The sequence below is a fragment of the Hydrogenophaga intermedia genome (genome assembly GCF_000723405.1).
Lineage (GTDB): Bacteria > Pseudomonadota > Gammaproteobacteria > Burkholderiales > Burkholderiaceae_C > Hydrogenophaga > Hydrogenophaga intermedia.
The window spans coordinates 1-107,183 of record NZ_CCAE010000003.1; the positions used below are offsets into that span (position 1 = coordinate 1).

Annotated in this window: 116 protein-coding genes and 1 riboswitch (1 of these 117 running past the window's edge); of the genes, 48 read left to right on the forward strand and 68 right to left on the reverse strand. The window is 69.8% G+C overall.

Annotated elements, in window-relative coordinates; genetic code table 11:
* The first annotated feature begins 162 nt into the window (after positions 1-162).
* Positions 163-254, forward strand: a riboswitch (S-adenosyl-L-homocysteine riboswitch).
* Between the two features lie 65 nt (positions 255-319).
* The 4 genes from ahcY to BN948_RS02860 are packed head-to-tail and all read left to right on the forward strand — an operon-like array spanning position 320 to position 3,770.
* A complete protein-coding gene (gene ahcY, locus BN948_RS02845; RefSeq protein WP_009516669.1) occupies positions 320-1,750 on the forward strand; it encodes an adenosylhomocysteinase in 1,431 nt (476 codons plus the stop codon).
* An 8-nt stretch (positions 1,751-1,758) separates the two neighbouring features.
* Positions 1,759-2,514 carry a TlyA family RNA methyltransferase gene (locus BN948_RS02850; protein ID WP_009516670.1) on the forward strand — a complete coding sequence of 252 codons (756 nt, stop codon included), beginning with the start codon at positions 1,759-1,761 and terminating at the stop codon, positions 2,512-2,514.
* Positions 2,511-3,341 carry a methylenetetrahydrofolate reductase [NAD(P)H] gene (metF, locus tag BN948_RS02855; RefSeq protein ID WP_009516671.1) on the forward strand — a complete coding sequence of 277 codons (831 nt, stop codon included), beginning with the start codon at positions 2,511-2,513 and terminating at the stop codon, positions 3,339-3,341. Before BN948_RS02850 ends, metF begins: the two co-directional genes overlap by 4 nt.
* A gap of 3 nt (positions 3,342-3,344) precedes the next feature.
* Positions 3,345-3,770 carry a septal ring lytic transglycosylase RlpA family protein gene (locus BN948_RS02860; protein ID WP_009516672.1) on the forward strand — a complete coding sequence of 142 codons (426 nt, stop codon included), beginning with the start codon at positions 3,345-3,347 and terminating at the stop codon, positions 3,768-3,770.
* 11 nt (positions 3,771-3,781) lie between these two features.
* Here the strand turns inward: BN948_RS02860 and BN948_RS02865 are convergent, their stop codons facing one another.
* Genes BN948_RS02865 through paaA form a run of 5 tightly spaced genes read right to left on the reverse strand, consistent with a single transcriptional unit; the run spans position 3,782 to position 7,613 of the window.
* Entirely contained in the window at positions 3,782-4,888 is a 1,107-nt protein-coding gene (locus BN948_RS02865) for a 2Fe-2S iron-sulfur cluster-binding protein (protein ID WP_009516673.1), read from the reverse strand.
* Between the two features lie 2 nt (positions 4,889-4,890).
* Positions 4,891-5,493: a 1,2-phenylacetyl-CoA epoxidase subunit PaaD gene (paaD, locus tag BN948_RS02870; RefSeq protein WP_420319430.1), complete on the reverse strand. Its 603-nt coding sequence runs from the start codon at positions 5,491-5,493 to the stop codon at positions 4,891-4,893.
* Positions 5,409-6,248 carry a 1,2-phenylacetyl-CoA epoxidase subunit PaaC gene (gene paaC, locus BN948_RS02875; RefSeq protein ID WP_009516675.1) on the reverse strand — a complete coding sequence of 280 codons (840 nt, stop codon included), beginning with the start codon at positions 6,246-6,248 and terminating at the stop codon, positions 5,409-5,411. The genes paaD and paaC overlap by 85 nt, the downstream gene beginning before the upstream one ends.
* Positions 6,248-6,544: a 1,2-phenylacetyl-CoA epoxidase subunit PaaB gene (gene paaB / locus BN948_RS02880; protein WP_009516676.1), complete on the reverse strand. Its 297-nt coding sequence runs from the start codon at positions 6,542-6,544 to the stop codon at positions 6,248-6,250. Before paaB ends, paaC begins: the two co-directional genes overlap by 1 nt.
* A gap of 58 nt (positions 6,545-6,602) precedes the next feature.
* Positions 6,603-7,613 carry a 1,2-phenylacetyl-CoA epoxidase subunit PaaA gene (gene paaA / locus BN948_RS02885; protein ID WP_009516677.1) on the reverse strand — a complete coding sequence of 337 codons (1,011 nt, stop codon included), beginning with the start codon at positions 7,611-7,613 and terminating at the stop codon, positions 6,603-6,605.
* 294 nt (positions 7,614-7,907) lie between these two features.
* Here paaA and BN948_RS02890 point away from each other — a divergent pair, with 294 nt between their 5' ends.
* Positions 7,908-8,318 carry a CAP domain-containing protein gene (locus tag BN948_RS02890; protein WP_035620459.1) on the forward strand — a complete coding sequence of 137 codons (411 nt, stop codon included), beginning with the start codon at positions 7,908-7,910 and terminating at the stop codon, positions 8,316-8,318.
* A gap of 12 nt (positions 8,319-8,330) precedes the next feature.
* Here BN948_RS02890 and BN948_RS02895 read toward each other — a convergent pair whose 3' ends face one another.
* Entirely contained in the window at positions 8,331-9,248 is a 918-nt protein-coding gene (locus BN948_RS02895) for a 23S rRNA (adenine(2030)-N(6))-methyltransferase RlmJ (protein WP_009516679.1), read from the reverse strand.
* A 176-nt stretch (positions 9,249-9,424) separates the two neighbouring features.
* On the opposite strand from BN948_RS02895, the gene rplM reads away from it, so the two are divergent.
* The 5 genes from rplM (at position 9,425) to erpA (ending at position 11,935) form a co-directional block, all read left to right on the forward strand.
* Entirely contained in the window at positions 9,425-9,856 is a 432-nt protein-coding gene (gene rplM, locus BN948_RS02900) for a 50S ribosomal protein L13 (protein WP_009516680.1), read from the forward strand.
* A gap of 10 nt (positions 9,857-9,866) precedes the next feature.
* On the forward strand, positions 9,867-10,259 hold the full coding sequence (gene rpsI / locus BN948_RS02905) for a 30S ribosomal protein S9 (protein WP_009516681.1): 393 nt from the start codon (positions 9,867-9,869) through the stop codon (positions 10,257-10,259).
* 101 nt (positions 10,260-10,360) lie between these two features.
* The gene (locus BN948_RS02910; protein ID WP_009516682.1) at positions 10,361-11,065 is read left to right on the forward strand and encodes a DUF6776 family protein; all 705 of its coding nucleotides are present in this window, start codon (positions 10,361-10,363) and stop codon (positions 11,063-11,065) included.
* 26 nt (positions 11,066-11,091) lie between these two features.
* Positions 11,092-11,493, forward strand: coding sequence for a bactofilin family protein (locus BN948_RS02915; RefSeq protein WP_009516683.1), 402 nt, complete (start codon positions 11,092-11,094; stop codon positions 11,491-11,493).
* 76 nt (positions 11,494-11,569) lie between these two features.
* Positions 11,570-11,935, forward strand: coding sequence for an iron-sulfur cluster insertion protein ErpA (gene erpA / locus BN948_RS02920; protein ID WP_009516684.1), 366 nt, complete (start codon positions 11,570-11,572; stop codon positions 11,933-11,935).
* 75 nt (positions 11,936-12,010) lie between these two features.
* Here the strand turns inward: erpA and BN948_RS02925 are convergent, their stop codons facing one another.
* On the reverse strand, positions 12,011-13,414 hold the full coding sequence (locus BN948_RS02925) for a M23 family metallopeptidase (RefSeq protein ID WP_009516685.1): 1,404 nt from the start codon (positions 13,412-13,414) through the stop codon (positions 12,011-12,013).
* Between the two features lie 206 nt (positions 13,415-13,620).
* Here BN948_RS02925 and tyrS point away from each other — a divergent pair, with 206 nt between their 5' ends.
* On the forward strand, positions 13,621-14,883 hold the full coding sequence (gene tyrS, locus BN948_RS02930; protein ID WP_009516686.1) for a tyrosine--tRNA ligase: 1,263 nt from the start codon (positions 13,621-13,623) through the stop codon (positions 14,881-14,883).
* Between the two features lie 15 nt (positions 14,884-14,898).
* Here tyrS and BN948_RS02935 read toward each other — a convergent pair whose 3' ends face one another.
* From BN948_RS02935 to BN948_RS02950, 4 genes are all read right to left on the reverse strand, one after another.
* Positions 14,899-15,585 carry an ankyrin repeat domain-containing protein gene (locus BN948_RS02935; RefSeq protein ID WP_009516687.1) on the reverse strand — a complete coding sequence of 229 codons (687 nt, stop codon included), beginning with the start codon at positions 15,583-15,585 and terminating at the stop codon, positions 14,899-14,901.
* The gene (locus BN948_RS02940) at positions 15,582-16,091 is read right to left on the reverse strand and encodes a GlcG/HbpS family heme-binding protein (RefSeq protein ID WP_009516688.1); all 510 of its coding nucleotides are present in this window, start codon (positions 16,089-16,091) and stop codon (positions 15,582-15,584) included. The genes BN948_RS02935 and BN948_RS02940 overlap by 4 nt, the downstream gene beginning before the upstream one ends.
* Positions 16,092-16,198: 107 nt before the next feature.
* The gene (locus BN948_RS02945; RefSeq protein WP_009516689.1) at positions 16,199-16,837 is read right to left on the reverse strand and encodes a response regulator transcription factor; all 639 of its coding nucleotides are present in this window, start codon (positions 16,835-16,837) and stop codon (positions 16,199-16,201) included.
* Positions 16,834-18,294 (reverse strand): sensor histidine kinase, encoded by a 1,461-nt coding sequence (locus tag BN948_RS02950; protein WP_009516690.1) that lies wholly within the window; start codon positions 18,292-18,294, stop codon positions 16,834-16,836. Before BN948_RS02950 ends, BN948_RS02945 begins: the two co-directional genes overlap by 4 nt.
* Before the next feature lie 29 nt (positions 18,295-18,323).
* On the opposite strand from BN948_RS02950, the gene BN948_RS02955 reads away from it, so the two are divergent.
* The 3 genes from BN948_RS02955 to BN948_RS02965 are packed head-to-tail and all read left to right on the forward strand — an operon-like array spanning position 18,324 to position 21,542.
* Complete coding sequence (locus BN948_RS02955; protein ID WP_009516691.1) at positions 18,324-19,271, forward strand: cation diffusion facilitator family transporter; 948 nt, start codon at positions 18,324-18,326, stop codon at positions 19,269-19,271.
* Positions 19,268-19,711 (forward strand): D-aminoacyl-tRNA deacylase, encoded by a 444-nt coding sequence (gene dtd / locus BN948_RS02960; RefSeq protein WP_009516692.1) that lies wholly within the window; start codon positions 19,268-19,270, stop codon positions 19,709-19,711. Before BN948_RS02955 ends, dtd begins: the two co-directional genes overlap by 4 nt.
* Before the next feature lie 28 nt (positions 19,712-19,739).
* Positions 19,740-21,542 carry a DUF4153 domain-containing protein gene (locus BN948_RS02965; protein ID WP_009516693.1) on the forward strand — a complete coding sequence of 601 codons (1,803 nt, stop codon included), beginning with the start codon at positions 19,740-19,742 and terminating at the stop codon, positions 21,540-21,542.
* A 7-nt stretch (positions 21,543-21,549) separates the two neighbouring features.
* Here BN948_RS02965 and ybeY read toward each other — a convergent pair whose 3' ends face one another.
* From ybeY to BN948_RS02980, 3 genes are read right to left on the reverse strand one after another with little or no spacing between them, the layout of a single operon-like run.
* Positions 21,550-22,029 (reverse strand): rRNA maturation RNase YbeY, encoded by a 480-nt coding sequence (ybeY, locus tag BN948_RS02970; RefSeq protein ID WP_009516694.1) that lies wholly within the window; start codon positions 22,027-22,029, stop codon positions 21,550-21,552.
* The gene (locus BN948_RS02975) at positions 22,029-22,454 is read right to left on the reverse strand and encodes an MliC family protein (protein WP_009516695.1); all 426 of its coding nucleotides are present in this window, start codon (positions 22,452-22,454) and stop codon (positions 22,029-22,031) included. The genes ybeY and BN948_RS02975 overlap by 1 nt, the downstream gene beginning before the upstream one ends.
* Before the next feature lie 13 nt (positions 22,455-22,467).
* Positions 22,468-23,442, reverse strand: a complete 975-nt coding sequence (locus BN948_RS02980; RefSeq protein WP_035620397.1) for a PhoH family protein — start codon at positions 23,440-23,442, stop codon at positions 22,468-22,470.
* A 35-nt stretch (positions 23,443-23,477) separates the two neighbouring features.
* Between BN948_RS02980 and ruvA the strand changes: the two genes are divergently transcribed.
* The 3 genes from ruvA to BN948_RS02995 are packed head-to-tail and all read left to right on the forward strand — an operon-like array spanning position 23,478 to position 26,247.
* A complete protein-coding gene (gene ruvA / locus BN948_RS02985) occupies positions 23,478-24,053 on the forward strand; it encodes a Holliday junction branch migration protein RuvA (RefSeq protein WP_009516697.1) in 576 nt (191 codons plus the stop codon).
* Entirely contained in the window at positions 24,054-25,112 is a 1,059-nt protein-coding gene (gene ruvB / locus BN948_RS02990; RefSeq protein ID WP_009516698.1) for a Holliday junction branch migration DNA helicase RuvB, read from the forward strand. It begins immediately after the preceding gene.
* Between the two features lie 16 nt (positions 25,113-25,128).
* Positions 25,129-26,247 carry an SPOR domain-containing protein gene (locus BN948_RS02995; protein ID WP_009516699.1) on the forward strand — a complete coding sequence of 373 codons (1,119 nt, stop codon included), beginning with the start codon at positions 25,129-25,131 and terminating at the stop codon, positions 26,245-26,247.
* 73 nt (positions 26,248-26,320) lie between these two features.
* On the opposite strand, the gene BN948_RS03000 is transcribed toward BN948_RS02995, so the two are convergent.
* Together BN948_RS03000 and BN948_RS03005 are read right to left on the reverse strand one after the other, a co-directional pair.
* Positions 26,321-27,466, reverse strand: a complete 1,146-nt coding sequence (locus tag BN948_RS03000; protein WP_009516700.1) for a DSD1 family PLP-dependent enzyme — start codon at positions 27,464-27,466, stop codon at positions 26,321-26,323.
* Positions 27,450-28,100, reverse strand: a complete 651-nt coding sequence (locus BN948_RS03005) for a histidine phosphatase family protein (protein ID WP_009516701.1) — start codon at positions 28,098-28,100, stop codon at positions 27,450-27,452. Before BN948_RS03005 ends, BN948_RS03000 begins: the two co-directional genes overlap by 17 nt.
* A 65-nt stretch (positions 28,101-28,165) precedes the next feature.
* On the opposite strand from BN948_RS03005, the gene BN948_RS25455 reads away from it, so the two are divergent.
* On the forward strand, positions 28,166-30,532 hold the full coding sequence (locus BN948_RS25455; RefSeq protein ID WP_158515822.1) for a hybrid sensor histidine kinase/response regulator: 2,367 nt from the start codon (positions 28,166-28,168) through the stop codon (positions 30,530-30,532).
* A 24-nt stretch (positions 30,533-30,556) separates the two neighbouring features.
* Here BN948_RS25455 and BN948_RS03015 read toward each other — a convergent pair whose 3' ends face one another.
* The 4 genes from BN948_RS03015 to BN948_RS03030 all read right to left on the reverse strand — a co-directional run bounded on the left by BN948_RS03015 (position 30,557) and on the right by BN948_RS03030 (position 33,453).
* Entirely contained in the window at positions 30,557-31,222 is a 666-nt protein-coding gene (locus BN948_RS03015; protein ID WP_009516703.1) for a DUF4136 domain-containing protein, read from the reverse strand.
* Positions 31,223-31,259: 37 nt separating this feature from the next.
* The gene (gene ttcA / locus BN948_RS03020) at positions 31,260-32,174 is read right to left on the reverse strand and encodes a tRNA 2-thiocytidine(32) synthetase TtcA (protein ID WP_009516704.1); all 915 of its coding nucleotides are present in this window, start codon (positions 32,172-32,174) and stop codon (positions 31,260-31,262) included.
* Between the two features lie 120 nt (positions 32,175-32,294).
* Entirely contained in the window at positions 32,295-32,669 is a 375-nt protein-coding gene (locus tag BN948_RS03025) for a dihydroneopterin aldolase (RefSeq protein WP_009516705.1), read from the reverse strand.
* 7 nt (positions 32,670-32,676) lie between these two features.
* Positions 32,677-33,453 carry an SDR family oxidoreductase gene (locus BN948_RS03030; protein ID WP_009516706.1) on the reverse strand — a complete coding sequence of 259 codons (777 nt, stop codon included), beginning with the start codon at positions 33,451-33,453 and terminating at the stop codon, positions 32,677-32,679.
* Here BN948_RS03030 and BN948_RS03035 point away from each other — a divergent pair.
* The 5 genes from BN948_RS03035 (at position 33,452) to BN948_RS03055 (ending at position 36,654) form a co-directional block, all read left to right on the forward strand.
* The gene (locus tag BN948_RS03035; protein WP_050980600.1) at positions 33,452-34,594 is read left to right on the forward strand and encodes a class I SAM-dependent methyltransferase; all 1,143 of its coding nucleotides are present in this window, start codon (positions 33,452-33,454) and stop codon (positions 34,592-34,594) included. The genes BN948_RS03030 and BN948_RS03035 overlap by 2 nt on opposite strands.
* A 12-nt stretch (positions 34,595-34,606) precedes the next feature.
* On the forward strand, positions 34,607-34,801 hold the full coding sequence (locus BN948_RS03040; protein WP_009516708.1) for a DUF2905 family protein: 195 nt from the start codon (positions 34,607-34,609) through the stop codon (positions 34,799-34,801).
* A 78-nt stretch (positions 34,802-34,879) separates the two neighbouring features.
* Positions 34,880-35,326 (forward strand): thioredoxin TrxC, encoded by a 447-nt coding sequence (trxC, locus tag BN948_RS03045; protein ID WP_009516709.1) that lies wholly within the window; start codon positions 34,880-34,882, stop codon positions 35,324-35,326.
* 36 nt (positions 35,327-35,362) lie between these two features.
* Entirely contained in the window at positions 35,363-36,346 is a 984-nt protein-coding gene (locus BN948_RS03050) for a glucokinase (RefSeq protein WP_009516710.1), read from the forward strand.
* Positions 36,347-36,399: 53 nt separating this feature from the next.
* The gene (locus BN948_RS03055) at positions 36,400-36,654 is read left to right on the forward strand and encodes a hypothetical protein (RefSeq protein WP_009516711.1); all 255 of its coding nucleotides are present in this window, start codon (positions 36,400-36,402) and stop codon (positions 36,652-36,654) included.
* Positions 36,655-36,660: 6 nt separating this feature from the next.
* On the opposite strand, the gene BN948_RS03060 is transcribed toward BN948_RS03055, so the two are convergent.
* From BN948_RS03060 to BN948_RS03125, 14 genes are all read right to left on the reverse strand, one after another.
* Complete coding sequence (locus tag BN948_RS03060; RefSeq protein ID WP_035620407.1) at positions 36,661-38,283, reverse strand: sodium:solute symporter family transporter; 1,623 nt, start codon at positions 38,281-38,283, stop codon at positions 36,661-36,663.
* The gene (gene ggpS, locus BN948_RS03065; protein WP_009516713.1) at positions 38,280-39,899 is read right to left on the reverse strand and encodes a glucosylglycerol-phosphate synthase; all 1,620 of its coding nucleotides are present in this window, start codon (positions 39,897-39,899) and stop codon (positions 38,280-38,282) included. Before ggpS ends, BN948_RS03060 begins: the two co-directional genes overlap by 4 nt.
* Before the next feature lie 20 nt (positions 39,900-39,919).
* A complete protein-coding gene (locus BN948_RS03070) occupies positions 39,920-40,816 on the reverse strand; it encodes an HAD family hydrolase (RefSeq protein ID WP_009516714.1) in 897 nt (298 codons plus the stop codon).
* Between the two features lie 115 nt (positions 40,817-40,931).
* Positions 40,932-41,072 carry a hypothetical protein gene (locus tag BN948_RS03075; RefSeq protein ID WP_156037823.1) on the reverse strand — a complete coding sequence of 47 codons (141 nt, stop codon included), beginning with the start codon at positions 41,070-41,072 and terminating at the stop codon, positions 40,932-40,934.
* 195 nt (positions 41,073-41,267) lie between these two features.
* Entirely contained in the window at positions 41,268-41,711 is a 444-nt protein-coding gene (locus tag BN948_RS03080) for a hypothetical protein (protein ID WP_009516716.1), read from the reverse strand.
* A gap of 131 nt (positions 41,712-41,842) precedes the next feature.
* Positions 41,843-42,754 (reverse strand): mechanosensitive ion channel family protein, encoded by a 912-nt coding sequence (locus BN948_RS03085; RefSeq protein WP_009516717.1) that lies wholly within the window; start codon positions 42,752-42,754, stop codon positions 41,843-41,845.
* Complete coding sequence (otsA, locus tag BN948_RS03090; protein WP_009516718.1) at positions 42,751-44,145, reverse strand: alpha,alpha-trehalose-phosphate synthase (UDP-forming); 1,395 nt, start codon at positions 44,143-44,145, stop codon at positions 42,751-42,753. Before otsA ends, BN948_RS03085 begins: the two co-directional genes overlap by 4 nt.
* Positions 44,142-45,965, reverse strand: coding sequence for a glycoside hydrolase family 15 protein (locus BN948_RS03095; protein ID WP_009516719.1), 1,824 nt, complete (start codon positions 45,963-45,965; stop codon positions 44,142-44,144). The genes otsA and BN948_RS03095 overlap by 4 nt, the downstream gene beginning before the upstream one ends.
* The gene (gene otsB, locus BN948_RS03100; protein WP_009516720.1) at positions 45,962-46,696 is read right to left on the reverse strand and encodes a trehalose-phosphatase; all 735 of its coding nucleotides are present in this window, start codon (positions 46,694-46,696) and stop codon (positions 45,962-45,964) included. Before otsB ends, BN948_RS03095 begins: the two co-directional genes overlap by 4 nt.
* Positions 46,697-46,798: 102 nt before the next feature.
* Positions 46,799-47,989: a tRNA nucleotidyltransferase/poly(A) polymerase-related protein gene (locus BN948_RS03105; protein ID WP_009516721.1), complete on the reverse strand. Its 1,191-nt coding sequence runs from the start codon at positions 47,987-47,989 to the stop codon at positions 46,799-46,801.
* Between the two features lie 58 nt (positions 47,990-48,047).
* On the reverse strand, positions 48,048-48,746 hold the full coding sequence (locus tag BN948_RS03110) for a glutathione S-transferase family protein (protein ID WP_009516723.1): 699 nt from the start codon (positions 48,744-48,746) through the stop codon (positions 48,048-48,050).
* Between the two features lie 112 nt (positions 48,747-48,858).
* Positions 48,859-49,170: a metal-sensitive transcriptional regulator gene (locus BN948_RS03115; protein ID WP_009516724.1), complete on the reverse strand. Its 312-nt coding sequence runs from the start codon at positions 49,168-49,170 to the stop codon at positions 48,859-48,861.
* A 101-nt stretch (positions 49,171-49,271) separates the two neighbouring features.
* On the reverse strand, positions 49,272-50,225 hold the full coding sequence (locus BN948_RS03120) for a complex I NDUFA9 subunit family protein (RefSeq protein ID WP_009516726.1): 954 nt from the start codon (positions 50,223-50,225) through the stop codon (positions 49,272-49,274).
* A gap of 22 nt (positions 50,226-50,247) precedes the next feature.
* Positions 50,248-52,248: a lytic transglycosylase domain-containing protein gene (locus BN948_RS03125; protein ID WP_035620409.1), complete on the reverse strand. Its 2,001-nt coding sequence runs from the start codon at positions 52,246-52,248 to the stop codon at positions 50,248-50,250.
* Between the two features lie 51 nt (positions 52,249-52,299).
* Between BN948_RS03125 and BN948_RS03130 the strand changes: the two genes are divergently transcribed.
* Entirely contained in the window at positions 52,300-52,950 is a 651-nt protein-coding gene (locus BN948_RS03130) for a 5-formyltetrahydrofolate cyclo-ligase (RefSeq protein WP_009516728.1), read from the forward strand.
* Positions 52,951-52,956: 6 nt separating this feature from the next.
* Here the strand turns inward: BN948_RS03130 and BN948_RS03135 are convergent, their stop codons facing one another.
* Both BN948_RS03135 and BN948_RS03140 read right to left on the reverse strand, forming a co-directional pair.
* Positions 52,957-53,865 carry a DMT family transporter gene (locus tag BN948_RS03135; protein ID WP_009516729.1) on the reverse strand — a complete coding sequence of 303 codons (909 nt, stop codon included), beginning with the start codon at positions 53,863-53,865 and terminating at the stop codon, positions 52,957-52,959.
* 7 nt (positions 53,866-53,872) lie between these two features.
* On the reverse strand, positions 53,873-54,898 hold the full coding sequence (locus BN948_RS03140; protein ID WP_009516731.1) for a LysR substrate-binding domain-containing protein: 1,026 nt from the start codon (positions 54,896-54,898) through the stop codon (positions 53,873-53,875).
* A gap of 114 nt (positions 54,899-55,012) precedes the next feature.
* On the opposite strand from BN948_RS03140, the gene BN948_RS03145 reads away from it, so the two are divergent.
* The gene (locus tag BN948_RS03145; RefSeq protein ID WP_009516732.1) at positions 55,013-55,474 is read left to right on the forward strand and encodes a DUF2917 domain-containing protein; all 462 of its coding nucleotides are present in this window, start codon (positions 55,013-55,015) and stop codon (positions 55,472-55,474) included.
* On the opposite strand, the gene BN948_RS03150 is transcribed toward BN948_RS03145, so the two are convergent.
* On the reverse strand, positions 55,460-55,834 hold the full coding sequence (locus BN948_RS03150; protein ID WP_009516733.1) for a TfoX/Sxy family protein: 375 nt from the start codon (positions 55,832-55,834) through the stop codon (positions 55,460-55,462). The two genes, BN948_RS03145 and BN948_RS03150, sit on opposite strands and share 15 nt — an antisense overlap.
* 34 nt (positions 55,835-55,868) lie before the next feature.
* Here BN948_RS03150 and BN948_RS03155 point away from each other — a divergent pair, with 34 nt between their 5' ends.
* The 3 genes from BN948_RS03155 to BN948_RS03165 all read left to right on the forward strand — a co-directional run bounded on the left by BN948_RS03155 (position 55,869) and on the right by BN948_RS03165 (position 58,927).
* Positions 55,869-56,480, forward strand: coding sequence for a TetR/AcrR family transcriptional regulator (locus BN948_RS03155; RefSeq protein WP_009516734.1), 612 nt, complete (start codon positions 55,869-55,871; stop codon positions 56,478-56,480).
* Between the two features lie 84 nt (positions 56,481-56,564).
* A complete protein-coding gene (locus BN948_RS03160) occupies positions 56,565-57,545 on the forward strand; it encodes an MBL fold metallo-hydrolase (RefSeq protein ID WP_009516735.1) in 981 nt (326 codons plus the stop codon).
* Between the two features lie 131 nt (positions 57,546-57,676).
* Positions 57,677-58,927, forward strand: a complete 1,251-nt coding sequence (locus tag BN948_RS03165) for an anion transporter (protein ID WP_009516737.1) — start codon at positions 57,677-57,679, stop codon at positions 58,925-58,927.
* Between the two features lie 4 nt (positions 58,928-58,931).
* Here the strand turns inward: BN948_RS03165 and BN948_RS03170 are convergent, their stop codons facing one another.
* The 6 genes from BN948_RS03170 to BN948_RS03195 all read right to left on the reverse strand — a co-directional run bounded on the left by BN948_RS03170 (position 58,932) and on the right by BN948_RS03195 (position 63,588).
* A complete protein-coding gene (locus tag BN948_RS03170; protein ID WP_009516739.1) occupies positions 58,932-59,681 on the reverse strand; it encodes an amino acid ABC transporter ATP-binding protein in 750 nt (249 codons plus the stop codon).
* The gene (locus BN948_RS03175; protein WP_009516741.1) at positions 59,668-60,318 is read right to left on the reverse strand and encodes an amino acid ABC transporter permease; all 651 of its coding nucleotides are present in this window, start codon (positions 60,316-60,318) and stop codon (positions 59,668-59,670) included. The genes BN948_RS03170 and BN948_RS03175 overlap by 14 nt, the downstream gene beginning before the upstream one ends.
* On the reverse strand, positions 60,311-60,985 hold the full coding sequence (locus tag BN948_RS03180; protein ID WP_009516742.1) for an amino acid ABC transporter permease: 675 nt from the start codon (positions 60,983-60,985) through the stop codon (positions 60,311-60,313). The genes BN948_RS03175 and BN948_RS03180 overlap by 8 nt, the downstream gene beginning before the upstream one ends.
* Before the next feature lie 32 nt (positions 60,986-61,017).
* On the reverse strand, positions 61,018-61,824 hold the full coding sequence (locus BN948_RS03185; RefSeq protein ID WP_009516743.1) for a transporter substrate-binding domain-containing protein: 807 nt from the start codon (positions 61,822-61,824) through the stop codon (positions 61,018-61,020).
* Positions 61,821-62,552 (reverse strand): GntR family transcriptional regulator, encoded by a 732-nt coding sequence (locus tag BN948_RS03190; RefSeq protein WP_009516745.1) that lies wholly within the window; start codon positions 62,550-62,552, stop codon positions 61,821-61,823. Before BN948_RS03190 ends, BN948_RS03185 begins: the two co-directional genes overlap by 4 nt.
* A gap of 127 nt (positions 62,553-62,679) precedes the next feature.
* Positions 62,680-63,588, reverse strand: a complete 909-nt coding sequence (locus BN948_RS03195; protein WP_009516746.1) for a DUF6279 family lipoprotein — start codon at positions 63,586-63,588, stop codon at positions 62,680-62,682.
* On the opposite strand from BN948_RS03195, the gene glmU reads away from it, so the two are divergent.
* Positions 63,587-64,987: a bifunctional UDP-N-acetylglucosamine diphosphorylase/glucosamine-1-phosphate N-acetyltransferase GlmU gene (gene glmU / locus BN948_RS03200; protein ID WP_035620411.1), complete on the forward strand. Its 1,401-nt coding sequence runs from the start codon at positions 63,587-63,589 to the stop codon at positions 64,985-64,987. The genes BN948_RS03195 and glmU overlap by 2 nt on opposite strands.
* Positions 64,988-65,019: 32 nt before the next feature.
* Here the strand turns inward: glmU and BN948_RS03205 are convergent, their stop codons facing one another.
* Positions 65,020-65,763, reverse strand: coding sequence for a DUF2726 domain-containing protein (locus tag BN948_RS03205; protein WP_035620413.1), 744 nt, complete (start codon positions 65,761-65,763; stop codon positions 65,020-65,022).
* A gap of 151 nt (positions 65,764-65,914) precedes the next feature.
* Positions 65,915-66,406 (reverse strand): Lrp/AsnC family transcriptional regulator, encoded by a 492-nt coding sequence (locus BN948_RS03210; protein WP_009516749.1) that lies wholly within the window; start codon positions 66,404-66,406, stop codon positions 65,915-65,917.
* Between the two features lie 136 nt (positions 66,407-66,542).
* On the opposite strand from BN948_RS03210, the gene glmS reads away from it, so the two are divergent.
* The 4 genes from glmS to BN948_RS03230 all read left to right on the forward strand — a co-directional run bounded on the left by glmS (position 66,543) and on the right by BN948_RS03230 (position 71,356).
* Entirely contained in the window at positions 66,543-68,399 is a 1,857-nt protein-coding gene (glmS, locus tag BN948_RS03215) for a glutamine--fructose-6-phosphate transaminase (isomerizing) (protein WP_009516750.1), read from the forward strand.
* Positions 68,400-68,415: 16 nt separating this feature from the next.
* Positions 68,416-69,306, forward strand: coding sequence for a LysR family transcriptional regulator (locus BN948_RS03220; RefSeq protein WP_009516751.1), 891 nt, complete (start codon positions 68,416-68,418; stop codon positions 69,304-69,306).
* Between the two features lie 95 nt (positions 69,307-69,401).
* The gene (locus BN948_RS03225; protein WP_009516752.1) at positions 69,402-70,388 is read left to right on the forward strand and encodes a Bug family tripartite tricarboxylate transporter substrate binding protein; all 987 of its coding nucleotides are present in this window, start codon (positions 69,402-69,404) and stop codon (positions 70,386-70,388) included.
* Positions 70,385-71,356, forward strand: coding sequence for a M14 family metallopeptidase (locus BN948_RS03230; RefSeq protein ID WP_009516753.1), 972 nt, complete (start codon positions 70,385-70,387; stop codon positions 71,354-71,356). The genes BN948_RS03225 and BN948_RS03230 overlap by 4 nt, the downstream gene beginning before the upstream one ends.
* Before the next feature lie 24 nt (positions 71,357-71,380).
* On the opposite strand, the gene BN948_RS03235 is transcribed toward BN948_RS03230, so the two are convergent.
* Positions 71,381-72,271: a LysR family transcriptional regulator gene (locus BN948_RS03235; RefSeq protein ID WP_009516754.1), complete on the reverse strand. Its 891-nt coding sequence runs from the start codon at positions 72,269-72,271 to the stop codon at positions 71,381-71,383.
* 117 nt (positions 72,272-72,388) lie between these two features.
* Between BN948_RS03235 and BN948_RS03240 the strand changes: the two genes are divergently transcribed.
* Positions 72,389-73,366: a Bug family tripartite tricarboxylate transporter substrate binding protein gene (locus tag BN948_RS03240; RefSeq protein ID WP_009516755.1), complete on the forward strand. Its 978-nt coding sequence runs from the start codon at positions 72,389-72,391 to the stop codon at positions 73,364-73,366.
* Positions 73,367-73,390: 24 nt separating this feature from the next.
* Positions 73,391-74,794 carry an FAD-dependent oxidoreductase gene (locus BN948_RS03245; RefSeq protein ID WP_009516756.1) on the forward strand — a complete coding sequence of 468 codons (1,404 nt, stop codon included), beginning with the start codon at positions 73,391-73,393 and terminating at the stop codon, positions 74,792-74,794.
* 44 nt (positions 74,795-74,838) lie between these two features.
* Here the strand turns inward: BN948_RS03245 and BN948_RS03250 are convergent, their stop codons facing one another.
* The gene (locus tag BN948_RS03250; protein ID WP_009516757.1) at positions 74,839-75,690 is read right to left on the reverse strand and encodes a LysR family transcriptional regulator; all 852 of its coding nucleotides are present in this window, start codon (positions 75,688-75,690) and stop codon (positions 74,839-74,841) included.
* Positions 75,691-75,796: 106 nt separating this feature from the next.
* Between BN948_RS03250 and BN948_RS03255 the strand changes: the two genes are divergently transcribed.
* Entirely contained in the window at positions 75,797-76,822 is a 1,026-nt protein-coding gene (locus BN948_RS03255) for a zinc-dependent alcohol dehydrogenase family protein (RefSeq protein ID WP_009516758.1), read from the forward strand.
* On the opposite strand, the gene BN948_RS03260 is transcribed toward BN948_RS03255, so the two are convergent.
* Positions 76,797-78,701 (reverse strand): FAD-binding monooxygenase, encoded by a 1,905-nt coding sequence (locus BN948_RS03260; protein WP_009516759.1) that lies wholly within the window; start codon positions 78,699-78,701, stop codon positions 76,797-76,799. The genes BN948_RS03255 and BN948_RS03260 overlap by 26 nt on opposite strands.
* Before the next feature lie 98 nt (positions 78,702-78,799).
* Here BN948_RS03260 and BN948_RS03265 point away from each other — a divergent pair, with 98 nt between their 5' ends.
* Complete coding sequence (locus BN948_RS03265; RefSeq protein WP_009516760.1) at positions 78,800-79,696, forward strand: LysR family transcriptional regulator; 897 nt, start codon at positions 78,800-78,802, stop codon at positions 79,694-79,696.
* Between the two features lie 10 nt (positions 79,697-79,706).
* Here BN948_RS03265 and BN948_RS03270 read toward each other — a convergent pair whose 3' ends face one another.
* Positions 79,707-81,077, reverse strand: a complete 1,371-nt coding sequence (locus BN948_RS03270; protein WP_009516761.1) for a type II toxin-antitoxin system HipA family toxin — start codon at positions 81,075-81,077, stop codon at positions 79,707-79,709.
* Complete coding sequence (locus BN948_RS03275; RefSeq protein WP_009516762.1) at positions 81,074-81,352, reverse strand: helix-turn-helix domain-containing protein; 279 nt, start codon at positions 81,350-81,352, stop codon at positions 81,074-81,076. The genes BN948_RS03270 and BN948_RS03275 overlap by 4 nt, the downstream gene beginning before the upstream one ends.
* Before the next feature lie 180 nt (positions 81,353-81,532).
* Here BN948_RS03275 and BN948_RS03280 point away from each other — a divergent pair, with 180 nt between their 5' ends.
* Positions 81,533-81,979: a DUF4148 domain-containing protein gene (locus BN948_RS03280; protein ID WP_236953902.1), complete on the forward strand. Its 447-nt coding sequence runs from the start codon at positions 81,533-81,535 to the stop codon at positions 81,977-81,979.
* A 93-nt stretch (positions 81,980-82,072) separates the two neighbouring features.
* Here the strand turns inward: BN948_RS03280 and BN948_RS03285 are convergent, their stop codons facing one another.
* From BN948_RS03285 to BN948_RS03300, 4 genes are read right to left on the reverse strand one after another with little or no spacing between them, the layout of a single operon-like run.
* Entirely contained in the window at positions 82,073-82,738 is a 666-nt protein-coding gene (locus BN948_RS03285) for a PqiC family protein (RefSeq protein ID WP_009516764.1), read from the reverse strand.
* The gene (locus BN948_RS03290) at positions 82,735-83,703 is read right to left on the reverse strand and encodes an MlaD family protein (RefSeq protein WP_009516765.1); all 969 of its coding nucleotides are present in this window, start codon (positions 83,701-83,703) and stop codon (positions 82,735-82,737) included. Before BN948_RS03290 ends, BN948_RS03285 begins: the two co-directional genes overlap by 4 nt.
* Complete coding sequence (locus BN948_RS03295) at positions 83,700-84,482, reverse strand: ABC transporter ATP-binding protein (protein ID WP_009516766.1); 783 nt, start codon at positions 84,480-84,482, stop codon at positions 83,700-83,702. The genes BN948_RS03290 and BN948_RS03295 overlap by 4 nt, the downstream gene beginning before the upstream one ends.
* A complete protein-coding gene (locus BN948_RS03300) occupies positions 84,483-85,250 on the reverse strand; it encodes an MlaE family ABC transporter permease (RefSeq protein WP_009516767.1) in 768 nt (255 codons plus the stop codon).
* 82 nt (positions 85,251-85,332) lie between these two features.
* On the opposite strand from BN948_RS03300, the gene BN948_RS03305 reads away from it, so the two are divergent.
* The 4 genes from BN948_RS03305 (at position 85,333) to BN948_RS03320 (ending at position 89,548) form a co-directional block, all read left to right on the forward strand.
* Complete coding sequence (locus BN948_RS03305) at positions 85,333-86,256, forward strand: LysR family transcriptional regulator (RefSeq protein WP_009516768.1); 924 nt, start codon at positions 85,333-85,335, stop codon at positions 86,254-86,256.
* A gap of 139 nt (positions 86,257-86,395) precedes the next feature.
* Positions 86,396-87,388 carry a Bug family tripartite tricarboxylate transporter substrate binding protein gene (locus BN948_RS03310; RefSeq protein WP_009516769.1) on the forward strand — a complete coding sequence of 331 codons (993 nt, stop codon included), beginning with the start codon at positions 86,396-86,398 and terminating at the stop codon, positions 87,386-87,388.
* 13 nt (positions 87,389-87,401) lie between these two features.
* The gene (locus BN948_RS03315) at positions 87,402-88,592 is read left to right on the forward strand and encodes an aromatic ring-hydroxylating dioxygenase subunit alpha (protein ID WP_009516770.1); all 1,191 of its coding nucleotides are present in this window, start codon (positions 87,402-87,404) and stop codon (positions 88,590-88,592) included.
* Entirely contained in the window at positions 88,589-89,548 is a 960-nt protein-coding gene (locus BN948_RS03320; protein ID WP_009516771.1) for a PDR/VanB family oxidoreductase, read from the forward strand. Before BN948_RS03315 ends, BN948_RS03320 begins: the two co-directional genes overlap by 4 nt.
* 13 nt (positions 89,549-89,561) lie before the next feature.
* Here the strand turns inward: BN948_RS03320 and BN948_RS03325 are convergent, their stop codons facing one another.
* The 10 genes from BN948_RS03325 to BN948_RS03370 form a co-directional block, all read right to left on the reverse strand.
* Positions 89,562-89,990, reverse strand: coding sequence for a VOC family protein (locus BN948_RS03325; RefSeq protein ID WP_009516772.1), 429 nt, complete (start codon positions 89,988-89,990; stop codon positions 89,562-89,564).
* A 70-nt stretch (positions 89,991-90,060) separates the two neighbouring features.
* The gene (locus tag BN948_RS03330; protein WP_009516773.1) at positions 90,061-90,606 is read right to left on the reverse strand and encodes a Rossmann-fold NAD(P)-binding domain-containing protein; all 546 of its coding nucleotides are present in this window, start codon (positions 90,604-90,606) and stop codon (positions 90,061-90,063) included.
* Between the two features lie 13 nt (positions 90,607-90,619).
* Positions 90,620-90,862 carry a F0F1 ATP synthase subunit C gene (gene atpE / locus BN948_RS03335; protein ID WP_035620420.1) on the reverse strand — a complete coding sequence of 81 codons (243 nt, stop codon included), beginning with the start codon at positions 90,860-90,862 and terminating at the stop codon, positions 90,620-90,622.
* An 83-nt stretch (positions 90,863-90,945) separates the two neighbouring features.
* Positions 90,946-91,128 (reverse strand): hypothetical protein, encoded by a 183-nt coding sequence (locus tag BN948_RS03340; RefSeq protein ID WP_009516775.1) that lies wholly within the window; start codon positions 91,126-91,128, stop codon positions 90,946-90,948.
* A complete protein-coding gene (locus BN948_RS03345; RefSeq protein ID WP_009516776.1) occupies positions 91,125-92,306 on the reverse strand; it encodes a PepSY-associated TM helix domain-containing protein in 1,182 nt (393 codons plus the stop codon). Before BN948_RS03345 ends, BN948_RS03340 begins: the two co-directional genes overlap by 4 nt.
* Positions 92,306-94,519, reverse strand: a complete 2,214-nt coding sequence (locus tag BN948_RS03350; protein WP_009516777.1) for a TonB-dependent receptor — start codon at positions 94,517-94,519, stop codon at positions 92,306-92,308. Before BN948_RS03350 ends, BN948_RS03345 begins: the two co-directional genes overlap by 1 nt.
* A 70-nt stretch (positions 94,520-94,589) precedes the next feature.
* On the reverse strand, positions 94,590-94,877 hold the full coding sequence (locus tag BN948_RS03355) for a DUF3325 family protein (protein ID WP_009516778.1): 288 nt from the start codon (positions 94,875-94,877) through the stop codon (positions 94,590-94,592).
* Positions 94,870-96,573: a PepSY-associated TM helix domain-containing protein gene (locus BN948_RS03360; protein ID WP_009516779.1), complete on the reverse strand. Its 1,704-nt coding sequence runs from the start codon at positions 96,571-96,573 to the stop codon at positions 94,870-94,872. The genes BN948_RS03355 and BN948_RS03360 overlap by 8 nt, the downstream gene beginning before the upstream one ends.
* Before the next feature lie 10 nt (positions 96,574-96,583).
* On the reverse strand, positions 96,584-96,883 hold the full coding sequence (locus BN948_RS03365; protein WP_009516780.1) for a hypothetical protein: 300 nt from the start codon (positions 96,881-96,883) through the stop codon (positions 96,584-96,586).
* A 33-nt stretch (positions 96,884-96,916) separates the two neighbouring features.
* Positions 96,917-99,118, reverse strand: coding sequence for a TonB-dependent siderophore receptor (locus BN948_RS03370; RefSeq protein ID WP_009516781.1), 2,202 nt, complete (start codon positions 99,116-99,118; stop codon positions 96,917-96,919).
* 284 nt (positions 99,119-99,402) lie between these two features.
* Here BN948_RS03370 and BN948_RS03375 point away from each other — a divergent pair, with 284 nt between their 5' ends.
* Complete coding sequence (locus tag BN948_RS03375) at positions 99,403-99,729, forward strand: hypothetical protein (RefSeq protein ID WP_009516782.1); 327 nt, start codon at positions 99,403-99,405, stop codon at positions 99,727-99,729.
* A 16-nt stretch (positions 99,730-99,745) separates the two neighbouring features.
* On the opposite strand, the gene BN948_RS03380 is transcribed toward BN948_RS03375, so the two are convergent.
* Positions 99,746-100,186 carry a PACE efflux transporter gene (locus BN948_RS03380; RefSeq protein ID WP_009516783.1) on the reverse strand — a complete coding sequence of 147 codons (441 nt, stop codon included), beginning with the start codon at positions 100,184-100,186 and terminating at the stop codon, positions 99,746-99,748.
* A 121-nt stretch (positions 100,187-100,307) separates the two neighbouring features.
* Between BN948_RS03380 and BN948_RS03385 the strand changes: the two genes are divergently transcribed.
* Together BN948_RS03385 and BN948_RS03390 are read left to right on the forward strand one after the other, a co-directional pair.
* Positions 100,308-101,222 (forward strand): LysR family transcriptional regulator, encoded by a 915-nt coding sequence (locus tag BN948_RS03385; RefSeq protein WP_009516784.1) that lies wholly within the window; start codon positions 100,308-100,310, stop codon positions 101,220-101,222.
* A gap of 66 nt (positions 101,223-101,288) precedes the next feature.
* Positions 101,289-101,492 carry a putative motility protein gene (locus BN948_RS03390; RefSeq protein ID WP_009516785.1) on the forward strand — a complete coding sequence of 68 codons (204 nt, stop codon included), beginning with the start codon at positions 101,289-101,291 and terminating at the stop codon, positions 101,490-101,492.
* Between the two features lie 44 nt (positions 101,493-101,536).
* Here BN948_RS03390 and BN948_RS03395 read toward each other — a convergent pair whose 3' ends face one another.
* The 3 genes from BN948_RS03395 to BN948_RS03405 are packed head-to-tail and all read right to left on the reverse strand — an operon-like array spanning position 101,537 to position 104,384.
* Positions 101,537-102,793 carry an NAD(P)/FAD-dependent oxidoreductase gene (locus BN948_RS03395; protein WP_009516786.1) on the reverse strand — a complete coding sequence of 419 codons (1,257 nt, stop codon included), beginning with the start codon at positions 102,791-102,793 and terminating at the stop codon, positions 101,537-101,539.
* The gene (locus tag BN948_RS03400; protein ID WP_236953903.1) at positions 102,790-103,152 is read right to left on the reverse strand and encodes a non-heme iron oxygenase ferredoxin subunit; all 363 of its coding nucleotides are present in this window, start codon (positions 103,150-103,152) and stop codon (positions 102,790-102,792) included. Before BN948_RS03400 ends, BN948_RS03395 begins: the two co-directional genes overlap by 4 nt.
* 8 nt (positions 103,153-103,160) lie before the next feature.
* A complete protein-coding gene (locus tag BN948_RS03405; RefSeq protein WP_009516788.1) occupies positions 103,161-104,384 on the reverse strand; it encodes a Rieske 2Fe-2S domain-containing protein in 1,224 nt (407 codons plus the stop codon).
* Positions 104,385-104,573: 189 nt separating this feature from the next.
* Here BN948_RS03405 and BN948_RS25460 point away from each other — a divergent pair, with 189 nt between their 5' ends.
* The 3 genes in view from BN948_RS25460 to BN948_RS03420 are tightly spaced (at most 37 nt apart) and all read left to right on the forward strand, a layout consistent with a single transcriptional unit that may run on beyond the window.
* Positions 104,574-106,247 carry a pyridoxamine 5'-phosphate oxidase family protein gene (locus BN948_RS25460; RefSeq protein ID WP_051755923.1) on the forward strand — a complete coding sequence of 558 codons (1,674 nt, stop codon included), beginning with the start codon at positions 104,574-104,576 and terminating at the stop codon, positions 106,245-106,247.
* Between the two features lie 13 nt (positions 106,248-106,260).
* Positions 106,261-106,929 carry an FMN-dependent NADH-azoreductase gene (locus BN948_RS03415; protein ID WP_009516791.1) on the forward strand — a complete coding sequence of 223 codons (669 nt, stop codon included), beginning with the start codon at positions 106,261-106,263 and terminating at the stop codon, positions 106,927-106,929.
* Between the two features lie 37 nt (positions 106,930-106,966).
* Positions 106,967-107,183: the 5' end (the start) of a MarR family winged helix-turn-helix transcriptional regulator gene (locus BN948_RS03420; RefSeq protein ID WP_009516792.1), read on the forward strand. It continues 641 nt past the right edge of the window; the window shows 217 of its 858 coding nt (coding positions 1-217); the start codon lies at positions 106,967-106,969; its stop codon lies off the right edge, out of view.

Consider the following 107,183-nt stretch of genomic DNA (forward strand, 5'->3'; position numbering starts at 1 on the left):
AACCCTTTTCTTGTATAACCAATACCGCGACCACCGAGACCTCCACAGAGTAGATCGTCGGCAGCGTCAGATGTGTATAAGAGACAGCAGGGGGGGTGCCGGGGTGGTGCCATTGGTAGGGGAGATCCCCACGCCAGAAAAGAGGCCGGGTAGAATCGCCGCCCATCCGAGGAGCGTTGCAGCGCCCCACCCGCACACTGCGGGCCGCGGGCGTGAGGCTCGGACCCTTCAACCGGCAACGACGCTCATCCACTGCACGTGCGATGGGTTCCTTCATCTCCCTTCCCGTGCGGTGGCTTTCAACGTTTTGGAGCGCCACATGAATGCACGAATCAACCCTACCGCCGACTGCGTGATCGCCGACATCGGCCTGGCCGACTGGGGCCGCAAGGAAATCCGCATCGCCGAGACCGAGATGCCCGGCCTGATGGCCATCCGCGAGGAGTACGCGGCCAAGCAACCGCTCAAGGGCGCGCGCATCACCGGCTCGCTGCACATGACCATCCAGACCGCGGTGCTCATCGAGACGCTGCAGGCGCTGGGCGCGCAGGTGCGCTGGGCCTCGTGCAACATCTTCTCCACGCAGGACCACGCGGCCGCCGCCATCGCCGCCGCCGGCACGCCGGTGTTCGCCGTCAAGGGCGAAACGCTGGTCGACTACTGGGACTACACGCACCGCATCTTTGATTTCGGTGCCAAGGGTACCGAGGGCGAAGGCCCCAACATGATCCTGGACGACGGCGGTGATGCCACGCTGCTGATGCACCTGGGCAAGCAGGCCGAGAAGGACCCGTCGGTGCTGGCCAAGCCGGGCAGCGAGGAAGAGCGCATCCTGTTCGCGGCCATCAAGGCCAAGCTGGCTGAAGACAGCACCTGGTACAGCCGCAAGAGCGCGCAGATCATGGGCGTGACCGAAGAGACCACCACGGGCGTGCACCGCCTGAAGGAAATGTCGCTCAAGGGCACGCTGATGTTCCGCGCCATCAACGTGAACGACTCGGTCACCAAGAGCAAGTTCGACAACCTCTACGGCTGCCGCGAATCGCTGGTGGATGGCATCAAACGCGCCACGGACGTGATGATCGCCGGCAAGGTGGCCGTGGTCGCCGGCTACGGCGACGTGGGCAAGGGCTCGGCGCAGGCGCTGCGCGCGCTGTCGGCCCAGGTGTGGGTGACCGAGATCGACCCCATCAACGCCCTGCAGGCCGCGATGGAAGGCTATCGCGTGGTGACGATGGAATACGCCGCCGACAAGGCCGACATCTTCGTGACGACCACCGGCAACCGCGACGTCATCACCTACGAGCACATGGCCGCCATGAAGGACCAGGCCATCGTCTGCAACATCGGCCACTTCGACAACGAGATTCAGGTCGCCAAGCTCGAAGAGAAGTGCCAGTGGGAAGAGATCAAGCCCCAGGTGGATCACGTGATCTTCCCGGACGGCAAGAAGATCATCCTGCTCGCCAAGGGCCGGCTGGTGAACCTGGGCTGCGGCACGGGCCACCCGAGCTTCGTCATGTCCTCCAGCTTCGCGAACCAGACGATCGCGCAGATCGAACTCTTCACGCACCCCGAAGGCTACGACGTGGGCAAGGTCTACGTGCTGCCCAAGCACCTGGACGAGAAGGTGGCGCGCCTGCACCTGAAGAAGGTCGGCGCCCAACTCACCGAGCTGTCGGACGAGCAGGCCGCGTACATCGGCGTGCCGAAGCAGGGCCCGTACAAGCCCGACACCTACCGGTACTGATCGGCACCGTGCGCGCCGACCAGTTGCTCGTCGAGCGCGGGCTGGCGGCGTCGCGCTCGCAGGCCCAGCGGCTGATCGCCGCGGGCGTGCGCTGGCGCGCCGCTGGGCACTGGAAGCCCGTGGCCAAGAATGGCGACGAGTTGCCCGCCAGCGCCGAGCTCGAACTGCTGGACACGGCCGAAGCCCGATTCGTCTCGCGCGGCGGGCTCAAGCTGGAGGGCGCGCTGGTGCACACCGGGCTCGACGTGCGTGGTGTGCGCGCGCTTGATGTGGGTCAGAGCACCGGCGGCTTCACCGACTGCCTGTTGCAGCGTGGCGCCGCGCAGGTGGTGGGTGTGGATGTGGGCAGCGGCCAACTGAACCCGCGCTTGCGTGGCGACCCGCGTGTCATCGCCATCGAGCACTGCAACGCGCGGGAGCTGACGGCGCCGCGCCTGCGAGAAGCCGGAGCCGAGTCGCCGTTCGAGCTGATCGTCGGCGACCTGTCCTTCATCTCGCAGACCCTGGTGTGGCCCGCGCTGGTGCCGCTGCTCAAGCCGGGCGGCCACGGTCTGATGCTCGTGAAGCCGCAGTTCGAGCTGCAGCCCGAGCACATCGGCAAGGGCGGCCTGGTGAAGGACGCTGCGTCCTACGCGCTGGTGCGCGAGCGCATCACCGGCGCGCTGCAAGGCCTGGACCTTGAGGTGCGCGACTATTTCGACAGCCCCATCGCCGGTGGCGATGGCAACCGCGAATTCTTCGTCTTCATTCGGAAACCGGCATGAACCTGCCCATCAGCTTCGAATTCTTTCCGCCCAAGACGCCCGAAGGCGCCGAGAAGCTGCGCGCCGTGCGCCAGCAGCTTTACGCGCGCCAGCCGCTGTTCTGCTCCGTGACCTACGGCGCCGGTGGCTCCACACAGGAGGGCACCTTCGGCGCCGTGCGCGAGATCCTCGCCGAGGGCGTGGACGCGGCCTCGCACTTCTCGTGCATCGGCGCCACACGCGCCAGCGTGCGCGAGCAGCTCGCGCAGCTCAAGGGCATGGGCGTCAAGCGGCTGGTGGCCTTGCGCGGCGACCTGCCCAGCGGCTACGGCCTGGGCGGCGAGTTCCATTACGCGAGCGACCTCGTGGCCTTCATCCGCGCCGAGACCGGCGAGGACTTCCACCTGGAGGTGGCGGCCTACCCCGAGGTGCACCCGCAGGCCAAGTCTCCCGAGGCCGATCTCAAGGCCTACGCGACCAAGGTGAAAGCAGGCGCGCATTCGGCGATCACCCAGTACTTCTACAGCGCCGACGCCTATTTCCGCTTCGTGGACGACGCGAGGCGGCTCGGTGCCGACATCCCCGTGGTGCCGGGCATCATGCCCATCATCAGCTCCACGCAGCTCATGCGCTTCTCCGACGCCTGCGGCGCGGAGATCCCGCGTTGGATCCGCCTGCGCCTGCAGGCCTACGGCGACGACACCGCCTCGATCAAGTCGTTCGGGCTCGACGTGGTCACCTCTTTGTGTGAGCAATTGCTTCGGGGCGGCGCGCCGGGTCTGCACTTCTATACGATGAACCAGAGCGCGGCGACGCTGGAGATCCTGCGCCGCCTGGACACCGACTGACGCATGAACCTCGCCCGCGCCTTGATCCTTGCCGCGTTTGCCGCCGCCCTCGCGGGCTGCGCAAGCCGCGGAGCGCCGCCGGGCGAAGGCTGGGGCACCGACGCGCCTGCCGACAGTGGGCCGGCCGCGCACGAAGCGCGCGAGATCGGGCGCGGCCTGGCGTCCTGGTACGGCGAGCCGCACCACGGTCGGCGCACCGCGAATGGCGAGGTCTTCGACATGAACCAACTCACCGCCGCACACAAGACCCTGCCCTTCGGCACGCGCGTGCGCGTGGAGAACCCGGCCACGGGCCAGGCGGTGGTGGTGCGCATCAACGACCGCGGGCCGTTCAAGCCGGGGCGGGTCATCGACCTCAGCCGCGAGGCGGCCGAACGCATCGGCCTCATCCAGGCGGGCGTGGCGCCAGTGGTGCTCTACGCCGACTGAGTCGGGATCGCTCAGCGCTCGTCGTAGCTCACCACCACGCGGTCCGTGGTGGGCCGAGCCTGGCAGCTCAGCACGAAGCCTTGCTCCATCTCCCAGGGCTCAAGCGTGAAGTTGCGCTCCATCTCCACGCGCCCTTCCATCACTTTGGCGCGGCAAGTGCAGCACACGCCGCCGCGACACGACCAGGGCAGGTCCAGCCCCGCCTCCAGTGCGACGTCGAGCACGCGGTCGTCGCGGCCCATGCGCAGCTCGTGCGGCTTGCCATCGAGCACCACGGTGAGGGCGACTTCGCCCTCGCTGCGTTCGACGTGGCTGAGTTGCACGCCGTCGCGCTGCGCGCGCGGCATCGCTTCCAGCGTGGGCGAGGTGAAGCGCTCGGTGTGGATGCGCTCGGGCTTCACGCCAGCGCCCAGCAAGGCCTGCTCGGTGGCCTCGATCATGGCCTCCGGGCCGCAGATGAAGACCTCGTCCAGGCTGGGCACGGGCAGCAGCGCGTCGATGAGGGCGCGCACCTTGTCGCCGTCGATGCGGCCTTCGAGCAGCGGCACCTCCTGTGCCTGGCGCGAGAGGACGTGGATCAGCGTGAGGCGGTCGCGGTAGCGGTCCTTCAGGTCCTGCAGGGCCTCGTTGAACATCACGCTGGCCATGCGGCGGTTGCCGTAGACCAGCGTGAACTTGGCCGTGGACGACTCCTCCAGCGTGCTGGTCATGATGGACAGGATGGGCGTGATGCCCGAACCCGCCGCGAAGCCCACGCGGTGGATGGCGCGTGGGCGGTGCACCGTGAAGCGGCCGTCGGGCGGCATGGCCTGCAGCGTGTCGCCGGCCTTGAGTTGCGTTGCGGCCCAGTTGCTGAACACGCCACCGTCCACCGGGCGGATGCCCAGCGTGAGCTCGCCCTTGCTGGTGTAAATGCTGCGCGGGCTGCTGATGGAGTAGCTGCGGCGCACCTCCTGGCCGTCGATGCGCGCGCGCACGGTGAGGAACTGGCCGGGCTCGAAGGCGAAGGCGCCGCGTTGGTCGGCGGGCACGGCCAGGGTGACGGCCACCGAGCCCGCGGCCTCGGGGCTCACGCGCGCGATGGGCAGCTCGACGAATCCGCGGGGGCTGGTGCTCATGGTCAGTAGGGTTTGAAAAGGTCGAAGGGTTCGAGGCAGTCGAGGCAGCGGTACAAGGCCTTGCACGCGGCCGAGCCGAAGGGCGATGTTTCGGTGGTGTGCGTGGAGCCGCAGCGTGGGCAGGGCACGGGCTGGGTGGCGGCGCGGCGCGCGAAGCTGACCACCTTGTCGCTGGCATGTGCCGCGCGGCCGTTGGGCGGCGCAATGCCGTACGCATGCAGCTTCTCGCGCGCTTCGGCGGTCATCCAGTCGGTGGTCCAGGCGGGTGAGAGCTGCGTCCTCACGCGTGCAGCCAGGCCAGCGCCGTCCAGCGCGGCGCGGATGTCGTCCTCGATCTGGCCCATGGCAGGGCAGCCGCTGTAGGTGGGCGTGATGACGACCTCGGCCACGCCGTCTTCGCCCATCCGCACGTCGCGCAGGATGCCCAGCTCCGCCAGGCTCACCACCGGAATCTCGGGATCGCTCAGGTGGGCGAGCGCCGCGCGCACGGCGTCCAGCGAAGGGCTGCGCACCGCGTCCATCACCACACCGCTTGCGGATGCTCGCGCGCCAGGCTCTGCATCTCCGCGAGCAGGAAGCCCATGTGCTCGGAGTGCACGCCGCATCGACCCTGCGTCACGTAGCCGCTCTCGTTGGGGCGCTTGAGTGTGGCCTCGGCGAGCACCTCGTCCAGCAGCGCGTCCCACGCGGGCTTGAGTTCGGCCAGGACCACGCCGGTGCCGTTGGCCACCGCTGCGGACTCGGCCTCGTCGCCGATCCAGAACTCCTGTGTGTGCGGCATCAGGTGGTTCAGCGCGGCCTGCGCACGCGCGTGGCTGTCGTCGGTGCCATCGCCCAGGCGAATCAGCCAGTCGCCCGCATGGCGCAGGTGGTAGCGCACTTCCTTCAGCGACTTGGCCGCGATGCCCGCGAGCTGCGCATCGGCGCTGGTCTGCAGGCGCTCCCACCACAGGTTCATCAGCGCGGCGTACAGCACGTTGCGCACGGTGGTGGTGGCGAAGTCGCGGTCGGCGCGCGCCGGGCCGGCGAGCGGGCCGTGGTGCGGCAGCTCCAGCAGCGTGAAGTTGCGGAACTCGTGTGTGGTGCGGAAGTAGGCCAGCGCGTCCTCGGTCACGGCACCGTCGGCGCGTGCGCCCTGCAGGTGCGCGAAGCGCTTGGCCATCGCGGCGTCGGCGTTGATCAGCGTGGCCGCGTGCTGGTAGAGCAAGCGCGCCTGCCCCAGGTGGTCGAGTGCGTGGTTGGCCAAGGCCAGGTCTTCTTCGAGGATGGGCCCGTGGCCGCACCACTCGGCGTTGCGCTGGCCGAGCACGAGGGCGTTGTCGGCCAGGTGAAGCAGGTAATCGACCGGCGCGTGGCTCATCACATGTGCCCCACTTTGTCGGGGATCTCGTAGAAGGTTGGGTGACGATAGACCTTGTCGGCGGCGGGATCAAAGAAGGCGTCTTTCGAATCCGGCTCGCTCGCGGTGATGCTCGCCGAGGGCACGACCCAGATGCTCACGCCTTCCTGGCGGCGCGTGTACACGTCGCGCGCCATCTGCAGTGCGTGTCGCGCGTCGCTGGCGTGCAGGCTGCCGCAGTGCTTGTGCTCCAGGCCCTGCTTGCTGCGGACGAAGACCTCCCACAGGGGCCATTCCTTCAATGCCGGCGCGTTCATTGGAAAACCTCCGCGCAGCGCGCTGCGGTGCGAGCCCCTTCGGGCGGTCGTGCGTGGCTCATGCGGCCTCCTTCATCGTGCGTTGCTCTTGCTTGCGCGCGTGGGCCAGCGCAGCCTCGCGCACCCAGGCGCCGTCGTCCCAGGCCTTCACGCGGGTGGCCAGGCGCTCCTTGTTGCAGGGGCCGTTGCCGTTGACGACCTGCCAGAACTCGTCCCAGTCGATGGCGCCGAAATCGTGCTGGCCCTTGGCCTCGTTCCACTTGAGTTCGGGGTCGGGCAGCGTCACGCCCAGCACTTCGGCCTGCGGCACGGTGGCGTCGACGAACTTCTGGCGCAATGCGTCGTTGCTGATGCGCTTGATGCCCCAGCGCATGCCCTGCACGCTGTTGGGGCTGTTGTCGTCGGGCGGGCCGAACATGGCCAGGCACTTCCACCACCAGCGGTTCACGGCGTCCTGCACCATGGCCTTCTGTTCGGCCGTGCCCTGCATCATGGTCAGCAGTGATTCGTAGCCTTGGCGCTGGTGAAAGCTCTCTTCCTTGCAGACGCGGATCATGGCGCGGGCATAGGGCCCGTAGCTGCAGCGGCACAGGGGGATCTGGTTCATGATCGCCGCGCCGTCCACCAGCCAGCCGATCACGCCCACGTCGGCCCAAGTAAGGGTGGGGTAGTTGAAGATGGAGCTGTACTTGGCCTTGCCGCTGTGCAGCGCGTCGAACATCTGGTCGCGGCTGGTGCCCAGCGTTTCTGCCGCGCTGTAGAGGTACAGGCCATGGCCTCCTTCATCCTGCACCTTGGCCAGCAGGATGGCCTTGCGCTTGAGGCTGGGCGCGCGGCTGATCCAGTTGCCTTCGGGCAGCATGCCCACGATCTCGCTGTGCGCGTGCTGGCTGATCTGGCGCACCAGCGTCTTGCGGTAGGCCTCGGGCATCCAGTCGCGCGGCTCGATCTTGCCGTCGGCGTCGATGACGGTGTCGAAGTGTGTCTGCAGGGCAGGGTCGGCCGCCGTCGGCACGGCCTGCGGGCCAGGGGCGGTGCCATCGGGCACGTTGAATGATTGGGTGTACACGCGGGTCTCCTCGTCGGGCGGGGCTGTCGTTGGTCGCAGTTTATCAAGTTAGCCGACCGGTCGGTCGGTTAATTTTGGTCACCAATTGCAGAGCCGCTGAGCGGCCTTGTTTTGTAGTATTAAAGATCTAATATTTATGAGGTTGCCATGCTCAAAACCCGCTTCGCCGTCCTGTCCCTGCCCTTGCTACTTGCCGCCTGTGGGGGAGGAGGAGGGGGTGGCGGTGGTGACGATGGGGCCGCACCGCCGCCGTCCCAGACGTCTGTGCCGGTGGAGCCTTGCCCGGTTGGCGACTTGACCACTACCGCCGCGCCGGCCATCAATGCCTTGCGATCCGTGGCGCAAGTCTGTGGCGCCGCCAATTTTTCCGCCGTTGGGGTTTTGAGCTGGGACGCGCGTCTGGCCGAGGCAGCGCGCGCGCACTCGACCGACATGGCGGTGAACAACTTCTTCTCGCACACCGGCAGCAACGGGGCGACCCTGGGTGGTCGGGTGACGGCCGCTGGCTACGCTTGGACCGTTGTGGCCGAAAACCTCACGGCCGGTCCTGGGGACTTGTCCGCCGCGCTCAATGGCTGGATGAACAGCCCCGGCCACTGCCAGAACCTCATGCTGGCCACGGTCACGCAGGTGGGGTTGGCGTGTGTTCGTCGCCAGGGCAGCGACCAGACGCCCTACTGGACGATGGTGCTGGCTCGGCCCTGAGACGGGCCAGCCTCAGCTCGCCGAGGCCTCGACGGCTTGGCCCTGCCCGCGGCCACGGCCCAGCACGTCCACGAGCACCGGCAGGGCGGCCTTCAGTCCGGCCGCCAGCGTGTGCGGCGGATTGATCACGAACACGCCGCTCGCCGTGAGGCCGGGGCGCTCGTCCAACTCCAGCGGTGGATGACCGATCGCCAAGGTGGCGTGAAGCCAGGAGCGCCCCGCGCGCTGGGCGTGGCCGCGCAGCTTGCGCGGCAAGTCGTGCGCTTCGGTGCGCGGAATCACCGGGTACCAAACGACATAGGTGCCGGTGGCGAATCGTTGGAGAGCGTCTTGTATGCAGGCACTTACTCTGCCGTAATCGCTCTTGATCTCATAGCTTGGGTCGACCAGCACCAGGGCGCGGCGTGAGCCTTGGGCGTCTGCGGGCGGGGGTAGCAGGGGTTTGAGCCCTTCGAAGCCGTCTTCGCGCTTGACCACCACCGTTCGGCCTGCGTCGAGTTGGCCGATGTTCGCCGAGAGGGTCTTGCCGTCGGTGGGGTGCAGCTCGAACAGCTTGAGCCGGTCGCGCGACTCGGCGCGCATGAGGCGCTGCACCACAAATGGCGAACCCGGGTAGACACGCAGCGCGCCAGAGGGGTTGAAGCCCGCCACCATGTCCAGGTAGTCGTCGATCAGTGGCGTCGTCTCCACGGCGGGCGCGCCCGACGCAGGCCGGCAGGCGGCAAACAGCTTCATCACGCCGTCCACGGCTTCGCCGCCCTTGTCGGCGAATTCGCCGTCCAGCCGGTACAGGCCCGCCCCCGCGTGCGTGTCGATCAGCGTGATCGACGGCTCCTTGAGCTGCAGGTGGCGCAGGGTGGCGATCAGCACGAGGTGCTTGAGCACGTCCGCGTGGTTGCCGGCGTGGAAAGCGTGGCGGTAGGAGAACATGGGCCGGCGATGGTAGCGCCGGATTTGCCCGCCCGGCGCCGATTTCGTACAATCGCGGGCTTCGCAGCGTTTTCTGCTGGCCCCGCGGCGAAGTTCAAACCACCACCTAAGAGGGTTCCACCAGAGAACCACCGACCGTGGAAAAGGGCCGCCAAACCCTCGCTATCAGGTTCAACATGACCAAAACGTTCAGCGCCAAACCCGCTGACGTGAAGCACGAGTGGTTTGTGATTGACGCGACCGACAAGGTCCTCGGACGAGTTGCCAGTGAAGTGGCTCTCCGACTGCGCGGCAAGCACAAGGCCATCTACACGCCTCACGTCGACACGGGTGACTACATCGTCATCATCAACGCAGCCAAGCTGCGCGTGACCGGCACCAAGTCCACCGACAAGATGTACTACCGCCACTCGGGCTTCCCGGGCGGTATCTACTCGACCAACTTCCGCGACATGCAGGCCAAGCACCCCGGCCGCGCGCTCGAGAAGGCCGTCAAGGGCATGCTGCCCAAGGGTCCTCTGGGCTACGCCATGATCAAGAAGCTCAAGGTCTACGGCGGCGCGGAGCACCCGCACACCGCCCAACAGCCGCAAACGCTGGACATCTAAGGAGCCCTGAATGATTGGTGAATGGAACAACGGCACCGGCCGTCGCAAATCCAGCGTCGCCCGCGTGTTCCTCAAGAAGGGCAGCGGCAAGATCACGGTGAACGGCAAGGACATCGCCGCCTACTTTGGCCGCGAGACCTCGATCATGATCGCCAAGCAGCCCCTGCTGCTGACCGACAACGCCGAGACCTTCGACGTTCAGGTCAACGTGCACGGTGGCGGCGAGTCGGGCCAGGCCGGCGCAGTGCGCCACGGCATCACCCGCGCGCTGATCGACTACGACGCGAGCCTCAAGCCCCAGCTGTCGCAAGCCGGCTTCGTCACGCGCGACGCCCGCGAAGTCGAACGCAAGAAGGTCGGTCTGCGCTCTGCGCGGCGCCGCAAGCAGTTCAGCAAGCGCTGATCGCCTCGCGAACGACCCCCAGAAACCGCCTTCAAGTCCGCTTGGGGCGGTTTCTGCTTTCTGGGCCTCGTTTTCTTTTGCTTGCAGTTTGAAAGGTTTGCATGCGATTGCGCTTCGGACGTCGACGCTGGAAGGCTGGGGCCCCGCGTATGTCGGTGCGCAGCGCGCTGCCCTGGCCGCTGCGCTGGCTCGGGGCAGCGGTCATGCTGGGTCTGTGTGGCGCGCTGGCGCTGTGGGCCTTCGAGTTCGGCAAGGACATCGCGGGCCTGGACCGCAATGCGCGCGAGGAACTCGAGCGTTTGCGCGCCGAGGTGGTCACCTTGCGTGCCGATCTCGCAGCCCTCAGTTCGGAGGACCACACCGCCCAAAGCCGGCTCACGACCGAGCGCTCGTTGCAGGAGCAACTGCGCATGCAGATCCGCCAGTTGGAGGCGGACAATCAGGCGCTGCGCAATGACCTCGGCTTCTTCGAGCGGCTCATTCCCGCGGGCGGCGATGCACTCGCCATTCGCGGGCTGCAAGCGGAACGCCTGTCGGCCACACAGTGGCGTTGGCAGGTTCTGATGATCCAGGCGGCGCGCAACGCGCCAGACTTCAAGGGTGCGCTGGAGATCAGTTTCACCGGCACGCTGGCCGGCAAACCCTGGTCGGCGAAGCACGCGCCGGCACCCCAGCCGGTGCTCGTCAAAGGCTATCTTCGGCAGGAAGGCGTGGTTGATCTGCCTGCCCAGGCCGTTGTAAAAACCGTCACCGCCAAGCTGCTCCAGGGCAGTGCGGTGCGGTCCGTTCAGACCTTCGATCCCTGATCGAGGGTCGTCGACAGGAGATTCGCATGTTCGCCAGCAAGGCCAAGCAGCCCCCGATCAAGAGCCTGATCGCCCAAGGCACCCGAATCCAGGGGGACCTGCTGTTCGCCGAAGGGCTTCGCATCGACGGCGAGGTCGTGGGCAACGTGCGGGCGGTGGACGGGGCCAGCCTGCTCATCGTGAGCGAGGTGGCGTCGGTCCAGGGTTCCATCGAGGCGGACCACGTGATCATCAACGGCCGCGTCAAGGGCCCGGTGATGGCCCGCAAGCTGCTGGAGCTGCAGCCCAAGGCGGACATCAAGGGCGACGTGTCCTACTGCGCGATCGAGATGCATCAGGGCGCTACCGTCGAGGGGCAGTTGCGCCCCATGGCGAGTGACGGCGCTGAGGAAAAGCCCACACTGAAACTGGCGGCAAACGACCGCTGAACGGCATACCCGAGCGCTGTACCGTACCATTCGTGGTATTGCGGGCTTGCCGCCCGTCCCTACGAGAGGAATCCCCATGAGTGCCGTGGCCGAAAACATCCAGACCGACATGCCCGCGCCGCTGGTCTTCACCGACAGCGCCGCCGCCAAGGTGGCCGAACTGGTGGCTGAAGAGGGCAACCCCGATCTGAAGCTGCGCGTCTTCGTTCAAGGCGGTGGCTGCTCGGGCTTCCAGTACGGCTTTACCTTCGACGAGGTCGTCAATGAGGACGACACGGCAATGAGCAAGAACGGGGTCACCCTGCTGATCGACGCCATGAGCTACCAATACCTGGTGGGCGCCGAGATCGACTACAAGGAAGACCTGCAGGGCGCCCAGTTCGTGATCAAGAACCCCAACGCCACCACCACCTGCGGTTGCGGGTCGAGCTTCAGTACCTGAGGCCAGATCGCCGGACAAGACAAAGGGAGCCATCGGCTCCCTTTTCTATTTGCGGCGGGTGCGATGCCCGCCGGCTCAGTCGGCGCTGGCCAGCGCCTGCTGCAGGCGTCCGGCGGCGGCGAGTTCCTGCCGCTGAATCTGCGCAACCTGATTGAACGCGCCGCGCAGATTCTCGGGCAGCTTGATGGCCTCGCTCTGGCGGGCGATCACCAGCGGGTCGCGGTGCACGCCGTTGTCGCGGAGTTCGAAATGCAGGTGCGGGCCGGTGGACATGCCGGTGGACCCGACGTTGCCGATGAACTCGCCCTGGTTCACGCGCTGGCCGGTGCGCACGCCGATACGGCTGAGGTGCGCGAAGACCGTCGTCTGGTTGTTGCGGTGGCGCACATAGATGACGTTGCCGTAGCCGCGCTGCACGCCGGCGAATTCGATCACGCCGTCGGCCACGGTGCGCACCGGCGTGCCGGTGGGGGCGGCATAGTCCACGCCCAGGTGCGCGCGCTGGCGGCCCAGCACTGGATGGAAGCGCATGCCGTAGCCGCTGCTGACGCGCGAGAACTCCAGCGGCGAGGACAGGAAGTAGCGGCGCTTGCTGTCCCCGTTGAAGGCGTAGTAGCCGCCCTTGACGCCGGGCGCCTCGAACCACACCGCTTCGTGCGGGCGGCCGTTGTTGACGAACTGGGCCGACAGGATGCGGCCGGTCTTCATCGGCTCACCCTCGGCGCTGAGGATCTCGTAGACGACCTGGAAGCGGTCGCCCTTGCGCAGGTCACGGCGGAAGTCGATGTCGCTCGCGAACATTTCAGCGAGCTGCACCGCCACGGCGTCGGGGATGCCGGCCGCGTCGGTGGAGGCGAACAGGGAGCTCTGGATGTCGCCGCTGGCCAGGCGCGAACTGGACTGCAGGGCGCCGGGCTCAAGCCGGGCGTTCAGGCCATTGGCGTCGCGTTCCACCACCAGGCGCAGGAAACCGCGCTCGCTCTTTGGGTCCGGCCACCGGGCGGTCAGACGCTGCAGCGTCTGTTGCGGGGTGGATTCGGCGTGCACCAGGCGGCTCTGGCGCGAGGCGAGCAGTTGGCGCGCCACGGGGTTGCGGGCCAGAAAGGCCTGGGCTTCGCTGTCGTTCACGCCCAGGCGCTGCAGCAACGACTGGGGGGTGTCGTCGGCGCGCGTGGTGTCGCTGCGGTAGAGCGTCCAGGGCTGGGCGCTGGCAAGCACAGGACGGGCTTCGGGCGGCAGGTCGGCGCTGGCGGGAATGGCGGCGTACAGGGGGGTGGCGAGCACCGGGAGGGCTTCGACCACCTCACGCACCGGCAGGTCGGCGGCGTCGGGCGCCAGGGGGGCGATGCCGAATGCGGTAACGCCGGTACCCAGGAGGAGGACGCCGATACCACCCATGATGCGGCGCGGGTGGCGGGAAAGGGATTCAGCGGTCTGTTGGCCCAGTTGGGCCACGGCGTGCAGGGTCTGGCGTATCAAGATCGGTCATCCATGAAAGGGCCGGTGAGGGCAGCGGAGCCACACACCGGCATCCAGGGAGTGAGCGGGCAGCGACGCGAGAGTTCACGCCACGGGCCGGCTTTACGTTGGTCCGAACGCTTGTGCAAAAAGCACGCCAACTAAAATCCGGCGACAACCGGCAAGTGTAGCGAGCTGGCGACGCGCTCCCATCGGAACAAACACGTATGAATAACGGCTTATCTATTTCAACCTTGTCGGAAAGTCAGGTCAGCGGCGCTGAGGCCCTGACAGACGGCGTGCGCCACGCCTTGGCGGTCACCCGGCGAGGCTGCGAAGAATTGATCCCCGAGGCGGACTGGGCGCAAAAATTGTCACGCTCGGAGCGCACGGGAACACCGCTGCGCATCAAGCTGGGGCTGGACCCGACGGCGCCGGACATCCACATCGGCCACACCGTGGTGCTGAACAAGATGCGCCAGCTCCAGGACCTGGGGCATACAGTCATTTTTCTTATCGGCGACTTCACCAGCCTGATCGGTGACCCCTCGGGCCGCAACAGCACACGCCCCCCGCTCACGCCTGAGCAGATCAAGGCCAACGCCGAGACCTACTACAAGCAGGCCAGCCTCGTGCTCGATCCGTTGAAGACCGAGATTCGCTACAACAGCGAATGGAGCCTGCCGCTGGGGTCGATGGGCATGATCCAGCTCGCGGCCAAGTACACGGTGGCGCGCATGATGGAGCGCAACGACTTCCACCAGCGCTTCACGGCCGGCACGCCGATCAGCGTGCACGAGTTCCTGTACCCGCTGATGCAGGGCTACGACTCGGTGGCGCTCAAGAGCGACCTGGAGCTCGGCGGCACCGACCAGAAGTTCAACCTGCTGATGGGCCGCCACCTGCAGGCCGAGTACGGACAGGAGCCACAGTGCATCCTGACCATGCCGCTGCTGGAAGGCCTGGACGGCGTGGACAAGATGTCCAAGTCGAAGAACAACTACATCGGCATCACCGAGGACGCCAACAGCATGTTCGCCAAGGTGCTGAGCATCTCCGACACGCTGATGTGGCGCTGGTACACGCTGCTGTCTTTCCAGTCGATGGAGGCCATCGAGGCGCTGAAGCGCGAAGTGGCCGCCGGGCGCAACCCGAAGGACGCGAAGGTGATGCTGGCCAAGGAGATCACCACGCGCTTCCACAGCGCGGCGGCGGCCGACGCCGCCGAGCAGGACTTCATCAACCGCTCCAAGGGCGGCGTGCCGGACGAGATCCCCAAGGTGGCGCTGTCGGGCGCGCCGCTGGGCATCGCCGCGCTCCTCAAATCGGCGGGCCTGGCGCCGTCGAGCAGCGAGGCCAACCGCCTCATCGACGGCGGCGGGGTGCGCGTGGATGGCGCGGTGGTGAGCGACAAGGGCCTGAAGCTGGCCGCCGGCACCTACGTGGTGCAGGTCGGCAAGCGCAAGTTCGCGCGCGTGGCGTTGGGCTGAAACCGAAACGCCGGCTCAGCGGGCCCCAGCTTGCTCCAGCATGGCGACCATGGCGGCGTAGCCGCGCGAGCGGGCCAGCGCCAGGGGCGTGCGACCACTGCGGTCGGCCAACTGCAGGTTGGCGCCGGCCTCGATCAGGGCCTTGAGCGTGGCCTGGTGCCTCGGCCCGCCGTCGCCGAGCACGATGGACTCGATGACGGCTGTCCAGTGCAGGTTGTTGACGTGATCCAGCGGTGCGCCGGCCGCGATGAGCTGCTTCACCACGCCCTCATGCCCCAGATGCGCCGCCGCGATCAGCGCGGTGCCGTCGTAGCGGCTGGTCACCAGCTTCGCGCTCGCGCCGTTGGCGAGCAGGATCCGCAGCGTGGCCTCGTCGTCGGCCACCGAGGCGATGGTGACGGCGTCGTAGCGGCCATGCTCCAGCGTGGCGTGGTTCGCACCGGCCTTCAACAGGGCCTGTACTGCCTCGCGCTGGCGCGCGAAGGTGGCCACGTGCAGCGGCGTGCGGCCGGCGCCGTCGGTGGCGTCGATGGCCGCGCCCGATTGCAGCAAGCGGGCGATGGTGGCCACATCGCCGCGCTGCGCCGCGGCGTGCAGGCCCTGGTAGGCCGCGACCTCGCCGGGCGAAGGCGGCACCTGGGCCCGCGCGGCACCGGCGAACGCGGTGGCCAGCGCCAGCAAGAGCAGCGCGCGGCGTTTCATTGCAAGGCCGCCTTCACCTGTTCCAGCGCGGCCATGGCGCACTGCTCGTCAAGGTGGCCGCCGGGCGCGCCGCCCACGCCCACCGCGCCGATCACCTCGTTGCCCGCGCGCACCGGCACGCCGCCGCCGAGCAGCAGGTAGCCGGGGATGTCCTTCAGGTTGGCGGCGGCGGGGTTCTTCTGCGAGGCCTCCATCATGGCCAGGGTGGTGTTGCGAGCCGAGGCCGAGGTGTAGGCTTTGAGGCGGCTGGCCTCCAGGGTGTGCGGGCCGGCATTGTCGGCGCGCTGCATGGCGCGCACGTGGCCGGCGCGGTCCACCACGGTGGCGGTCACGTTGTAGCCACCGGCGCTGCAGGCGGCCACGGTGGCGGCGGCGATCTGGTTGGCCAGCGCCAGCGAAACGTTGCGTTCGCTGAGGACAGCGCCGCTGCCCGGAGTCTGTGCCTGGGCGAGGGCGCCGGCGCCGATGAGTGCGAGGGCCAGGGTGGCGCGGATGGGGGTGTTCATGAAGCGGGTCTCCGTGGGGGCGTTGCGGTTCGATCAACCGTGTCCGCACTGTAGGAATCGCGCCCAGCACGCGCCATTCGCGCGGCTACGCGCGGGACTCCGTAGAACTACGCGGTGCCCGGTTCGTTCACCAGCGCGGCGTAGCCGCGCACGAGCTGGGCGAGCGAGTCCGCCCCCAGCTTCTCGAACACGTGGGCGCGGTGCGTTTCCACGGTTCGCGGCGACAGGTCGAGCGCGCGCGCGATGGCCTTGTTGCTCAGGCCCTCGATGATCCGCGCCAGCACCTCGCGCTCGCGCGGCGAGAGCTGCTGCAGCCGCTCGCGCGCGGCGCGGTCGGTCTGCGTACGCTGGCGCAGGTGCACGTGCTGGCGCACGGCCTGCTGCAAGGCCTCGATCAGGGCCTCGTCGTCCACCGGCTTTTCCAGGAACTCGGCCGCCCCGGCCTTGAAGGCGCGGCGGCACATGTCCACCGTGCCGTGGCCGGTGAGCATGATCACCGGCTGGTCCACGCTCTCGGCCACCAGGGTGTCGAGCACGCTCAGGCCGCTGATGCCGGGCATGCGCACGTCAAGGACGATGGCGCCGATGCCCTCGCGCTCGAAGCCCGCGAGGAAGGCGCGCGGGTCGGCCCAGGTCACCACGCGCAGGCCCACGGTGCCGATCAGCAGGGCCAGGCTCTCGCGCACGGCCTCGTCGTCGTCGATAAGGTGCACGGTGGGGGAGAGGGCGTCGCTGGTGGTGCTCATGTGTCGCTGTCACGCGGCAGGTTCAGCGAGAACAGTGCGCCACCGCCGGGCGCGGCACCCGCGCCGAGCCGCCCGCCCTGCGCCTGCGCGAGCGATTCGCTCAGCGTAAGACCCAGGCCGAGGCCGCCCTCGCGCGTGCTGAAAAAAGGTTCGAACAGGCGCGGCAGTACTTCGGGTGGCAGGCCCGGGCCGGTGTCGGCCACGTCGAGCACGGCGCGTTCGCCCTCGCGGCGCACGGACAGGCGCAGTTCACGCGGACCATTGGCCTGGCGGTCCATGGCCTGCAGCGCGTTGGCGATCAGGTTGTGAACGATCTGATCGATCGCGACCGGATCGGCGCGCACCACCACCGGATCGCTCGAGAGCCAGCGCACGGCCACGCCGCGCCGGTCGATTTCGGGCTGCAGCAGGTGCAGGGCCTCGCGCACGCAGGCGCCGAGGTCGAGCGCCTGGCTCGCCGCCGCGCCGGCTGGAGGTTCGAGGCCGCGCCGCAGACGCGCCAGCACCTCGGCCGCGCGGCGCGCCTGCGCGCTGGCGCGGCCCATGGCCTCGCGCGCGGTGTCCAGCGCGGGTGGCTCATCGGCCAGCAGGCGCTGCGCGGCCTGTGTGCTGGCCAGCACGGCGGTCAGTGGCTGGTTCAGCTCGTGTGCCAGGCCAGCCGCGAACTCGCCCATGGCGTTGAGCCGGCCGAGCTGGCCAAGGCGCAGCAGGGCCTCGGCGCGCTGGCGTGCCTCGCGCAGGCGCAGCGCGTGCGCCAGCAAGGCCAGGCCGGCCAGCACGGCCAGCACCCACGTGGCCATGCCCAGCCAGGGCAGTTCGCCCCAGCCGACCCAGCGCGTGGCCACCACGTGAAAGGGCTGGCTTTCGGCGGCCACCACCTTGTCGAAGTCGAAGCGCCAGCCGCGATCGAGCGGGCGGCCCGCCTGTAGTGGGAGCGACTGCCCGTTCCACTGCAAGGCCACGCGCACCGGGCTGCTCGCGCGGTCCATGGGCCAGTCGGCTTCAGGCACGAGACCATCGAGCGCGATCACCAGCGCGTAGGCACCGTCGCCCGCGCCCAGCACCAGTGTGTAGCGGCCGCTGGCCAGATCCCCTTCGGCCATGGCCGCGCGGCCACTGGCGCCACTGGCTCGTGAGGCCGCCTCGGCGCGCGACAGCGCGGCATCGGCCCAGGCGCCACCCGGGGCGCGCGCCAGCACGCTCAACAGGCGCGGGTGGATGGCGCTCAAACGCGGCAGCGCCTCGCTGCGTTCGGGCTCAAGCAGGGCCAGGGTCGAGAGCACCGCGTCGTGCTGCACCACCTGCTGGCTCAGCAGCCGGTGCACGATGCGCGCGTCGGTCTCGAAGGCGGCACGCTGCGCTTCCAGGCCGCGCTGCGCGATGAGCCACGCCCCCAGCAGCGACAGGACCAGGCCTGCCGCGATCCAGCCCAAGCGGGACGTCCACGCGGATTGCATGGCGGCGATTCTGCAACGTCTGATGAACCATGGTTCAGCGGCCCTGCGCCACAATCCCGCGCGTGACCACCCCGCTGCTCGACCGACTCACGCCGCGCCGCCTGCTTCAGGCCTCGATCGCGGTGGCCTTGCTCACCATCGGCCTGAAGACCGCGGCCTGGTGGCTCACCGGCTCGGTCGGCTTGCTGTCCGACGCGCTGGAGGCGCTGGTCAACCTCGCGGGCGCCAGCTTCGGCCTGCTCATGGTCACCATCGCCGCGCGCCCGGCCGACCACGACCACCCCTACGGTCACCACAAGGCCGAGTACTTCTCCTCGGGTTTCGAGGGCGTGCTCATCGTGGTGGCGGCCGTGGCCATCATCTGGGCCGCCGTCGCCCGGCTACTGGAGCCCCAGCCGCTGCAGCAACTCGACCTGGGCCTGCTGCTCACCCTGCTGAGCACCGCGCTCAACGCGGCCCTGGCCACGGTGATGCTGCGCGCCTCGCGCCGGCACCGGTCGGTCGCGCTGGAAGGCGACGCGCGCCACCTCTTCACCGACGTCTGGACTTCGGTCGGTGTGGTCGTGGGCATTGCGATCGTGGGGTTCACGGGATGGCTGTGGCTCGATCCGGTGGTCGCCATCCTGGTGGCATTGAACATCCTGCGTGAGGGTGTTCGCCTGGTCTGGCGTGCCTCTCAGGGTCTCATGGACGAGGCGCTCGACCCCGATCTGCAGGCCACCATCGAACGCACGCTGGCGGGCTTCGCCTCCGCCCGGTTCGACCACATCAGCACGCGCAAGGCCGGCCAACGCCGCTTCGTGGACCTGCACATGCACCTGCCCGCCACTTGGCCGCTGGGCCGCGCCGCCGCGCTGCGCGCCGAGGTGGAGCAGGCGTTGATGCAGGCTGTGCCTGGTCTGCGCGCCAGCATCCAGCTGCTGCCGACCAATGTGGAGGCGCTGGCTGTCGAACAAGATGAAAAGGACCCGATGTGATTGCCCTGCTGCAACGCGTGAGTGAGGCCCGTGTCAATATCGAGGGACAGACCGTCGGCGCCATCGGCCCCGGCCTGCTGGTGCTGGTGTGCGCCGAGCCCGCCGACACCGAGGCCCTGGGCCTGAAGCTGCTCAACAAGGTCTTGAAGCTGCGCATCTTTGCCGACGACGCGGGCAAGATGAACCGCAGCGTGCAGGACGTGGGTGGCGGCCTGCTCATCGTCAGCCAGTTCACCCTGGCGGCCGACACCACGGGCGGCAACCGCCCAGGTTTCACCAACGCCGCACCGCCCACGCTCGGTGAATCGCTCTACGATGCCTTCGTGGCCGCCGCGCGCGCCGCGCACCCCCAGGTGGCCACCGGCCGCTTCGGCGCCGACATGCAGGTGCACCTGGTGAACGACGGGCCGGTGACGATTCCGATGCGCTTGACGGCCTGACGCGCCGGCGCGACATCAGCAGGAACGCATGACGACCCCACCGACGACCCCGACTCCCGAGCCCGAAGCCCGCGCCCACCTCGTCACGGGTGCCTTGCAGGCCGCGCTGGCCTACACCCTGTACGTGACCTCCCGCCAAGGTGCCTGGCCCGCCACCGAGGCCGCGGTCTTCGTGCCGCTGTTCCTTCTCATGGCGCTTGCGCCGCTGGGCTTTTACCTCGCCAGCGCGGCTCCGCTGCGCCGCCGCGTGGCCATTGCATTGGGCGTGAGCGCCGTTGCCCTGGCCATTGGCGCGTACCACGGGCTCACCGTGAGCGGGCTGGCGGCCAGCGGGCCCACGCCCGGGCCCTTCCGCGAGGACGACTACCTCATGCCCACCTTCGTGCTGGGCCTGGCGCTGATGATTGCCGTGCCCGCCGCCGCCGTGGCGCGCGAGGGACGTGTGCGCTACGAGGCCTGGTTCGACGCGCTGCTGCACAACACCCTGCTGCTCGCGCAGGGCGCGCTCCTCACCGGGCTGTTCTGGCTGGTGATGTTCAGCGCAGCGGCGCTGTTCAAGCTCGTGCGCCTGCCCTTTCTGGGCGAACTCATCGAGCGCGGCGAGTTCTGGATTCCCGCCACCGCGCTGGTGTTCTCCTACGGCGTGTCGCTCGCGGTCACGCAGCGAGCGTTGGCGCGCTTCCTGTTCGACCGGCTCACTCAGCTCTGCGGCTGGATCTACCCGCTGGCGGGCGCGCTGGGCGTGGCCTTCGTGGCGAGCTGGCTGTTCCAGGGCATCGAGCCCCTGTTGCAGACGCGGCGCGCGGCCTTCCTGCTGCTGTGGTTCGCGGTGCTCAGCGTGTTGCTGGTCAACGCCAGCTCGCGCGGCGGGCTCGATGAACCACGCTACCCGCGCTGGCTGCGCCGCGCCCTGTCCACAGGCCTGCTGGTGCTGCTGCCCATGGTGGCGGTGGCGCTCTACGCGCTGGGTCTGCGCATCAACCAGTACGGCTGGACGGTCGATCGCCTCTGGGGCCTGTTCGTGGCGATCGTGATCGCCGTGTTTGCGCTGGGCTACGCGCTCAACGCGCTGGCCGAATGGGCCGGCCGTGCCGAGCGCTGTCTGGTGCCTGTCACCAACGCGGTGGCGGCCGGTGTGGCCGTGGTGGGCATTCTGTCGTTGCTGAGCGGCGCGATCGACCCGCGCCGCGTGAGCGTGAACGACCAGGTGCGGCGGCTGATGAGCGACAGTGGCGATGAGCAGGACCTCATCCGCTACCTCGCACGCGAAGGCGGCGTGTTCGGCCGTCGCGCGCTGCAGGCCCTGGCGTCCGACGACCCCGTGTTCGGCGGCGTGCCCGCCGCGCGCCAGGCGCTGGCGCGTGACGCGCTGAGCGACGCCGACACGCGCCGCGAGCGCCAGTCGGCCATGCTTCGCGGGCTGCCCGTGTTCCCGGCGGGCGCCGTGGCGCCGCCCGCCCTGCTGGAGGCCCTCGCGCGCGAGGGCGGTGTGGGCTCCTGCGAGTCCAGCACCTGCCTCATCTGGCGCCTGCCGCCCGAGGTGCTGGGTGCCGATGCCTACGCGGTGTTGTCGCGCCAGGAGAAGGGTGCCCGTGGGAATGGCGGCTCGCGCATCTGGCGCGCCGACGAACGCGGCGAATGGGCGGTGCGGGGCACCCTGCCCGGCCAGGGGCTGGACGCGCGCTGCCAATCTCAACCGGGCGCCGCCGCCCTGTTCGACGCCGTGCGCGAGGGCCGCGTCGACGCGGTGCCGCCGCCGCAGCGCGACCTGTCCGCCGGCGGCCTGCGTTTCCCGGTTCAGCGCTGGGGCCGCGCCGACGGCTGCGACTGAGCGCCGCTCAGACCTTGCGCGCGTGGCGCGATCGGGCGTACGGATCGGGCTCGCCCAGCGCAGCCAGGATCTGGCGCTCGCGCGCTTCCATGGCCTCGGCGTCGGCTTCGCTGGTCTCGTGGTCCCAGCCCTGGGCGTGCAGGGCGCCGTGCACCAGCAGGTGCGCGTAGTGCGCGGCCAGGGGCTTCTTCATCTTCTTCGCCTCGGCCGCCACCACGGGCGCGCACAACACCAGGTCGGCCATCACCAGGGGCTCGGTGGCGTAGTCGAAGGTGAGCACGTTGGTGGCGTAGTCGCGGGCCCGGTAGTCGCGGTTGAGGGCCTGGCCTTCTTCCGCATCGACGATGCGCACCGTGAGTTCGGCCTCGCGGTCGAGCGCGTGGCGCAGGCAGCGCGCCACGAAGGACCGCGGCAGCGCGGCGCGATGCTCGGCCACGCCGTCGAAGCGCGCGAACTGCAGCGAGAGCGTGAGCGCGGGCAGGGCCATCAGTTCGCCGCCTTGCCGGCGCTGAGGGACTGCAGCGACTTGCAACTGGCCAGCAGCACCCGCTCCTGCGCCGTGTGGTCGGCCGCCATGAAACTCAGGAAACCTTCGTCGCCCTTGGTGTTCCAGCGCAGGCTGTGCTGCTCGTCCAGCGCGACGTAGCGCACGCCCGAGGCACTGGGCCGGCTCTTGAGCAGCGCGGTGCGTCCCTGGTGGTGCAGGGCGGCGAAGCTGTCGCCGTGGCCGAACTCGAGGTAGGCCACCTCGATTTCGGCGCCGCCCTCGCAGCGGTAGCGCACCGTTTCGCTGCTGTAGCCAGGGCCCTGGATGGCGCCCTGGGTGCCGCGCGCCGCCGGTGGCTGGTGCAGCGCGCAGCCGGCCGCCAGCAGGGCGGCGGCGAGCGGGGTGGCGATGGCGATCGAACGCATGGCGGGTCCTCCCTCAGGTGTTGCGGCGGCGGCGGGCCGGTTCGGCTTCTTCTGCCGACGGGCTGCGCGCCTCGTAGGCATCGACGATGCGCGCCACCAGCGGGTGGCGCACCACGTCGGCGCTGGTCAGGCGCGTGAAACCGATGCCATCGACGCGCTTCAACACGCGCTCGGCGTCGATCAGGCCGCTGAGCTGCGTGCGCGGCAGGTCGATCTGGCTCACGTCGCCCGTGACCACGGCCTTGCTGCCGAAGCCGATGCGCGTGAGGAACATCTTCATCTGCTCGGGCGTGGTGTTCTGCGCTTCGTCCAGGATGACGAAGGCGTGGTTGAGCGTGCGCCCGCGCATGAAGGCCAGCGGCGCGATCTCGATCTGCTGGCGTTCGAAGGCCTTCTGCACCTTGTCGAAGCCCATCAGGTCGTACAGCGCGTCGTACAGCGGGCGCAGGTACGGGTCCACCTTCTGGCCCAGGTCGCCGGGCAGGAAGCCCAGCTTCTCGCCCGCCTCCACCGCCGGGCGGGTGAGCACGATGCGCTGCACCGCGCTGCGCTCCAGCGCGTCCACCGCGCAGGCCACGGCCAGGTAGGTCTTGCCGGTGCCGGCCGGGCCGATGCCGAAGGTGATGTCGTGCGCGGCCATGTTCTCCAGGTAGCGCGCCTGGTTGGGCGTGCGCCCGCGCACCTCGCCGCGGCGCGTCTGCATGGCCAGCGCGTCCTCGCCGGGGTTGTCCAGCGCGGTGTTGCCATTGAGCATGAGCTGCACCTGCTCGGGCGGGATCGGGCCGCGCGCCATCTCGTACAGGGCCTGAATCACCTCCATGGCGCGCTGCGCCTTGGCTTTGGGGCCTTCGACGCGGAATTGCTCGAAGCGGTGGGCCACCTTGACCTGCAGCGCGGACTCGATGGCGCGCAAGTGCGCATCGAGTGGCCCGCACAGGTGGGCCATGCGGGTGTTGTCCGGTGGGCTGAAGGTGTGTCTGAGAATCAAGCCGATAATCCCGCGAAGCGCCAAGAGGGACTCGAATGATAGGCAAGTTGACCGGCACCCTGCTGGAGAAGAACCCGCCCCAGATCCTGCTGGACTGCCACGGCGTGGGCTACGAGGTGGACGTGCCCATGAGCACCTTCTACCTCCTGCCCGCCAGCGGCGATAAGGTGTCGCTGCTCACCCACTTCGTCGTGCGCGAGGACGCGCAGATCCTCTACGGCTTCGCCACCACGGCCGAGCGCGACGCCTTCCGGCAACTCATCAAGATCAGCGGCGTGGGTCCGCGCACCGCGCTGTCGGTGCTGTCGGGCCTGTCGGTGACCGACCTGGCCCAGGCCGTGAGCACGCAGGAGACCGGGCGCATCGTCAAGGTGCCGGGCATCGGCAAGAAAACGGCCGAGCGCCTGCTGCTCGAACTCAAGGGCAAGCTCGGCGTCGACCTGGGCCTGCCGGCGGGGGCCACGCGCAGCGACGCGCAGACCGACATCCAGCAGGCGCTCATGGCGCTGGGCTACAACGAAAAGGACGCCAGCGCCGCGCTGAAGGCGCTGCCGGCGGACGTGGGCGTCACCGATGGCATCAAGCTGGCGCTGAAGGCGCTGGCCAAGTAAATGAGCATCCAGACCGACGACTTCGCCCCCGCGCCACGCGTGATCTCGCCGATGGCGACCTCGCCCAAGGAGGAGGCGATCGAGCGCGCGCTGCGGCCCAAGCTGCTCGACGAGTACGTGGGCCAGATGAAGGTGCGCGAGCAGCTCGAGATTTTCATCGGCGCCGCCAAGAAACGCGCCGAGGCGCTGGACCATGTGCTGCTGTTCGGCCCGCCCGGCCTGGGCAAGACCACGCTGTCGCACATCATCGCGCAGGAATTGGGTGTGAACCTGCGCCAGACCAGTGGCCCCGTGCTCGAAAAACCCAAGGACCTGGCCGCGCTGCTGACCAACCTCGAGCCCAACGACGTGCTCTTCATCGACGAGATCCACCGCCTCTCGCCGGTGGTGGAGGAGATCCTCTACCCCGCGCTGGAGGACTACCAGATCGACATCATGATCGGCGAGGGCCCGGCCGCGCGCAGCATCAAGCTCGACCTGCAGCCTTTCACCCTGGTGGGCGCCACCACGCGCGCGGGCATGCTCACCAACCCGCTGCGCGACCGCTTCGGCATCGTGGCGCGGCTGGAGTTCTATTCCGCCGAGGAGCTCGCGCGCATCGTGCGGCGCAGCGCGGGCCTGCTCAACGCGCCCATCGACGAGGACGGCGCCTTCGAGATAGCGCGCCGCTCGCGCGGCACGCCGCGCATCGCCAACCGCCTGCTGCGCCGTGTGCGCGACTACGCCGACGTGAAGGGCAGTGGCCGCATCAGCAAGGACATCGCCGAGCGTGCGCTGGCCATGCTCGACGTGGACCCGCAGGGCTTCGACCTGATGGACCGCAAGCTGCTGGAGGCCGTGATCCACCGCTTCGACGGCGGGCCGGTGGGCCTGGACAACATCGCCGCCAGCATCGGCGAGGAGCGCGACACCATCGAGGACGTGATCGAGCCCTATCTCATCCAGCAGGGCTACCTGCAGCGCACGCCGCGCGGGCGCACCGCCACGCTGGCGGCCTACCGCCACCTGGGCGTGAACCCGCCCCGCACCGAGGGTGGCCTGTTCGGCGCCGCTGACTGAAGCCGCTTCAGCCGCCATGAGCAGCCCGCCGACCGCCGCCCCACCCGACACCGCCGCGCTGGTCAGTGCCACCGAGGCCCTGTACCGCGCGGCGCTGGGCGCGGGCCGCACGGCCCACTACCTGCCGGTGTTCGCGCGGTTCGACGAGCGCGGCATGTCAGGGACGTCGTGGAACCACGCAGCGGCCTGGCTCAACCTGAACTGGCTGCTGTACCGGCGCCTGTGGCGCCAGGCCCTGTTGTATGCCGTGGCGCTGGCCGCTGCGCTGGGCCTGTGGTGGTGGGCGGGCGGCGTGATGGCTGCCTGGCCGGCCGGCGTGCGTTGGGGCCTGCTCGCCTTGATTGGCGTGCTGGCGGTGGTTGTGCCGGGCTGGTGGGGCAGCGCCTGGTTGCACGCCGACGTGCGACGCCGCATGACGGACGCCGTGCGGCGCGCGCGCACCGTGCAGGAGGCCTGCGGCCTGCTGCAGCGCGTCGGGCCGCTGCGCTGGGTCTGGGTGCTGGCGCTGTTGGTGCAGGTGGGGTTGTTGTTCGCGCTGGGTGTGCGCACGGGCGCATCCCCGACCACCGCGGTCCCCGGACCGGCGCAGGTGGAGCGGACCATGGCCGAGGCGGCTGCGCCAGCCCCCGTGCCAGCGCCGGAGCCCGTCCCGGCGTCACCGTCCGCTTCGCCGGCGTCCGACGAGGTCGTCGCGGCGCCCGCGCCCTCCCTGGTCTCCGCGTCGTCCAGCGGCGCGTCGGTGGCGGGCACCGTCACCGCGGAAGCCCCACCACCCAAGCCCAAGGCAACCACGCCGGCACCGACACCGGCACCGGCACCGGCACCGATCCTCGCGCCCGCCACCCGGCCGAGCGCTTCGCCTGCCCAGGCGTCCGCCACCAGCACCGACGCACCGCGCCCGCGCTGGCAGGGCCATGGGGTCAACGTGGGCATCTTTGCCGACCCTGCCAACGCCGAGCGCGCGGCGGCCCGACTGCGTCAGGCGGGGCTGCCGGTGCGCACCGACCCCGTGGAGTCGGCGCGGGGTCCGCTCACGCGTGTGCGCGTCGGCCCATTCGACACCCACGATCAGGCCGAGGCCGCCGCCGAGACGGTGCGCAACGTGGGCCTGGAGGCCCGCGTGTTCGGGCCCTGAACGGCGAGGCCCCAAGGCGGATCGGCCCGCTCGGGGGCAGCGACCGGAGCAGCGTGGGCCGTGGCGGCCCGCTTCAGTCCACCGCGCCGCGCGCGTCCACGCGCAGCACCCGCTCCACACGACCCGTCAACAGCCCACCGCGCACGCCGATCATCGCGTCGTGCAGGTTCACCGTGGGATCGCAGTGGCCCGGCACCAGCCACACCGTCTCGCCCAGCGCGGGCAGGGCGGCGCCGCGCAGCACGCCGTGCTCGTCGCCGCCGTTGGCGAAGTCCAGACCCTCGGGCAGCCACACGCGCGGCAGACCGCTGTCGATGGCATGGCTCTTGTGGCCGGCGTCGATCACGGCGCGCCCCTCGGGGCGGCTCATCACCTGCGCCTTGACGAAGAGGGCGTGCTCGAAGGCGGGCGAATCACCGTCGGCGGTGTTGGCGGCATAGTCGGCGTCCATGAACAGGTAGGAGCCCGCCTGCAGCTCGCCCCACTGGCCGCTGGCCACCTCGTGCACGAAGGTGCCGGTGCCCGCGCCGGTGACCAGCGGCACCACCAGGCCCGCACCCTCGATGAGCGCGCGCGTGCGCGCCACGGCCTCGGCGGAGCGCGCCACGGTGGCGGCGCGCTCGTGGGGCGTGCGCTGGTGCTGGGCCGCGCCGTGGTAGGCCTGAAGGCCCGCCAGGCGCAGCGGGGCGTGCGCCGCCACGGCCCGCGCCAGGGCCAGCGCCGGCTCGCCCGGCGCCGCGCCGCAGCGGCCATGGCCCACGTCGATCTCCACGAACACGTCCATCGCGCCTGGCGCTCGCACGCCGGCCCCCGCCAGGGCTTGTGCGAGTCGCTCAATGCCCAGCGCGCTGTCCACGGCGATGGCGAAGCGGGTGCCGCCCGCGCGCACGGCGCGCGCCAGCCGCGCCAGCTTGGCCGGGTCCACCACTTCGTTGCTCACGTAGACGTCCGTCACGCCCGCCGCGGCGAGCGCCAGCGCCTCACCGATCTTCTGGACACACACGCCCACCGCGCCGTGGGCCATCTGCAGCTTCGCCAGCTCGGCGCACTTGTGCATCTTGGCGTGCGGGCGCAGGCGCAGTCCGCGCGCCCGGCACCAGTCGGCCATGCGGTGCAGGTTGCGGTCCATGGCGTCCAGGTCGATCACCAGCGCGGGTGTGTCGATGGCGGCCACGCCCTGGCCGACCAGGCCCGCGAAGCGCTCAGGCGTTGCGCTCATCGAGCACCCCTTCGTTGTCGGGCACCTGCAGGTGGCTCACGTCGCCCCAACCCACCAGGGCCAGGCCTTCGGGGGACCACAGCAGGCGGTTGACGGCGCAGTTGGCCAATTGCCAGCTGCGCGGCGCCTGCAGCTCCAGCCGGGTGGCCGCACGGTACAGCACGTCCAGCACGCCGCCGTGCGCCACCAGCAGGATCTGCTCGCCCGGGTGGCGCGCGGCCAGGTCCAGCGCGGTGCCGACCACGCGCTCGCGCAGTTGCAGCAGGGTCTCGCCGCCGGGCGGCGCGAAGTCGGGCATGCGCTTGCGCCAGGCCAGCGTTTCGGTGGGGTAGCGCAGTTCCAGCTCGTCCCAGGTGTGGCCTTCGAAGCGGCCGAAGCTGCGCTCGCGCAGGCCGATGTGCGCGTGCACCGGCAGCTCGCGCGTATTGGCCACGCCCTGGGCGGTGATCCGCGCGCGCTTGAGGTCGCTGCTGTAGATGGCGGCGATGGGCTCGTCGCGCAGGGCGTGCGCCAGCCGTTCGGCCTGCCAGCGGCCGTGGTCGTTGAGGTCGATGTCGGTGTGGCCCTGGATGCGCGTGTCGCGGTTCCAGGCGGTCTCACCGTGGCGCACGGCCAGTATGCGGGTGACTTGCAAGCGTATTCCCGGAGAGAGGGGCGGTCGGGATGAAATGTACCGGCCCTTGCGACACAATGCCGCGCATGGCCACGCCCGATGGCGACTTCTCTTCGCTGTTCAACTTCCTGCCGATCGGCGCTTACCGCAGCGCCCCCGATGGCCGGATGATCCGGGCCAATGAGGCGCTGGTGCGCTTCAACGGCTATGAGCGCGAGGCCGAACTCATCGGCGGCGTGGGCAACATCGCCACCGAGTGGTATGTCGACTACCGGCGCCGCGACGACTTTCGCCATCTGCTCGAGCGCGACGGCCACGTGCGGGGGTTCGTGTCCGAGGTGTACCGCCACAAGACGCGCGAGCGAGCCTGGATCAGCGAGAACGCGCACATCGTGCGCGACGCCGATGGTCGGGTGCTGTTCTACGAAGGCACGGTGGAGGACATCACCGAGCGCGTGGAGCAGCAGCGCGACATCCGCGAGCAGCAGGACCGCATGCAGGCCCTGGCCGACCAGATCCCCGGCATGGTGTTTTCGCTGGTCGTGCACCACGACGGCACGCGCCGCTACCGCTACGTGAGCTCGGGAGCGCGCGAGTTGCTGGGCGTGTCGCCGGACGTCTTCCTGCAGGACCCGACCGTGATCGCTCGCCTGTTGCACCCCGACGAACGCCCGCGCCTGCAGGCCGAAACGCAGGCCCTGTTGGCCGGCAAGGCCGTGCTCTCGGGCGAGTTCCGCATCGTGACGCCGGACGGCCAGCAGAAATGGGTGCACAACCGCTCTTGCGAGGCGTACCGCGACAAGGAAGGCATTCACCGCGTGGGCGTGCTGCTCGACATCACCGAACCCAAGCGCATGGAAGAGGCCCTGCACCGCAGCGAGGCGCTGTGGAAGATGGCGCTGGAAAGCGCGGGCGACGGCGTGTGGGACTGGAACCTGGCGACGGGCGAGGAGTATCTGTCCGACAGCCTGCTCACGATGTACGGTTACACGCGCGACGACGTGCAGGGGGTGGCCGCCGACCTCGACGAGCGCACGCACCCCGACGATCTGGCCGGCATGGTGGCCGCGCGCCAGGCGCATTTCGAGGGACGCACGCCCGTCTACCGCAACGAGCACCGCATCCGCACCCGCGATGGGCGCTGGATCTGGGTGCTCACGCGCGGTGCCGCGGTCCAGCGCGACGCCCAGGGCCGCCCGCTGCGCCTGGTGGGCACGCACACCGACATCACCGAAATCAAGCAGGCCGAGGAGCAGCAGCGGCAGTTCGAGGCGCAGCTGCGCGAGCGCCAGAAGATGGAAGCCATCGGTACCCTGGCCGGTGGCGTCGCGCACGACTTCAACAACCTGCTGGCCGCCATCCTGGGCAACCTGGTGCTGGCGCGCGAGGATGTGGGTCCCGAGCACCCCGCGCAGGAAAGCCTGATCGAGATCAATCGCGCGGCGATCCGCGCGCGCCAGCTCGTGCAGCAGATCCTCACCTTCAGTCGGCGCGATGCCCAGACCATGGAGCGGCGCCTGCTGCTGCCACTGATGGAAGAGGCCCTGCGCCTGATGCGCACCCTGCTGCCGGCGGGTGTGCGGCTCAACCTGCGCCTGGACGCGTCGCCGCTGCCCGTGATGGCCGACGGCACGCAACTGCAGCAGGTTCTGATGAACCTGTGCACCAACGCCTGGCAGGCCTTTGACGGCCGCGCCGGCGAGATCACCGTGGCGCTGCACGAAGCGCCTCTCGACGCCGCGAAGGCGCTGCAACTCGGTGGCCTGAGCCCCGGGGCTTACGCCTGCCTGAGCGTGGCCGACAACGGGCCGGGCATGGACGCGGAAACGCAGCGGCGCGTGTTCGAGCCCTTTTTCACCACCAAGGCCCCCGGGGTCGGCACGGGCCTGGGGCTGGCCGTGGTGCACGGCATCGTCAAGGCGCACAAAGGCGCCATCGCGCTGGACAGCGCGCCGGGGCGGGGCACGCGATTCGACGTGTACCTTCCGCTGGCGCCCGATGGCGCGTCGGTGGACGAGCCCGAGGCCGCCCCCGAGGCGGCGGCGCTGCCCGCGCTCGACGGGCGGCACCTGGTGTACGTGGACGACTACGAGGCGCTGGTGTTCCTGGTGCGGCGTTTGCTGACCAAGCGCGGGGCGCGCGTCACCACCTTCGAATCGGGCCAGGCCGCGATCGACTGGCTGACCGAACACGGCGACGAACCGATCGACCTGCTGGTGACCGATCAGAACATGCCGGGGCTGTCGGGGCTTGAGGTGGCGCGCGCCGCGCTGGCCCGGCGCCCGGCGCTGCCGGTGGCCATCGTCTCCGGCCACGTGAACGAGGCGCTGATGGCCGAGGCCGCGACCCTGGGTGTGCGGGAGGTGCTGCCCAAGCAGGACAACATGGACGCGCTGGGCCAGGCCATCGGCGCGCTGCTGGAATCCTCGGACCGCGGGCGTTTGACCGCCTGAACGGTCTGCGCCGGGGCACGCGCCTCAGCGCGGCACTTCGATGTTGACCTGCCGCACGCCCGTGGGCGGCGCGGGGAAGCCCTGCAGCGCCGCGTCGAGCATGGCGGTCCACAGCGCCGGCGTGCTGTTCCAGCGGCCGTCGTGCGCGGCGCGCGTCTCGTACACCACACGCCCGCTCGCGGCGTCGCGGATCACCAGCGACACCGAGCGCTGGTAGTAGGGCGTTTCGAAACGCGGCGCCATCATGGGGAAGAACACCACCTGGCCGGAGCCGGTGACGACGTAGTCGCGCCCGGGCATGGCGAAGGGGTAGCCACCGTACGGCCCCCAGCCCCAGGTGTCCCATGGGTCTTCCCAGGGCGCACGCGGCAGGCGCACATTGCTGGCGCCCACCTGCACGGCCCAAGGGGCCGACACGTTGGCGGCGGCGCGCGTCCAGCCCAACTTCGCGAGCGCGGCCTCCGCGTAGCGCTCCAGCTCATCTTGCCCGCGCCCGGCGCGTTGCTCCTGTTGCTGCGAGGGCAGACGCTCGAACCGGTAGACCTGCGGCGGGGCGGGCACCGCCGCGTTGGCCGCGCGATCCTGCCAGCGCGGGAAGCTCTCCACCTGGTTGTCGACCAGGATGACGGACGCGCAGCCCGACAGCAGCAGCGCGGTCAAGGCGGGGATGAGAAAGCGGATCGAGGGCATGGACGTCTCCTGCGTTGAGGCCCCTCGTGGCTGGCGCTCAGCTGGCTTCGGTGGTGGCGATGGGTATGACCGCGCGGGCCTGCGCCGGGTTCCCCGCCACGAACGGCTCGGGGGACTGCGCCGGCAGCGCTTCGTCGTCGAAGGCCTTGTCGCCGTTGTCGTCCGGCACGCCACTCGCCCGCAGGGTTTCAAAAGGAAACAGTGCGCGGTCCATCAGGTGGCTGGGCACCACGTTCTGCAATGCGCTGGCCATGTTCTCCACGCGCCCGGGGTACTTCTTCTCCCACTCGCGCAACAGGTTGCCCACCTGCTTGCGCTGCAGGTTCTCCTGGCTGCCGCACAGGGTGCAGGGAATGATGGGGAATTGCCGGATATCGGCCCAGCGGGTGAGGTCCTTCTCGGGCACGTAGGCCAGGGGACGGATCACCACATGTTTGCCGTCGTCGCTCACCAGCTTGGCCGGCATGCCCTTGAGTTTGGCGCCGAAGAACATGTTGAGCAGCAGGGTCTGCAGCATGTCGTCGCGGTGGTGGCCGAGCGCGATCTTGGTGGCGCCGAGTTCGTCGGCCACGCGGTAGAGGATGCCGCGGCGCAGCCGGCTGCACAGGCTGCACAGCGTCTTGCCCTCGGGGATGACGCGCTTGACGATGGAGTACGTGTCCTGGTTCTCGATGTGGAACTTCACGCCGAGCTTGCCCAGGTACTCGGGCAGCACGTGCTCGGGAAAGCCCGGCTGCTTCTGGTCGAGGTTGACCGCGATCAGCTCGAAGTTCACCGGCGCGCGCTGCTGCAGCTTCATGAGGATGTCGAGCAGGCCGTAGCTGTCCTTGCCGCCCGACACACAGACCATCACGCGGTCGCCTTCCTCGATCATGTTGTAGTCGACGATCGCGCGCCCGACCTCACGGCACAGGCGCTTTTCGAGCTTGTGGTTTTCCAGATCCATGTTCATTGCGATTCCTTTACAGGCGCCAGCCCGCACAACCCAGAGATGCCACGGAACCGGCTTTGCCGGGCCGTTGGCATCGCCCCCTTGAGGGGGTGGCGCGCAGCGCCGCGGGGGTGTTCATTCCTACCATTGCCCGCTTTCCATGCGGATCGCGACCTCGCAGTCCTCGAAGATCTCCAGCTTGGCGATCTTCACGCGCACGCCGATCACGCCGGGCAACTGCATGAGCCGGCGGGTGAGTTTGCCGATCAGGCTCTCCAGCAGGTTCACGTGCTCGGCGGTGCACTCGTCGATGATGATCTGGCGCACCTTGCGGTAGTCGAGCACGTGGGTGATGTCGTCGTCCTTGGGCAGCAGGGGCTGCGTGCCCTGGTTGAGTTCGGCGTCGACGCGGATGGGCTGCGGCGCCTGCTTCTCGCGGTCGAGGATGCCCAGGTTGGCGTCGAAGCGCAGCCCGCTGAGGGTGAGGATCTGGGTGGCGGCGGTCGTGGGGATCATGCGGTCCTCACATGAGGGAAAAGTCGCGCTCGAAGCGCATCAGGTGCTGGCCACCGTCCACCAGCAGCGTGGTGCCGGTGATGGAGCCGTTGTCCAGCGCGAAGGCCACGGCGGCGGCCACGTCGGCCGGGGTGGACGAGCGGCCCAGTGGCGACTGCTGGTGCAGTTGCTGGAACTTTTCATCCGTGAGCAGGTGGCTGGTGAGCGTGAGCCCGGGCGCCACGCCCACCACCCGCACGCGCGGGGCCAGGGCCAGCGCCAGCATGGTGTTGGCCGCTTCCAGCGCCGCCTTGGACAGGGTGTAGCTGAAGAAGTCGGGGTTCATGCTCCACAGCTTCTGGTCGAGCAGGTTCACCACCGCGCCGCGCGCGTCGCGCTCGGCCAGGTGTGCGTGCAGGGCCTGGGCCAGCAGCACGGGCGCGCCGGTGTTGGCGCGCAGGTGGGCTTCCATGGTGGCGAAGTCGAAGCTGCCGGCGCTGTCGTGTTCGAAGGTGGAGGCGCTGTTGACCACCGCGTCCACCGCGCCGAAGCGCGCCGCCACGGCGGGCAGCAGGGCGCGCACGCTGGCCTCGTCGGACAGGTCGGCAAAGAAGGTGTGGGCGCTGCCGACTCGCCCGCTGGCCGCCTCGCAGTCGTCGGCGGTCTGGCGCGCTTCGTCCAGCGAATGGCGGTGGTGCACCGCCACGTTCCAGCCGGCCCGCGCCAGGGTGATGGCGATCTCCCGGCCCAGGCGCCGGCCAGCGCCGGTGACCAGCGCGGTGCGGGGCGTTTGAGGGGAGGGCATGGGTGACAATCGGCGCGTGAACGCCCCATTCGTGAACCAGCCCGGGAGTGTAGCCAGCCCCCTGACGGCCCGCATCCTGGCGGCCATCGACGCGGCGGGCGGCCACCTGTCCTTCGAGCGCTTCATGCGCATGGCGCTGTACGAGCCGGGGTTCGGCTACTACGCCTCTGGCACGCCCAAGTTCGGGCACTTCCCCTCGCAGGGCAGCGATTTCGTCACCGCGCCCGAGCTCACGCCATTGTTTGCCCGCGCGCTGGCCCGCCAGGTGGCGCAGGCCCTGGCGGCCACGGGCACGCGGGAGGTCTGGGAATTCGGCGCCGGCAGCGGCGCGCTGGCGGCCGAGCTCATCGCCGCGCTCGACGCCGCCGGCCAACCCCTCGCGCGCTACACCATCGTCGATCTGTCCGGCGAACTGCGTGAACGCCAGCGCGAACGGCTGACCGCCTGTGGCGATCGTGTGCGCTGGGTCGAGGCCTTGCCCGAGCGCATCGAGGGCGTGCTGCTGGGCAATGAGGTCCTCGACGCCATGCCCGTGACGCCGCTGGCGCGCCGAGGTGGTGTGTGGCACGAACGCCTGGTCGCGCGGTCTGGCGAAGGCTTCACCTGGGCCGAGCGCCCCACGGGCCTGCGGCCGCCCGTGGACGTGCCCGGCGAGCACGACTACTGCACCGAGGTGCATCCGCAGGCCGAGGCCTTTGTGCGCACCGTCGCCGACCGGCTGGTGCGGGGCGTGGCCCTGCTCATCGACTATGGCTTTCCCGAGGCCGAGTACTACCACCCGCAGCGCCACATGGGCACGCTGGTGGCACACCGCGCGCATCAGGTGGACGACAACGTGCTGGAGCGCCCCGGCGAGAAGGACATCACCGCGCACGTGAACTTCACCGGCGTGGCGCTGGCGGCACAGGACGCGGGGCTGGACGTCATCGGCTACACCAGCCAGGGGCGCTTCCTCATCAACCTGGGCCTGGTCGAACTCTCTCAGGGCGCCGACCCGCGCGAGCGCTCGCGCATGCAGATGCTGGTGCACGAGCACGAGATGGGCGAGCTGTTCAAGGTCATCGCGCTGGCGCCGTCGGGCAGTTCCACCGGCTGGACGCCGATCGGCTTCGCGCATGGCGACCGCACCCACCGGCTCTGAGAGGGCCTGGACATGATCCGCTGGATGATCGTCATCTTCCTGGCCCTGCTGCTCATCAGCTGGGCCACGCCGCTGTTGCGCCGCCTGGGCCTGGGCCGCCTGCCGGGCGACTTCCACTTCCGCGCCTTCGGACGCGAGTGGTTCCTGCCGTTTGCCAGCACGGTGTTGCTGAGCTTCGTGGCCAGCCTGATCGGCTACCTGATCTGAGTCCCGGCCCCCGGCCTCCCTGCCGGCCGGGCTGCGGCGGGGCTTGCAATTCGGGCCGATGCCCAGCATCTGGGCGGCATGGACGCCACCACCCCTCTGCACGTCGTCTGCCCGCATTGCGGCACCACCAACCGGCTCGCGGCCGATGCCCTGGCTCGCGCGCCCGATTGCGGCCGCTGCCACCGTGCGCTGTTCACGGGTGTGCCCGTGGCGCTGGACGAGGCCGGGTTTCGCAAGACCATCGGCAAGTCGGATCTGCCGGTGCTGGTGGATTTCTGGGCGCCCTGGTGCGGCCCCTGCCGCGCGATGGCGCCGCAGTTCGAAGCGGCGGCGCGCGAACTCGAGCCGCATGTGCGGCTCGTGAAGCTCAACACCGAAGAGGCGCCTTCGCTGTCGGCGGCGATGAACATCCGCAGCATCCCCACGCTGGCCCTGTTTGCGGGTGGCCGGGAGATCGCCCGTCAGCCCGGCGCCATGGGCGCGGCGGACATCGTGCGTTGGGCGCGCGCCCACCTGCCGCGCTGAAGCCCGCTGGCGGCGCTCGGCCTATCATCCGTCGCCATGAGCGACACCCCTGCACCCACGGGCGGCCGCCTGCTGGCCGACATCGGCGGCACCAACGCCCGCTTCGCCTTCCAGGCCGCACCCGACGAGCCCTTGAGCGACATCCGTGTGCTGCCCGTGGCCGACTACCCCGGCGTGCAGGACGCGCTGCGCGATTACCTTGCGGGGCTGGCGCCGCGCACCGTGCGCGCGGCGGCCATCGCCATCGCCAACCCCGTCACGGGCGACGAGGTGCGCATGACCAACCACGACTGGGCGTTCTCGCAGCGCGCGCTGCGCGAGGCCATGGGCTGGCAGCGCCTGCGCGTGCTCAACGACTTCACCGCCTTGGCGCTCGCCTTGCCGGTGCTGCCGGCCAGCGATCTGCGGCAAGTGGGTGGCGGCCAGGCCGTGCCGCGCGCTGCGCGCGCTTTGTTGGGTGCTGGCACGGGCCTGGGCGTATCGGGCCTGTTGCCGTGCGGCGACGAGGGCTGGGCGCCGCTGCAGGGAGAGGGCGGTCACGTCACGCTGCCAGCGGCCACGCCGCGCGAGCGGCTGCTGATGGACGCGCTGGCGGCCCGATACGGCCGTGCCTCGGCCGAACGCGTGTGCTCCGGCGCGGGCCTGCTCGACAGCTTCCGCATCCTGTGCGAGGCCGATGGCGTCGCAGTGCATGGCATCGAGCGCGCGGCCGATGTGACCGAGGCCGCGCTGCAGCAGGGCCAGCCACAGGCGCTGGAAGCGCTGAATCTCTTCTGCGCGCTGCTTGGTTCGGTGGCGGGCAACCTGGCGCTCACGCTGGGCGCGCGTGGCGGCGTTTACCTCGGCGGTGGCATCGTGCCGCGTCTGGGTGCGTGGTTCGACAGCTCCCCGTTTCGCGAGCGCTTCGAGGACAAGGGCCGCTTCTGCGACTACCTGCGCGCCATTCCGGTGTGGGTGATCACCGCGCGCGAATCGCCTGCGCTGCTGGGCGCCGCGCGCGGCCTGGACGGCTTGGACTGAGCCGCCGCTTGCGCTAACCTGCTCCTTCGTTTGACGCGCCACCAGGAGATGCCATGACCACCCCGCTCAGAACCGTGCTCGTCTTCACCCCCGAGGACCAGGCCTGGCTGCGGCGCATGCAGTTGGTGGTGCCCGACTACTGGCGCGGCCACGGCGCCGCGCCAATCCCGGGCGACGTGTTCCGCGTCGGCGGGCGCCAGTTCACCATCCAGGGCCGGCTGTGGGAGCACGACCTGCAGGGCCCGGTGCTGCGCGTCTTCGTGGGCTCGGCGCACGCCGAGAGCGATTCGGTGTTTGCCGGCATGTGAGGCCGCTCACCGGAACACCCAGACGGTGACGGCCACGGCCAGGACCAGCCCGAGGGACTGCCAGCGGTAGTCGCGCCAGCCGCGGCTTGGCGTGGCCGCGTCGGCGCGGTGCCAGAGCAGACCTGCGTCGAGGGCACGCGCGGAGTGGTCGGCCTCGCTGTCCCTGGGCCCGCTCGCCATGGTGGTCGCCCACGCGACCGCGGCGCACAGCATTGCCGTCAGGCCGGCCACGATGGTGAAGTGTGGCAGGCCGTCGTCCATGCCCTGCCGAAGCGCCACGACCCGCCACACCAGGATCAGCGCCCCCCCAGCGTGGCCGACGAGCAGGGCCACGAGGGCCGCGCGGCCGTCCATGCGCCGCCAGAGCATGCCCAGCAGCAGCACCGCCACCACGGGCGGCACGGCGTAGGAAAACACCTGCTGGATGTAGTTGAAGAGGCCAGGGAAGTCGCGGATCGCCAGCGGCCACAGCGCGGCGATGACGACGAAGGCCGCCGTGGCGAGGCGGCCCGCCCGCACGATGCGCCGGGGCGACCAGCCGCGTTCCTCGGCGCGCACGAAGTCCACCATCACCAGCGTCGACGAGGCGTTCAGCGTGGAGTCGATGGTGGACATGATGGCCGCGATCAGGCCCGCCACCACCAGGCCCGCCAGGCCGGCAGGCAGGAAGCGGGCGATCTGCGCGGGAAAGACCTGGTCGCCCTGGGGCAGGTCGGGCAGCAGCGAGAAGGCGAAAGCCGCGGGGATCGCCATCAGGAACAGCGGCAGCAGCTTGAGCCCCGCCGCCAGCAGGGCGCCACCGCGCGCATGCTGCAGCGAGCGCGCGCCCAGCACGCGCTGCATGATGTACTGGTTGGCCCCCCAGTAGTAAAAGCCCAGCACCGGCAGGCCCAGGACCACGCCCAGCCAGGGCAGGTCCGGGTCGTCGAGCGGGCGCACCAGCGACAGGTGGTCGGCCGGCACCGAGGCGCTCGCCGCAGCCCAGGAAAAATTGAACTGCGCGAACACCTGGTAGCCGATGACGCCCGCGCCCGCCAGCAGCACCAGGGCCTGCAGCACGTCGGTGTACACCACCGCGCGCAGGCCACCCGCGGCGGTGTAGAGCCCGGCGAACGCGGCCAGCGCGATGCAGGCCGGCAGGAACGGCACGCCCGGCACGAGCACCTGCAGCACCAGCACGCCGGCGTAGACGCTGCCCGCGGTGTCCACGAAGATGGACAGGAAGATGGTGAGTGCCGATATGTAGCGGCACACGGTGGGGCCGTGGCGGGGGCCGAAGCGGCGCTCCAGGTACTGGGGGATGGTGGTCACGCGCGCGCGCAGGAACACCGGGATGGTGACCACGGCCATGAAGACCAGCACCAGCGCGGCCATCAGCTCATAGTGCGCCACGCTGATGCCGCTGCCGTAGGCCGCGCCCGCCACGCCGATGAGCGTGGTGGACGAGATGTTGGACGCGAACAGCGAGAGCCCCACGGTCACGACGCCCAGGCTGCGCCCGGCGAGGAACAGATCCTCGCCCGAGGTGCCGGCACCGCGCGCCGCCCAGGCGCCGATGAGCAGCACGGTCACGAGGTAGGCGGCGATCACCGCCCAGTCCCAGGCGCCGAACGAGGCCTGCAGCGTCATGCCGGGATCTCGCTCACGGGCTGCGGGGCCTCGTCCTCGGGACTTGCCTGCAACGCCTTGAAGGCCTCCAGCGTGTGCCGCGCCCATTGCACGGTGTCGTAGCGCTCCACGCTGCGCAGCATTCGCGCCATGCGCTCCTGCTGCTCCGGTGCCGGCATCTCCAGCGCGCGATCGATCGCCACGTCCATCTGGTGGTGCGAGTAGGGATTGGCCAGCAGCGCGCCATCCAGCTCCACCGCCGCGCCGGTGAACTCGGACAGCACCAGCACGCCGCCGAGGTTGCCAGCGTCCCCCTGCGCACCCAGCGCCGCCCCGTCGCGCGCCCGCGCCGCGACGTATTCCTTGGCCACCAGGTTCAGGCCATCCCGCAGCGGGGTGATCCAGCACACGTCCGCGCAGCGGTAGTAGGCCACCAGTTCCTCGAAGGGAATGGCGGTGGTGGACAGCCACAGCGGACGGTACGCCAGCGTGCTGTGGCGCGCGTTGATGCGACCGGCGATCTGCTCGATCTCGCGCTGCACGTTGCGGTAGACGCCCATGCCGGCCGCCGCCGCGACGGAGGTGACGAGCAGTTGCACGCGGCCCACCAGCGCGGGTTGGCGTTGCAGCAGACGTTCGTAGGCCAGCAGCATGTCGCGCGTGCCCTTGGTGTAGTCGGTGCGCCCGACCGACACGATGAGCTTGCGCTCGTCGGGCTCGCCCTTCTTCAGCTCCGCCAGGATGCGCGTCTCGCGCTCGCGCGTGAGATCGCTGTCGATCAGCGAGCGGATGTGCGAGACGTTGGTGCCGACCGGGCAGGCATCGACGTGAACGACGCGGCCCTCATGGCCGAGCTGGACCGGGTAGGAAGCCTGGGAGAGCGCCAGGCCATGGTGCGAGAGACTGGCCGGGGCCTTGGCCTCCTTGAGGATGGCCGTGCCCTTGAGGTTGCGCGCCGCCGCGGCGAAGCCCGCGGCGTAACGCGGGATGTGAAAGCCCACGAGGTCGCAGTCCAGCAGGCTGCCCAGGATCTCATCGCGCCAGGGCAGGATGCTGAAGATGCTGGACGAGGGAAAGGGCGTGTGGTGGAAGAAGGCGATCTTCACGTCCGGACGCAGCTCGCGCACGTAGCGCGGCGTCAGCCACAGGTTGTAGTCGTGAATCCAGATCACCGCGCCGGGCGCGGCCTGGGCCACTGCGGCCTCGGCGAACAGGCGGTTGACCTCTCGGAAGGTGGGCCAGTCCACCGCGTCGTAGTTGTAGCGCTCGGGGAAGGAGTGCAGGATGGGCCACAGCGCTTCCTTGGACGTGACGTGATAGAAGCTGCGCACCTGTTGCGCGGTCAGCGCCAGTCGCGAGACGCTGTAACTGCCGTAGGAGTCGGTGATGTTCACCACGCGCTCGAAGGGCTCCTTGCCGTCGCCCTTGCCCTTGCGGTCGGTCGAGCGCCCTTCCACTTGCTTCCAGGCCACCCAGGCGCCGTGCTCGACGGAGCCGAAGAAGCTCTTGAGGGTCGGCACGATGCCGTTGGGGCTGGCGTGCTCCCGGTAGACCACCTGGCCGTTTTCCACGTGCTCTTCGTAGGGCTGGCGGTGGTACACGATCACCAGGTCGGAGAGTGGGTGCTGTTTGTCCATGTCGTCGATCCTTTCGTTCTTCAGTCTCTGGCTTCGGTCGCGGCGCGGGTCGGCCGCGGCGCGAAGCCGTGGTGGCACACCGCATCGAGGATGCCGGCGGCGCCGGGGTGGGGGCTGCGGTAGGTGCGTGGCAAGGGCCTGGCGCGCAAGCGGCTCAGCAGCGCGGGTTCGGCGTTGCCCACCGCCACGCCGCGCAGGCCCGTTTCGAACAGCGACAGGTCGTTGAGGGTGTCGCCCGCGACCAGCACCTGGTCTGGCGCCAGGCGCAGGTGCGCGATGAGGTGGCGCAGCGTCGGGCCCTTGGAGACGCCGCGCGGCAACACGTCCAGGAAGGTGTCCGCCGACAACAGGCCGTCGTAGCCGGCGGCCCTGATCTTGCCGAGCGTGCCGGGCGACAGCCTTGCGGGCTCGTACCAGTAGCTCAGGCGGTGGCGAAACGGCGTGTCCTGCTCGCGCAGGCCCGGCTCGTTCGCCAGCAGGGCGCGCAGGGCCGCGCGCGCCTGCTCGTCGGAGGGCGCGCCACGCCGCCAGCGCGCGGCGATGTCGCGCTCCAGCTCAGGCAGCGGCTCGATGGCGGGCCCGCCCGCGATGGTGGTGCCCACGTCGCCGATCACGTAGTCCGGCCGGGGCAGGGGCACGCCCGCGACCTGCTGCGTGATCAGCTCGCGCACGAAGGGCAGGTCGCGTCCCGTCACGAAGATCAGGGTCAGGCGCGCCGGTTGCTGTTCGCGCACGGTGTGCAGCCAGCGGTACAGCGCCGCGCGCTCGGCCTCGTTGCCGCCGAGAAAGGTGCCGTCCAGATCGGTGGCGAGCACCAGCGGGCGCTCCAGGGCGAGGTGCGGGGCGAGGTGTGGAGCTGCTGGGGTGTCGGCCAGCGTGAACAGGCCGGCGGCGGTTCGGACAATCGCTTGGGTCATGGGCTGCAGGTTGCGGGTACGAATGCGCCAGCGCCCGGGCGCTGCAGCAAGGCAGGTCCGGGGGGCGACGTCGGGGGGCAGGCGAGCGCTGTCGAGCGCTCGTGTCACGAGGCGCTCAGGAGAGCGGAGGCTCGGATCGGCGGTTGGTGGCGTAACGCAGCACGGCGAAGTGCTCGCCGGGCAGGGGTGGCGTCAGCGTGCTGCTGCTGGCACGCACCATGCCCCGCGCGATCGCCCCGCCCAGGCGCGTGTTCATGCGCGCGCTGCACCGCGCCGGCGGACGCGGCGTGTCGATGTGCGGTGGGGGGAAGGGCGTGGCTTGCATGAGGGGGCGGGGACGCCGGTGCGCCGCCAGCGAATCACCGGGGGCCGGTGACGTGAAACAAGGGGTATCTTACCCGGGCCCGCTTTTTGCCCTGCGCTGGCGGGTCAGTCGGGCAGGTCACGCACCTCAGGGGGCTGCCTCGTTGCCATCGCCATCGTCCATGTCCCATTCGAAGGCGCAGCGCCGGCAGCACACCGGGACCAGGTGAGGGCGCTGTTCGCGGTCGCGCCGCGCGGGGCGTTCCGACAGGCGCAACTGGCCGTAGGCGTGGCAGCGCGGGCAATTGGCCTGGTTGGCCAGTTCCTCGGCATGCATCAGCAGGTAGACGTAGCGGTTGAGCGCCCAGAGCGTGACGCCGCCCGTGAGCACCACGAAGGCGGTGTTGAGCAGCTTTTCGCCCGCGCTCGCGCCGTTGAACGCCTCGAAGCTGGCGAGCATGGCCACAGCCGCCAGCACGGCCAGGGCCATGTGCGCATGGCTGGAGAGCAGTTCGCGCTCATACCACTTGCGAAAACCCAGGCGCCGGATGCCCTCGGCCAGCGGCGGGTTCAGTGGGTTGGATGAGGGCATGGCGGCCTCCGGCGGTGTGGGCAGCCATGGTGGCACTGTCAGGCTCGACGGCCAACGCCGTCTGGAAATCTTGCGTGCCCTACTCGGGCAATCGCACCGGGGCGGGCGCACGCCCTGCCTCGGCCTTGGCGTCAGCGCGTGGCTGCCGCGGCCGCCGCCTCGCGCAGGCTGGCCGCGTTGGCGGCCTCGGCGTCGGCGTGCACCGTGAGGTTGGGGTAGGGCAGGCGGATGCCGCGCTCGACGAAGGCGCCCTTGAGCCGGCGCAGGAACTCGCGCTTGATGCCCCACTGCTCGATGGGCAGCGTGCGGAAGCGGCAGCGGATCACCACCGAGGCGTTATCCCAGCGCTCCACGCCGGCCACCTCCAGGTCGGCCAGGATGCGCGGGCCGAAGGCCTCGTCGGCCCGCAGCTCGGCCGCCACGTCGCGGATCACCCCGACCACGGCGTCCACGTCCTCGTGCACCGAGACGGCGACGTCGCAGACCGCCTGGCTGAAGCCGCGCGTCATGTTGATGACGGTGGTGATGTGGCCGTTGGGCACGTAGTGCACGTTGCCGTCGTAGTCGCGCAGTTGCACGTAGCGCAGCGTCACCTCTTCCACCACGCCCGAGTGGCTGCCGAGCTGCACCACGTCGCCCTGGCGGATCTGGTTCTCCAGCAACAGGAAGAAGCCGGTGAAGTAGTCCTTCACCAGGCTCTGCGCGCCAAAGCCCACGGCCAGGCCGACGACACCGGCCGCGCCGAGGATGGGTGCGACCGACACGCCCAGTTCGCCCAGCACCAGCATGCCCGCGACCAGGCTGACGACGACCACCACCAGGTACCGAAACACGCGGCTGAGTGTCTCGGCGCGCTTGAAGGCCTCGCGGTCGTCGTCGAGCTGACCGGCCACGCGGTCGCGCAACAGCCGGATGGCGCGCTGGGCGATGCCCACCACCACCCAGGCCAGGACCAGGATGAGCACGATGCGAAGCCCGCTGGTGGCCAGGCTGCCCAGTCCCTGCCACCAGCCGGTGGCGACGTCGATGAGGTTCTCGTTCATGGTTCTTTCTCCGTTTCCTGTGTCGCTTGCAAGGCGCGCAGAAAGCGCTCGCGCCACCAGTGCACGTCTTGCGCGCGCAGTCGCGCCAGCAGGGCCTGGTGGCGTTGCTGGCGCTCGGCCAGGGGCATCTGCAACGCGCGCTGAATGGTTTCGGCCGTGCGCGCCGTGTCGTAGGGGTTGACCAGCAGGGCTTCTTTCATCTGCTCGGCGGCGCCCGCGAAGCGCGAGAGCACCAGCACCCCGGGGTCGTCCGGGTCCTGCGCGGCCACGTACTCCTTGGCCACCAGGTTCATGCCGTCGCGCAGCGGCGTGACCAGCGCCACGGCCGCCGCGCGGTACAGGGCTGGCAGGCGCTTGCGCGCCACGTTGCGGTGGATGTAGCGCAGCGGCATCCAGTCCAGTTCACCGTGCTCGCCGTTGATGGCGCCCGACAGGCTTTCCAGCTCGGCGCGCAGCGCGGCGTAGGCGTCCACCGATTCGCGGCTGGGCGAGGCGATCTGGATCAGCGTGGCGCTGCCCTGGTTCTCGGGGTAGTTCTGCAACAGGGTGCGAAAGGCCTTGAGCCGCTGCGGCAGGCCCTTGGAGTAGTCCATGCGCTCCACGCCCACCAGCAGGCGGCGGCGTGCGTAGTCGCTGCGCAACTGCGTGAGCATGTCGCGCGCGTCCTTGCCTTCGGCCAGGGCCTGGAATTCGTCCACGTCGATGCCGATGGGGAAGGCCTGCACCTGCAGGGTCTTGCCGAAGGCGCGCCAGCCGTGCTGCCCCACCCACTGCGCCTGCAGTTCGTCGCTGGCGTAGCGCTCGAAGTGCGTCACGTCGGCCTGGCTCTGGAAACCGACCAGGTCGTAGGCGAAGAGCGAGCGCATGAGCCAGTCGTGCTCGGGCAGCGCGGCCAGGATCAGCGGCGGCGGCAGCGGCACGTGCAGGAAGAAGCCGATGCGCTGTTCGCAGCCCATGGCGCGCAGCTCCGCCGCCAGGGGGATGAGGTGGTAGTCGTGCACCCAGACGATGTCGTCGGGCCGCAGCAGGGCCTTGAGCTTCTGGGCGAAGAGCTGATTCACGCGCCGGTAGCCCGCGATGCCGCCGCTGTCGAAGTCGGCCAGGTCGAGCCGATAGTGCAGCACCGGCCACAGCACGCCACTGCTGTAGTTAAGGTAATAGCTGTCGTGGTCCTCGCGGCTGAGGTCCAGGGTGACCAGTTGCACCGCGCCGGCCTGCTGCTGGGTCACTTCGCCCTGACCCGGCGTGCCGTCCTCCACGATGCGCCCGCTCCAGCCGAACCACATGCCGCCGCTGGCTTCCAGTGCCTGGCCCAGCGCCACGGCCAGGCCGCCCGCCGCGGTCTTGCGCGGGTCGGCGATGCGGTTGGAGACGACGACCAGGCGGCTCATACCACGGAGTCCCAGTGAGCCGACAGCCGAACGGCGGCGTTGATCAGGCCCACCATCGAATAGGTTTGCGGGAAGTTGCCCCACATCTCGCCGGTGGTGGCGTGCGTGTCCTCCGACAGCAGGCCCAGCGGGTTGCGCACGGCGAGCATGGCCTCGAAGACCTCGCGCGCTTCGCGCACGCGCCCGGTGCGCGCCAGCGCGTCGATGCGCCAGAAGGTGCAGATGTTGAAGGCCACTTCGGGCTTGCCGAAGTCGTCGGGGGCCTCGTAGCGGCGCATGTAGGGGCCGTCGCACAGGTGGGTTTCCAGCGCGTGCAGCGTGCTCATGAAGCGCGGGTCCTTCGGGTCGATGAAGCCGATCTCGGCCATGAGCAACACGCTGGCGTCCAGGTCGCGGCCACCGAAGCTCTCGGCGAAGGCCTGGCGCTCCTCGGACCAGGATTCCCGCAGGATGCGCTCGCGCATGGCGGCGGCGTGTTCGCCCCAGTAGGCAGCGCGCTCGGGCAGGTGCAGGGTGCGCGCGATCTTGGCCAGGCGGTCGCAGGCGGCCCAGCTCATCAGGGCGGAGGAGGTGTGCACGCGCATGCGGGTGCGCAGCTCCCACATGCCGGCGTCGGGCTGGTCGAAGACGCGCCGCGCTTCTTCGCCCATGGCTTCCAGCCGCTCGAACTCCGCCCGGCCGGGCCGGTGCAGCAGGCGGTGGTCGTGAAAGGCCTGTGAGGCGGCGAGAACGATGTTGCCGTACACGTCGTGCTGGAACTGTTCGTGCGCCTGGTTGCCCGCGCGCACCGGGCCCATGCCGCGGTAGCCCGGCAGGGAAGGAACGACGCGTTCCGGCAAATGGCGTTCCAGCCCCACGCCAAGCAGAGGTTGCAAATGCCCGCTGCCCGCACGCGCACTGCCGACCACGGCGTCCTGCAGCCAGCGCAGGTAGTCCTCCATGGTGCCGATCTCCGACAGGCTGTTGAGCGCGCGCACCACGAAGAAGGCGTCGCGCAGCCAGCAATAGCGGTAGTCCCAGTTGCGTTCGGTGTGCGCCGCTTCAGGGATGCTCGTGGTCATGGCGGCGACGATGGCGCCGGTGTCCTCGAACAGCGAGAGCTTGAGCGTGATGGCCGCTCGGATCACCGCGTCCTGCCATTCCAGCGGCAGCGCCAGGCGCTGGCTCCAGGTGCGCCAGTAGGCGCGTGTTTCCTGCTCGAAGTGGCGGGCCACGTCGCTCACGCTGCCGGCGATGGTCTCGTCGGGACCGAGCAGGAAGTTGTGCTCATGCACCAGCAGGAAGGGCTCGCCCGAGAGCACGTGGCTGATGGGCGCGTCGGTATAGAGGCGCAGCGTAAGGTGGTCGCCCACGTAGCGCACGTGGTTGCTGCCCGAGGTGATGGTCGGCGTTTGCGCGCCCCATTCGAAGCGCGGTGCCAGGTGCACGCGGATGCGCGGCGTGCCCTTGAGCGCGCGCACGCGCCGCGTGATCTGCATCGGCCGGAAGAAGCGCCCGCGCGAGGCGAAGCGCGGCGCGAAGTCGGTCACCTGCAGGCCCTGGCCGTGGCGGTCCCACAGTTCGGTCACCAGCACGGCGGTGTTGGGCTCGTAGCGCTGGCGCGTCTCGGCCAGATCCTCGAGTTCGATGGCCCAGGAGCCGCTGGCGCCATCGGCACCGCCCAGCAGGGCGCAGAACACCGGGTCGGCGTCGAAGCGCGGCATGCAGCTCCACACGATGCGCGCGCGCGAATCGATCAGCGCGCTGATGGTGCAGTTGCCGATCACACCCATGTGCAGCGAGGCCGGCTCGGGCGATGCGAATCCGCTGGCGGGGGTCATGGCTTCACCTCTTCGATTTGTTGTCTCAACCAGTCGCGCAAGACTTGCGGGCTGTCGCAGCGCAGGCGCGCGATGCTCGGCCCATTGCCCACTTTCACGCCCTCGCCGCCGTGCGATTGCACCACCGCGAAGCCATCCTCGTCCGTCACGTCGTCGCCCGCGAACACGGGCCGTCGGCCCACGAACGGCGGTTCGCGCATGAAGCAGTCGATGGCCGCGCCCTTGCTGGTGTGCGCGGCCTTCACCTCGACCACGGCCTTGCCGTGCAGCAGGCGCAGGCCGGGGTGCTCGGCCACAGCCTGCTCGAGCAGGTCCACGCAGGCCGGGCCCAGCTCGGGCGCCAGGCGGTAGTGCAGGGCCAGCGCGGTCTGCTTGACCTCCAGCAGCAGTGCCGGGTGGCGGGCGGCAAAGGGCTGCACCGCCATCACCACCGGGCCCAGGTCGGGCGTCACGGCGAGCCGGTCAACGCCATCGGCGCCCACGCGCAGCGCGCCGTGCTCGAAGGCGCCGGGCCAGTGCTGCACCGGCAGCCAGCGCTGCAGGTCGCCCCGCGCGCGGCCGGTGATCAGCGCGAGCGCACCCCCCAACCGCTCGTGCAGCGCATCGAGCAGGCTCGGCAAATCGGGAGGGATCCGCACCGCATCGGGTCGGCTGGCCAGTTCGGCCAGGGTGCCGTCGAAGTCCAGAAACAGTGCCGACCCGTGGGCCGACAGAGTGGGCAGCGTCGTCATCAGCCCGCGACCGTACCCCAGGCCGTGCCCGCAGGGCAAGTCGTGGCGGCTTTGTCCCAGCCGCCGGGTGAGGGACTGCGCTGTCGCTTGACGCGGGCGGCTTCAGTCGTTCCAGATGTCGCAGCGCAACAAATGCTTGAGGCGAGCGGTGTGTAGGCGCTCACCTATCTGCTCGCCCTGCGCGCCATCGGCCTGGGCCTCACGCACCGCGGCGGCGGAATCGAAGGTCATCAGGGCTTGCAGCGCGCGCTCCAGGCGCCGGGTGCTGCGCCGCACCGTCGCGCCCCCATCGGCGTCGCCCAGCGCTTCGCCGTCGATCAGCTGGAGCAGCTCGCGACAGCGCGCGGGCTTGCGCAGCGCGTCGCAGCGCTGCAGGCGCCGCAGCGCCTCGGCGGCATCGAGCGCCTCGGGCGCGGGCCAGTCGGCGCGCTCGCGCTGCGCGAGCAGGGCCAGTTCCTGCAGGGCATTGGGCACGCGCCAATGCGCGCCCAGGGCCTGCTGAGCCGCGCCGTCCAGTCCCGCCACAAGCCAGGCCCAGCGCACCGGCAGCGGCGCACCGGTGAACAGGGGATGGGCGTCGGTTTCGCCGGGCAGGCTGAGGGGCAGCGCATCGACCTGCGCGCGCACGGATGCTGGCAGCAAACGGGGCAGGGCGCCGCAGTCGCGCAGCGTCTCGACCATGCGGCCGGGCCGCGCTTCCATCAAGCCGCGCGAGAGCTCTTGCCACACGCGCTCCGGCACCAGGTGGTCGACCTCCCCGCGCTCGACCATGGCGCGCATCAGCGCCTCGGTTTCGGGCGCAATGCCGAAGCCCGGCCAGCGCGCACGAAAACGCGCCAGCCGCAGGATGCGCACCGGGTCCTCGGCGAAGGCCTCGGTGACGTGGCGCAGCGTGCGCGCGCGCAGGTCGGCCAGTCCGCCCCAGGGGTCGATCAGCGGGGCGCTTTCCGGGTGGGCGGCATCTTCGGCGGCCACCGCCATGGCGTTGATGGTGAGGTCGCGGCGCGCCAGGTCCTGCTCCAGCGTGACCTCGGGCGCGGCGTGGAAGGCGAAGCCGTGGTAGCCAGGTGCGGTCTTGCGCTCGGTGCGCGCCAGCGCGTGTTCCTCGCGTGTCTGCGGGTGCAGGAAGACGGGGAAGTCGCGCCCCACGGGCTCGTAGCCTTCGGCCGCCATGGCCTCGGGCGTGGCGCCGACGACGACCCAGTCGCGGTCGGCCTGTGCGGGGGCTGGCAAGCCCAGCTCACGCGCCATCAGGGCGTCGCGCACCGCGCCGCCCACCAGATAGATCTGCATGCAGCGAGTGTAGGTGGCAGGGGTGCGCCCCCCGCGCCGCGCGGGTGGCTGTTTCGTATCAGCGTGTCGCCGGGCGCAAGCGGTAGGGCTCGTCGAAGTCGATGAAATCGCGCTCCGCGAGCGCGTCGTCGATCCAGGCTTTCACGCCGGGCAGCGCGAGCACTCGATCGACATAGGCGCGCACGGGGGCGGACACGGGAAGCGCGTAGGTGCGGATGCGCGTGCACACCGGCGCGAAAAAGGCGTCGGCGATGGTGAACTGGCCGAACAGCAGACCGTCCGCGGGCTGCGCGGCGAGCAGCTCGCCCCACATGGACTCGAGGCGGGCCACGTCGGCCCGCAGGCCGGCCTGGTCGCGCCAGAGCAGGGCTCCCGTGTCGGGCAGCGAGGCCTCGATGTTCATGGGGCAGTGGTTGCGCAGCGCCGAAAAGCCGCTGTGCATCTCGGCGCAGACGCTGCGCGCGCGGGCGCGCTGGCGTGCATCGGCCGGCCAGAGCTGCTTGTCGGGGAAATGTTCGGCCAGGTACTCGGCAATGGCCAGGGAGTCCCAGACCGCGAAGCCATCGTCGACCAAGGCCGGCACCTTGCCGAGGGGGTTGACGGCTTTGGCGCGCTGCTTGAACACCGAGTCCGCTTCGAAGGAGTCGAAGCGGATCAGGACCTCTTCGAAGGGGATGCCGGCCTGGCGCATGAGCACCCAGGGGCGCATGGACCAGGACGAGTAATTCTTGTTGCCGATGAACAGTTGCAGGGGCATGGGAGGTCTCCGTGAGAAGACCGCATCCTAGGCCCGCGCGGTGCCGCGATCGATGCGAAAGAAAGGCCCGATGGATGCGGGCCTTTCATGAATGCTTTGGTCTGCGGATCGCTCAGGCGTATTTTTCGAGGATGCGCGTGGAGCGTTCCACGTCGCGCATGGCCGAACCTTCCACGGCGGATTCGGCCACGGCCTCCATCAGCGAGCAGGCCATCATGCGGTAGAAGGCCTTGTCCATGGCCTTGCGGGCGGCGGCCATCTGCTGGGCCACCTCCTCACAGGAGCGCTCGGTCTGCACCATGTCGATGAGCCCGCGGATCTGCCCCTCGATGCGCTTGAGGCGGTTGACCACGTCGCGCTGGCTCTCGTTGCGCGGCAGGCTGGCGTGGCGGGGAGTTTGCGAAAAGCCGTCGTACTGGGTCATGGTCCACCTATCAGTGAAAGGTACTCATTTCGGAGGCGCGAGTGTGCCCCGAAACACCACCCCCGTACGGTTCGGCGGGTGCGATCGTGATCAAGATCCGATCAACGTCGTGCCTGCTTCCGCAAATGCAGTAGCCGGGTGCGCGCATTGCGCTCGCCCAGGTACGCCGGCGCGATGGCGTGCACGCTGGACGGCGTGATGCCCAGGCTGTCCAGGCCGGGCAGCGCGCCGCTGGCCACGTTGGGCACCGACAGCGAGGCGACGTTGTCGCGGCTCATGAGCGGTTCGCCGGGTAGCAGCTCCAGCAAGGCGGCTTGCCAGCGACCCACCGACAGTGGCAGGCTGATCACCGGGCGCTCGGCGCCGCTGAGCCGGCCCGCCAGTTGAACCAACTCGCGCAGGCTGAGCACCTCGGGCCCCGCGCATTCGATGGTGCGGCCGATGCTGGCGCGCCCAAGCGCGTCGTCACCCAGGCAGACCGCGATCGCCTCGGCCACGTCTTCCACCCACACGGGTTGCAGGCGCGCGTCGGCGCCGGCCAGCGGCATGACGGGCGAGAACCGCTGCAGCCGCGCGAACAGGTTGAGGAAGTGGTCGCCCCGGCCGAAGATGACGCTGGGCCGCAGCAGGGTGAGCGACAGGCCCGTGGCGCGCAGCACCTCTTCGCCGCGCGCCTTGCTGCGCTGGTACATGGAGGGGGCGTCGGCGGACGCGCCCAGCGCGCTGACGTGCACCAGCCGGCAGGCCGCGTCGGCCAGGCAGGCCTCGGCGATGGACAGGGGCAGCTCCACGTGCACGCGCTCGAAAGCCTCTTCATTGCCGTGCAGGATGGCCACGAGGTTGACCACCGCGTCCTGCCCTTCCATGAGGCGCAGCAGTTGCCGTGGGTCGTGCACGTCGGCCTGCACCACGGTCACGCGCGGCAGGGGCAGCACGGCGTTGGCCTTGGCGATCTGGCGCGTGGGCACCGTGATGTGCCAGCCGCGCCGCTGGAGCTTTTCGCAGACGTGGCGGCCGACGAAGCCGGTGCCGCCGAGCACGAGAACCTTCTTCATGGCGCCTCCTGTTGCGTCTGGTTCAGGGCAGTTCGGTGTTCTCCGCCGGGGCTGCCCCGCTGCGCGGGCCCACGGTGCCCAGCCGCTGGCGCAGCGACTGCGGCGCGCCGCTCATGAGCGCCGCGTAGTTCACGGTGTTGGTCAGCACGCGCTGCACATAGTCGCGCGTTTCCTCGAAGGGGATGTTCTCGGCCCAGATTTCGCCGGGAAGTACGGGCCCGTTGCGCCAGGCTCGAGCGCGCGAAGGACCGGCGTTGTACGCCGCAGCGGCCAGCGGCAGGGAGCCCTCGAAGTCGTCGAGCGCGAACTTGAGGTAGGCGGTGCCGATCTGGATGTTGGTGTCGCGCTCGTTGATGTGGTGCGGGCGGAAGTCGCTCAGTCCGATCTTGCGCGCCGTCCAGCGCGCGGTCGCGGGCATCACCTGCATGAGGCCGGAGGCGCCCACCTGCGAGCGCGCCTCCACCACGAAGCGGCTTTCCTGGCGGATGAGGCCGTAGACGTAAGCCGGGTCGAGGCCGATGTCGCGCGTGCGCGCCACCACCTGCTCGCGATGCGGCGTGGGGAAGCGCTGCTGCATGTCGATGGCCTCGCGCGTGCGCTGGCTGGTGTTGATGCAGCGGTCCCACAACTGTTCGCGGCAGGCCAGGTCGGCGGCGGCGAGCAGCTCGCGGTCGGGCATGCCGCCGGGCGTGTGCAGGGCCACCTGGTAGTTCCACTCGCGCACGCCCTCGCCGCGCAGGCCCAGGCGCATGGCCGCGAGCGCGCGGCGCAGGCCGGGGTTCTGCTCGGCGGCGCGGCGCTCCTCGGCCGTCAGCGGCTCGGGCGGCGTGGGCGCCACGATCGGCAGGCCCAGCGACTCCATGGCCAGCATGCCGTGGAAGTCGCGCGGCGAGGCGATGGTCTCGTAGATCTCGCGCGCCTGGGCGCGCGCCACGGCGGCGTCGGGCTCCTGCAGGGCCTCGATCGAGCGCGCGCGCCAGTAGGTCCAGCCGATCTCGCTGCGCTGCGCGGGGCTCATGGCGTAGATGGCGTCGCGCACCGCGTCCCAGCGGCCCAGGCGCAGGCCGGCGCGCGCCATCCAGGCCAGGTGGTCGTCGGTCATGAAGCGCAGTTCGCCCTTGGTGAAGTACGACAACGCTTCGGCTTGCAGGCGCTGCGCCGACCGCTTGCCTATCACGCCCCAAAGCCAGCCGCGCTCCTCGGCCGTGAGCTGGGCGCGCCACTTGAGGCTGTCGAGCTCGTCGGCCGCCAGCACCGGGTCCTGCGAGGCCAGGCGGATGATGGCCAGCGTGACCAGTTCCTTGGTGCGGGGGCGGATGGCGGTGATCTTGTCGTCCAGGTACTTCGCGGGGTTGGCCGCGATGGCGTCCACCGTGGGCACCGAGGCGGGCTCCACCAGCCCCACGGCCTGGCTGGCCGCGCGGCTGCGGCCCACTTCCATCATGAGTCGAGCGCGCAGCCAGGCCACGGCGGGCCGCAGGTGGCCGCTGGCCAGCAGGGCTTGGGCGGCCGTGGCGCAGCCGTCGTCCACGTCGCGCTGCGCCAGCCAGAGTTCGCGCACGCGTTCGGCCGCCACTTCGGGCGGCAGTCGGCTGCCGGCGGCGTCCAGCATCACCGTGTAGCAGGTGACCTGGCGGTCGTCGTTCATGCGGAACAGCGGACGCTCAACCTCGAAGCGCGCCCAGTCGCGGTTCTTGCCGAGTTGCAGCAGCCAATCGTTGCGCAGGCGGTCTTCCCAATAGGTGCCGGCCATCGCGTCCAGCGCGGCGCGGATCTCGGTGGCGGGCGCCGTGTCCAGGCGCGCGCGCATCTCCCAGTAGCGGGCCAATGGCTCCAGCACGTGGCCGCGCGCGGTGGGCAGCAGGCGGGAGAGTTCGCTGGCCTGGCCGCGCCGGGCGGCCTCGCTCATGGACAGCAGGGTCTGGTCGGACGCGGCGGTCTGCGCCCACGCCAGGGAAGGCAGCAGCAGCGCCGCCATAATGAGCCGCGCCCCTTGAACGGGGCGGGCCGCGAAACGCGCCATCCAGCGCCTGCGAAATCCCTGCATATCGACCTTCGTGACGTACAGCCGATTATGGACAGCAACGACGGCCAGAGTTCCCCTCCACCCGCGAACAAGACGGCCGGCGGCACGCCCGGCGAACAGAAGGCGCAGTGGCGCAAGTCGCTGGTAGACAAGCGCCAGCGGCTCGGCGATCGGCTCTGGCGCAATGACCAGTTGCAGCGCGTGATGCGCGTGTGGCTGGTCAACCGGCCCGACACCGTCATCGGCGCCTACTGGCCCATCAAGGGCGAGTTCGACCCGCTGCCCGCGCTGTTCCGCTGGCAGGAGGCGGGGCTGGAGGAGGACGCGCAGGGCCAGCAGCGCCACCGCCGCATTGGCCTGCCGGTGGTCAACAAGATCGACAAGACCCTGACTTTCTACACATGGTACCCGGGCTGCCCGATGGAAGAGGACGCCTACGGCATCCCGAAACCGAAAGACACCGAGATCGTGCAGCCCACGCTGATCTTCGTGCCTTGCGTGGGCTATGGGCCCGGTGGTTATCGACTGGGTTACGGCGGCGGCTTCTACGACCGCACCCTGGCCACGCTGCAGCCCAAGCCCTTCACCGTCGGCCTGGGCTACGACTTCGCCTTCCTGCCCATGCTGCGGCCCGAGCCGCACGACGTGCCGCTGGACGCGGTGCTGTGCGACAAAGGGGTCGCCTGGCCCGTGGCGTGATTTGTTTCAGGGGTGCTCCGCGCTGGCGTGCACCTCGCTGATGCGTCGCTCGCGCCGGATCAGGTAGAGCCCGCTGCCCACCACGATGGCCGCGCCCAGCCAGGTGTGCGGGCCCGGCAGGGCCTGCCAGATCAGCCAGTCCAGTCCCAGCCCCCAGGCGAGCGCGCTGTACTCGAACGGCGCCACGATGGAGGCTTGCCCGTGGCGGAAGGCCTCGGTGATGGCGAGCTGGCCGCAGAAGCCAGTGATGGCCAGCGCCAGCAGCAGCGGCAGGTCGGCACGCGCGATGGGCAGCCAGTTCGGCAGCGCCAGCAGGCCCGCGCCCACGGCCATGGACAACATCATGGTGAGGATCAGCGACTCGCTCGTGTCCGTGCGGCTGGCCAGGCGGCCCGCCACGGCGGCCACGGCGTAGCACAGCGCCGCGCCCAGGATGGCCAGGCCACCCGCCGTGACCAGGCCGGTCTGCAGGTCCGCGCCGCTGGGGCGCAGGGCGATGAGGATCCCCAGAAAGCCCACCGCAATGGCCCACCAGTGCGCGGCCGGCACGCGCTCCTTGAGCACCGGTACCGACAGCGCCGTGATCAGCAGCGGCGCGATGAAGAACAGCGTGTACGCGGCCGACAGCGGCAGGGTGCGCACGCCCATGGTGAACAGCGTGAGCATGACGATGCCCAGCACGCCGCGCAGCGCGTGCAGCGGCCATCGCGCGCGCAGCACCGTGTGCCAGGTGCCGCGCCAGGCGATGTAGACCAGCACCAGCGGCAGCGCGGTGAGGCCGCGCAGCGCGGCGATCTGCAACGCCGGGTAGCGCGCCGCCAGCGTCTTGAGCACCGCGTCCATGAGCGCGAAGAAGCCTACGGCGATGAGCATGGCGACGATGCTGCGCAGGTTGCCTTTGCTGAGTGAGGACATGTGTGGGTCAGTCAATCTGATCGACGGTGTCGGGATCCGGCACGTCGCCAATGGCCTCGCGTGTGGCGGCGGCCTGGCCCAGCAGCCAGTCGGCGAAGGCCTTCACCTCGGGCCGGTGCTCGCTGCGGGGCGCCATCACCAGCCAGTACACCAGCGGGGAGTCGATGCGCGCGTGCGGCAGCGGCTCGACCAGCGCGCCGCTGGCGAGGTTTTCCGCCACCAGCGGCAGGCGCGCCAGCGCCACGCCCTGGCCGATGACGGCGGCCTGCACGATCTGCTGCGCGTAGTTGAAGTACAGCCAGCGCTGCGGGTTCAGGCGCGGCTTGCTGCTGGCCGCCTTGCGCCCGCGCGGCGCGGGCTCGGGGCCCGCGAAATGGTCCAGCCAGCGCTGCCATGTGAGCCACTCCAGGTGGCGCGTGCGGTGCGCGTCACCCGCTTCGATGAGCGAGCAACTCGCCAGGTCTTCGATGCGGCGGATGGGGTGGCTTTGCAGCAGCCAGGGGCTGGCCACGGGCGTGAGTTTTTCACCGAAGAGGCGGACCGCGCCCGGAGGCACGGCCTGCGGCACGGCGTAGCGCAAGGCCATGTCCACGTCGGCCGTGGCCAGGTCCACCGCCGAGTCGGTGGCGTCGATGCGGATGTCGATGTCGGGGTGGTCGCGCTGGAAGGCCTCCAGGCGCGGGATCAGCCACATCGACGCGAACGACGCCCAGGTGGTGATGGCCACGCTCTTGCGCCCCGCGCTCTGGCGGATCTGGCGCACCGTGTTGTCCACGCGCTCCAGCGCCGTGCCGGCGGCGCGCAGCAGCATGGAACCCGCGCTGGTGAGCTCCACCGCGCGCGTGTGGCGCAGGAACAGCGAGGCGCCCACCTCGTCCTCCAGCGACTGGATCTGTCGGCTCACCGCACTTTGCGTGAGCGACAGCTCCTCGGCCGCGGCGCGGAAATTCAGGTGCCGCGCCACCGCCTCGAAGGCGCGCAGGTGGCCCATGCCGATGGGCCGGGTGCGGGGGTGGCGGGGTGTCAGGCTCATGACGATTGATGCGGTGGGCGAATCAATAGCTTAGCCGGCTTTCATTGGACGTGTTGCGCGCCAGGCCCGACGATGACATCCGCGCCACTACCCCCTGGTGCATGGAGAAACCCCATGGAAACCCGTTCCGATTCGGCATCAACCTCCTCGCGTCGCGGCTTCGTCGTCGGCGCCCACCGGGCCATCAGCCTGCGTCCCGCCGAAGACAGCCGCCTCATCGTCACCACCGGCCGCGCCTGGGTCACCCTCAACCTGCCGCACCAGCCCGACGGCCTGGGCGACCACGTGCTGGGCACCGGCGAATCGCTGTTCGTGCCGGCCGGCGCCCACCTGGTGATGGAGCCCTGGATCCGCGGCGAGGCGCTGCGTTTCGACTGGAGCGTCATCCCGCAGGCCGAGGCGAGCCCGCAGCGCTTCTCGCGCGAGGTGGTCGCGCCATCGCGCGAACTCGCCACCGCGCTGGGCCAGGCCATGCTGGCCTTCGGGCGCCTGTTGCGCGGCGTGCTCGGCTACACCGAGTTTCTCGTCGCCGGCCGCGGCCGCGTGCTCTCGCGCTTCGAATCAAACCCGCCTTGAGGTTTTCTTCGGGGCCTTCTTGCGCGGCGCGCGCGCGGCCACCGCGGCCTGCAGCGCCAGCCGCGCCCAGGGCTGCATGAGCGCGGGCGACTCCATCGCCTCCTCGGGCGCCGTGAAGTAGTTCAGGCGCATCGCCTTGCCCTTGGCCTCGTAGATGAAGGGGCGGCAACCCGCCATCAGCCACTGCGGTTCGGTCTCGGCATTGGCCTTCAGGTACAGCGTGTTCCAGGCGATCAGCCCCAGGTTCATGCCGTCCACCGACAGCCCCCAGCCCCCGAACATGCGCCGCGCCACCACGTGGCCCAGCGGCGACAGCAGTTCGCAGGCGTGTTCGACGAGGGGATCGGGGGCGGTGGGCATGGGCGGATGAGAAGGTGGGAGGCAGAATCCTCGCATGGCCCGACCGAAGTCCGCTACCCATGACCTCAAACGCGACGAGATCCTCGACGTCGCCGCCCAGTGCTTCGCCCGCCAGAGCTTCCCGGCCGCGAGCATGAACGACATCGCCAAGGCCTGCGGTACCAGCAAGGCGCGGCTGTACCACTACTACGAGAGCAAGGAAGCGATCCTGTTCGACCTGCTGGACCGCTACACCCAGCGCCTGCTCGCCCTCATCGGCGAGGCCGAAGGCCGGGCCCAGCGCAAGAACCTGTCGGAACGCGACGCCCTGAGCGAACTGGTGCGCGCCTTCCTGGCCGAATACGAAACCAGCGCCACGCGCCACGCGGCCCTGGTGTCAGACACCAAGTTCCTCGGCCCCGCGCAGCGCGAGCAGGTGGTCAACCGCCAGCGCGACGTGGTGGCCGCCTTCACCCGCTTCATCAAGCGCGCCTACCCCGAGCGCGTGACCCCCACCAACCAGGCCGCGCTGACCATGATGCTGTTCGGCATGATCAACTGGACCTTCATCTGGCTGCGCCCCGGTGGCCCCATGAGCTACGCCGGCTTCGCCGAAGAGGTGGTGGCGGTGCTGGAGGGCGGCCTGGCCGGCCGTCGGCCCGAGTGAGATGAAGGGGATTTCAGGCGTTTACCTATATGAAACGAATTTCGATTAGTTAAAATTCCAGCTTCCCCACCGGAGACAGACCCCATGAGCAAAGCCTTCGCCTCCCAAGCCGACCTGCAGGACAAGAAGATCACCTTCGAACAGCTCAGCCCGCATTGCTGGGCCTACACCGCCGAAGGCGACCCGAACTCGGGCGTCATCATTGGCGAGAAGTTCATCATGGTCAGCGATGCCACGGCCACCCCCGCCATGGCGCAGGACCTGATCGCGCGCATCCGCGAGGTCAGCGACAAACCCATCAAGTACGTGCTGCTCACCCACTACCACGCCGTGCGCGTGCTGGGTGCCAGTGCTTACATGGCTGAAGGCGCCACCGAAGTCATCGCCAGCCGCGGCACCTACGAGCTCATCGTGGAGCGCGGCGCCGAAGACATGCAGAGCGAGATGGAGCGCTTCCCGCGCCTGTTCCGCGGCGCCGACAGCGTGCCCGGCCTGACATGGCCCACCCTGGTCATCGGCGACGGCACCCCTGGCCGCCAGGGCTCGCTCACCGTCGACCTGGGCGGTGTGAAGGTCGAGATCTGGCACCCCGGCCAAGGCCACACGCGCGGCGACACGATCGCCTGGGTGGAAGACGAGAAGGTGCTCTTCAGCGGCGACCTGGTCGAGTACGAGGCCGGCGTCTACACCGGCGACGCCCAGCTCGAGGAATGGCCCGCCACGCTGGAAGCCCTGCGCGCGCTCAAGGCCGAGGCCATCGTGCCCGGCCGCGGCGAGGCCATGAAAGGCAACGCCGACGTGAACAAGGCGCTGGACTACACCAAGCGCTGGGTCACCACCCTGTTCCAGGCCGGCAAGGAAGCCGCCTCGGCGGGCATGGACCTGAAGGCCGCCATGGCCCACACCCGAAAGAGCATGGACCCGGTCTTCGGCCACGTGTTCATCTACGAACACTGCCTGCCGTTCGACGTCAGCCGCGCGTACGACGAGGCCAAGGGCATCAAGAACCCGCGCATCTGGACGGCCGAGCGCGACAAGGAGATGTGGGCGGCCTTGCAGGCCTGAGCGCGCAGCGGGCAGGCCTACAAGCCACAGCGGCCTTGCAGGCCTGAGCGCGCCGCCCGTCTTCGGGCGCCGCCCTTTGAGAAGCCGCCTTCGGGCGGTTTTTTGCTGCCCACCGCTACGATGCGCGCTCCATGCCCTCGACCGATCCCATGATCCACGCCGCCGCCGACTGGGCCGTCATCGTCGTCTTCGGCGTGGTCTACCTGGGCATGTTCCTGGGCGGCCTGCCGCGCCTGCGGCTCGACCGCTCGGGCGTGGCGCTGCTGGGCGCCGTGGCCGTGATCGCGATCTCCGGCATGGGCGTGGTCGAGGCGGCCGAGGCCATCGACCTGCCCACCATCCTGCTGCTGTTCGCCTTCATGGTGATCTCGGCGCAAATGCGCCTGGGCGGCTTCTACGCCGCCGTCACGCGCCGCGTGGGCGAACTGCCACTGCCGGACGCCGCGCTGCTGGCCGCGCTCATCGCCGTGGCGGCGGTGCTGTCGGCCGTGTTCTCCAACGACGTCGTCTGCCTGGCCATGACACCCATCGTGGCGCGCCTGTGCCTGCGCCGCGGCACCAACCCCTTGCCCTTCCTCATCGGCCTGGCTTGCGCGGCCAACATCGGCTCGGCCGCCACGCTCATCGGCAACCCGCAGAACATGCTGATCGGCTCGGTCATGCGGCTCGACTTCGCCGGCTACGCGCGCGCGGCGCTGGTGCCGGTGCTCATCAGCCTGGTGCTGCTGTGGGGCTGGCTGGTGTGCGTGCCGCATGAGCGCCTGGAGCCGCTGCCGCCCAGGGACCGGCGCTCCGAGGACCCGCCGCTGGACGTGTGGCAGACGACCAAGGGCCTGGTGGTGGCGGGCGCGCTGATGGGCCTGTTCCTGTTCCGCGACGGCCCGCACGAGGTGATGGCCCTGGTGGGCGCGGCGCTGCTGCTGCTCAGCCGTCGCCTGGCCTCCGCCGAGTTCATGAAGCTGGTGGACTGGCCGTTGCTGATCCTGTTCATGGGCCTGTTCGTGGTCAACCACGCCTTCGAGCAGACCGGCCTGGCGACCCAGGCGGTGGCCTGGCTGGCCGGGCAGGGGGTGCACCTTGCCGACCCGGGACCGCTGATGGTGGTGGGCGTGGCGCTGTCCAACCTGGTGTCCAACGTGCCGGCGGTGATGCTGCTGTTGCCGCACCTGTCGGGCGAGCCAGGGGCCGGTGTGCTGCTGGCGCTGGTGACCACCTTCGCTGGCAACCTGCTGCTGGTGGGCTCCATCGCCAACCTCATCGTGGCCGACCTGGCGCGCGCCCAGGGCATCGTCATCGACTGGAGGCGCCACGCCACCGTGGGCGTGCCGGTGACGCTGCTGTCGCTGGGCGTGATCTGGATCTGGCTGCGCTGGGGTGGCTGATTCTTCAGTGCACCGACGCCAGAAACTGCTGGAGTTCTGGCGTGGCCGGATGGCCGAACAACTGCTCCGGGGGCCCCATCTCGTGCACGCGCCCCTGGTGCATGAAGATGACGCGGTCACTCACCTTGCGCGCGAAGTTCATCTCGTGCGTCACCATCAGCAGGGTCATGCCCTCGTTGGCCAGCGACTCCACCACCTGCAGCACCTCGCCCACCAGCTCCGGGTCCAGTGCGGAGGTGATCTCGTCGCACAGCAGCACGCTGGGCTGCATGGCCAGGGCGCGCGCGATGGCCACGCGTTGCTGCTGGCCGCCAGAGAGCTGCTCGGGATAGGCGTCGAACTTGTCGGCCAGGCCCACGCGCGCCAGCAACTGCTTCGCGCGTTCGATGTTCAGGGCCTCCTGCGTCTTCTTCACCAGCGAGGGCGCCAGCATCACGTTGCGGCCCACGCTCAGGTGCGGGAAGAGGTTGAAGTTCTGGAAGATCATGCCCACGTGCTGGCGCAGCTCGCGCATGGCGGCCGCGTCCTGGTGGCGCAGGGGTTGGCCGTCCACCGTGAGCGTGCCCGACTGGAACACCTCCAGCCCGTTGATGCAGCGCAAGAGCGTGCTCTTGCCCGAGCCGCTCTTGCCGATGATGGCGATCACCTCGCCACGCTTCACTTTCAGGTCGATGCCCTTGAGCACCTCGTTGGCGCCATAGGCCTTGCGCAGTGCGCCGATGTCGACGATGGCGTGGGGTTCAGCGGCGGACATTCAGTTTCCTTTCGAGCGCGCGGGCGTAGAGGCTCACGGGGAAGCACAGCGCGAAGTACATCAGCGCCACGCAGCTGTAGACCAGGAAGGGCGCGAAGGTGGCGTTGGTGATCATGGTGCCGGCCTTGGTGAGTTCCACGAAACCGATCACCGAGGCCAGCGCCGTGCCCTTGATGACCTGCACCAGGAAACCCACCGTGGGCGCGATGGCGATGCGCCGGGCCTGCGGCAGGATCACGTGGCGCAACTGCTCGCCGAAGCTCAGCGCCAGGCTCTGCGCGGCCTCCCACTGGCCCTTGGGCACGGCCTCCACGCAGCCGCGCCAGATCTCCACCAGGAAGGCGCTGGTGTAGAGCGTGAGCGCGAGCGAAGCCGCCACCCAGGCCGAGGTGTCGAAGCCGAACAGCGCCAGACCGAAGTAGGCGAGGAACAGCTGCATGAGCAGTGGCGTGCCCTGGAAGAGCTGCACGTAGCCTTTCACGAACGCGGTGGCGCCGGGCCAGCGCGCGGTGCGCGCGACCAGCAGCAAGAGCCCGACGAGGCCGCCTCCGATGAAGGCGATGAGCGAGAGCACCACCGTCCAGCGCGCGGCCAGCAGCAGGTTGCGCACGATGTCCCATAGCGAGAAATCAACCACGGCGGCCTCCGCCGAAGATGAAACGGGGACCGGCCCAGCTGAGCAGGGCACGCACCGCCACCGACAGCAGCAGGTACAGCGCGGTGGCCACGATGAAGGCCTCGAAGGCGCGGAAGTTGCGGCTCTGGATCAGGTTGGCCGCGTAGCTCAGCTCCTCGGTGGCGATCTGCCCGCACACCGCCGAGCCCAGCATCACGATGATGATCTGGCTGGTCAGTGCGGGCCAGACCTTGCGCAGCGCCGGCGGCAGCACCACGTGCACGAAGGTCTGCGCGCGCGACAGCGCCAGGCTGGCCGCGGCCTCGAACTGGCCTCGCGGCGTGGCCTCCACGCCGGCGCGCACGATCTCGGCCGCGTAGGCGCCGAGGTTGATCACCATCGCGATCACCGAGGCCAGTTCGGGCGTGAGCTTCACGCCCGCCGCCGGCAGGCCGAAGAACACGAAGAACAGTTGCACGATGAAGGGCGTGTTGCGGATCAGCTCCACGTAGGTGGCGGCCAACCAGCCCAGCGCCGCCGGCCCCTCGGTGCGTGCCCAGGCGCAGGCCACGCCCAGCGCCACGCCCAGCACGGCCGACACCGCGGTGAGCCCGAGCGTCCAGGCCATGCCCTTGAGCAGCAACGGCCACTGCGCGAGCACGGCCCAGAAGTCGAGTTCGATGCCCATGGTGGCGATGCCTGCGGCGTGGACTCAGGGCCTCACTCGGGCAGCGTGCCGGCCGGGCGGCCCAGCCACTTCTTCGCCAGCGCGTCGAGTTCGCCCGCTTTCTTGGCCGCGAGCACGATCTCGTTCACCTTGGTGCGCAGCGCGTCCTCGCCCTTGGCCGCGCCGATGAAGTTGGGGCTGTCCTTCAGCAGCAGCTTGTACTCGGCGCCCAGGGCCGGGTTGCGCTTGATCATGTTGTCGGCCACGGACACACCGGTGGCGATGAACTGCGTCTGGCCCGACACGAAGGCCGAGACCGTGGCGTTGTTGTCCTCGAAGCGCTTGATGTCGGTGTTGACGGGCGCGACCTTGCTGAGCTCCTGGTCTTCGATGGCGCCGCGCGTGACGGCGACGCTCTTGCCACCCAGGCCGTTGAAGTCGGCCAGCGCCGCGCTCTTCGGGCCGTACACGGCCTGGAAGAAGGGCGAGTAGGCGACGGTGAAGTCGATCACCTTCTCGCGCTCGGGGTTCTTGCCGAGCGTGGAGATCACGAGATCGGCCTTCTTCGTCTGCAGGTAAGGGATGCGGTTGGCACTGGTCACCGGCACCAGCTCCACCTTCACGCCGAGCTTGGCGGCGATCAGGTTGGCCGTGTCCACGTCCAGGCCCTGGGGCTTGAGGTCGATGCCGACGAAGCCGTAGGGCGGGAAATCGGTGGGCACGGCGATCTTGATCAGCTTGGCCTTCATCACGCCGTCGAGCGCGGTCTGCGCGTGGGCGTGACCGGCGACGACGGTGGCGGCCAGGGACGCGGTGAGCAGGACGAGGCGGCCAAGGGTGCGGCGTGTGGCGAGGGTCATAGCAGGGCTCCTAGGTAGGTTTCGTGGTCGGGGGAGGAAGGGGATTCGGGCGCGCGTGCCGCGCGCACGGGCGCCAAGGCGTCGCGCAGGTCGGCCAGGGGGTCGTTGGGGGTGCTCAGGCGCAGGGCCGCCTGCACCTGGCCGATGTGGTCTTCCATCAGCCGCTCGGCGGCGGCCACGTCGCCGCGCTCCAGGGCTTCGACGATCCGCACGTGCTCCGCGCAGGACTGCACGGCGTCGTGCGTGCTCTGGTAGAGCATGGCAATAAGCGTGGTGCGCGCGGTGAAGTCGCGCAGGGTCTCGGCCAGCAACTGGTTGCCCAGGCATTCGGCCAGGCACACGTGGAAATCGCCCAGCAGGTAGCTGCGCTGGCCCACGTCATCGCCCTTGAGGGCGGCCTGCTCCTGGCGGATGTGCTGGCGCAGGCGCTTGAGCGCGGCCTTGTCCACGTGGCCGTTGCGGCGGATCAGGCCCGTCTCGATCACGCGGCGCGCCTCGAAGGCCTCGCGCGCCTCCGCGTGCGAGGGCTGCACCACGTACCAGCCGCGGCGCGAACTCACCGTGACGATGCCGCGCGCGGCCAGGCGCACCAGGGCCTCGCGCACCAGCGTTCGGCTGCAGTCGAACAGCATCGACAGGTTCTGCTCGCCCAGGCGCGTACCGGGCGCCAGGCGCTGCGCCAGGATGGCGGCGACGATGCGCTGGGCGATGTCGGTGGAGCTGACCATGGCCTGTGCACATGCCAGATCCGTGCCATGGCCACATCAGTCTTGTATGCAAGCCTGGTGCACCGAGGCTGTGCACGCGCGTGCCGAGGCGGTGCGCGGCGCGCACCAGAAGGTGATGGCCTGAAGCTCAGCGCTGCGCGCTGAGCGTTTCCATGTCGCGCTGGTAGCCCTGCAGTTCGCGCACGGCGTTCTGGCGCTGCTCGGGCGTGGTGCTGTTGTGCAAGGCCGCGAACTGCTCGCAGCCGTGGCGCACGCTCGCCTCGCTCTGCGCCTGGTAGCCCGGCGTGGGCGAGCGCTGCAGGCGCTCCAGGTGGGCGCGCAGCGCGGGCCGGGCTTGCGCGGGCTCGGCCTGGACGCGGCGCAGGGTCTGCACCAGATCGGCCTGGCGGCGCTGGCGCTCGGCCTGCGTGCGCTGTGGGTCCCAGGGCGATTCGCTCAGCCAGCGGCGCAGCAGCTCGCGCTGCGGCGCACTGAGCGTGCCGTAGAAGCGCTCGCTGCGCGACACGGCGGTGTCCAGTCGGCGCTGCAGGCGCTGCTCGGGCGAGCCGCGCAGGAAGTCGCGCTCAAACTCCTCGTTGCTGCGCGCCTGGCGGCGCTGCAGGTGCTCCAGCTGCGCGGGGCTCAGCCCCGGCGCCAGGCGCGCGAAGGGATCGATCAGGCGCTCGCCCGTGGTGTTCAGGCGCGCGCGCACCGTTTCGAACTGCGCGCAGGCCTCGTCGGCGGTGAGATCGCGCATTGCCAGGCCTTGCCACTGGCGCAGCAGGTCCGCCACGGCGGGCAGCTCCTCGCGCCGGTGCCAGGCGAAGAAGGCGTCGATGTCACCGCGCACCTGGTCGGATTGCGCGTCGTCGAAGTCGAAGTGGCCGTCCAGCCACCAGTAGCTGAACTGGGGGGCCTGGTTGTAGGCGAAGCGCGCGGCGGTGCAGGCGGCCAGCAGCGCCGCCAGGGCGAGCACCAGCAAGGCGCGGGCGATAATCCGCCGCGTTCCGGCGCCGCCCCCCTGGCCGCGTTCGGTGTACGCGAAAGAGGTGTTCATGTCGTTACCGGTGGATGTGGTGGTGATGGCCGCGGGCAAGGGCACCCGCATGAAGAGCCAGCGGCCCAAAGTGTTGCACCGTCTGGGCGGCCGCGCGCTGGCGCAGCATGTGATCGATTGCGCCGCGGGGTTATCGGCCCGCTCGGTGGTGGTCATCACGGGCCATGGCGCGGCGCAGGTGGAAGCGGGGCTGAAGGCGCCCGCCACCACGGCGCTGCGCTTCGTGAGGCAGGAGCCGCAACTGGGCACTGGCCACGCGGTGCAGCAGGCGGTGCCGGTGCTGGCCGACGACGGCCTTACCCTGGTGCTCTCGGGCGACGTGCCGCTGACGCAGCCCGACACCCTGCAGGCGCTCATCGACCTGAGCGCGGGCGAGCACCTGGCCCTGCTCACGCTGGACCTGCCCGACCCCACGGGCTATGGCCGCGTGGTGCGGGACGCCGACGGCGCCGTGCGCGCGATCGTCGAGCACAAGGATGCCAGCGAAGCGCAACGCGCCATCACCGAGATCTACAGCGGCATCATGGCCGTGCCCACGCGCCTGCTGCGCGGCTGGCTCGCGCGGCTGGACAACCGCAACGCCCAGGCCGAGTACTACCTGACCGACGTGGTGAAGTTCGCCGTGGCCGATGGCTGCGCCGTCAGGGCCCACCGCATCAACGACGCCGTTCAGGTGGCCGGCGTGAACAGCCCGCAGCAACTGGCCGAACTCGAGCGCGCCTACCAGTTGCGGCTGGCGAATCGGTTCATGGTCGATGGCGTGCGCCTGGCCGACCCGGCGCGTTTCGACGTGCGCGGCGAGTTGGTCTGCGGGCAGGACGTGGAGATCGACGTCAACTGCGTCTTCGACGGCCGCGTCGAGCTCGGCGACGGCGTGCGCATCGGCGCCAACTGCGTCATCGCCAACGCACGCATCGAAGCCGGCGCGGTGATCCACCCCTTCACCCACATCGATGGCGAAGCGGCCGGCGTGCGCGTGGGCGCTGGTGCCCTGGTGGGCCCCTTCGCGCGCCTGCGCCCCGGTGCCGACCTCGGCGCCGAGGTGCACATCGGCAACTTCGTCGAGGTGAAGAACAGCACGATGGCCGCGGGCGCCAAGGCCAACCACCTGGCGTACCTGGGCGACGCCACCGTGGGCGAGCGCGTCAACTATGGCGCCGGCAGCATCACCGCCAACTACGACGGCGCCAACAAGCATCGCACCGTGATCGAGGCCGACGTGCACGTGGGCAGCAACTGCGTGCTGGTGGCGCCGGTCACCATCGGCGCGGGCGGCACCGTGGGCGCGGGCTCCACCATCACCAAGAGCACCGAGCCCGGGGCGCTGGCCGTGGCGCGGGGGCGGCAGGCCAGCATCGCGGGCTGGCAGCGGCCGCAGAAAAACAAGAAGGCCCCGTGAGGGGCCCTGTGTTCGCAAGGCGCTGAGTCGTCTCAGCGCCCGCCGCGCACGTCGAACGAGCTGCCGTCGTAGCGGCTGTCGGAGCTGCCGCCGCTGCGGCGCTTCTGCTCGCGCGGCTTGAGTTCGTCTTCCAGGTCCATCAGGCCGCTCAGGCCCAGCACCTCGGAGTCGCGGTAGCCCGAGCGCGCGTACTGGTGGTCGAAGCCCGACATCTGCGTCTCCAGTTGCTGCATCACGCTGTCGCGGTCGTCGGCAGGCTTGGTGACTGGGGCCTTGGGCTTGGGCAACTCCACCAGGTTGAGCTGCTCGCGAAACTCGGCCGGCGAGGGCATGCGGTGGATGCCGTTCTTCAGGAAGACGAAGCGCACGCCGGCCGTCTTGAGGATGCGGTTCTTCACCTTCACGCGCTGGGCCTTGGCCTCGGCGTTGCTCAGGTGGTACTGCTCGATGTCGAAGGCGAAGATGGGGCGGCCGTCGGGGGCGCACACCACGAAGTCCACGCGGTGCTCGCGCAGGCGCTCCTTGGCGGCCTTCTTGCTCGCGGCGCGTCGCACCGAGAGCATCTGGGCAAGGTTGATGTTGGGCAGTACCACCTGGCCAGGGAACGTGTCCTGCAAGTAGTCGAGCATGGCCACCTGTTCGGTCGAGAGGATGCGCTCAGGCGCAAAGCGGTCGTCGCGCCCGTCGTCTTGCGACCGCATGAACCGCAGGTAGAGCCAGACGCACAGCACCAGCACCACCGCGGCGATCACCGATCCGATCACCATCATGTCCATGAAACCTCCTGGAGAGCTGCCGCTTTTTTGAGCAAGCGGGCGATTGTATGAGGTTGTAACAAGCCTCGGGGCCCGTCAAGACCACGTCTCCCCAACGTTTGCAGAAGTGTGCGTTTGGCCATTCCGCAAGGGGACTATTTAAGCCATTCGGTCACTGCGATCGACTGAGCGGCATGCCGGGATGGAACTTGGCGCAACGGGTGCTGAAAAAACCCTTGACGTTTCGCACATTCGCGTCGCCGGTGAACAGGCGTTGGGTGAGCGCGAGGTAGTCGGGCATGTCGGTGCAGCGCACGATCAGCACGAAATCGGGCCCGGGGCTCACGCGGTAGCACTGCTGCACGCGCGGCTCGGCCACGGCCCGCGCCTCGAAGGCGTGCAGCGCGTCCGCGCCCTGGCGCTCCAGGCCGATTTCGACAATGGCGGTGAGTCCATGGCCCAACAGGGGAGCCAGGCGGTCGGCGTCCAGCAGCGCCACCTCACGCGCGATGAATCCGCGCTCGCGCAGGCGCTTGACCCGGCGCAGACAGGTGGGCGGCGAAAGGTGGGCCCGCTCGGCCAACGCCTGATTGCTCAGCGAGGCGTCCTGCTGCAGCAGATCAAGCAGGCGCAAGTCGGTGGCATCCAGTTCAAAATCTTCCATTAATCCATCTCATGTGAAATTATTGGTCTTCTACCACGGGTTCTGATTGGAAAAGTCATGCTTGAATGAATTTTGACCATTAATTTCATCCTGTGTTCACTAGCATTCGCCCACTTTCACATTCAGGAGCGATCACATGTGCGGCATCGTGGCGGGGGTTTCGGGGCGCGACATCGTGCCCGTGCTGGTTCAGGGCCTGCAGCGGCTGGAATACCGCGGCTATGACTCCTGCGGCGTGGCCGTGCACAGCGACGGCCTGAAGCGCGCACGCAGCACCGCCCGTGTGGCCGAACTCGGCCAGCAGGTGCAAGCCGAACACATCGCCAGCGGCACCGGCATCGCCCACACGCGCTGGGCCACGCACGGCGCGCCGGCGGTGCACAACGCGCACCCGCACTTCAGCCACGGGCCGGGGGCACAGAGCGGTTCGGCGGGGCGTGTTGCCCTGGTGCACAACGGCATCATCGAAAACCACGACGAACTGCGCGCCGCCCTGCAAGCCAAGGGCTACGTGTTCGAGAGCCAGACCGACACCGAGGTCATCGCCCACCTCGTCGATTCGCTCTACGACGGCGACGTCTTCGCGGCGCTCACCGCCGCCGTGGCGCAACTGCACGGCGCGTTTGCGCTGGCCGTCTTCCACAAGGACGAGCCGCACCGCGTGGTGGGCGCGCGCGCAGGTTCTCCGCTGGTGCTGGGCGTGGGCGCGGAGGGCGGCGAACACTTCCTGGCCAGCGACGCCATGGCGCTGGCGGGCGTGACGGACCAGATCGTCTACCTGGAAGAGGGCGACCTGGTGGACCTGCAGATGGGCCGCTACTGGATCACCGACGCCAGCGGCCGCTCGCTCGACGCCGCGCAGCGCCCCGTGCGCACCGTGCACGCGCACAGCGGCGCGGCCGAACTCGGCCCCTACCGCCACTACATGCAGAAGGAAATCTTCGAGCAGCCGCGCGCCATCGCCGACACGCTCGAAGGCGTGGCCGGCGTGACGCCCGAGCTCTTCGGCGACGGCGCCCACCGCGTGTTCAAAAACGTGGACCGCGTGCTCATCCTGGCCTGCGGCACCAGCTACTACAGCGGCTGCACCGCCAAGTACTGGCTCGAATCCATCGCGAAGATCCCCACGCAGGTGGAGGTGGCCAGCGAGTACCGCTACCGCACCAGCGTGCCCGACCCGCGCACCCTGGTCGTCACCATCAGCCAGAGCGGCGAGACCGCCGACACCCTGGCCGCGCTGCGCCACGCGCAGGGCCTGGGCATGCAGGAGACGCTGACCATCTGCAACGTCTCCACCAGCGCCATGGTGCGCGAGTGCAAGCTGGCCTACATCACGCGCGCGGGCGTGGAGATCGGCGTGGCTTCCACCAAGGCCTTCACCACGCAGCTGGCGGGCCTGTTCCTGCTCACGCTGGCGCTGGCCCAGGTGCGCGGGCACCTGAGCGAAGAGGACGAGGCCGAGCACCTCAAGCGCATGCGCCACCTGCCCGTGGCCCTGCAGGCCGTGCTGGCGCTGGAGCCACAGGTCATCAGTTGGGCCGAGGACTTCGCGCGCATGGACAACGCCCTGTTCCTGGGGCGCGGCCTGCACTACCCCATTGCGCTCGAAGGCGCGCTCAAGCTGAAAGAGATCAGCTACATCCACGCCGAGGCCTACCCCGCGGGCGAACTCAAGCACGGCCCGCTGGCGCTGGTGACGGCCGCCATGCCCGTGGTGACCGTGGCGCCCAACGACACCCTGCTGGAAAAGCTCAAGAGCAACATGCAGGAGGTGCGCGCGCGCGGCGGCGTGCTCTATGTGCTGGCCGACGCCGACACGCGCATCGCCAGCAGCGAAGGCATCCACGTCATCCGCATGCCCGAGCACTACGGCGCGCTCTCGCCCATCCTGCACGTGGTGCCGCTGCAATTGCTGGCGTACCACACAGCCCTGGCCAAGGGCACGGACGTGGACAAGCCCCGGAACCTGGCGAAGAGCGTGACGGTGGAGTGAGGGGCACCGGTCGGCCATGGACATCAAGCTCATTGAAGACCTGGCCGCACTGGAACGCTGCGCGAGCTTCGTGAAGGCCGCCGAGGCGCGGCACGTCACGCACCCGGCCTTCGGCCGGCGCATCCGTGCACTGGAGGATTGGGCGGGCGTGCCTCTGGTGGCCAGCACCCGCGCGCCCGTGCGCCTGACGCCCGAGGGCCAGGCGCTGCTGGCCCAGAGCGCGCCGCTGCTGGCCGGCCTGCGGCAATTGCGCACGCAATGGGGAGCGCGCGACGCCGCCGAGGGACAGGGTGCCGGCGTGCTGCGTGTGGGCACCGGCCGCACGCTGGCGCGCACCCTGGTGGCCGATTGGCTGGGCAAGCTGCGCGGCACCATTCGCGGCGCGCGGGTGCAACTGCGCACCCAGGCCATGGAGGAGATCTGCGCCACCTTCGAACGCGGCGAGGTAGACCTGCTCATCTGCTACGAACACCCGGCGCTGTCCTTCGGCCTGACAGGGCAGCGCTTCCGGCACATCACCCTGGCCACGGACCGGTTGCTGCCGGTGGCGCGTGTCGACGCCTCGGGCCGCGCGCGCCACGACCTGTTCGACGCCACCTGGATCGGCTACGCGCCGAACCTCACCCTGGGGCGATTGCTCGAAGACCACCTGGAGGCGACGCGCACGGGCCAGCAGGCGCCGCCCACCATCGTGTGCGACTCCGCCGACGCCGTGCTGGAGCTGGCCATCAAGGGCCTCGGCATGGCCTGGTTGCCGCACTCGCTGGCCGCGGCCGCGGTGCGCGCGGGGCTGTTGAAGGTGCTCGGTGGCCGCGGGGATCAGATCCACTTCGAGGTGCGCCTGTACCGGCACCGCGCCCGCCAGTCCGACCTGATCGAAGCCGCCTGGGAACACAGCAACCGGTAGTCGGCACGGTTCGGTGCCAATTCGGCACCAAGGCATTCAATGAAGTTTCTAGAGTTCGCTTCACCGCTGCGCGTCGCAGCCAACAAGGAGCGCCGATGAAGTCCCCACTTGTCCGCCGCCGTGAGGTTCTGCTGCTCACGGGTGCCGCCGCCCTGGGCTGCGCGCCCGCGCTGGCCCAGAGCACGAACTACCCGAGCCGCCCCATCACCCTGGTGGTGGGCTACCCGCCGGGGGGCAGCACCGACCTGACGGCGCGTCTGCTGGGCGAACAATTGGCCCGCTCGCTTGGCCAGCCGGTCGTCATCGAGAACGTCGGCGGCGCCGGTGGCGCTCTGGGCGCCCAGAAGGTGGCGCTGGCCGCCGCGGATGGGCACACCCTGCTGCTGGGCAGCAACAACGAGATGGCCATTGCCCACCTGGTGAACCCCGCCATCCGCTACGACCCGATCAGGAACTTCACACCGCTGGGCCGGGTCGCCTCGCAGCCCATGGTGCTGGTGGCCAGCCCCCATGCCGGCATGCCGGATGTGTCTGCCTTCATCGAACGCGTGAAGCAGCACCCTGGCAAGTTCAGCTACGGGTCGTCGGGCGTGGGAACGGGCCTCAATCTGGCGGGCGAGATGGTCAAGCAGGCAGCCGGGTTGTTCATCGTGCACATCCCCTACCGGGGAGTGGGCCCCCTCACCACCGACCTGATTGGTGGCCAGCTCGAGCTGGGGGTGTATGTCCTGTCCAGCGGACTGCCGCAAATCAAGGCGGGCAAGGTGGTGGCACTTGGCGTGACCGAGCGCGAGCGATCACCCGTGGCACCCCAGATCCCCGCCTTGGCCGAAACGGCCAGCCTGCGGTCCGTCGACATCGGCACCTGGTTCGGCCTGTGGGGGCCGGCGGGCCTGCCGCGCCCGGTCACGGAGCGACTGCAGGCGGCCCTGGCCGACGCGCTCAAGGCGCCCGAGCTGGTCCAGAAAATGACGGCATCGGGCGCCACCATGGCCGCACCGGGCGCCGTGCTGAGTGATTTCCAGGCGGCCGAGATCACCAAGTACCGGCGCATCATCGACCAAGCCGGCATCCGCGTGTGAACCCGCCACCGTTCGAGATCTCCCCCCCTGATCTGGGCCCCTGGCTCGCGGGCAACACCGGCACGCCGGGCGTGTGGCGCTGGGCGGCCAGCGAACCGGGCCGGCACGTGATGGTGAGCGCGCTGGTGCACGGCAATGAGCTGTGTGGCGCGTGGGCGGTGCGCGACTTGCTTGCCTCGGGCATCCGGCCCCGGCGCGGCTCGCTCACCGTGGTGCTGGCCAACCTGGACGCCTTCGCGCGTTTCGACCCGCAGCGGCCGCATGTGTCGCGCTATGTGCACGCGGACCTGAACCGGCTGTGGGGCGACATGCCCTGGCGCCACACCGGTGTCGAGCAGGGTTCGGAGCACCGGCGCGCCCTGGAGCTGCTGCCGCATGTGCAGGCCAGCGACTGGCTGCTCGACCTGCACTCCATGCACGAGCCGGGGCCGCCACTGGCACTCACGGGCCCTTTGCCCCACCACGCCAGGCGGGCGGCGGCATTGGGCCTGGGCGCGCTGCGCGTGGCGGATGCTGGCCACCGGGCGGGCGTGCGCCTGCGCGACCATGGGCGCTATGGCGATGCCGAGGCGCTCGATGCCTTCGCGCTGTTGATCGAATGCGGCTACCACGGCGCGCGGGCTTCGGTCGACGTGGCCCGTGACGCGGTGGTCCGCTTTCTCGAGTCCAGCGGCGCGGTGGACGCCGGGGACCTGCCGCCGGACTGGCGGCAACCGGACGTGGACGCCGACAACCCGTTGCTGGTGGTCACCGACGCGGTCACCGTGGGCCCGGACTCGGTACCGTCCTTCGCGCAGGCCTGGAAGAGTGGCGACCGGATCGCCAAGGCGGGCACCCTGATTGGCTGGAATGCCGCGCTGCCGGTGACGACGCCCTACGACGACTGCGTGCTGGTCATGCCGACACTGCTGCACGCCAGGCCTGGCGCCACGTTGGTGCGATTCGCCCGGCGGCAGCAGATGGCGTAAGAGACTGATGAAGCCTTCGCGCGCTCAGGTCATCTCGCTGTTCCACACCGACGCAAAGGCCTCGTGGAAGGCCTGTTGCATGAGGGACGGCGGCCGGTAGCGGTTGCGCAGCAGGGCGATCGGCAAGCGCTCACGCGTCTTGAAGGGGCGAACGGTGAGGCGGCTGAAGGTGGACCCCGCCACGGCCGCACGGTCCACCACGGCCACGCCGCCGCCCGACTGGGCTTCCCAGCAGGCCGAGGTGGCGGACCGCACGAGCGAGTGGATGTTCAAGGCGCCCGCTTCGCGGCCGTAGGCTTTCAGGAGTGCCTGGCCGTACGGGGTGTCAGGCGGTGAGCCGATCACGCGTTCGCCCAGCAGGTCCGACGGGCTCACCGCGCGCTGCCTGGCGAAGCGGTGGCTCGGCGGTGCGACGCACGCGAAACCGCATTCGTAGCGCGCGACCTGTTCGAGATTGGGGTGCTCGTTGGGCAGCAATGCCACGCCCACGTCGGCAGACCGGTCCAGCAGGGCATCGACCAGGATGGGGGTGATGAGGATCTCCATGCGCGTCTGCAAACCGGGGAAGCGCCGCGACAACTGCGCGAGCGCGCGCGGCACAAGATAGGGCGCGAGGCTGGCCGACACCGCCACGGTCAGAGTGCCGCTGCGCGGTGTGGCCAGGCTGCGTGAGACGTCGCGCACGCGCTCGACGCCACGCCACAAGGCCTCGACCTCCGCATGCAGCGCCTGGGCCTCGGCGGTGGGCACGAGCCGCCCCTTGACGCGCGCGAACAGCGCAAAGCCCAACTGGCGCTGCGACTGCGCCAGCATCTTGCTCACTGCCGGCTGTGAGATGTGGAGCAGTTCGGCCGCACCCCCCACGCCGCCGGTGAGCATCACGGCCCGGAAGACTTCCATCTGACGCAGGTTCATGTTCGCAACATAACCAATGGTTAAGGGATGGCCAACTCTTTTCATTTGACCACGCCGGACCTCTCCGTCGACGATCCCTCCCAGAGGCCCGGACAGCCCATCCACTGGAGACAAGACATGCCCAACCCTTACCCCGTCAACCGACGTCAGACCCTCGTGGCCGGGCTGGCTGCCGCTGCATGGCCCACCTGGGCGCAGGGGCAGAAATTTCCGAGCCGTGCCGTGAGGCTGGTGCTGCCCCAGCCGCCGGGCGGGGCGGCCGATCGCCTGGCCCGCCTGGTGGGCGAGCGGCTCGAAAAGCACTGGGGCCAGCCCGTGGTGATCGAGAACAAGCCGGGGGGTGGCGTGGTGATCGGCACGCAGACCGTGGTGCGTTCAGCGGCCGATGGCTACACCATCGGTCTGCTGGGCAGCTCGCTCAGCATCAACGCGCTGCAGCGCAAGGATCTTCCCTACGAGCTCAAGGACCTTCAGCCCATCGCCCGCGCGGGCTACTACACGGTGGCCCTGGTCGCCGCGGCCAGCTTCCCGGCCAACGACATCAAGTCGCTGATCGCTTACGCCAAGACCCAGCCGGCCAACAGCATTTCCTTCGGCTCCAACGGCATCGGCACCTCGGCCCACGTGGCCGGCGAGATGCTCAACCACATGGGCGGCATCCAGTTGCAGCACGTGCCCTACAACGGCGCGGCCAAGATGTACACCGACATCGCGGGTGGCGTGCTGCCCATCGGCTTCTCGGTGGTGAGTTCGGCCGACAGCTTCATCAAGGCCGGGCAGATGAAGGTGCTGGGCGTCACCAGTCTGCAGCGCAGCCCCTTGTTCCCCCAGTGGCCCACGATCGCCGATACCTTGCCGGGCTTCGAGGCCATCAACTGGGCCGGCTTCTGCGGCCCCGCGGGCATGCCCCGCGACATCACCGAGCAGATTGCCCGCGACCTGATCTCCGTGCTCAAGGCGCCCGACATGGCGAAGTCGCTCGAGGCCTCGGGGTTCGAGCTGTCCACGCAGGGCCCCGCCGAATTCGGCGACTTCATCCAGAGCGAAGTGAAGCGCTTTGCCGCCGTGACCCAGCCGTTGCCGGGACAGAAGTGAGCGTGAAGAAGTGAGAGTGAACCCGTGACCGCCAGCTACCAACTGTCCCGCACCATCCCTGCCGACGCTGCTTACGACCTGGTGGTCGCGGGGGGCGGGCCCGCGGGCACCGCCACGGCCGTGTGCGCCGCGCGCCTGGGCCTGAAGGTGCTGCTGGCCGAGGCCACCGGCTGCCTCGGTGGCATGGGCACCAGTGGTCTGGTCGCTTCCTTCGGCCCGGTGTCGGACGGCGAGCGCATGCTGGTGGGTGGCTTCATGAAGGAGCTGCTCGCGACGATGTGGGAGCAGAAGGCTTTCGCGCCCCAGGTCACGCAGGACTACCTGAACCGACAGCTCAACCGCTGGGTGCCGTTTCAGCCCGAGCACCTCAAGCGGATCCTCGATGACTTCACGGTGCAGGCCGGTGTCGAGGTGCGCTTCTTCACGCGCGTCGTGGAGGCCGATGTCGATGGTCGCCGCGTCAATGGCGTGGTGGTCAGCAACGTGGAGGGCTTGCGCTACGTGCCCGCCAGGGCCTTCGTCGATGCCACGGGCGACGCGGCGCTGGCCACGCTGGCGGGCGCGGAATGCAAGGTGGTGCTGCGCGACACGGACACCGTGGCGCCGAGCACGCTGTGCTCCCTGATCGCGGGCATGAACTGGGACGACCCGGCCTACGCGGGCGATGGCCTGGACAAGATCAAGGCGCGCGTGCGCAGTGAATGGGTGCCGCAGGCGATCGAGGACGGCTTCTTCACGCAGGAGGACCGCTTCTTCCCCGGCATGAACCGGGTGGGGCCGCAGGGCGCCACGCTCAACGCCGGGCACGTGTTCAACCTCAATCCCTTGTCGGTGCGCAGCCTGTCCGACGGCATGGTGTTGGGCCGCAAGCTCGCCGTGGAGTACACCGAGTTCTACCGGCAATACGTACCCGGTTGCGAACGCATCGAATTGATGGGCACGGCGCCGTCCATGGGCGTGCGCGATTCGCGGCGCATCGTCGGCGAGTTCGAGCTGGGCATGGACGACTTCCTGGCGCGCCGCCAGTTCCCGGACCAGGTGGCCGTCTACAACCGGCCGACCGACGTGCACCCGAGCGACACCAGTCGCAAGGAATACGAACGCTTCCTCAAGGACTTCCACGGCAAGGACAACCTTGGCCGTGGCGAGTGCGTGGGCATTCCCTACAGCATCCTGGTGCCGCGCGGTTGGGAGAACCTGTGGGTGGCGGGCCGCTGCCACTCCAGCGAGACCAAGGTGCACGGTTCCATCCGGGCCCAATCGGCGGCGTACATGATGGGACAGGCCGCCGGCACGGCCGCCGCGCAGTCGATCCGCACCGGGCAACCGGCCAACGACCTCGACACGCGCGCGCTGGTGGAAACGCTGCGCGAGGCGGGTGCCTACCTGCCGCAGACGGCACTGGCGCGCGAGATGACGCGCGCGTGAGTGTGGACGGCCGGCCTGTTGAGCGCCGCGCTGCACTTCGCCGACTACGCGACGCGCTCGCTCAGCCGTTCCAGCAACCAGTCCAGCAGGGCCCTCAACCGGGGCAATCGACGCAAGTCCCGGTGGTAGCCCAGCCACACATCCCGGCCGGGTGGACTTGAGGCACCGGCCAGTGGCTTCAACCCGGGGTGCGAGTCCCCCAGAGGACGCGGCAAAACGGCCGCGCCAACGCCGGCCGCGCAGGCGATGGCCTGCACGTGCCGGCTGTTGCTGCGAAACGCAACGCGCGCCTGGGGAAACGCTTCGCGCAACCAGGTGGCGTCGGGCATGTCGGAAAAGCCCATGTCCATGGTCACCAGGTGGGTGGGTGCGTCTCCCGTCGTGGCCTTCTCCCTGGCCACATAAACGGCGTAAGGAACGTGCATCAGGTGCCGCTGCACGACGTCCGGTTCGTCGAAGGGCACGATGCGTGCGACCAGATCGGCCTCACGCCGCGCGAGGCTGTACAGCCTCGCATCGGTGATCAGTTCGACGGTGACGCCCGGGTGTCGCTTCGTGAACGCCGCGCAGAGCGGGGCCAGCACGTGCATGCCGAACCAATCGGAGGCCGAGACGCGAAGCAGCCCTTCGAGGCGGGCGGCCGAGCCGTCGAGTTCGCGCGAGATGGCCATGGCCTCTCGCTCCATGCTGTCGGCGTGCAGCAGCAGGGCCGAGCCCTCGTCGGTGAGGACGAAGCCATCCGCCGTGCGCTGAAAAAGTGCGTGGCCCAGTGAGGCCTCCAGGGCGCGCAGGCGGCGCCCCATGGTGGGCTGGCTTTGCGCGATCGAGCGACCAGCGGCCCCCAGCGTGCCGGTTCGGGCAATGGCGAGGAACACCCGGATGTCGTCCCAGTTCATGGCTTGCTCCATGCAAATGTGAATGGCGGAGTTTCAGTATTGTGAGTTCACATTCAGGAATGAATGGAGAAAACTGGACTTCCCAATCACTTCACCGATAACCGCCATGTCAAACCACCCCACTGCCACCATGCGCGCCATGGTGTTGACTGCACCGAATGCCGCGTTTGTCTCGTCCACCGTGGCCAGGCCCACCCCCCGGGCGGGAGAGGTACTGGTCCGCATCCTAGCCAGTGGCGTCAATCCGCTGGACACGAAGATCAGGGCGGGCAAGGCCGAGCACGCCCGCCATCCCTTGCCCGGCGTGCTGGGCATGGACCTCGCCGGCACCGTGGAGGCCGTTGGGCCCCAGGTAGAAGGCTTCAAGCCCGGTGACGAGGTCTATGGGTTCACCGGTGGCATCGGCGGGCTGCAGGGCAGCCTGGCCGAGTTCGCCGCCGTGGACAGCCAGCTCCTGGCGCGCAAGCCGGCCAACCTCAGCATGCGCGAAGCCGCTGCGCTGCCCCTGGTGGTCATCACCGCCTGGGAGGGGCTGGTGGACCGCGCCAGGCTTGGCCCGGGGCAGCGGGTGCTGATTCACGGCGGCGCTGGCGGCGTGGGGCACGTGAGCGTGCAGATCGCCCTCGCGCTGGGTGCGGAGGTCTTTGCCACCGGGTCAGCGGGCCAGGCGGCGTACATCCGCTCGCTGGGCGCGACGCCCATCGACCACGCCACGACACCGGTGGAGGAATACCTTGCCCAACACACGGAGGGCAAGGGCTTCGATGTGGTGTACGACACCGTGGGTGGCCCGGTGCTCGACGCCTCGTTTCTGGCGGTGCGCCGCTACACCGGGCATGTGCTCAGTTGCCTGGGTTGGGGCACGCACGCGCTGGCGCCCTTGTCCTTTCGCGGCGCGAGCTATTCGGGGGTGTTCACGTTGTTGCCCATCCTCACGGGCGAGGGGCGTGCGCACCACGGTGAGATCCTGGCCCAGGCCACGGCCCTGATCGAGCGGGGTCTGTTGATGCCCCGCATGGACCCCCAGCACTTCACGCTGGACACGGTGGAGGCCGCGCATGCGCGGGTCACGTCCGGCCAGGCGCTGGGCAAGGTGGTCGTCGACGTCAGCGCTGACGCAGGAACGCGCTGAAGAAGTCCGCCAGTGCCTGGTGCGCCTCCAGCGGGAGCACGTTCGCCACGTACTGGTCGGGCCGCACCACCACCAGCGCGCCGCGGCCGCGGTCGATGCCGCGCAGGGTGAAGATGTCCGGGCCGTTCTTGAGGTCGGGGCAGAAAACCTTCTCGTAATCGATCAGACCGAAGCGGCCTTTGCGTGGCAGCAGCATCGGCGGCAGCTTGTCGACCTCGATCTCGCGATGCCCTTGCTGGAAGATGGCGCGCAGGTCGATCACGCTGTCGATGTCCGCCCCCTCGGGCGTGAAGCGGCGGATCGGGGATTGCGGCGACTCGGCGAGGAAGTCGGCCAGCGCGCGCAGGCGCTCGCCGCTCGCGTCGGCGAAGGCGTGGAGGCGCCACGCGGCGTCCGCGCGCGCGGCGTGGCCCAGGTGCATCGGCTTCGCATCGGCCAGCCGGATCACCGGCGCCGAATGGAAGCGCATGCCGATGGTGAAACCCGAGGCCAGGTGCTGGTGCACGGGGGGCGCGGTCAGCACGGTCTCGCTCGGGTAGTGCGTCGCCACACCGGCGGTGTAACGGCCCGACTTGACGAAGTAGGCCTGCAGCTCCGCCGGGTCCACGCCGCCGAGTTCGGGGCGCCGTGGGTCCTTTGGCGGCGAGGCCATGATCTTCGACCACTCCTTGTCGAAGTCGATCAGGCCCTGCGCGATGGCGTGGCGCTCGACGCCGTAGGTGCGCAGCAACTCGGGCCCCGCGCGGCCTTCCAGCACCGACACCAGCTTCCAGCCGAGGTTGAAGGCGTCCTGCATGGACACGTTCATGCCCTGGCCGGCCTTGGCGCTGTGCGTGTGGCAGGCGTCGCCGGCGATGAACACGCGCGGCAGTCGCGCGCCGGCCTGCGCCTGCGGCACGTCGTCGAAGCGGTCGGTGACGCGCTGGCCGACCTCGTAGACCGAGGACCAGGCGACGTCGCGCACCTCGAGCGTGTAGGGGCGCAGCACGCGCTGCGCGACCTCGATGATCTTGTCGGCCGTGTAGCGCTCGCGCAGGTCCGATCGTTGGGCCGGATCGACCTCGCCGAGGTCGACGTACAGCCGAACCAGGTAGCCGCCCTCGCGCGGGATGAGCAGGATGTTGCCCTCGTCGGCCGACTGGATCGCCGCCTTCAGGCGAATGTCGGGGAAGTCGGTGACCGCGAGCATGTCTACCACGCCCCAGGCGTGGTTGGCGAAGTCGCCGAGCGGCTCGGCGCCGATGGCCTGCCGCACGCGACTGCGCGCGCCGTCGCAGCCGACGACGTACTTCGCACGCAGCGTGCGGGTCGCGCTGCCATCCACCTCGCGCAGCGTGACGCGCACCGGGTGTTCGCCCTCGGCGTCCACCGCCAGGTCGACGAACTCGAGGCCGTAGTCCGGCTCCAGCCGCGTCGGTGACTGGCGCATGAAGTCCAGCAGGTAGGCCTGCATGCGCGCCTGGTTGACGATGAGGTGCGGCATTTCGGACAGGCCGTCCTCCACGTCCTGAACCCGGCCAGTGCGCGCGATGCGCGAACGATCGCCCGGCGAGGGGCGCCAGAAGGCGGTCTCGTTGACCCAGTAGCCCTCGCGCCGCAGTTTGGCGCCCAGGCCGAAGGCCTCGAACATCTCCACCGTGCGGCAGGCCACGCCGTCGGCCTGGCCCAGTTCGAGCGGGCCCTGGCGGCGCTCCACCAGGCGGGTGCGGATGCCGGGGAACTGCGCCAGTTGCGCGGCCAGCACCACGCCGGCGGGGCCGCTGCCCACCACCAGCACGTCCACCGTTTCGTCCGGCTTCCAGGCGCGGTCCGTGGCGCCGGGCGCGGCGGCCTGCAGGTCGGGGTCGCCGGGGCGGTAGCCATTCAGATAGAACTGCATCGTGTCTCCATTGGGGTGCACGGCAACTATCCTCGTCACGCTCTATAACGTCCAGCCACAATACGCCATACCCGGCATATCGTTTTGCAATAGAACCCATGTCCAAGCTCGATCTCGACTGGCTCGGCGTGTTCGTCGAGGTCTACAAGACGCAAAGCGTCTCGCTGGCCGCGCAACGCCGCGGCATGGCGCAGGCCAACGCCAGCATCGCCTTGAACAAGCTGCGCCGCCACTTCAACGACCGCCTGTTCTGCCGCACCTCGCGCGGCATGGAGCCCACGCCGCGGGCGCGCGCCATCTACCCCGAGTTGCTGGAGGCGTGGCAGCGGGTCGAGAAGGCGCGCCTTGCGCCCGAGGTGTTCGACCCCGCCCAGGCTCAGCGCGAGTTCCGCGTCTGCATGAGCGACATCAGCGAGGTCGTGCTGCTGCCGGCGCTGGTCAACCACCTGGGGCGCGTCGGGCCGCACATCCGCGTCGAGGCGGAGAAGGCCTCGGCGCAGAGCCGTGGCCGACTGGAGTCGGGCGACGTGGATCTGGCGGTGGGCTTCATGCCCGATCTGGAGGCCGGCTTCTTCCAGCAGGCGCTGTTCGCGCAGGACTTCGTGGTGATGGTCTCCCGCGAGCACCCTCGCATCCAGAAAAGCCTGACGAAGCACCGCTTCGAGGCCGAGGGCCACATCGTCGTGACGACCTCGGGCACCGGCCACTCGATCGTCGACAAGGTGCTGGGCCGGCACCAGGTGCAGCGCCGCATCGTGTTGCGTGTGCCCAGCTTCCTGGGGGTGGCCCGCATCGTTGCGCAGACGGATCTGCTGGTGGTGGTGCCGCGTCTGCTGGGCGATGTACTGGCCTCGCAGGACCGCGTGCGCCTGTTCGAGCCGCCCTGGTCACTGCCGAAGTACAAGGTCAAGCAGCACTGGCACGAACGCTTTCACGCCGACCCCGGCCACGTGTGGCTGCGCCAGACGATGGCGCAGTTGTTCGCGGGGAACTGAGCGCGCTCGCTCAAGCCTTCGGCGGCCGTGGTGCGGTGCGCTGGCCGCTCGTCTGCGCGTCGCGGTGCCACTGCAGTTGCCGCAGCAGCCCGGCCTTCATCCGCTCCGTCAGGCCCGCGGCTTCGATCATGGCGGGCCAGAGCGCGTAGGCCGCGTCCCGGCAGCGGCGCAGCGCCGTGAGCACGGGTTTTTCCACGATGCCCAGCTGCGTGCAGAAACCACGCACCAGGCGAACGGTCAGCACCGCGTCGCGGTTCAGGCCCTCGGGCTGGTCGGGGCTGAGGTGCAGCGCGCGGCCGCGCGGCATGCCGGCGTAAGCCGCGTAGCCGACGATGTCGTACGCGGGCGGCAACTCGGGCGTGCGGCCGTCGGGGTAACGCAGGCCCATGTTCTTGAGGTGCATGTCGGCGTTGCCCAGCATCTCGCTCACCAGGATGCGCCGCAGCAACTCGTGCACGGCGGGCTCGCCCAGCGTGGGCAGCGCCATGAGCACCCGGGCCACCGAGAGGTAGTCCCGCGTGTACTTGGCCTCGGGCTGCACGCCGAGGATCTGGGCGAAGTCCTCGCAGTGCACGCGCCGTGTGGGCGTGTCCGCGTCCCGGTCGTAGCGCTGCACCGCCAGGAACTGGCTGCTGGCGTTCGCGTCGCCCAGGTCGTAGTGGTGCTGGGCCTCCAGCCGCCCCAGGGGGGCGAGCTCGGCCTGCACGGTGTTCACGCCGGCGGCGGCGGCCAGGCGCAGCGACAGCTCCTCGAGTTCTGGCAACAAGGGCTGGCCCACCACGGGCAGCTTGGCGATGACGTGCCGGGCCTGGTCGCGCTCGTCGAGCCGGGTGCGGGCGACGAAGCGGTCGCCGAGCTTGAGCACCGAGAGCTTGGCCTGGATGCCCGAGACGGAGATCGCGTCCTGGATGGGTTCGGCCGTGACCGACATCTCCAGCGCGTCGTGGTTCGAGGTGACGAGGCGCTGCATCTGCGCGTGGTCGAGATCGGCGGGGCGCACGTAGACGTTGCCCGGCAGGTCCGCGCCGGTGGCGGCGAGCAGTTCGAAGTGGTCGTTGATGCCGCAGCCGCGCAGCTCGGCGATCTGGTTGCGCAGGGGGCCCTCCGGCAGCAGGCCCTGGAACCAGGCCGGCAGCAGCCAGCCGCGTTGGGGGTCGCGGGAGAGCGATCCATTGAGGACCGGGCTGCTCACGCCGCGCCAGAAGGCCGCCTGGGCCTGCGCATCGGCGGCCAGGAAGCCGACCGAGAGCAGCTCCTGGTTCGGGTCGTCGGCGAAGGCGTCGTGGGCGACGAAGCGGTTGGTGGTGTGCTCGGGCGAAACCGGGTACTGGAAGAGGTGGCCCACTGCCCGCTCGCCGATGAAGACCTCCAGCGCCTTCATGGCTTGAGCGCGCGCTGCACCAGGGTTTCGACGACCGGCTCGCTGACGCCGAGCGCTTCGCCACGGGCCACCGCCTTGGGCAGCAGCACGAGCTCCAGCCCGAGCTTGTCGGCCACGGCGAGCAAGGTGCTGAGCTTGAAGTCCTCGGTGCCCTTGAACACGTTCACCGCGGTCTGGCGCGAGAGCCCCGCCGCCTGGCGCAGGGCTTCCTGCGTCAGGCCGCTGTGCTTGAGCCGGGCGCGCAGCGATTGGGAGATGTCGGTGATGGTGGTCATGTCCAGTGGAGCAGAATTTTGAGTAGAAGTTCTGTCAGAGTGTGCTTCTGCCTCGCGGGTTGGTCAAGATAATGATCTGGCAAAGCAGAATATTTTGGGCTTTGTCTAAAAAAATAGAACATTCATCCGCGAGCAGCAGTCCTGGCCGAGGCCATCCCCTGCGGGACTGGATAGTTGCTCATGTGGCAACTATCCATTTCCTTTTGGCTGGTTTATTTCTCTCGAGGCAATCTCTACAGTTCATCCCATGCCGAACACAAAAGCGGCATGGAAAGCAAACCCCCGTTAACCACCCGTTATCTTCAAGGAACTGCCATGAAATCCGCCAAAAGCCTCGCTCTCGCCCTGACCCTTGCCCTCGGCGCCGGTGCCGCCTTCGCCGAAGGCCCCATCGAAGGCAATGAAGTCTTCAACTTCCAATCCACGCTGAGCCGCGCCGAAGTGCAAGCCCAGGCGGTGCAAGCCAACCGCGAAGGCCGTACGGCCCGCGGCGAGATCCTCCCCGCCGACGAGGCCGTCGCCAGCACGGGCCTGAGCCGCGAGCAGGTCCGCGCGGAAGCGGTCCAGGCGCAGCGCAGCGGCCGCACCGCACGCGGCGAGATCGTCTCGGTGGAAGCGGGCGCGTAAGCCCCACGGCCCGCGCCCCACAAGGGCGCGTTCCCTCCAGCAACGGCCCTTCGGGGCCGTTCGCGTTTTCCGGCGCGCTGAATTGCGGCGGATCTACCGGCCGGCCGGCGCTGCCGTGGAGGGCGCTGCCAGGGCGGTGACGCCGGCCACTGCGGCGGCCGCGTCCGTGGCCAGGCGGTCCAGCAGGTCGGCGTAGGCCTGCGCCTGGGCCTGCGGGGTGTCCGCTTCGGCCTTCAATTCGTAGTCGAGCCGCTGACTGTTGACGCTGCGGGCGTCGGTCTCGTGGCTCACCACGGCGACGCGCGCGGTGGCCAAGAGCCGCCGCTGCGCGCGCGAGTAGTCCATGCGGTCGATGACCACGCGCAGGCCGGCGACGGGTGACCACTGCGCGCACTGGCTTTCGCACAGGCGCCAGCCCGGCAGGCGCGCGCGCAGCGCCGAGGCGAACTCGCGCGACATCCCGACCTCGATGCGCTCGGCCCAGAAGGTGTCGGGCCATTCGGCCAGGGTGCTGCCGTCGGTGCGGTAGCGCACGCGGCGCGAGACGAGGTATTCGGGGATGTCCAGGCGGGCGATGGCCAGCGTGCTGCCCTCGCGGGGCGCAGCGGTCACCGGCACGGGTGTGCTCGCCGTGGGGCCCGGCAGGGTCAGCAGCGTGGGTGGTCGATCGGGTGTCGACACGCAACCGGCGACGAAGGCCGCGGTGGCCACCGTGAGCGCGAGGGCCGCGGCGCGGCGGTGGAGCAAGGTGGTGGTCATTCGCGTCGGTTCCCGAAAATGATGGCGTTGGGTTTTTCTTCGAGCAGCTCGCTGAAGGAGCGCAGCCCGCGCGCGGCCTGCGACAGGTCGCGCACGGCGGTCTCCAGGTCCGCGCGCAGCGGCGCGTCGGGCGCGGAGATGTCGGCCAGGCGGTCCATCGCCAGCTTGGCGGACTCGGTGGCTTCTCGCGCACCCACCAGCGCCTGCTGCAGCTCGGGGCGCGCCTCGCGCACGGTCTGCTCGGTGCTGAGCGACAGGCGCTCGATGGACGCCAGCGTGGCGGTGGAATTCGCCTGCAGTTGGCGGATGGCCTCGGTCGCCGCGGCCAGCGTCTGCCGCGACGCCGCCGTCGTCTGCTTGAGCTCGGACGACGCATCGGTCAGCGCCGTCTGCACGCCGCCAAGTGTCTTCTGCACCGCCACCAGGGTGTTGCGCATTTCCTCGGCCGTGGCCCGCATCTCGCTCACGGTCTCGCGCAGCGGCAGCTCGGCCACCTGCTCGATCAGGGGGCCGAAGCGGTCCTGCAGTGCGGGGATCTCGGGGTGGCGCGATTCGCCGTGCAGCTTGGCGGGCGCCTGCGGCTCGAAATCGAGTTCCACCGCCTTCTGGCCGGTGACGATGCTCTCCGACACCAGCCGCGCGCGCAGGCCGCGGGCCACCATCGCGGGAATGTCGACGCCCGCGCCCGCAAGGACCGAGGCCTGCAGCTTCATCACCACCGGCACCGTGGTGCGCAAGGTGTTGCCATCGACGCGAATGCCGATCTCGGTGACCTGGCCGATGGCCACGCCGCGAAAGGTGACCGGCGCGCCCACGTACAGGCCGCTCACGTTGTCCTCGTAGAAGACCGTGGCCTTCTGCTGGTTGCTGAACCAGTCGCTTCCGCTGAGCCAGAAGACGCCGGCCAGCACGATGAAGAAGGCGGCGGCGACGAAGCTGCCGATGAGGAGGGCGTTGCGTTTCATGCGGGGTCTCCAGGCGCTGGCGGCGCTGGCGGGTCGGGGGGCGCTTCCCTTCGCAGGAAGGCGTCGACCGTGGGATGGACGCGGGCCTTCACGAGTTCACTCGGGCGGCCGTGGGCGATCGGTTGCTTGCTGTCCGCGTCCAGGAATATGCCGTCGTCCGCGATGGCGAACAAGCTGGGCAGCTCGTGGCTGACGAAGACCACCGCCGCGCCCGTGCGCTCGCGGATGTCGAGGATCAGGTCGTCGAGCCGGCGCGAGCTGATCGGGTCCAGGCCCGCCGAAGGTTCATCGAGGAACAACAGGGGCGGCTCCGAGGCGATGGCGCGCGCCAGGCCCGCGCGCTTCTTCATGCCGCCGCTCAGGCTGGCCGGCAGCTTGTCGGCGGCGTCGGCCATGCCCACCCATTCCAGCACCTCGCGCGCGCGCGCTTCCTGCGCCGCCTCGTCCAGTGCCGTCTGCCGCGCCAGGGCCAGGCACACGTTCTCCAGCACCGTCATGGACGACCACAGCGCCGCGCTCTGGAACAGCATGCCGAACTTCAGGCGCATGGCCTCGCGCTCGGCGTCGGTGGCGGCCCAGTAGTCCACGCCGCCGTGAAGCACCGCGCCGCTGGCCGGGGGCAGCAGGCCCACCAGGTGCCGGAGCAGGGTGCTCTTGCCGCAACCGCTGCCACCCATCACCGCGAAGATGCTGCCGGCCTGCACTTCGAACGACACGTCGCGCTGGATCAGCTTCTCGCCGAATCGCATCTCCAGGTTCTGCACGCTGAGCAAGGCCATTCAGATCCCCAGCGTGTTGGCGACCAGCGCGAACACGGCGTCGATGACGATGATGGCCACGATGCTGGTGACCACCGCACCCGTGGTGGCCACGCCCACACCGGCGGCGTTGCGTTGCGCGTACAGCCCGTGGTAGCAGCCCACCATGCCGATGAGCGCGCCGAACACCAGCGACTTGGCGGCGCCCAGCCCCAGGTGGGTCCAGGCGAGCGCGTCCGCGGTGCGGTTCATGTACGCCGCGGGTGACAGGTCGAGCATCACCGACGCCACCGCCATGCCGCCCACCAGGCCCGCGAGACAGGCGAACACGAAGAGCAGCGGCATCATCAGCAGCAGCGCCGCCACGCGCGGCAGCACCAGGAAGTCCATCGCTGGCAGGCCCAGCACCTCCAGCGCGTCCACCTCCTCGTTGGTCTGCATGGTGGCCAGTTCGGCCGCGAAAGCCGCGCCGGTGCGCCCGGCGATGACGACGGCGGTGATGATGGCCGCCATCTCGCGCGCCACCGAGATGGCCACGAGATCGGCCACGAAGATGCCGGCGCCGAACTTGAGCAACTGCACCGCGCCCACGAAGGCCAGGATGGCGCCCACGAGGAAGTTGACCAGGCACACGATGCCCACGGCGCGGGCGCTGGTGTCGGCCAGCACGCGCGCGGCGTCCTGTGCGCGGTAGCGTCGACGCCCGCCGAACGCGGCGCCAGCCGACAGCAACACCTCTCCAAGGAAGGTGAGCGGGCGGCGGGCGAAGGCGAAGGAGGGCTTCAGCAAGCGCGGGTCTCCCGGCCCACAGGGGTGGCAGCGAAAATGGCTGTCATCCGGCGCATCTTATGCAGTCGGCTGAAAACCACCAATGGAAGACCCCAACTTCACCGAACTGCGCGGCGTGGACGTGACCATGCTGCGCGCCTTCGACGCGCTGATCCGCGAGCGCAGCGTGTCGCGCGCGGCGGCGCGCCTGTTCCTGAGTCAGCCCGCCGTCAGCGCTTGCCTCAAGCGCCTGCGCGTGGCCTTCGACGACGAACTCTTCGTGCGCACGCAGTACGGCGTGGAGCCGACGCCGCGTGCGCTGGCGCTGGCGCCCAACGTGGAGACGGTGCTCTCGGAACTGCAGCGGCTCATGAGCCGCCACCAGCCCTTCGACCCGGCCGCGTCCGACCGCATCCTGCGCGTGGCCGGCAGCGACCACCTCTGCCGCACCCTGATGCCCGAGCTGTGCCGCACGCTCGGCGCACTGGGCTCGCGCATGCGCGTGACCTGGTCGCTGGCCGACTACAGCAAGACCGCCGAGGAACTGGCGCGCGGCGACGTCGACCTCGCACTGATCCCGCGCATCACGCAGGTGACGGGCGTGCAGACCACCACCCTCTGTGAAGACTCCTACGTCGGCGTGGCGCGCCAGGGCCATCCGGTGTTCGACAGCGGGCTGGACCTCGACGCCTTCTGCGCCTGGCCGCACGTGGTGCTGGGCCAGTCGCGCTCGGTGCTGGACGACACCATCGACAGCCAGCTCGCGCGCCTGGACCGCCGCCGCGTGGTGCAGGCCGGTGTCAATTCCTTCAGCCAGATGGTGGACCTGCTGGCCGAGACCGACCTGATCGCCGTTTTCCCCCAGCGCGTGGCGCGCCGCTACCTGCACGCGCTGGGCTCGTGCCCGCTGCCCTTCGAACTGCCCGACTACCGCCTGCACGCCTGTTGGCACAAGCGCAGCGAGGCCGACGAGGCGGTGGTGTGGTTGCGCGGGCAGGTGATCGAGGCGATCGAGCGCACGCTCTGATCGGCTGCGCCGCGCGGGGCAGCTATCAGCCCCACGCATATCTCATATCCAAACGTTTGCTTTGCCCTGGCGCGCGCGACGGCCTATCGTGCGGGCCCTCGATTCCCCCCGCATCCCATCCCCCACGACGGAGACAAGAATGAACCGACGCGACCTGGTGGCCCTTGGCTTGGCCTCGCCCTTCCTCGGCACGGCCCTGGCCCAATCGGCGCCCGGCTTCCCCAACCGCCACGTGCGCCTCATCGCCTTCGGCGAGCCCGGTGGCCCGCTCGACATCCTGGGCCGCGTGTTCGCCGAGCGCCTCTCCAAAGCCTGGGGCCACCCCGTGGTGGTGGAGACCAAGCCCGGCGCGGGCGGCATGATCGCCGCCGACTTCGTCGCCAAGGCGCCCGCCGATGGCCACACCTTCCTGTTCACCATCACGCACACCCAGTTGGTGCTGCCGTTCCTGCAGAAGACGCCCTACGACCCGATCAAGGACTTCCAGCCCCTCACGCCCGTGGGCGTGGGCGGCCCGGTGCTGATGGTGCGCAGCGACGCGCCGGTGAACAACGTGCAGGAGTACGTGGCCTGGGCCAAGTCCAAGGGCCGCATCACCTGCGCCACCTGGGGTCAGGGCACCGCCGCGCATCTGTACACCGAACTGCTGCGCAAGCAGACCGGCGCCACCATCGACCACGTGCCCTACAAGGGGCAGGCGGGCGCGCACATCGACCTGTTCGGCGGGGTCATCGACTCGGCCTGGGCCAACCCGTCCACCGCCAAGGTGCACCTGCAGGGCGACAAGACCTCGGGCGGCAAGCCCAAGGTGCGTGTCATCGCCATCGCGGGCAGCCAGCGCAGCGGCACCCTGCCGGACGTGCCCACTTTCGTCGAGCAGGGATTCAAGGGCGGCTTCGAGACCGAGAGCTGGTTCGGCTTCCTCGCGCCGGCGAAGACGCCGCGCCCCGTCGTCGAGCAGATCGTCAAGGGTCTGCACGAGGCCGCGAAGACCGACGAGGTGCGCCAGCGCCTCATCGACCTGGGCCTGACCCCGCTCACGCAAAGCCCCGACGAGTTCGCCGCCGCGCAGCAGAAGGAACTGCCCCAGTGGGAGGCCCTGATCCGCGCGGCGGGTATGCGCGCCGGTTGATCGCAAGCAAGCCATGAACGCACGAGTGATCCCCCTCACGCCCGACCAGGGCACGGCCTACGGCCGCCCGGCGCCCACCTACCGCAAGGAACTCACCGAGGTCGGCGCAGGCACGCCCATGGGCGAACTGCTGCGCCGCTACTGGCACCCCATCGGCCTGGCCGCCGACGCCACCGACACGCCGCGCCAGGTGCGCGTGCTCGGCGAAGACCTCATCCTCTTTCGCGACCAGCAGGGCCGCGCGGGCCTGGTGTACCCGCACTGCGCGCACCGCGGCACCTCGCTGCTGTACGGCAAGGTGGAGGCGAACGGCATCCGCTGCTGCTACCACGGCTGGCTGTTCTCGGTGGACGGCCATTGCCTGGAGCAGCCCTGCGAGCCCGAGGGCGGCAAGTTCAAGGACAAGGTGCGCCAGCCCTGGTACCCCGTGCAGGAACAGTACGGCCTGATCTGGGCCTACATGGGCCCGCCCGAGAAGAAGCCCACGCTGCCGCGCTACGAGGCGCTGGAGAACCTGGACGCCGGTGAGTTCCTCGAGGCCAACGACCGCAGCATCGGCGGCGGCGGCCCGCAGATCATCGACTGCAACTGGCTGCAGCACTACGAGAACCTGGTCGATCCCTTCCACGTGGTGGTGCTGCACTCCACCTTCAGCGGCACGCAGTTCGTCGAGCAGATGGCGCTCATGCCCCAGGTCACCTGGGACCGTGTCGAGCTCGGCGTGCGCACGACCTCCGTGCGCCAGCTCGACGACGGCAAGACCTTCCGCCGCGTGAGCCAGGCCGCCATGCCCACGCTGCGCGTCATCCCCAGCCCGCGCCTGGGGAAGTTCGGGCGCGTCGAATCGCTGGGCTGGATCCTGCCGATCGACGACCACCACTTCCGCATCTACGTGGTGGGCCGCGTGAGCGAGGTGGGCGAGCTGTCGAAGATGCGCTCGCGCCAGAACGGCAAGCTGTGGGAAGAACTCACGGCCGAGGAGCACCGCGCCTCGCCGGGCGACTACGAGGCCATGGTCAGCCAGGGCAAGGTGGCCAGGCATTCCGAGGAGCACCTGGCCACCTCCGACCGCGGCATCGTGATGCTGCGCCGCTACCTGCAGGGTCAGCTGGAGGCCGTGCAGCGGGGCGAGGACCCGGCCGGTGTGAGCTTCGACCCTGACGCGCCGCCGGTGTTCTTCGACGCGGGCAACTTCCTGGAATGAGCCTGGATTTTTTTGTGAAGGTCGCCCGCGTGCACGCGGAGGCCGAGGACATCGTGCTGCTGGACCTGGAGCGCGAGGGCCAGCCCTTGCCGGCGTTCACCGCCGGCGCGCACATCGACGTGAAGACGCCGTCGGGCGCGGTGCGGCAGTACTCGTTGTGCAACGCACCAGGCGAGCCCGGTCCGTACCAGATCGCTGTGCTGCGCGAGACCGGCGGCCGCGGCGGCTCGGCCTCGATGCACGACGCGCTGGCCGAAGGCGACACGCTGCAGGTCTCGGCGCCGCGCAACCACTTCGCGTTGAGCGAGGACCCGGGCCCGAGCCTGTTGTTCGCGGCCGGCATCGGCATCACGCCCATCGTGGCGATGGCCGAGACCCTGCACGCCCAGGGGCGCGACTTCACGTTGCACTACTGCGCGCGCAGCGAGGCCCGCACGGCCTTCCTGCAGCGTCTGCGCGGGCGGCCCTACGCCGATCGCGTGCGCTTCCATTTCGACGGTGGCGAGGCCGATCGGCGGCTGGACATCGGCGCCGCGCTGGCCGCTGCGCCGCCCGGGGCCCACGTCTACGTCTGTGGTCCGCAGGCCTTCATCACCGGTGTGCAGGGCAGCGCGGCCCGCGCCGGCTGGCCGGTCGAGCGCGTGCACTTCGAGCACTTCTCCGGCGCCACCGTGGACACGAGCGGCGACGGTGCCTTCGACGTGGTGCTCGCACGCAGCGGGCGCACGGTGCGCATCGCGCCCGACGTGTCCATCACCCAGGCCCTGGCGGCCGAGGGCGTGGCCATCGAGACCTCGTGCGAGCAAGGCGTGTGCGGCACCTGCCTCACCACCGTGCTCGAGGGCGAGGTCGATCACCGCGACCTCTACCTCATGCCCGACGAACAGGCGCAGCACACGCAGATCCTGCCGTGCTGCTCGCGGGCGAAATCGGCGCGGCTGGTGCTCGACCTTTGAGGCGTCAGAAGCCTCAGAAGGTGATGTTCACCGATGGCGCGCTGCGCTGCGCCTCGCCGTGGTACACGGCCTCGATGTTGTTGCCCGCCGGGTCGAGCGCGAACGCGCCGTAGTAGCCGGGGTGGTACTTGCGCTCGCCGGGTGCGCCGTTGTCCTGGCCGCCACTGGCCAGTGCCGCGCGGTGGAACGCGTCCACCATCGCCCGGTTCTTTGCCTGAAAGGCCAGGTGGTGGCGTCCCGTCAGCACGCCCGCGGCGGCCTCGCTGTCGGCTGTGGAGATGAACAGCTCGTCCGCCCAGAAGTACGTGTCGCCTTCACCTCCCAAGGGGATCTCCAGTGCCTCGAACACGGCCGCGTAGAAGCGCTTCGCGGCGGGCAGGTCTTTCACGACGAGCTGGATGTGGTCGATCAGCCGACCGCGGTGCAGGGATTGCATGCTCATTCGGTGCTCCTTGAATCGATGACGCTTCGGGCGAGGGCAAGCGCCATTCCCGCTCGCGTGGCGCGGGGTGTCAAGGCCGCCGTTGCATGCCCAGTGCGTGCAGCGTGTCGATCAGCGTGCGCAGCATCCACGCGGCAAGCCGCTCGGGCCATGGGCCGGTGGGGCTCGGGGGCGCGGCCACGGGCGGTCGCCGCCCGGCCTCGCGCGCGCCAAAGCCCAGGCGCTGCAGCGCCGCGCTTTCCGTGGCGTCGGGCGCGTGGCCGGGGCCGAATACCACGTCCAGCCGGCGCACCCCCTGCGCGTGCAGCGCCTCGACGAGCGGCACCAGCGCGGCGCGCTCGGGCCGCCAGAAGATGGCCTCGCGCGCGTGGCGCGGGGTGTCGAGGACGAGAAGCACCTCGTCCTGCGCCGAGACATGGTGCAGGCAGTCGCGCCAGTCGCCGCCGTCCACCACCGCGTGGTCCAGGCCTCGCGGCTGGTGCGCGAAGCCGCGCGTGCAGAGCACCGTGACCGGCACCGCCCCGACCTGACCCAGCCGCTCGCGCAGCACGGCGGCGCCGGCCCGGCCGATGGCACCGATCACGAGCACGCGTGGTGGGGGTGAGGGCGGGCGCATCGGGTCGCGGGGTTCAGGAAGGGAAGGGCGCGGCGAGCGCGAACCACACGCCCAGCGCCACCGAGATGATGAAGGCGCCGTCGAGCAGGCCCGCGAGCAGGAAGACCTTGGGTTGCAGGGCCTCCATCATCTCCGGCTGGCGCGCCGAGGCGTCGAGGTAGCGGCTGGCCATGATGCCGATGCCGATGCACGAGCCGAGAGCGCCCAGGCCGATCATGTGGCCGACGGCGAGGGGGAGTTGGGAGAGGTCCGACATGTGAGGCTCCTTGGTGTTGATGGGCTTACTGTGGGCCCGATCGGTCATCAAGGCCATGACCCCGGAGGTCATGGTGAGCCTCGTCAGCGACCGCGCCCCCACCCCAGCCACACGCAGGCCCCGGTCACCGAGCCCAGGCACAGCCACGACACCCAGTCCCAGGGGCCGTCGCCCAGCAGCGCCGTGACCAGGCCGATCGCCGAGGCCAGCGCGATCACCACCGGCCAGGCCCACACCGGGCCCAGCGCGTTCCACAGGGCTTTCATGGATGGGTCACTTCACGGTTCAGGTTCGGGGCTTCACGGCCGGTCAGGGCCGGCGGCAGTTCGACCGCGTCGGCGCTGCCGGTCACGCCGCGCCGCAGCCACAGGTACAGCCCGCTGCCGAGCACGATGATGGTGAGGATGTCGAGCACGGCCCAGATGATCTGCATGGGCCGACCGCCGTAGTCGCCGAAGTGCAGCGGCTGCGAGATCAGCAGGCCGGTGAGGTACCAGGGCAGTTCACGGCTGTCGGTCACCTGCCCGGTCACGGCGTCCACCAGCACGGGCTTGAAGAGGCGCGAGTTCAGCGGATCGGTGCCGCGCATGAACACGCCGTAGTGGTGCGGGCTGGTGAACAGCGTGCCGGGAAAGGCCACGAAGCCCACCTTCATGGATGGCTCCAGCGCCACCGCAGCCGACACCGCCGCCTGCAGTGAACCCAGCCGGTTGCGCTCCAGCGGCGGCTGGCCGCGGTAGGGCGCCACCATCTCGGCCATCTGGTCCGTTTGCCAGTAGCGCACCAACAGATCGGCCCAGGTGTTGATCACGCCGGTGGCGCCAACCACGAACAGCCAGGTCAGCGTGACGATGCCCAGCAGGTTGTGCAGGTCCAGCCAGCGCACGCGCGAGGAGCGGTCGCGCCGCACCTCGCCAAAGCCGAGCTTGCGCATGAAGGGTGCGTACAGCACCACGCCGGAGACGATGGCCACCAGCAGCAACAGGCCCATGAAGCCCAGGAACAGCGTGCCGGGCAGGCCGGCGAACAGGTCCACGTGCAGCGAGAGCATGATGTGCATGAAGCCGCTGTCCAGCGGCGGCTGGCCCAGCGCCTCGCCGGTGCGCGCGTCCACCGCCACCTGCTTGAGGCCCGAGTCCGACAGCGGCGTGTCCGACAGGGTGACGTACCAGACGCGGTCGTCGTCCTCTTCCTGCGAGACGTACATGCCGCCCTTCTCGGGGTGCTCGGCGATGGCGATCTCCAGCACGCGGTCCAGGCTGATGCGCGGCGCATCGGCCGCCATCTCGGGCGCTTCGATCTCGGTGCCCAGCAGGTGGCCGATCTCGTGGTGGAAGATGAGCGGCAGGCCGGTGAGGCACAGCAGCAGCATGAAGACGGTGCAGACCAGGCTGCTCCATTTGTGCACCCAGGACCAGGCGCGCAGGGCTCGTGGGCTCGGCATCAGAAGTCCACGCTGGCGCTGACGACGAAGGTGCGCGGTGCACCGAGCACCAGATAGCCCCGGCCCGGGAAGCCACCGGCCGAGGCCCAGTAGCCCTTGTCGAACAGGTTCTCCACGCGCCCGCGCAGCGTGAGCAGCTTGCCACCGAATTCGGTGAGGTAGCGCGCGCCCAGGTCCACGCGCGTCCACGAGGACACTTCCTGCGCGTTGGCGCCGTCGGCGTACTGCTTGCCGGTGTGGATCACGCGCGCGTCCAGCGTGAGGCCGCGCGCCACGGGCAGGTCCCATTCCACGCCGAGATTGAGCTGGTGGCCGGGCACGCCGATGACGTCCTTGCCGTCGTCGGCACCGCCCTGGGTGCGCAGTTGCTCGGCGTCGAGCAACGTGAGGCCGCCCAGCACCCGCACCGAGCGCACGGGCGCGCCGAAGACGTTGATCTCCAGGCCGCGATGGCGCTGCTCGCCGAACACGCCGAAGACGTTGTTCTCGACGTAGGCGCTGGGCTTGCGCTGCGAGAACAGGGCGACGCTGGCGCCGATGCGGCCGCCGTCGTACTTGGCGCCGATCTCCTTCTGCTTCGAGACGTAGGGTGCGAAAACCTGCCCCGCGTTGGTGATGCCGGCGCCCGAGGCGGTGTCGCCCTTGACCAGGCCTTCGGCGTAGTTGGCGTACAGCGACCAGCCGCTGGCCGGCTTCACCACCAGGCCCAGCACTGGGGACGTGCGGCCCTCGTCGTAGTGCGATTCCTGGGCGCCCGAGTTGTAGTTGTAGGCGGTGACGCGCAGGGTCTGGCGGCGCGCGCCCAGGGTCAGGCGCACGCTGTCGTCCAGGAAGGACATCGTGTCGGCGATCGCCAGGCTGGTGGTGGCCAGGCGTTCCACCACCAACGGGTTGCCCAGGTCGCCGCCGACGAAGAAGTCGGGCGCCGGCGCGGCCACCGCGAAGGGCTGGTAGAGGTTGTTGGCGTAGCCGGCGAAGTCGGAGAACGCGTAGGCGTTGCGCTCGCGCGATCTGAGCGTGGCCGCCGAGAGGCTGAACTCGTGGCCCACGGCGCCGGTGCGCGCCCGCCCGCGCAGGCCAACCTCGGCCGTGTGCAGGGACTGTTCGCGCACGTTGTCGAAGCGGTAGGCGGTGGTGTTACCGGCCGCGTCGGTCAGGGTCGGGTTGGACAGCACATTGTCTTCGTCGCCCTGGCGCGCTCCGATCGCGCCCCAGGCCAGCAGGGTGTCGTTCAGGTCCACCTCGGCGCGCACGGTGCCGAAGAGGTCGCGGCCGTCGGAGTGCGTCCAGGGCTGCGCGAAGTTGTGCGAAGCCTCGGGTGCGGTCGCGATGGGCGCGCCGTTGGCGGCGGGCGTGACGTTGGGACGCGGTTCGCGCAGGCGGTTGTCCTGGTAGCCGATGTCGGCCGAGAGGCGCACGCCGCGGCCGCGCCAGTCCAGGCCCAGGGCGGCCACGTCCAGCGTCTGCTTCTCGCCGTCCACGCCGGTGCCGCCGTCGCGCCGCGCCAGGTTCAGGCGCAGGCCGGTGGCCTGGTCGGGGCCGAAGCGGCGCGCCAGGTCGGCCGCGAGCGAGACCTGCCCGCCAGTCTGCACGCCTGCCGTGACGCGGCTCAGCGGCTCGTTGGGTGCCCGCTTGGGAACCACGTTGATGAGGCCGCCCAGGCCACCGCCCGCGCTGCTGCCGGGGCCCGCGCCGCCGACGAAGGCGTTGGCGCCGCGCAGGATTTCCACGCGTTCGATGAACTCGGTGGCCATGTACTGGCGAGGCACCAGGCCGTAGAGCCCGTTGTAGGCCACGTCGTCCGAGAACACCGGCAGTCCGCGGACGAAGTAGACCTGCTGGAAATTGCCGAAGCCGCGCCCCGCGCGCACCGACGCGTCGTTGAGCAGCACGTCGCCCACGCTGCGGGCCTGCTGGTCCTGCATCAGCTCGGCCGTGTAGGCGGTGGTGGAGAAGGGCGTGTCCATGATGTCCAGGTTGCCCAGCACGCCCACGCGGCTGCCGCGCGCGACCTGGCCGCCGGCGAAGGGGTCGCTCAGGCCTTCGGCGGACGCGTCGGCGTTGGCCTTGACGGTGACGGTGGACAGGGTGCCGCCGCTGGGTTCGGCGCCTGGTGCCGCGGCGGGCTGCGCGTGCGCGGTGGTGGCAAGCCAGGCGGCCAGGGCGAGCGCGCTCAGGCGCGGCGTGAAAGAGGGGGTGTGCAGTGCGGGCATGAGCAGTCTCCGGAACAGTCAGGAAGCGGGAAGAAAACGCGCGGGCGGCAGGAAGGAACGGGGCGTGGCGTCAGGCGGGGCGGCGCGACAGCCACATCGCCACGCCCGCGGCCGACACGGCCAGCAACATCACCCACACCAGCACGGCCATGCTGGGGTGGTCGACGGCCAGGCACAGGCCGAGCGAGCCCGCCAGCGCGAGCGCGCCGCCCGCCCGCAGGCGGCGCTGCACGGTGGGCGACAGCGGTGCGTGGGCGCCGGCCACCTGCGCCCAGTGCGCGGGCAAGGCCAGCGCGAACAGCGCCATGCCAGCCAGGGAGGCCAGTGCGGCCAGCACAACCAGGGCGGCCTCAGACATGGGCGGCCTCCTCGGCAGGCAGGTGCGCGGTGGCCGGGGCAGACGCAGGGGTCGCGCGCTCGCGCCGCGCCAGACGGCGCGCCGCCCAGGCCGCCAGGCCGGCGGTGGCCAGCAGCGCCAGGTCCACGCCCGCCACCGGCCAGTAGCTGAACAGCGTCTTGCCCAGGTGGTCGCCCGTGGTGGCCCAGTTCAGCAGCACCGCCAGCGGGCACAGCGCGGCGATGGCCCAGCACTGCTCGCGCCACGCGGACGACGGGCGCGCCTGCGCCACCGGCGCGCTGCGCCAGAAGGCGTGCGCGGCGGCCAGCAGCCAGGCGAGCCAGAAGGCCAGCCGTTCCCACCAGCCCTTGTCCGCCAGTTCGGCCGGCAGCACCCGGTTGGCGATCAGGATGGCGGCGGTGGCGATCAGCATGCCGGTGACGGTGCTCACCGCCAGCGCGTCCACCACGCGGCTTCCTGCTACGCCCTGCTGCGCGTGCTGGCGCTTGCGTTTCTCCACGAAGAACAGGAAGCCGGTGGCGATGCACACGCAGCCGAGCAGGCCGCCGAACACATAGAGCCAGCGCAGCAGCCAATGCTCGAAGTGCTGCAGGTGCAGGCCGGTGAGGAATTCCTCGATGCCGTGCGGCACGGTGGGCGCCGGTTCCTCGCGCAGCACCTCGCCGGTGCTGCCCTTGAAGTGCACGGCCTGGCCCACCAGGGCCACGCGGTCGCTGCCGGCGCGGTAGATGCTCACGTAGCTGTTGGCGTCGCCCACGTGGTGCACCTGCAGGAAGCCCACCTGGCCGGGCATGCCGCGCGCGTCCCAGCGGCGCTTCGCTTCCACCACCATGGCGTCCACCGAGGCCAGCGGCGCGGCCACGCCAGCGCGCTCGTGCGGCAGGCCGGTGGCCGCGGCTTCTGCCACCGCGTGCGCCTGCGCCAGCGGGCGCAGCAGGGTGTCGGACACCGGCAGGTAGTAGAAGGCCGCGAAGATGACCAGGCCGGTGAAGGCGAAGAAGAAGTGGAAGGGCAGGGCCACCACGCCGGTGAGGTTGTGCAGGTCCAGCAGGCTTCGGCGGGGGTTCTTGCCCGGGCGGAAGGTGAACAGTTCGGCGAACACCTTGCGGTGCATCACCAGGCCCGTGATGAGCATGGCGAGCATGGTCAGCGCGGCCAGCGCCACGATCCAGAAGCCGATGAACTTCCACTCCAGGTGCAGGCTGTAGTGCAGCGGGTAGAAGAACTCGCTGCCGATCTTCTGCTGGCCTTCGCGCAGCATCGTGCCGTCGCGCGGGTCGATGGTGGTGTCGCCGTGAATGTGGTTGTGGCCCAGCGGGTCCTTGGGCTGCGGCACGCGAAAGCCCACGCCCATGGCCAGCACCGGGTCGCGGTGCGTGGTGTAGGCCCAGAACTCGTCGGCGGGCAGTTGCAGGCGCGGCGTCATCGGGCCTTGCGCGCTGTCGTGTAGCAGCGGCATGTTGGCCGCGTAGTCCACTTCGTCGGGTTCCACGCGCTGAAGGATGGGCAGCAGCACGTGGTCGAACGAGGGCATGGGCTGCGGCTCGAAGCGCGTCTCGGGGATGGCCCAGCGGTCGAACTCGCGGTCGAACACCGAGAGCGAACCGAAGAAGAACACGACCACGAGCACGAAGCCCAGCACGAGGCCGAACCAGGTGTGCAGCCAGGTCATGGAGAGGCGGAAGTTCGACAGCATGGTGTTGCCCTCAGATGAGTTGTTGCTGCAGCAGCCAGGCCGCGCCGGTCATGCCCGCGCCGCCGAGGCCCAGCACGCCCCACACACGCGTCAGGCTGCGCGCCGCGAAGGCCCAGAGGAACACCGCGAGGAAGACGAGAAAGGCCAGCAGCATCAGCACGGTGTGGGCCTCGTGGTAGTCCACGCCCAGCGCCACCAGGCCGGTGATGCCCAGCGTGGTGACGCCCCAGGTGAAGGCGTAGCCGCCCAGCAGGCTGGCCGCGATGCGGCCCATCATGTGGGCGGTGGATGGGGCGGTGGTGGTGTTCATGGGCGGCTTTCCTTGTCGTGAACGATCAGTCGGTCACCAGCGGTAGTCGGCGGTGAGGATCACCTTGCGCCGGCTGCCGAACCAGCAGTCGCCGCGCGCCAGGCAGACGGCGATGTAGTCCTCGTCGGCCAGGTTGTTCACGTTGAGCGCGAAGCGCCAGGGGCCGGTCTCCCACGCGGCCATGGCGTCGAACAGCGTCACCGAAGGCACGAAGACGTTGCCGGTGCCGTCGCCGATGCGGCCGACGTAGCGCGCGCCCGCGCCCAGGGACAGCCCGGGCACGCCGAGGTCGCGGAAGTCGCGCACGGCCCAGAACGAGGCCATGTGTTTGGGGATGCCTTCGAGCTGCTGGTCGGGGTCGAGCGCACCGCCCCAGGTCGTGGCGCTGGCGCGCGCGTCGGTGTAGGTGACGCTGGCCAGGTACTGCCAGGCGCCGGCGCGGGCCTGGCCTTCCAGCTCCACGCCCTTCACGCGCGAATCACCGATCTGCTTGCTGAAGCCGATGTTGTCCGGATCGCTGCCCAGGCGGTTCTTCTCCTTGAGCGAGTACACCGAGGCCGTGGCCTGCATCGGCAGTGTCTGCGATTGCCACTTCACGCCCACTTCCACTTGCTCGCCTTGCTTGGGCTTGAAGACCTGGCCGAAGGCGTCGGTGCCGGCGACCGGGTTGAAGGACTCCGAGTAGCTCGCGTAGGGCGAGACGCCCGGTGCCGCCTCGTAGACCACGCCCAGGTTGACGCTGGTGGCCGAGTCGCGGTCGGTGCCGCCGCCGACCGCGGTGTTGCGCACCTTGTCGTGGCGCACGCCAGCGCGCACGCTCAGGCCGTTCTGGAACTTCATCTGGTCCTGCAGCAGCCAGCCCTGGCGGCGCACGCGCGTTTCGGTCGGTGTGGCGTTGCCCAGTGAGGGGCGCGCAAAGGTGCCGTACACCGGGTCGTAGACGTTGAGCGGCGTGCCCATGCCGCTGGCCGAGGTCAGGCTGGTGTCCATGGTCGTGGCGTCCATGCCGAACACCAGCTTGTGCGTCACGCCGCCCAGTTGCCAGTCGCGCTTGAGCAGGACCTCGCCAGTGGTCAGGCGCAGGCCATCGTCGTAGATGTACCAGGGCCGGTCCATGTACTGGCCGTTCGGGTCGGGGTTGCCTGCCGCGTCGCGAAAGCCATTCAGGCCGAGCCCCCAGTCGAAGTACATGGACTCCATCAGCCCGTCCACGCGGTCGTGGCGCAACTGGTGGCTCAGGCGCCACTGGTCACCCAGGCCGATGTCGATGGCGTAGCCCACGCGCTTGCGCGTGCCGCCGTAGGTGTCCCAGTCGGGCTCACCGGCAAACAGGTCGCGCGGGATCGGACCGTTGGGCGCGGGCCGCAGCGTGCCGGCCAGCGGCAGGAACGCGTTGGTGTTCTGGCTGAAGTCCTTCTGGTACTCGGCGTAGACGGTGAAGCTGTCCTGCGCGTTGGGTTTGAAGGTGAGCGAGGGCGCGACGAAGGTGCGGTCGTCCTGCGCGAAGCGGATCTGCGTCTTGCTGTCCTTCTCCACGGCCACCAGGCGGTAGAGCAGCGTGCCCTCGGCGTTGAGCGGGCCGGTGAGGTCGGCGTGCACCTCGCGCAGGGAATCGTTGCCCACGCGGATGCCGACCTCGCGCCGGGGCGCGTCCAGCGGGCGCTTGGGCACCAGGTTCACCACGCCGCCCGGGTCGTTCTGTCCGGCGATGATGGACGAGGGACCGCGCAGCACCTCGATGCGTTCGAAGTTGTAGGGCTCGGTGCGCACCACGCCGTAGTAGCCGGTGAGCGGCTCGCGCAGGCCGTTGTAGAGCAGGGTCGATTCTTCGCTGCCGCGCAACGAGAACCAGTCGCCCCGGTTGTCGATGCCGTAGAGCTCGTTGCGTACACCGGCCGCGTAGCGCAGCGCTTCCTGCAGGTTGGGCGAGCCCTGGTCGCGGATCTGGTCGGCGGTGATGACGGTCACCGACTGCGGCGTTTCCTGCAGTGGTGTGTCGGTCTTGGTGGCGGTGGCGCTGCGCGTGGCGGCGTAGCCGCGCACGGGGCCGGTGGCGCTCTCCTGCTCCTTGGGCGCCGTCACGTTGACGGTGCCCAGCGTGGGCGCGGTCTCAGACGTGGACTGTGCCTGCGCCGAGGCGGCGGTCGACAGGACGAGGGCGGTGATGGCGGTGGCCAGCAGCGTGCGTGGCGCGCCGCAGGGGGCCGGGGACGGTCGGGTTCGGGTGTTGGGCATGGTTTCAGGGCGCTGCTTGCGCCCTGCACCACGCTGGCGTCAACAGCCACTCCGTTGGGGTGTCGAATCGGAAGTGGCTGGCTGTCCGGGCACGGCGGCCCGGTGGCTGGCTACGGACTTGCCTTCGCAGGCAAGCGCAGGATTGTATGAGAACCATTCTCATTCATACAAATCGCTTACACCCGCTTGCATCCGTTCGGCCGGGATGCCTCGGTCATACAGATGGGCGACTGTGCGGGCCTTCCCGGGGGCGCCGATGAACGGTCCGATGCTTTAATTTCTTCATGTTGAAGAAAGCGTGGTTCCGTTTCGGCCTCAGTCGCGCATTGGGCGAGTTGGGCATTCCGTCGAACACGGTGCCATCGCCCCTGCGCCACGCGGTGATCGACCTGGGCCTGAGCGAAGGCTTCAACCCGCGCGAGGCGGCGCTCATCATCTATTTCCGCACGCCGGCCATGCGCCTGCTGGAGGCACAGAAGGCGCAGGCCACCATCGTGGCCTGGCAGACCAGCCAGGCGGTGCGCCAGGGCTATTTCGGCCGCGCCGTGCGCCAGGACTTCCCGTTGCCCGAGGGCTCGGGCGTGCGCGAAAGCCTGTTCCAGGACTCCTAGGGCGCGATCGCCGGCTTCAGGTGTTCAGGGCCGGTTGCGGCGCTGCCGAGGCCGGCAGGCCGAACACGCGGTCGAAGCCCAGGTTGAACGCGTAGGTGTAGACCAGGAAGAACACGATCAGGCCCAGGTCCAGCACGAAGGCCTGCCACAGCGACACGCCCAGCCACCAGGCGAACAGCGGCACCAGCATCACCACCAGGCCGGCCTCGAAACCCAGCGCGTGCGCGATGCGTCGCGCCACGCCGCGGCCCTTGACCGCCTGGCGCGCCTCCCAGCGCTCGAACAGGGTGTTGTAGACGAGGTTCCAGACCACCGCGATGGCCGAGGCCGCCACCGCCGCCACGCTGGCGTGGCCCAGGCCGCTGTCGGACAGCAGCGCGAGCCCGGCGCTGGAGGCGGCGATGGCGAACAGCTCGTAGAGGGAGACGTAGACGATTTTTCGTTGAAGGCCTTGCATGGCGAATGTCCTTGACCGGGACCCCCACGGCGGGTGGGTGGGGGCGATGAGGGGACTTTATGCGCCGTTTTCTGATGGTAAAAGTCAGATAATTTCAGAAAATCTGACAGATAGGGGCGCCATGGCCTTCACCAGCGACAACCTGCGCACCTTTCTGGCGGTGCTCGACACCGGTTCCTTTTCGGCCGCCGCGCGCCAGTTGGGCCGCGTGCCCTCGGCGGTGAGCATGGCCATCGCGCAACTGGAGGCCGAGCTGGACCTGGTGCTGTTCGACCGCAGCGCCCGCGAACCCAGGCCCACCGACGTGGCGCGCGCGCTGGAGCCGCAGGCGCGGCAGATCGCCGGCCAGTTGCGCCGCCTGGGCGCGCACGCCCAGGCCCTGCACCAGGGGCTGGAGCGCCAGCTCACCATCGCCATCGCGCCCGAGCTGTTGTCGGCGCCCTGGAGCCGGCCACTGGCGGTGCTGGCCGAGGAGTTCCCGGCGCTGCTGGTGGAGGTGCTGTCGGCGCCGCAGGCCGATGCGCTGCGCATGCTGCACGCGGGCGAGGCGCAGCTGGCCCTGGTGTTCGAGCGCCCGGGCAGCGACGAGCGCGAGGGTTTCCAGGAGTTGGGCACCGAGCTGTTCGTGGCCGTGATCGCGGCCGACCACCCCGAGGCGGTGGCGCGCCAGGGTGCGCTGCAGCTCAACGACCTGATCGAGATCCGCCAGATCGCCGTGGCCAGCCGCGACCCGCGCGGGCGCGACCCGCGCATGCTGCTGTCGCGCCACCTGTGGCGCACCGACAGCCACCTGGCCACGCTGAGCCTGGTGCAGGCCGGCCTGGGCTGGGCCTACCTGCCGCGCCGGCTGATCGAGCCGCTGGTGGCCTCGGGCGAACTCACCGAGATCCGCTTCGGCAACATCAGCAACCAGTTGCGCTTGTGGGTGGACGTGGTGTGGAACGCGGAGCGGCCGCTGGGGCGGGGGGCGCAGCGGTTCATCGAGTTGATGCGGCAGGCCACGCGCGAGGGCGCGGACGGCGCGGGGCTGGTCTGAGCCCGCTCAAGAACGGCGGGCACCGTCCGATACGAAGGGCAAGCGATTCAGCAACCAGGAGCTCCCGTGGACGTTTCCCCCGCCGCCATGGTCCAGGCCGTCGTGGCCAACCAGCAGGCCGACGTGGCCCAGAAGGTGCAACTCGCCATGCTGCGCAAGTCGATGGACATGCAGGGCAGCGCGGCGCTGTCGTTGCTGCAGGGCGTCACCGGTGCGCTGCCACTGGCCGAATCGGGCAGCGTGGGCACGAACCTGAACGTGCTGGCCTGAACGTACTGGCCGGAACGTACTGGCCGGAACGGGCGTCTTGATCCTCAGGCCGTCGCGGGCTGGGGAATGTCGAAGCCTTCTTCCACCAGCTCGGCCAGCGTGGGCGGTGCGCCCGCGTCCAGCCGCTTGCGCAGGCGGCGCAACTCACGCGCGCTGTTGATGGCCACCGCGCCCACCACGCGCCCGCCGCGCAGGTGCAGGCTCAACTGTTTGTCGGGTTGGTCGATGCAGGCCAGGTGCGCATCGCCCTGGTTCGGCGCGCCCACCACCTGCAGGTTCACACCGTACTGATCGGACCAGAACCAGGGCGCCGGCGCATCGGCTGAGAGCGATGCCTCGCCACCGTCCCCGAAGAGCCGCGCCACGATGTCCGTCGCCACCGCCTCGCCCTGTCGGTTGGCGTTGTCCCAGGTCTCCACGCGCACGGGCCCGTCGTGGCAGCGCGTGATCTGCTCGGTCACGTCGCCGGCGGCGTAGATGCCCGGCCGGTTCGTGCGGCCATGGGCATCCACCACCACGCCCGATCGCACCAGCACGCCGCATTGGCGGGCCAGTGCCGTCTCGGGCGCGATGCCGATGCCCGCCACCACCGCACCCACGGCCAGCCGGCTGCCGTCGGACAGGTGGGCGGCGGCCACGTCGCCGATGCCCTCCAGCCCCGTGAGCGAGGTGCGCAGGCGGATCGCCACGCCCCGGGACTCGTGCAGGGCCTGCAGCCAGCGCGCACCGGCCTCGGGCAGGGTGCGCGCGCACAGACGCTCCCCGGCCTCCGCCATCACCACCGCCACACCGGCCTCGCGCGCCGCGGCCGCCACCTCCAGGCCGATCCAGCTTCCGCCGACCACCAGCAAGGGACGCCCCGCCTTCGCACAGGCCGCGAGGGACAGGCGCAGCGCGGCCGAGTCCGAGGCGGTGCGCAGCGTGTGCACGCGGCCCAGGTTGCTGCCGGGCACATCCAGCCGGCGCGGCTGTCCGCCGGTGGCCAGCACCAGGGCGTCGAAGCACACCGACGTGCCGTCGCCGCACAGCACGGTGCGCGCCTGGGCGTCGATGCGCACGGCCGAGCAGTCCAGGCGGATCTGTTCGTTGGCCTGGCGCCCCGGCGCGATGGCGCGCAGCGTGGACTCGCTGCCGCACAGGTATTCCTTGGACAGCGGCGGCCGTTCGTAGGGGGCGTGCGCCTCGTCGCTGATGAGCACCACCTGACCGGCGAAGCCGAGCTGGCGCAGCTTGCGTTGCACCGCGCCGGCCGCCTGGCCGCCGCCCACGATCACCACGCGTTTGCCGGCGCCCGCAGTCATGCGTCCGCCTCGCCCTGCACGGGCAGCGCCACCATCACCTCGTCGCCCTCGATGCGCACCGGGTAGGTGGTGGCGTCCTTGTCGGCCACGGCCAGGCACTTGCCGCTGCGGATGTCGAACAGCGCGCCGTGCAGCGGGCACTCGATGGTCTCGCCCTCGACGTAGCCCTCGGACAGCAGCGCGTAGGCGTGCGTGCAGACGTCGTGCGTGGCGTACACGCCGTCCTGCAGCCGGTACAGCGCGACGGGAATGCCGCCGAGCTTGAGGCCCTTGGGTTCGCCCGCGCGAACCTCGGCCGCCGCGCAGGCGCGCACCCATTGCGTGGTGGTCCTCGCCTTGGTGTTCATGGTCGTGCTCACGGCGCGTCTCAGCGGGGCAGGGCGCGCCAGTCCGCGTCCATCGAGGGCAGGCGCCCGCCGGTGGCGGTGATGCCGGAGTAGTCGCGCGAGCCGGGCAGGGCGCTGGTCGGCGTCTCGTTCGCCATGAACTTCTTCAGTGCCTGCAGCAGGTGGCGGCGCAGGCGCACGATGGCCTGGTCGGCCGAGCACAGGTACTCGTCGGAACGGTCCACGATGGGGCCCATGCTCACCTGCGTGACGAAGTCCTCCACCACGATCTCGGTGAAGCCCGTGTGGTTGCCGTGCGCCATGAGCTGGCGGTTCTGGCCCCACGCGCGGTCCGCGTCCTGCACGATGCCGCCGGCCATGGGCCAGGTGTTGGCGCGCTGCGCGCGCTTCATCGAATCCGTGGGCCGCCTGGTGTTGTAGTAGATGTACCACTGGATCAGGTGCTCGTCGTCGATCGGCACCGCGATGATCACCGTGCGGTCCTGGTCGTCGCCGGTGTTGATCGGCGGGATCAGGCCGTAGTAGGGCATGACGAACTCGGTCACGCGCGCCACGCACTCGCCGGTGGGCGTCTCGCGCAGCGCGGCGGCGCGGTAGCCGTAGGGCGTGTCGTCGAACTTGTAGCGCACCGCGTTGTTCACGCGCGTGGCGGCCATGTCCATCTTGGAGTGCGCCAGGTGGCTCTGGTGCAGCAGGGCAATGTGCGAGGAATCGATCGTCGCTTCCACGCCCTGCAGCCAGTTGGAATTGAGCTCCAGACCGCAGGAATAGGCCTGCTCGGGCGGCAGGCCCATCCACTCGAAGTTCGGCGCGGCGGGGGCCTCGCCTTCGCCCAGCCACACCCACACCAGGCCCGCACCTTCCACGCTGGGGTAGTGCTTCACCGGCACGGTCTTGCGAAAACCTTCGGGGTCGCCCGCTTCGTTGGGCACCTCGCGAAGCTCGCCGCTGACGCAGATCTTCCAGCCGTGAAAGATGCAGCGCAGGGCGTTGTCCTCGTTGCGCGCCAGCGCCAGCGACACGCCGCGGTGCGGGCAGGCCTCGTTGAGGAAGCCGACGCGCCCGTCGTGCGTTCGGTAGGCCACGTAGCGGCGGCCGAACAGCTTCACGCGCACCGGTGCGCCGCCGGCTTCCAGGCGCGCCGACAGCACGGCGGGGATCCAGTAGTGCTGCCTCAGCAGGCGGCCCATCGGGGCGTCGCCCTCGACTTTGGTCAGCAACTCGTTCTCTTCTCGGGTGGTCATGGGGGTCTCCGTGCGGGGCTCGATTGACGGGTTGGATGAATGGTGCTCAAATATCTTCCTGAAAAGATATTGTGTCAATACCCGACGGGATTTTTACTCTTGAATTTGCCGCTATCGGCCTTGGATGAGTTGGATAAGTTGGGTAAGTATGCGGCGTCCCACGGCGCCCGACAGAACCAGGAGAGATGGATGTCCGAAGCCGACTACCCGGTCACCGACCGTTCCCGCGTGCGGCTGTTTGCCGGCCGCGGGTCGAACGAGAAAACGGCGGTCCACGCCGTCATCGACAGCGCGCTGTACGGCGTGGTCTCGTACGTGATCGACGGCCAGCCCTTCGCCACGCCGACCATGGTGTGGCGCCAGGGCGAGTACCTGTACTGGCACGGCTCGGCCGGCAGCCGCATGCTCAAACACCTGGTGCAGGGCGCGCCGGTGTGCCTCAACTTCACGCACCTCGATGGCTTCGTGCTCTCGCGCCTGGCCTCGGCGCACACGCTCAACTACCGCTCGGTGATGGTCTACGGGCGCACGGAGTCGGTGGACTCGCTGGAGGAGCGGCTCGCGCAGTTGCAGGTGTTCCTCGGCTCGCGCTTCCCCGGCCGCTGGGACGAGGTGAAACAGCCCAATCTGCACGAGCTGCGCAGCATCCACATGGTGCGCCTGCGCATCGAGGAGGCTTCGCTCAAGCGCCGCGCCGGCCCGCCCGCCGACGGCCTGGCCATCTTCGGCGGCGAGGCGCTGTACGAGCAGGCCTGCTGGGCCGGCGAGGTGCCGCTGCGCACCGTGGCCTACCCGGGCCGCCCCGCCGCGCGCCTGAAGGCCGAGGTGGGCACACCCGCCTACGTGAGCGGCTTCGCGCGCCAGATGCAACTGCTCACGCCCGATGAGCGCCTGGGCCCGCCGCCGCCGCTGCGCGTGCGCGTGGCCGAGCTGCAAACCATGGCGACCGACGTGCGCCGCCTGCGGCTGCAGGCCATCGAACCCGCTGCCTTGCCGGCCATCGAGCCCGGTGCGCACGCCCGCATCGGCGTGGTGCTGCGCGACGGCACGCGCGACGTGCGGCCCTACACCGTGGTGCGCAGCGACGCGGCGGGTGGCTGGTTCGACATCGCCGTGCTCAAGGAGCGCGAGGGGCGCGGCGGTTCGCTGCACCTGCACGAGGCCGTGCGCGTGGGCGACGAACTCGCGGTCGAGTCCTTCCCCAACGAGTTCCCCGTGCACCTGGGCACCACCTCGGCCGTGCTGGTGGCTGGCGGCATCGGCGTCACGCCCATCGTGGCCATCGCGCGCGCCTTGAAGGAACGCGGCACGCCCTTCGAGGTGCACTACGGCGCGCGCGGGCGCGAGCGCGCCGCCTACCTCGACGAGCTGCAGGCCATCGCGGGCGACCGCCTGCACTTTCACGACAGCTCGGTGGCGGCCAACGGCCGGCTCGACCCGCTGGCCGTGGTGGGCGAGCCCGCACCGGGGCGGCACGTGTACGTGTGCGGCTCCGCGTCGCTGATCGACGCGGTGGTGGACGCCGCGCTCGCGCGTGGTTACGTGCACGACAGCGTGCACCACGAGCTGTTCAACCCGCCGCCGCCGCTGTCCACCGACAAGCCCATCCGCCTGCACCTCAAGCGATCGGACAAACAGGTGCTGGTGGAACCCGGCACCTCACTGCTCGACGCGGCCCTCGCCGAGGGCGTGCCCGTTCCGCACAGCTGCAAGCGCGGCGAATGCGGTGAGTGCGCCGTGCGCGTGGTCGCGGGCGCCATGCAGCATCGCGACCGCTTCCTCACCCCCGCGCAGCGCGAGACCGGCCTGGCCTGCATCTGCGTGGCCTGGTCGGACGACGAGACCGTCGAACTCGACCTCTGAACCCATCGACACCATGACCCACGACCCGACCCCGCCCCGCGTCCTGCACCTCATCGCCTCGCCGCGCCGCGGCAGCAGCTCCACCGCCATCGGCCAGGCCCACCTCGACGATCTGCGCCGCCAGCACCCCGGTGCGCACATCGAGACGCTGGACCTCTGGTCGCTGGACCTGCCCTCCATCGACGGCGACCTGCTCGACGCCAAGTACGCCATCCTGGCCCGCCGGCCCCACGAGCCCGCGCAGGCCCAGGCCTGGGCGCGTGTGCAGGCGCTGGTCGCTCAGTTCCTCAGCTTCGACCATTACGTGTTCAGCGTGCCCATGTGGAACCTGGGCATTCCCTATCGGCTGAAACACTACATCGACGTGATCACCCAGCCCGGCCTCACCTTCTCCTGGACACCGGAGCGCGGTTACGAAGGCCTGGTGCACGGGCGCACGGCCGTGGTGGTCTACGCCAGCGCCTTCGACTACACCCCCGGCTCGCCGCTGCGCGACTGGGACCAGCAGAAGGCCTTCATGACCACCTGGCTGCGCTACATCGGCATCGACGCCGTCGAGGCCATCGACGCCGGGCCCACGCGCCCCAGCGAGCCCGGCGCACCGGCCGCGCGCGAGGCTGCCGAGGCGCGCGCCCGTCAACTCGCCCAGGGGCCGTTCGGTGTGGTCGATCGAATGAGGTAAGTTGGGTAGAATATGGTTGGGTAAAACGAGAACAAGCATGACCGACACCTCCGCCAACCGCCTGCCCCCCGCCGACATCGACCTCACCTCCGCGCAGGTGCGCCGAGAACTGCCCGCGCGCGCCAAGCCCTACTGGCACATCAGCACGCCTGGCGTGCACCTGGGCTACTACAAGGGCGGCCGCGGCGCCGCCTGGTACGGCCGCAAATTCGTCGGCGAAGGCCGCTACCGCCAGACCAAGCTGGGCCCCAGCC

What these genes read in the sequence shown, in the direction of transcription:
- ahcY (WP_009516669.1), top strand. Translation starts at nt 320, where the DNA reads ATGAATGCACGAATCAACCCTACCGCCGACTGCGTGATCGCCGACATC.
- metF (WP_009516671.1), top strand. Translation starts at nt 2,511, where the DNA reads ATGAACCTGCCCATCAGCTTCGAATTCTTTCCGCCCAAGACGCCCGAA.
- BN948_RS02860 (WP_009516672.1), top strand. Translation starts at nt 3,345, where the DNA reads ATGAACCTCGCCCGCGCCTTGATCCTTGCCGCGTTTGCCGCCGCCCTC.
- BN948_RS02865 (WP_009516673.1), bottom strand. Translation starts at nt 4,888, where the DNA reads ATGAGCACCAGCCCCCGCGGATTCGTCGAGCTGCCCATCGCGCGCGTG.
- paaD (WP_420319430.1), bottom strand. Translation starts at nt 5,493, where the DNA reads ATGCGGCGTGCACTCCGAGCACATGGGCTTCCTGCTCGCGGAGATGCA.
- paaC (WP_009516675.1), bottom strand. Translation starts at nt 6,248, where the DNA reads ATGAGCCACGCGCCGGTCGATTACCTGCTTCACCTGGCCGACAACGCC.
- paaB (WP_009516676.1), bottom strand. Translation starts at nt 6,544, where the DNA reads ATGAACGCGCCGGCATTGAAGGAATGGCCCCTGTGGGAGGTCTTCGTC.
- BN948_RS02895 (WP_009516679.1), bottom strand. Translation starts at nt 9,248, where the DNA reads ATGTTCTCCTACCGCCACGCTTTCCACGCCGGCAACCACGCGGACGTG.
- rplM (WP_009516680.1), top strand. Translation starts at nt 9,425, where the DNA reads ATGACCAAAACGTTCAGCGCCAAACCCGCTGACGTGAAGCACGAGTGG.
- rpsI (WP_009516681.1), top strand. Translation starts at nt 9,867, where the DNA reads ATGATTGGTGAATGGAACAACGGCACCGGCCGTCGCAAATCCAGCGTC.
- BN948_RS02910 (WP_009516682.1), top strand. Translation starts at nt 10,361, where the DNA reads ATGCGATTGCGCTTCGGACGTCGACGCTGGAAGGCTGGGGCCCCGCGT.
- BN948_RS02915 (WP_009516683.1), top strand. Translation starts at nt 11,092, where the DNA reads ATGTTCGCCAGCAAGGCCAAGCAGCCCCCGATCAAGAGCCTGATCGCC.
- erpA (WP_009516684.1), top strand. Translation starts at nt 11,570, where the DNA reads ATGAGTGCCGTGGCCGAAAACATCCAGACCGACATGCCCGCGCCGCTG.
- tyrS (WP_009516686.1), top strand. Translation starts at nt 13,621, where the DNA reads ATGAATAACGGCTTATCTATTTCAACCTTGTCGGAAAGTCAGGTCAGC.
- BN948_RS02935 (WP_009516687.1), bottom strand. Translation starts at nt 15,585, where the DNA reads ATGAAACGCCGCGCGCTGCTCTTGCTGGCGCTGGCCACCGCGTTCGCC.
- BN948_RS02940 (WP_009516688.1), bottom strand. Translation starts at nt 16,091, where the DNA reads ATGAACACCCCCATCCGCGCCACCCTGGCCCTCGCACTCATCGGCGCC.
- BN948_RS02945 (WP_009516689.1), bottom strand. Translation starts at nt 16,837, where the DNA reads ATGAGCACCACCAGCGACGCCCTCTCCCCCACCGTGCACCTTATCGAC.
- BN948_RS02950 (WP_009516690.1), bottom strand. Translation starts at nt 18,294, where the DNA reads ATGCAATCCGCGTGGACGTCCCGCTTGGGCTGGATCGCGGCAGGCCTG.
- BN948_RS02955 (WP_009516691.1), top strand. Translation starts at nt 18,324, where the DNA reads ATGGTTCAGCGGCCCTGCGCCACAATCCCGCGCGTGACCACCCCGCTG.
- BN948_RS02965 (WP_009516693.1), top strand. Translation starts at nt 19,740, where the DNA reads ATGACGACCCCACCGACGACCCCGACTCCCGAGCCCGAAGCCCGCGCC.
- ybeY (WP_009516694.1), bottom strand. Translation starts at nt 22,029, where the DNA reads ATGGCCCTGCCCGCGCTCACGCTCTCGCTGCAGTTCGCGCGCTTCGAC.
- BN948_RS02975 (WP_009516695.1), bottom strand. Translation starts at nt 22,454, where the DNA reads ATGCGTTCGATCGCCATCGCCACCCCGCTCGCCGCCGCCCTGCTGGCG.
- ruvA (WP_009516697.1), top strand. Translation starts at nt 23,478, where the DNA reads ATGATAGGCAAGTTGACCGGCACCCTGCTGGAGAAGAACCCGCCCCAG.
- ruvB (WP_009516698.1), top strand. Translation starts at nt 24,054, where the DNA reads ATGAGCATCCAGACCGACGACTTCGCCCCCGCGCCACGCGTGATCTCG.
- BN948_RS02995 (WP_009516699.1), top strand. Translation starts at nt 25,129, where the DNA reads ATGAGCAGCCCGCCGACCGCCGCCCCACCCGACACCGCCGCGCTGGTC.
- BN948_RS03000 (WP_009516700.1), bottom strand. Translation starts at nt 27,466, where the DNA reads ATGAGCGCAACGCCTGAGCGCTTCGCGGGCCTGGTCGGCCAGGGCGTG.
- BN948_RS25455 (WP_158515822.1), top strand. Translation starts at nt 28,166, where the DNA reads ATGGCCACGCCCGATGGCGACTTCTCTTCGCTGTTCAACTTCCTGCCG.
- BN948_RS03015 (WP_009516703.1), bottom strand. Translation starts at nt 31,222, where the DNA reads ATGCCCTCGATCCGCTTTCTCATCCCCGCCTTGACCGCGCTGCTGCTG.
- ttcA (WP_009516704.1), bottom strand. Translation starts at nt 32,174, where the DNA reads ATGAACATGGATCTGGAAAACCACAAGCTCGAAAAGCGCCTGTGCCGT.
- BN948_RS03025 (WP_009516705.1), bottom strand. Translation starts at nt 32,669, where the DNA reads ATGATCCCCACGACCGCCGCCACCCAGATCCTCACCCTCAGCGGGCTG.
- BN948_RS03035 (WP_050980600.1), top strand. Translation starts at nt 33,452, where the DNA reads ATGGGTGACAATCGGCGCGTGAACGCCCCATTCGTGAACCAGCCCGGG.
- BN948_RS03030 (WP_009516706.1), bottom strand. Translation starts at nt 33,453, where the DNA reads ATGCCCTCCCCTCAAACGCCCCGCACCGCGCTGGTCACCGGCGCTGGC.
- BN948_RS03040 (WP_009516708.1), top strand. Translation starts at nt 34,607, where the DNA reads ATGATCCGCTGGATGATCGTCATCTTCCTGGCCCTGCTGCTCATCAGC.
- trxC (WP_009516709.1), top strand. Translation starts at nt 34,880, where the DNA reads ATGGACGCCACCACCCCTCTGCACGTCGTCTGCCCGCATTGCGGCACC.
- BN948_RS03050 (WP_009516710.1), top strand. Translation starts at nt 35,363, where the DNA reads ATGAGCGACACCCCTGCACCCACGGGCGGCCGCCTGCTGGCCGACATC.
- BN948_RS03055 (WP_009516711.1), top strand. Translation starts at nt 36,400, where the DNA reads ATGACCACCCCGCTCAGAACCGTGCTCGTCTTCACCCCCGAGGACCAG.
- BN948_RS03060 (WP_035620407.1), bottom strand. Translation starts at nt 38,283, where the DNA reads ATGACGCTGCAGGCCTCGTTCGGCGCCTGGGACTGGGCGGTGATCGCC.
- ggpS (WP_009516713.1), bottom strand. Translation starts at nt 39,899, where the DNA reads ATGGACAAACAGCACCCACTCTCCGACCTGGTGATCGTGTACCACCGC.
- BN948_RS03070 (WP_009516714.1), bottom strand. Translation starts at nt 40,816, where the DNA reads ATGACCCAAGCGATTGTCCGAACCGCCGCCGGCCTGTTCACGCTGGCC.
- BN948_RS03075 (WP_156037823.1), bottom strand. Translation starts at nt 41,072, where the DNA reads ATGAACACGCGCCTGGGCGGGGCGATCGCGCGGGGCATGGTGCGTGCC.
- BN948_RS03080 (WP_009516716.1), bottom strand. Translation starts at nt 41,711, where the DNA reads ATGCCCTCATCCAACCCACTGAACCCGCCGCTGGCCGAGGGCATCCGG.
- BN948_RS03085 (WP_009516717.1), bottom strand. Translation starts at nt 42,754, where the DNA reads ATGAACGAGAACCTCATCGACGTCGCCACCGGCTGGTGGCAGGGACTG.
- otsA (WP_009516718.1), bottom strand. Translation starts at nt 44,145, where the DNA reads ATGAGCCGCCTGGTCGTCGTCTCCAACCGCATCGCCGACCCGCGCAAG.
- BN948_RS03095 (WP_009516719.1), bottom strand. Translation starts at nt 45,965, where the DNA reads ATGACCCCCGCCAGCGGATTCGCATCGCCCGAGCCGGCCTCGCTGCAC.
- otsB (WP_009516720.1), bottom strand. Translation starts at nt 46,696, where the DNA reads ATGACGACGCTGCCCACTCTGTCGGCCCACGGGTCGGCACTGTTTCTG.
- BN948_RS03105 (WP_009516721.1), bottom strand. Translation starts at nt 47,989, where the DNA reads ATGCAGATCTATCTGGTGGGCGGCGCGGTGCGCGACGCCCTGATGGCG.
- BN948_RS03110 (WP_009516723.1), bottom strand. Translation starts at nt 48,746, where the DNA reads ATGCCCCTGCAACTGTTCATCGGCAACAAGAATTACTCGTCCTGGTCC.
- BN948_RS03115 (WP_009516724.1), bottom strand. Translation starts at nt 49,170, where the DNA reads ATGACCCAGTACGACGGCTTTTCGCAAACTCCCCGCCACGCCAGCCTG.
- BN948_RS03120 (WP_009516726.1), bottom strand. Translation starts at nt 50,225, where the DNA reads ATGAAGAAGGTTCTCGTGCTCGGCGGCACCGGCTTCGTCGGCCGCCAC.
- BN948_RS03125 (WP_035620409.1), bottom strand. Translation starts at nt 52,248, where the DNA reads ATGGCGCGTTTCGCGGCCCGCCCCGTTCAAGGGGCGCGGCTCATTATG.
- BN948_RS03130 (WP_009516728.1), top strand. Translation starts at nt 52,300, where the DNA reads ATGGACAGCAACGACGGCCAGAGTTCCCCTCCACCCGCGAACAAGACG.
- BN948_RS03135 (WP_009516729.1), bottom strand. Translation starts at nt 53,865, where the DNA reads ATGTCCTCACTCAGCAAAGGCAACCTGCGCAGCATCGTCGCCATGCTC.
- BN948_RS03140 (WP_009516731.1), bottom strand. Translation starts at nt 54,898, where the DNA reads ATGAGCCTGACACCCCGCCACCCCCGCACCCGGCCCATCGGCATGGGC.
- BN948_RS03145 (WP_009516732.1), top strand. Translation starts at nt 55,013, where the DNA reads ATGGAAACCCGTTCCGATTCGGCATCAACCTCCTCGCGTCGCGGCTTC.
- BN948_RS03150 (WP_009516733.1), bottom strand. Translation starts at nt 55,834, where the DNA reads ATGCCCACCGCCCCCGATCCCCTCGTCGAACACGCCTGCGAACTGCTG.
- BN948_RS03155 (WP_009516734.1), top strand. Translation starts at nt 55,869, where the DNA reads ATGGCCCGACCGAAGTCCGCTACCCATGACCTCAAACGCGACGAGATC.
- BN948_RS03160 (WP_009516735.1), top strand. Translation starts at nt 56,565, where the DNA reads ATGAGCAAAGCCTTCGCCTCCCAAGCCGACCTGCAGGACAAGAAGATC.
- BN948_RS03165 (WP_009516737.1), top strand. Translation starts at nt 57,677, where the DNA reads ATGCCCTCGACCGATCCCATGATCCACGCCGCCGCCGACTGGGCCGTC.
- BN948_RS03170 (WP_009516739.1), bottom strand. Translation starts at nt 59,681, where the DNA reads ATGTCCGCCGCTGAACCCCACGCCATCGTCGACATCGGCGCACTGCGC.
- BN948_RS03180 (WP_009516742.1), bottom strand. Translation starts at nt 60,985, where the DNA reads ATGGGCATCGAACTCGACTTCTGGGCCGTGCTCGCGCAGTGGCCGTTG.
- BN948_RS03185 (WP_009516743.1), bottom strand. Translation starts at nt 61,824, where the DNA reads ATGACCCTCGCCACACGCCGCACCCTTGGCCGCCTCGTCCTGCTCACC.
- BN948_RS03190 (WP_009516745.1), bottom strand. Translation starts at nt 62,552, where the DNA reads ATGGTCAGCTCCACCGACATCGCCCAGCGCATCGTCGCCGCCATCCTG.
- glmU (WP_035620411.1), top strand. Translation starts at nt 63,587, where the DNA reads ATGTCGTTACCGGTGGATGTGGTGGTGATGGCCGCGGGCAAGGGCACC.
- BN948_RS03195 (WP_009516746.1), bottom strand. Translation starts at nt 63,588, where the DNA reads ATGAACACCTCTTTCGCGTACACCGAACGCGGCCAGGGGGGCGGCGCC.
- BN948_RS03205 (WP_035620413.1), bottom strand. Translation starts at nt 65,763, where the DNA reads ATGGACATGATGGTGATCGGATCGGTGATCGCCGCGGTGGTGCTGGTG.
- BN948_RS03210 (WP_009516749.1), bottom strand. Translation starts at nt 66,406, where the DNA reads ATGGAAGATTTTGAACTGGATGCCACCGACTTGCGCCTGCTTGATCTG.
- glmS (WP_009516750.1), top strand. Translation starts at nt 66,543, where the DNA reads ATGTGCGGCATCGTGGCGGGGGTTTCGGGGCGCGACATCGTGCCCGTG.
- BN948_RS03220 (WP_009516751.1), top strand. Translation starts at nt 68,416, where the DNA reads ATGGACATCAAGCTCATTGAAGACCTGGCCGCACTGGAACGCTGCGCG.
- BN948_RS03225 (WP_009516752.1), top strand. Translation starts at nt 69,402, where the DNA reads ATGAAGTCCCCACTTGTCCGCCGCCGTGAGGTTCTGCTGCTCACGGGT.
- BN948_RS03235 (WP_009516754.1), bottom strand. Translation starts at nt 72,271, where the DNA reads ATGAACCTGCGTCAGATGGAAGTCTTCCGGGCCGTGATGCTCACCGGC.
- BN948_RS03240 (WP_009516755.1), top strand. Translation starts at nt 72,389, where the DNA reads ATGCCCAACCCTTACCCCGTCAACCGACGTCAGACCCTCGTGGCCGGG.
- BN948_RS03250 (WP_009516757.1), bottom strand. Translation starts at nt 75,690, where the DNA reads ATGAACTGGGACGACATCCGGGTGTTCCTCGCCATTGCCCGAACCGGC.
- BN948_RS03255 (WP_009516758.1), top strand. Translation starts at nt 75,797, where the DNA reads ATGTCAAACCACCCCACTGCCACCATGCGCGCCATGGTGTTGACTGCA.
- BN948_RS03260 (WP_009516759.1), bottom strand. Translation starts at nt 78,701, where the DNA reads ATGCAGTTCTATCTGAATGGCTACCGCCCCGGCGACCCCGACCTGCAG.
- BN948_RS03265 (WP_009516760.1), top strand. Translation starts at nt 78,800, where the DNA reads ATGTCCAAGCTCGATCTCGACTGGCTCGGCGTGTTCGTCGAGGTCTAC.
- BN948_RS03270 (WP_009516761.1), bottom strand. Translation starts at nt 81,077, where the DNA reads ATGAAGGCGCTGGAGGTCTTCATCGGCGAGCGGGCAGTGGGCCACCTC.
- BN948_RS03275 (WP_009516762.1), bottom strand. Translation starts at nt 81,352, where the DNA reads ATGACCACCATCACCGACATCTCCCAATCGCTGCGCGCCCGGCTCAAG.
- BN948_RS03280 (WP_236953902.1), top strand. Translation starts at nt 81,533, where the DNA reads ATGTGGCAACTATCCATTTCCTTTTGGCTGGTTTATTTCTCTCGAGGC.
- BN948_RS03285 (WP_009516764.1), bottom strand. Translation starts at nt 82,738, where the DNA reads ATGACCACCACCTTGCTCCACCGCCGCGCCGCGGCCCTCGCGCTCACG.
- BN948_RS03290 (WP_009516765.1), bottom strand. Translation starts at nt 83,703, where the DNA reads ATGAAACGCAACGCCCTCCTCATCGGCAGCTTCGTCGCCGCCGCCTTC.
- BN948_RS03295 (WP_009516766.1), bottom strand. Translation starts at nt 84,482, where the DNA reads ATGGCCTTGCTCAGCGTGCAGAACCTGGAGATGCGATTCGGCGAGAAG.
- BN948_RS03305 (WP_009516768.1), top strand. Translation starts at nt 85,333, where the DNA reads ATGGAAGACCCCAACTTCACCGAACTGCGCGGCGTGGACGTGACCATG.
- BN948_RS03310 (WP_009516769.1), top strand. Translation starts at nt 86,396, where the DNA reads ATGAACCGACGCGACCTGGTGGCCCTTGGCTTGGCCTCGCCCTTCCTC.
- BN948_RS03315 (WP_009516770.1), top strand. Translation starts at nt 87,402, where the DNA reads ATGAACGCACGAGTGATCCCCCTCACGCCCGACCAGGGCACGGCCTAC.
- BN948_RS03320 (WP_009516771.1), top strand. Translation starts at nt 88,589, where the DNA reads ATGAGCCTGGATTTTTTTGTGAAGGTCGCCCGCGTGCACGCGGAGGCC.
- BN948_RS03325 (WP_009516772.1), bottom strand. Translation starts at nt 89,990, where the DNA reads ATGAGCATGCAATCCCTGCACCGCGGTCGGCTGATCGACCACATCCAG.
- BN948_RS03330 (WP_009516773.1), bottom strand. Translation starts at nt 90,606, where the DNA reads ATGCGCCCGCCCTCACCCCCACCACGCGTGCTCGTGATCGGTGCCATC.
- atpE (WP_035620420.1), bottom strand. Translation starts at nt 90,862, where the DNA reads ATGTCGGACCTCTCCCAACTCCCCCTCGCCGTCGGCCACATGATCGGC.
- BN948_RS03340 (WP_009516775.1), bottom strand. Translation starts at nt 91,128, where the DNA reads ATGAAAGCCCTGTGGAACGCGCTGGGCCCGGTGTGGGCCTGGCCGGTG.
- BN948_RS03345 (WP_009516776.1), bottom strand. Translation starts at nt 92,306, where the DNA reads ATGCCGAGCCCACGAGCCCTGCGCGCCTGGTCCTGGGTGCACAAATGG.
- BN948_RS03350 (WP_009516777.1), bottom strand. Translation starts at nt 94,519, where the DNA reads ATGCCCGCACTGCACACCCCCTCTTTCACGCCGCGCCTGAGCGCGCTC.
- BN948_RS03355 (WP_009516778.1), bottom strand. Translation starts at nt 94,877, where the DNA reads ATGTCTGAGGCCGCCCTGGTTGTGCTGGCCGCACTGGCCTCCCTGGCT.
- BN948_RS03360 (WP_009516779.1), bottom strand. Translation starts at nt 96,573, where the DNA reads ATGCTGTCGAACTTCCGCCTCTCCATGACCTGGCTGCACACCTGGTTC.
- BN948_RS03365 (WP_009516780.1), bottom strand. Translation starts at nt 96,883, where the DNA reads ATGAACACCACCACCGCCCCATCCACCGCCCACATGATGGGCCGCATC.
- BN948_RS03370 (WP_009516781.1), bottom strand. Translation starts at nt 99,118, where the DNA reads ATGCCCAACACCCGAACCCGACCGTCCCCGGCCCCCTGCGGCGCGCCA.
- BN948_RS03375 (WP_009516782.1), top strand. Translation starts at nt 99,403, where the DNA reads ATGTTGAAGAAAGCGTGGTTCCGTTTCGGCCTCAGTCGCGCATTGGGC.
- BN948_RS03380 (WP_009516783.1), bottom strand. Translation starts at nt 100,186, where the DNA reads ATGCAAGGCCTTCAACGAAAAATCGTCTACGTCTCCCTCTACGAGCTG.
- BN948_RS03385 (WP_009516784.1), top strand. Translation starts at nt 100,308, where the DNA reads ATGGCCTTCACCAGCGACAACCTGCGCACCTTTCTGGCGGTGCTCGAC.
- BN948_RS03395 (WP_009516786.1), bottom strand. Translation starts at nt 102,793, where the DNA reads ATGACTGCGGGCGCCGGCAAACGCGTGGTGATCGTGGGCGGCGGCCAG.
- BN948_RS03405 (WP_009516788.1), bottom strand. Translation starts at nt 104,384, where the DNA reads ATGACCACCCGAGAAGAGAACGAGTTGCTGACCAAAGTCGAGGGCGAC.
- BN948_RS25460 (WP_051755923.1), top strand. Translation starts at nt 104,574, where the DNA reads ATGTCCGAAGCCGACTACCCGGTCACCGACCGTTCCCGCGTGCGGCTG.
- BN948_RS03415 (WP_009516791.1), top strand. Translation starts at nt 106,261, where the DNA reads ATGACCCACGACCCGACCCCGCCCCGCGTCCTGCACCTCATCGCCTCG.